This is a genomic window from Streptomyces spororaveus, from assembly GCF_016755875.1.
Taxonomy (GTDB): Bacteria; Actinomycetota; Actinomycetes; order Streptomycetales; family Streptomycetaceae; genus Streptomyces; species Streptomyces spororaveus.
Window position 1 is genome coordinate 2,387,340 of sequence record NZ_BNED01000005.1, and the last position, 115,343, is coordinate 2,502,682.

Annotated in this window: 43 protein-coding genes (2 of these 43 cut by a window edge); 15 read left to right on the forward strand and 28 right to left on the reverse strand. The window is 72.7% G+C overall.

The genetic code is table 11. From position 1 onward, the window contains the following. Positions 1-528, reverse strand: partial view of a CobW family GTP-binding protein gene (locus Sspor_RS13310; protein WP_202199329.1) — the 5' end (the start) only. 588 nt of this gene lie to the left of the window's left edge; 528 of the gene's 1,116 nt are visible here — the first part of the coding sequence; it begins with the start codon at positions 526-528; its stop codon lies beyond the left edge, outside the window. A 24-nt stretch (positions 529-552) separates the two neighbouring features. Then, a complete protein-coding gene (locus Sspor_RS13315; protein WP_202199330.1) occupies positions 553-1,719 on the reverse strand; it encodes a citrate synthase/methylcitrate synthase in 1,167 nt (388 codons plus the stop codon). Between the two features lie 65 nt (positions 1,720-1,784). Between Sspor_RS13315 and Sspor_RS13320 the strand changes: the two genes are divergently transcribed. Further along, a complete protein-coding gene (locus Sspor_RS13320) occupies positions 1,785-3,020 on the forward strand; it encodes a citrate synthase (protein WP_202199331.1) in 1,236 nt (411 codons plus the stop codon). A gap of 88 nt (positions 3,021-3,108) precedes the next feature. Here Sspor_RS13320 and Sspor_RS13325 read toward each other — a convergent pair whose 3' ends face one another. Beyond that, positions 3,109-6,498: an ATP-binding protein gene (locus Sspor_RS13325; RefSeq protein WP_202199332.1), complete on the reverse strand. Its 3,390-nt coding sequence runs from the start codon at positions 6,496-6,498 to the stop codon at positions 3,109-3,111. 204 nt (positions 6,499-6,702) lie between these two features. Between Sspor_RS13325 and Sspor_RS40570 the strand changes: the two genes are divergently transcribed. From Sspor_RS40570 to Sspor_RS13350, 6 genes are all read left to right on the forward strand, one after another. Further along, the gene (locus Sspor_RS40570) at positions 6,703-6,870 is read left to right on the forward strand and encodes a hemerythrin domain-containing protein (protein WP_237403847.1); all 168 of its coding nucleotides are present in this window, start codon (positions 6,703-6,705) and stop codon (positions 6,868-6,870) included. A 48-nt stretch (positions 6,871-6,918) separates the two neighbouring features. Beyond that, positions 6,919-7,335 (forward strand): hypothetical protein, encoded by a 417-nt coding sequence (locus tag Sspor_RS13330; RefSeq protein WP_237403848.1) that lies wholly within the window; start codon positions 6,919-6,921, stop codon positions 7,333-7,335. 46 nt (positions 7,336-7,381) lie between these two features. Further along, positions 7,382-7,804 carry a DUF4267 domain-containing protein gene (locus Sspor_RS13335; RefSeq protein WP_202199333.1) on the forward strand — a complete coding sequence of 141 codons (423 nt, stop codon included), beginning with the start codon at positions 7,382-7,384 and terminating at the stop codon, positions 7,802-7,804. A gap of 51 nt (positions 7,805-7,855) precedes the next feature. Beyond that, on the forward strand, positions 7,856-8,350 hold the full coding sequence (locus Sspor_RS13340) for a cupin domain-containing protein (RefSeq protein ID WP_202199334.1): 495 nt from the start codon (positions 7,856-7,858) through the stop codon (positions 8,348-8,350). An 87-nt stretch (positions 8,351-8,437) separates the two neighbouring features. Further along, positions 8,438-10,039, forward strand: a complete 1,602-nt coding sequence (locus tag Sspor_RS13345; protein ID WP_237403849.1) for a sensor histidine kinase — start codon at positions 8,438-8,440, stop codon at positions 10,037-10,039. Further along, entirely contained in the window at positions 10,036-10,737 is a 702-nt protein-coding gene (locus Sspor_RS13350; RefSeq protein WP_202199336.1) for a response regulator, read from the forward strand. The genes Sspor_RS13345 and Sspor_RS13350 overlap by 4 nt, the downstream gene beginning before the upstream one ends. 6 nt (positions 10,738-10,743) lie before the next feature. Here Sspor_RS13350 and Sspor_RS13355 read toward each other — a convergent pair whose 3' ends face one another. The 3 genes from Sspor_RS13355 to Sspor_RS13365 all read right to left on the reverse strand — a co-directional run bounded on the left by Sspor_RS13355 (position 10,744) and on the right by Sspor_RS13365 (position 15,117). Then, positions 10,744-12,336, reverse strand: a complete 1,593-nt coding sequence (locus Sspor_RS13355) for a monocarboxylic acid transporter (protein ID WP_202199337.1) — start codon at positions 12,334-12,336, stop codon at positions 10,744-10,746. After that, the gene (locus tag Sspor_RS13360; protein WP_202199338.1) at positions 12,333-12,821 is read right to left on the reverse strand and encodes a DUF485 domain-containing protein; all 489 of its coding nucleotides are present in this window, start codon (positions 12,819-12,821) and stop codon (positions 12,333-12,335) included. Before Sspor_RS13360 ends, Sspor_RS13355 begins: the two co-directional genes overlap by 4 nt. 175 nt (positions 12,822-12,996) lie before the next feature. Next, positions 12,997-15,117 (reverse strand): DNA gyrase/topoisomerase IV subunit B, encoded by a 2,121-nt coding sequence (locus Sspor_RS13365; protein WP_202199339.1) that lies wholly within the window; start codon positions 15,115-15,117, stop codon positions 12,997-12,999. A gap of 448 nt (positions 15,118-15,565) precedes the next feature. Here Sspor_RS13365 and Sspor_RS13370 point away from each other — a divergent pair, with 448 nt between their 5' ends. Next, entirely contained in the window at positions 15,566-15,799 is a 234-nt protein-coding gene (locus Sspor_RS13370; RefSeq protein ID WP_030016583.1) for a DUF7455 domain-containing protein, read from the forward strand. 124 nt (positions 15,800-15,923) lie between these two features. On the opposite strand, the gene Sspor_RS13375 is transcribed toward Sspor_RS13370, so the two are convergent. From Sspor_RS13375 to Sspor_RS13435, 13 genes are all read right to left on the reverse strand, one after another. Next, positions 15,924-16,850 (reverse strand): serine protease, encoded by a 927-nt coding sequence (locus Sspor_RS13375; protein ID WP_202199340.1) that lies wholly within the window; start codon positions 16,848-16,850, stop codon positions 15,924-15,926. A gap of 137 nt (positions 16,851-16,987) precedes the next feature. Then, positions 16,988-18,565 (reverse strand): RNA polymerase sigma factor, encoded by a 1,578-nt coding sequence (locus Sspor_RS13380; protein WP_202199341.1) that lies wholly within the window; start codon positions 18,563-18,565, stop codon positions 16,988-16,990. A 367-nt stretch (positions 18,566-18,932) separates the two neighbouring features. Then, positions 18,933-19,820, reverse strand: coding sequence for a FadR/GntR family transcriptional regulator (locus Sspor_RS13385; protein WP_202199342.1), 888 nt, complete (start codon positions 19,818-19,820; stop codon positions 18,933-18,935). 191 nt (positions 19,821-20,011) lie between these two features. Continuing rightward, positions 20,012-21,829, reverse strand: a complete 1,818-nt coding sequence (locus Sspor_RS13390) for an ATP-binding cassette domain-containing protein (RefSeq protein ID WP_202199343.1) — start codon at positions 21,827-21,829, stop codon at positions 20,012-20,014. 140 nt (positions 21,830-21,969) lie between these two features. After that, positions 21,970-22,716: an NUDIX hydrolase gene (locus Sspor_RS13395; protein ID WP_202199344.1), complete on the reverse strand. Its 747-nt coding sequence runs from the start codon at positions 22,714-22,716 to the stop codon at positions 21,970-21,972. A 120-nt stretch (positions 22,717-22,836) separates the two neighbouring features. Further along, positions 22,837-24,825 (reverse strand): glycogen debranching N-terminal domain-containing protein, encoded by a 1,989-nt coding sequence (locus tag Sspor_RS13400; protein WP_202199345.1) that lies wholly within the window; start codon positions 24,823-24,825, stop codon positions 22,837-22,839. A 212-nt stretch (positions 24,826-25,037) separates the two neighbouring features. Then, complete coding sequence (locus tag Sspor_RS13405) at positions 25,038-26,318, reverse strand: DUF4192 domain-containing protein (protein ID WP_202199346.1); 1,281 nt, start codon at positions 26,316-26,318, stop codon at positions 25,038-25,040. A 165-nt stretch (positions 26,319-26,483) separates the two neighbouring features. Continuing rightward, positions 26,484-27,137 carry a response regulator transcription factor gene (locus Sspor_RS13410; protein WP_237403850.1) on the reverse strand — a complete coding sequence of 218 codons (654 nt, stop codon included), beginning with the start codon at positions 27,135-27,137 and terminating at the stop codon, positions 26,484-26,486. A 322-nt stretch (positions 27,138-27,459) separates the two neighbouring features. Next, positions 27,460-28,980 carry a long-chain-fatty-acid--CoA ligase gene (locus Sspor_RS13415; protein ID WP_202199348.1) on the reverse strand — a complete coding sequence of 507 codons (1,521 nt, stop codon included), beginning with the start codon at positions 28,978-28,980 and terminating at the stop codon, positions 27,460-27,462. After that, entirely contained in the window at positions 28,977-30,209 is a 1,233-nt protein-coding gene (gene hemA / locus Sspor_RS13420) for a 5-aminolevulinate synthase (RefSeq protein ID WP_202199349.1), read from the reverse strand. Before hemA ends, Sspor_RS13415 begins: the two co-directional genes overlap by 4 nt. 116 nt (positions 30,210-30,325) lie before the next feature. After that, complete coding sequence (locus Sspor_RS13425; RefSeq protein ID WP_202199350.1) at positions 30,326-31,897, reverse strand: class I adenylate-forming enzyme family protein; 1,572 nt, start codon at positions 31,895-31,897, stop codon at positions 30,326-30,328. A 268-nt stretch (positions 31,898-32,165) separates the two neighbouring features. Next, positions 32,166-33,155, reverse strand: coding sequence for an agmatinase (gene speB, locus Sspor_RS13430; protein ID WP_237403851.1), 990 nt, complete (start codon positions 33,153-33,155; stop codon positions 32,166-32,168). 67 nt (positions 33,156-33,222) lie between these two features. Continuing rightward, positions 33,223-34,779, reverse strand: coding sequence for an acyl-CoA carboxylase subunit beta (locus Sspor_RS13435; RefSeq protein WP_202199351.1), 1,557 nt, complete (start codon positions 34,777-34,779; stop codon positions 33,223-33,225). A 452-nt stretch (positions 34,780-35,231) separates the two neighbouring features. On the opposite strand from Sspor_RS13435, the gene Sspor_RS13440 reads away from it, so the two are divergent. From Sspor_RS13440 to Sspor_RS13455, 4 genes are all read left to right on the forward strand, one after another. Further along, the gene (locus Sspor_RS13440) at positions 35,232-38,426 is read left to right on the forward strand and encodes a helix-turn-helix transcriptional regulator (RefSeq protein ID WP_237403852.1); all 3,195 of its coding nucleotides are present in this window, start codon (positions 35,232-35,234) and stop codon (positions 38,424-38,426) included. Continuing rightward, positions 38,407-39,360, forward strand: coding sequence for a metallophosphoesterase family protein (locus tag Sspor_RS13445; RefSeq protein WP_202199353.1), 954 nt, complete (start codon positions 38,407-38,409; stop codon positions 39,358-39,360). The genes Sspor_RS13440 and Sspor_RS13445 overlap by 20 nt, the downstream gene beginning before the upstream one ends. Then, entirely contained in the window at positions 39,357-40,088 is a 732-nt protein-coding gene (locus tag Sspor_RS13450) for a 4'-phosphopantetheinyl transferase family protein (protein ID WP_202199354.1), read from the forward strand. Before Sspor_RS13445 ends, Sspor_RS13450 begins: the two co-directional genes overlap by 4 nt. Positions 40,089-40,261: 173 nt before the next feature. Then, a complete protein-coding gene (locus Sspor_RS13455) occupies positions 40,262-41,923 on the forward strand; it encodes a flavin monoamine oxidase family protein (protein WP_202199355.1) in 1,662 nt (553 codons plus the stop codon). A 74-nt stretch (positions 41,924-41,997) separates the two neighbouring features. Here the strand turns inward: Sspor_RS13455 and Sspor_RS13460 are convergent, their stop codons facing one another. The 4 genes from Sspor_RS13460 to Sspor_RS13475 form a co-directional block, all read right to left on the reverse strand. After that, complete coding sequence (locus Sspor_RS13460) at positions 41,998-43,401, reverse strand: class I adenylate-forming enzyme family protein (protein ID WP_202199356.1); 1,404 nt, start codon at positions 43,399-43,401, stop codon at positions 41,998-42,000. Positions 43,402-43,660: 259 nt separating this feature from the next. Beyond that, positions 43,661-44,305 (reverse strand): thioesterase II family protein, encoded by a 645-nt coding sequence (locus tag Sspor_RS13465; RefSeq protein ID WP_202199357.1) that lies wholly within the window; start codon positions 44,303-44,305, stop codon positions 43,661-43,663. Beyond that, complete coding sequence (locus Sspor_RS13470; protein WP_202199358.1) at positions 44,302-44,448, reverse strand: hypothetical protein; 147 nt, start codon at positions 44,446-44,448, stop codon at positions 44,302-44,304. The genes Sspor_RS13465 and Sspor_RS13470 overlap by 4 nt, the downstream gene beginning before the upstream one ends. Continuing rightward, positions 44,445-45,512, reverse strand: a complete 1,068-nt coding sequence (locus Sspor_RS13475; RefSeq protein ID WP_202199359.1) for a glucose-1-phosphate thymidylyltransferase — start codon at positions 45,510-45,512, stop codon at positions 44,445-44,447. Before Sspor_RS13475 ends, Sspor_RS13470 begins: the two co-directional genes overlap by 4 nt. 428 nt (positions 45,513-45,940) lie before the next feature. On the opposite strand from Sspor_RS13475, the gene Sspor_RS13480 reads away from it, so the two are divergent. The 3 genes from Sspor_RS13480 to Sspor_RS13490 all read left to right on the forward strand — a co-directional run bounded on the left by Sspor_RS13480 (position 45,941) and on the right by Sspor_RS13490 (position 48,911). Then, on the forward strand, positions 45,941-46,930 hold the full coding sequence (locus Sspor_RS13480; RefSeq protein ID WP_237403853.1) for an ABC transporter ATP-binding protein: 990 nt from the start codon (positions 45,941-45,943) through the stop codon (positions 46,928-46,930). Next, complete coding sequence (locus Sspor_RS13485; protein ID WP_202199361.1) at positions 46,927-47,778, forward strand: ABC transporter permease; 852 nt, start codon at positions 46,927-46,929, stop codon at positions 47,776-47,778. The genes Sspor_RS13480 and Sspor_RS13485 overlap by 4 nt, the downstream gene beginning before the upstream one ends. A 143-nt stretch (positions 47,779-47,921) precedes the next feature. After that, complete coding sequence (locus Sspor_RS13490; protein ID WP_202199362.1) at positions 47,922-48,911, forward strand: ACP S-malonyltransferase; 990 nt, start codon at positions 47,922-47,924, stop codon at positions 48,909-48,911. Between the two features lie 94 nt (positions 48,912-49,005). Here the strand turns inward: Sspor_RS13490 and Sspor_RS13495 are convergent, their stop codons facing one another. The 5 genes from Sspor_RS13495 to Sspor_RS13515 all read right to left on the reverse strand — a co-directional run. Continuing rightward, a complete protein-coding gene (locus Sspor_RS13495) occupies positions 49,006-60,750 on the reverse strand; it encodes a type I polyketide synthase (RefSeq protein ID WP_202199363.1) in 11,745 nt (3,914 codons plus the stop codon). A gap of 67 nt (positions 60,751-60,817) precedes the next feature. Further along, positions 60,818-83,263 (reverse strand): type I polyketide synthase, encoded by a 22,446-nt coding sequence (locus tag Sspor_RS13500; RefSeq protein WP_202199364.1) that lies wholly within the window; start codon positions 83,261-83,263, stop codon positions 60,818-60,820. Between the two features lie 63 nt (positions 83,264-83,326). Then, complete coding sequence (locus Sspor_RS13505) at positions 83,327-92,977, reverse strand: type I polyketide synthase (RefSeq protein ID WP_444546263.1); 9,651 nt, start codon at positions 92,975-92,977, stop codon at positions 83,327-83,329. Positions 92,978-93,129: 152 nt separating this feature from the next. Beyond that, positions 93,130-109,389: a type I polyketide synthase gene (locus Sspor_RS13510; RefSeq protein WP_202199366.1), complete on the reverse strand. Its 16,260-nt coding sequence runs from the start codon at positions 109,387-109,389 to the stop codon at positions 93,130-93,132. 79 nt (positions 109,390-109,468) lie between these two features. Next, a protein-coding gene (locus Sspor_RS13515; protein ID WP_202199367.1) for a type I polyketide synthase crosses the window boundary here: on the reverse strand, positions 109,469-115,343 show its end. Its footprint extends 9,701 nt past the window's final position; the window shows 5,875 of its 15,576 coding nt (coding positions 9,702-15,576); the start codon falls outside the window, past its right edge; it ends in the stop codon at positions 109,469-109,471.

Below are 115,343 nucleotides of genomic sequence, written 5' to 3' on the forward strand. Positions count from 1 at the left end.
CACGGCGAGCTCCCGCTCGATCCGGGCCCGCTCGGCCGCGTCCACCCGGTCGGTCTTGTTGAGTACTACCAGGTCCGCGACGGCGAGGTGGCGGTCGGTCTCCGGGTGTCTGCCACGGGTGGCGTCGAACTCGGCGGCGTCCACGACCTCCACCATCCCGCCGTAGCGGATGGCGGGATTCTCGCTGGCCATGAGCATCCGGATCATCTCCTGGGGCTCGGCCAGCCCGCTCGCCTCGATGACGATCACGTCGATCCGGTGGACGGGGGCGGAGAGCTTCTCCAGGTACGCGTCGAGTTCGCTGCCGTCGACGGCGCAGCAGAGGCAGCCGCCGCCGAGGGAGACCATGGAGTCCCCGACCTGGCCGGCCACCGCCATCGCGTCGATCTCGATCGATCCGAAGTCGTTGACGACGACGCCGATGCGGGTGCCCCCGCGACTGGCGAGGAGGTGGTTCAGCACGGTGGTCTTGCCGGATCCGAGGAAACCGGCGAGGACGACGACGGGGATGGGCTGCCTGCTGTTCACCCGGTCGATCGTAGCCAGGCTCCGTCAGCCCAGTGGCGGCACCGGGTGGGGCGGGGTGGGACCGGTGTACCGGGCGGCCGGGCGGATGATCTTCGAGTCGGCGGCCTGTTCCAGGATGTTCGCGCTCCAGCCGACCACCCGGGCCGCGCAGAAGGTCGGTGTGAACATCTCTCGCGGGAGGCCGCACAGCTCCATGACCACGCCCGCGTAGAACTCCACGTTGGTGTGCAGTTCCCGGCCCGGCTTCAGTTCGGCGAGGATCTCCTCGACCTGGCGCTCGACCTCGACGGCGAAGTCCACGAGGGGGCCGCCGAACTGGAGGGCGATCTCGCGCAGCATGCGCGAACGGGGGTCCTCGGTGCGGTAGACGGGGTGCCCGAAGCCCATGATCCGGTCACCCGCCAGGACGCGCTCGCGGATCCACGGCCCGATCCGTTCCACGGTGCCGATGGCGTCGAGGGTGTCCAGGGCCCGGCTGGGGGCGCCGCCGTGCAGGGGGCCGGAGAGCGCGCCGATCGCCCCGGTCAGGCAGGCCGCGACGTCGGCTCCGGTGGAGGCGATCACCCGGGCGGTGAACGTCGAGGCGTTGAAGCCGTGGTCGACGGTGGACATCAGGTACCGCTCGACCGCTCGGGCCCCGACCGGGTCGGGTTCCCGGCCGGTCAGCATGTAGAGGTAGTTGGCCGCGTACGGGAGGTCCTCGCGCGGCTCCACCGGCTCCAGGCCCTGGCCCAGCCGGTGCAGGGCGGTCAGCAGGGTCGGTACGGCGGCGCAGGCGGCCAGCGCGTCCGCGGACCGGTGGCCGGGGTCGAGGTCGTAGACCGGGCGGAAGCCGGAGGAGGCGCCGAGCAGCGAGAGGGCGGTGCGCAGCCCGGCGAGGGGGCCGGAGAGCCGGGTGGCGCTGGCCAGGGCCGGCAGGGCGTCCCGTACCTCCTCGGGCAGTCGGCGCAGGGGGGCGATCTCGGCCTCGAAGGCGGCGCGCTCGGCCAGGTCCGCGGGGAGCGTGCCGCGGAACATCAGGTGCCACACGTCCTCGAAGCTGCGGTCGGCGGCGAGCTCGACGGCCGAGTACTGGCGGTAGTGGTAGAAGCCCTCCCCGCCCCGGACGTCGCCCAGCTCGGTTTCGGTGACCACGACTCCCGCGAGGCCGCGGGGTACTTCCACGGTGGTGTTCATGGATCGACCATCCATGATGGATTCAATCGCTGTCAATATTGATTGAATCAACATTGATGTCCATCTGTAGGGTGTTCGTCATGAGCGACCAGACGGACAACGGGCGCAGGCTCAGCACGCAGGAGGCGGCCCGCGCACTCGGGGTGAAACCGGCGACGGTGTACGCGTACGTCAGCCGGGGCCAGCTCACCAGCCGCCGCGATCCCGCCGGGCGGGGCAGCAGCTTCGACGCCGCCGAGGTGGAGGCGCTGGCCCGGCGGAGCCGGCGCGAGGCGGCGGCCCCCACCGGGGAACTCTCCGTCCGCACGGCGCTCACCCTCATCGAGCCCGACCGGTACTGGTTCCGTGGCGTGGACGCCGTGGAGCTGGCCTCCCGGTACCGCTACGAGGAGGTCGCCGAGTGGCTCTGGACGGGCACCCTCACGCCCGGGGCCCGGTTCACCGCTCCCCCGCAGGCTCTGGAGGCGGCCCGGCGGGCCGTGGCCGCACTGCCGGAACACGGCGGCCCCGTCGACCGGTTGCGGGTGGCGGTCGCCGCCGCGGCGGTGGCGGATCCGCTGCGCTTCGACCTGTCCGAGGAGGCGGTGCTCGGATCCGCGCGTGCGCTGATCCCCACGCTGGTCGGCGCACTGCCCGAGGCGTCCCCGGCCCGGTGGGCCGGGGACGGCCGCATCGCCCGGCAGCTCTGGTCGCGGCTGACGGCACGGGAGCCGGACCCGGACGCGCTGGCCGTGCTGGACCTCGCGCTGGCCCTGCTGGTCGACCACGACCTGGCCGCCTCGACCCTGGCCGTACGGGTGGCCGCCTCGGCGCGGGCCCATCCGTACGCGGCGGTGTCCGCCGGGCTCGGCGCCCTGGAGGGCCCGCTGCACGGCGCGGCCGGACGGCTCGCCCACCGGATGCTGGTGGAGGTGCTGGAACAGGGCGGGGCCGCGCCGGTGGTGGCGGAGTACCTGCGGGCGGGACGCCGGGTCCCCGGGCTCGGCCACCGGCTGTACGCGGGCGAGGACCCGCGCGCGCGGGCCCTCTTCGCCCGGCTGGAGGGGCTGGAGCAGGCCGGTCCGGCGCTGGGTGCGGCGCGCGAGGTGGCCGCGGTGATGGCCCGGCAGGGCGGGCTGCACGCCAACGTGGACCTGGCACTGGCCGTGCTGACCGTGTCGTGCGGGATGCCGGCGGAGGCCGGGGAGACGGTCTTCGCGGTGGCCCGCACCGCGGGCTGGGTGGCGCACGCCCTGGAGGAGTACCAGGAGCGGCCGCTGCGGATGCGGCCGAGCGGGCAGTACCACGGGCCCCGCCCGCCCCAGCCGATGCCGTGACGGGCCCGGCCCACCCGGCCCACCCGGGCCGCCCGGCCGCCGGCCGGCCTCGGAGGCAGGCCCGCCCGAACGCGGGTCGGCCCGGACGTCAGCCGGCGCCCCACGGGCTGTGCCACCGCTCGGCGACGGCCGCCGCGCGGGCGAAGTGGCCGGCGGCCTCGTCCGCGCGGCCCAGCAGCACGGCCAGTTCGCCCAGGGTGCGGGCAACCGGGCGGACCGCCACGGTGAACCCGGAGGAGGGCGGCGGGGCGTCGCGGTAGGGCAGCAGGGCCGCGTACAGCTCCTCGGCGCCCGTCCGCTCCCCGAGCGTGACCAGGGTCATCGCCCGGAGCGTCGCGAAGACCTTGAAGAAGTAGTCCGTCCGCAGCGGTCCCGCCCGGTCGAGGATCTCGCGGGCCTCCCGCTCCTCTCCCGCGGCGGCCAGTGCGACCGCGAGCAGGTCCCCGGCCGGCGGGCCGAAGGCCGCGTACACCTGCCGCAGCCACGGCAGCGACTCCGCGAGCCGCCCCTGGCTCACCCGCAGCGTCGCGATCGCGATCGCGAGGACCCCCTCCGCGTGAGGGGACCCCTGCCGGGCCATCCGCGCGGCCGCCTGCCGGTAGAGCCGTTCCGCCTCCTCGAACCGCCCCTCGACGTGGGCCCAGGTCGCCTCGACGGTCTCGCCGACGGCCGCCGGTCCGGGCATCCGGAAGGTCCGCGCGAACCGGGTCCACCGGCCCACGAGCCCGCGGGCACCGGCGACATCGCCCTCGGCGGCCAGCGCCGTGGAGCGGATGAACATTCCGTACCACTGGTGGCCCGGCAGGTCGTGCGCGGCGCCGATCCGTTCGAGTTCGCCTCCCAGCGCGGCGCGTTCGGGCCATTCCAGGTCGGCGTCGAGTTCCTTGACCAGCGCCGCGAGCGCCCCCGCCCGCAGCACGGGGTCCCCGGTCCCCTCCGCGAGGGCGAGCGCCTCGCGGGCCGCCGCCCGTACACCGGGGACCTTGGCGTCGGACAGCTCGGCGGCGTACGCACCCAGCAGCAGGCACCGTACGGCGGGTTCGTGACCGGGCCGGGCCAGCAGACGCTCCAGCAGCTCCAGCACCGGTCGGTCGACCATGCCGTAGGGCCGCGTCTGCCACGGGGTCGGCTCGGTCCACGCCGTGAACGCCGCGACCAGCAGGTCGTCCCGGCCGGCGCCGACCGCGCGGTCGATCGCGGTACGCCGGGTCGTGCGGGCCGCCATGACCGCCCCGGCCCGTACCTGGGCCCGTACCAGCCGTCCCAGCAGCTCGGCGCGCTCCGCGTCCCGGTCGCCGCCGGGCGCCGCGGGGACCCGCTCGAAGCACTCCACCGCCTCGGCGAGCAGCGCGGCGGCCACGTCATGGGCGAAACGGCTCTCGGCGAGCCGGGCGGCCCGCAGGCAGTACGCGACGGCCTTCGCCGCCGTCGCCGAGGAGGCCGCGCGGACGTAGTGGTGGGCCAGCGCGGAGACGTCGTCCGGGGCGAGTCGCTCCAGGCAGGCCGCGATCCGGCCGTGCATCCGCGAGGAGCGCAGCCGGCTGAGGTCCGCCAGCAGGGTGTCGCGCACCAGCGCGTGGGCGAACCGGACCCGGCCCGGCTCGGGTTCGACCAGCAGCCCGGCGAGCAGACCGGCCTCCAGCGCGCCCAGTACGCCGTCCTCGCCGATGTCGGCCGCCCCGGCCAGGACCTCGACGCCGGACTCGCGTCCGGCCACCGCGGCCAGGCGCAGTACGGCCACCGCCGCCTCGGGGAGGCGTCCGAGCCGCCGTCGCAGCACGTCCCGGACTCCCTCGGGCACCTCGGACAGCGCCACGAGCGAGCCCTCGCTGCCCAGCAGCCTGGCGCTCTCCCGGACGTAGAAGGGGTTCCCTCCCGTCCGTTCGGCCAGCGCGGCCACGACCTCCGGGTCGACCTGCGGACCGCCCACGGCACGGACCACCTCGGCCACGGCCTCCTCGGCGAGGCCGCGCAGTGCGATCCGGGCCGGTGAACGCCGCGCCAGGCCGGCCAGGGTGTCGTCGAGCCGGCCCTGCGTGTCCTCCGGCCGGTACGCGCCCACGACGAGCAGCGCCGTACCCGCGGGGAGGTCGGCCACGCCCGACAGCAGCGCCAGCGTCTCCGCGTCGGCCCAGTGCAGGTCGTCCAGGACGACGGCGACGGGGCGCCCCCGCGCGGCCTGCGCCAGCCACTGCCCGACGGCGCGGTGCAGCCGGAACCGCCCCGCGGCGGCGTCGCCGGCGCCGGCCGCCGGGCCGGTGGCGGGGGCGCCCTCGGACAGCAGGGGCGCCAGTGCGGCGGCCGCCGCGGGCTCGGGCGGCGCGGCCGCGGCGACCGCGCGCAGTGCTTCGACCCAGGCCCAGGCGGGTGGCGCGCCCTCGGCGTCGGTGGTGCGCCCGAAGGCGACGAGCCAGCCCTCGGCGCGGAGCAGGTCTCCGAGGGCGTGCAGCAGCGCCGATTTGCCCAGCCCGGCCTCGCCGGTGACCAGCGCGACCGCGGGGCCGGCCACGCGGGCCCGGTGCGCCGCCGCTGTCAGCCGCGCGAGTTCCTCCTCGCGCCCGACGAACGGCCCGGCCCCGGTGGCGGCCGGCACCGCGGGCAGCGCCGGCTGGGCCGCGGAGCCCTGCACCGGGGCCCGCTCGGGAGGCTCGGGGGGCGTGGGGGGCTCGGCGGGCGTGGCCGTCACGGGCTCCGGTGGCCGGGTGGCCTCGCGCAGCACACGGCCGTCCTGGGCGAGGACCGCCTTCTCCAGCTCGACCAGGGCGGCGCCGGGATCCAGTCCCGCCTCCTCGGCCAGTACCGTCCTGGCCCGGCGCAGCGCCGAGAGCGCGTCGGCCTGCCGGCCCGCCGCCCACAGCGCGAGGGCGTGCAGCCGCCAGGCCTCCTCCCGCAGCGGCTCCTCGCGGGTGAGCAGCGCGGCCTCGGCGACCGCCCCGGCCGTGTCGGCGCCGCCCCGCAGCCCGGCGGCGACGGCGAGTTCACGGGCGGCCGTCCGCAGTTCGCCGAGCCGCATGATCTCCGCGTGGGTCCACGGCTCGTCGGCGCAGTCCGCGTACGCCGGCCCCTGCCACAGCGCCAGCGCCTCGCGGAGCAGGGCCGCGGCGGTGTCCGGCCCGGTGGCCAGGGACTCGCGGGCCCGGCCCAGCAGCCGCTCGAAGCGCCAGGCGTCGACGGCGTCCTCGGGAAGCCGCAGCGCGTACCCGGGCGGCGCGCTCACCAGCAGCCGGGCGGGGCTGCGCGGGGCCCGGCCCGGTTCGAGGAGGCGACGCAGGTTGGAGACGTAGGCCTGGAGCGAGGCCACGGCCCGGGCGGGCGGCGCCCCCTGCCAGAGTTCCTCGATCATCCGGTCGACGGACACGACCCGGCCGCGCGCCGACACGAGCAGGGCCAGTACGGAGCGCTGGCGGTGGCCGCCGAGCGGGATCGCTTCGCCGTCCCGCTCGGCCGCGAGGGAGCCGAGTACGCGTATGTGGACCATGACTCCGCCAACGTACGCGAAATCGGTCAACTCCGGCCCGCACAAGGCCGGATGGCGTCAGAGAACTCTCCAAGTACCTTCCAAGTGCCGTCCAGGAACCCTCCATGCGCCGACGGCGAGGCTCCTTCCGTGAAGACGACACGGCCACGCACGGCACGAGCACCGCGACCGCACCCCAGTACGGGGCGGGCGAACACCCACGAGATGGTGGTGATCCACCGCGGCCTGCGCCGCGAGGCGCGCCTGCTGGTCGAGCTGATCGCCGGCGTGGCCCCCGGGGACACGGCGCGGGCTCGGGCCCTCGGGGCTCACTTCCGCGACTACCGGCTCGGTCTGACGGGTCACCACCACGGTGAGGACGCGTACCTGTGACCGCCGCTGCTGGCCCGGGTCGACCTCGAAGCGGATCTCGTCCTGCGGATGGAGGCCCAGCACGACCGGGTGGCGGCGAGCCTCGCGGCCGCCGGGGAGGCTCTGCCCGCCTGGGAGGAACGGGCGGGGGAGGCGGAACGCGACGCACTCGTCCCGGTCCTCGCCGAGCACCGGGCCGTGCTGCTGGAGCACCTGGACGACGAGGAGGAATCGCTCCTGCCGCTCGCCGCCCGCCACCTGTCCGCGCACGAGTGGAACCGGCTGGGCGAGCACTTCCTGGCGAGCACGCCCAAGCCGAAGCTGCTGTTCTTCCTCGGGATGGTGCTGGAGGAGGCCGACCGGGCCGAGCGCGCGTCGATGCTCGCCTCGCTGCCCCTCGCCGGACGCCTGCTGTGGCACACCGTGGGGCGCCCCGCCTACGTCCGCCGGGTGCGCGCCGTCCGCCGCACCGCCGCACCGCGCTGATCCCCCGCCCTGCCGCCGACCCCTCACCCCCGTCAGGAGACTTCCCGTGTCCCTCAAGCACCTCACCACCGCCCTGGCCGCCACCGGCGCCGCGTTCATCCTGTACATCGGCCTCAGCTACCTGATCGCACCGCAGGCCACCGCCGCCGACTTCGGGCTGGCGACCTGGCCGCAGCACGACGGCGCCGCCTTCCTCGCCGTCAAGGGCGTACGCGACGTCGCGACCGGCCTGGTCATCCTCGCGCTCCTCCTCACCGGACAGCGCCGGGCGCTGGGCTGGGCGATGGCGGCGATCGCCTTCGTCCCCGCCGGCGACATGGTGATCGTCCTCGCCGACGGCGGATCCGCGGGCCAGGCCTGCGGGGTGCACGGGGCCACCGCCCTCGCCGTCGTGCTGACCGCGGTCCTCCTGCTGCGCGAGCGTCCCGTCCGGGCCGTCCGCGCCGCCGCCGAGCCCGCCCAGGTCTGACCGCCCGCCCCCGGCCGCCTCCCCCGCCCCCGTCCCCCTGGAGAAGACGAGATGTCCCTGATCGTGCCTTCCTTCGACGAATCGGTGATCGTGCGCTCGGCCGAGGCCGAGACGATCGGCGCCGCCCCCACGACCGTCCGGCTCCTCGCCGACAGCGGTCCCACCGGCGGCGCCCTGTCGGCCCAGCGGGTGAGCCTGCTGGACGGCGCGAACGGGGCGGCGCCCCACCACCACTCCCGGTCCGCCGAACTGTTCTACCTGCTCGACGGCACCGCGCAGCTCCTGTCGGGCGACCAGGTGGTGACCGCGGAACGCGGCGACCTCGTCATCGTGCCGCCCGGCCTCGATCACGCGTTCGGCGCCGCTCCCGGTGAGGACGCCGACATCCTCATCGTCATCACGCCCGGCATCGAGCGGTTCGAGTACTTCCGCCACCTGGAACGCATCGCCTACGGGAAGGTGCCGCCCGAGTCGCTGCTGGACGTCCAGGAGCTCTACGACACCTACTTCACCCGCAGTGAGGCGTGGACCACGGTCCGGGCATGACGAGAGTGGGGTACCCGACAAGCCGGGCGTAAGCATTCCGCTTGTGCCGGAGCCGACCTACCGTTGCTGCCCATGCGGTTCCCCCTCATGAGCGCTCGGCGCCTCGGGCTGCCCAGAAGGGCCGTCTCCCAGATCCTGCTGACCCAGCTGGCCATCGCCGCCGGGGTCGTCGTCCTGGCGACCGGGCTGTTCCTGGCTCCGCTGAGCGCCCAGCTCGACGACCAGGCCATGCGGCGCGCCCTCGCCATCGCGCAGAGCGCCGCGGCCGACCCCGCGCTGGCCACCGGGCTCCTGAGCTCGGGAGCCTCGGCCGACAGCCCCGTACAGTCCTCGGCCGAGCGGATCCGCCGGGCCACCGGAGCCGAGTACGTGGTCGTGCTCGACCTGGACGGGATCCGCCGCTCCCACCCGAGCGCCGACCGGATCGGGCTGCCCGTCTCCACCGACCCGAGCGACGCCCTGGCGGGGCGCGAGGTCATGGAGATCGACGAGGGCACCCTGGGCCGCTCCGCCCGCGGCAAGGTCCCGCTCCTCGCGGCCGACGGCGAGATCGTCGGCGCCGTCTCGGTCGGCATCGCCTACGACAGCGTCCGCGACCGGCTGCTGGGCGCCATCCCCGGTCTGCTCGCCTACGCGGGCGGCGCCCTGGCGGCGGGTGCCCTCGCCGCCTACCTGCTCTCCCGCAGGATCCAGCGGCAGACCCGCGATCTGGCCTTCTCCGACATCGCCGGTCTGCTGGCGGAGCGCGAGGCCATGCTGCACTCCATCCGCGAGGGCGTGATCGCCCTGGCCCCCGACGGCACGGTCCGGCTGGTCAACGACGAGGCCGCCCGCCTGCTCGGCCTCACCCCGGACACCACCGGCGGCTGCGCGGGACGCCCGCTGGAGGACGTACTGGGTGCGGGCCGCACCGCGGACGTCCTGTCGGGCCGCGTCACCGGCCGGGACCTGCTCACCGTCCAGGGCCCCCGCGTGCTGGTGGCCAACCGCATGCCCACCGAGGACGGCGGTGCCGTCGCCACCCTGCGCGACCGTACCGAGCTGGAGCACCTGGGCCGTGAGCTCGACTCCACCCGGGGCCTGATCGATGCCCTGCGCGCCCAGGACCACGAGCACGCCAACCGCCTCCACACCCTCCTCGGCCTGCTGGAGCTGGGCCTGCACGAGGAGGCGATGGAGTTCGTGACCGAGGTCGCCGGCGTGCACCGCACGACGGCCGAACAGGTCACCGAGAAGGTCCACGACCCGCTGCTGGCCGCCCTTCTGGTGGGCAAGGCGACCGTCGCCGCCGAGCGGGGCGTCCCCCTGCGTCTGGCCGGTACCACCCTCCTCCCCGATCGCCTGGTGGACCCGGGCGGGCTCGTCACGATCCTCGGCAACCTCGTGGACAACGCCCTGGACGCCGCCACCGGTTCGGCGGCTCCCCTGGTCGAGGTGGAGCTGCGCGCGGAGGGCCGCACCGCCGTGCTGCGGGTGCGGGACAGCGGCCCCGGGGTGCCGGCCGCGCGCCGCGAGGAGATCTTCACCGAGGGCTGGTCGACCAAGCAGCCCCGGGCCCACCGCGAGCGCGGACTGGGTCTCGCGCTCGTACGCCGCCTCGCGGAGCGGCAGGGCGGCAGCGCCCGGGCCGGCGAAGCAGCGGACGGAGGGGCGGAATTCTCCGTCGTACTTCCGGAGGCCCTGCGGTGAACGCGACCCCGATCCACGTATTGGTCGTCGACGACGACGTGCGTGTTGCCCTGATCAACGCGGCGTACGTGGCGAAGGTTCCCGGTTTCCGGGTGATCGCGCAGGCGCATTCGGCCGCCGAGGCCCTGGAGTTCCTCACCTCGCACCCGGTGGACCTCGTCCTCCTGGACCACTACCTCCCCGACGAGAACGGCCTGGACCTGGTCCGCCGCCTGCGCCAGCTCGGCCACCGCACCGATGTGATCATGGTCACCGCCGCCCGCGACCTCGCCACCGTGCAGGCCGCCATGCGCCTCGGCGCACTGCAGTACCTGGTCAAGCCCTTCACCTTCGCCGGCCTGCGCAGCCGGCTGGAGGCGTACGGGGCCCTGCGCCGCACCCTGGACACGGGCGGTGAGGCCGAACAGGCCGAGGTGGACCGGATCTTCGGCACCCTCGCCGCCGCGGGATCCCCGAACGAGCTGCCCAAGGGCCACTCCGCCAGCACCGCGGAACTCGTCCGCCAGGTGCTGCGGTCCGCCGAAGGCCCCTTGTCCACCCAGCAGATCGCCGACCGCGCGGGCATCAGCCGCCAGACCGCCCAGCGCTACGTCAAGCTCCTCGAACGCACCGCCCGGGTCAGCCTCGCCCTGCGCTACGGCGAGACCGGCCGCCCCGAGCACCGCTACACCTGGCTGCCGTCGGAGGGGCCGGCCTGAGCCCGCTCAGACGGCTCCGGCGCCGGTCAGGGAGCGGACCTCCGTCTCCGCGTACTTCGCCTCGTCCGCCTCCTCACGCGAGGTGACCGTACCCAGCCAGCCCGCCAGGAAGCCCAGCGGGATCGAGACGATCCCCGGGTTCTGGAGCGGGAAGTACTGGAAGTCCACCCCGGGGAAGAGCGACTCCGGGCTGCCCGACACCACCGGCGAGACCAGCACCAGCAGCACGGCCGGAACCAGGCCGCCGTACACCGACCAGACGGCTCCGCGCGTGGTGAAGCCGCGCCAGAAGAGCGAGTACAGCAGCACCGGCAGATTGGCCGAGGCCGCCACCGCGAAGGCCAGACCCACCAGGAACGCCACGTTGAGGTCCTGGGCGAGCAGCCCGAGGGCGATCGCGACCGCCCCGATGCCGACGGCCGCGACGCGGGCCACAGCGACCTCGCTGCGCTGCCGGGCGTGCCGGCGCTTGAGGGAGGCGTACAGGTCGTGCGCCACGGAGGCCGACGAGGCCAGGGTGATGCCCGCCACGACGGCGAGGATGGTGGCGAAGGCGATGGCGGCGACGAAGGCGAACAGCACGGCGCCCCCGGTGGTGCCGGCTCCCCCGCCGAGGAAGGCCGCCAGCAGCGGAACGGCGGTGTTCCCGGAGGCGTTGGAGGCCCGTACCTCGTCCGGTCCCACCAGCGCGGCCGCCCCGAAGCCGAGCACGATGGTCATCAGGTAGAAGCCGCCGATCAGCGCGATCGCCCACACCACCGAGCGGCGGGCCGACCGCGCGGTGGGCACCGTGTAGAACCGCGACAGGATGTGCGGCAGCCCGGCGGTCCCGAGGACCAGCGCGAGACCGAGGCTCATGAAGTCCACGCGGGAGGTCCAGTCCCCGCCGTACTTGAGGCCGGGGCCCAGGAATGCGAGGCCGTGCCCGCTGCGGTCGGCGGCACTGATGAGCAACTGGCCGAAGTTCCCGTGGAAGCGCACCAGCACGAGCACGGTCAGCGTGATCGCGCCGCCCATCAGCAGCACGGCCTTCACGATCTGGATCCAGGTGGTGGCCCGCATGCCGCCGAAGGACACGTAGACCACCATCAGCGCGCCCACCCCCACCACGGTGAGGGTCCGGGCGACGGTGCCCGAATTCCCCAGCAGCAGGCCGACCAGGCTGCCCGCGCCGACCATCTGGGCGATGAGGTAGAGGACGGAGACGACCACCGAGGAGGTGCCCGCCGCGATCCGCACCGGACGCTCGTTCATCCGGGCGGCGACCACGTCGGCGAGGGTGAAGCGCCCGCAGTTGCGGACCAGTTCGGCGACGAGGAACAGCACGACGAGCCAGGCCACGAGGAAGCCCACCGAGTACAGCAGCCCGTCGTAGCCGAAGAGGGCGATCAGTCCGGAGATGCCGAGGAAGGAGGCGGCGGACATGTAGTCGCCCGCGATGGCGAAACCGTTCTCCATGGGGGAGAACAGCCTCCCGCCCACGTAGAACTCCTCGGCCGACCCGTGCCGGTTCCGGCTGACCCAGGTGGTGATGCCGAGGGTCACCGCGATGAAGACGCTGAACAGGATCAGTGCCAGGGTCTGGTGCTCGGTGTTCACCGCCCCGCCCCCTTCGCCCGGCTGCGCTCCTGACCGCGTTCCTGCTCGAAGACGGTCCAGCGCAGATCGAGCGCGGCCCGGTCCCGGCGCAGTCGCGCGTGCCGCGCGTACGCCCAGGTCAGCAGGAAGGTGCTGAGGAACTGGCCGAGCCCCGCCAGCAGGGCCACGTTGACCGCGCCCACCACGGGCCGGGCCATCAGGCCGGGCGCCGCGGTGGCGGCGACCACGTAGGCGACGTACCAGAGGAAGAACCCGGCGGTGGCGGGGACGACGAACCTGCGGTAGCGGGTGCGCACCTCCTGGAAGGCGGCGCTGCGCTGCACTTCGAGGTAGATGTCGGATGCGCCGGGCGCGGAGCGCCCGCCACCGGGAACCGGGGCGGGCTGGGACGTTTCCTCACCCTCGCCCCACCCGACGGCCAGCGCGTCGTACCAGGGGTCGTCCAACCGGATCGTTCCGGCATCACGACCTTCGTGCTTGTCCACCGAACACTCCTTGTCCGCCGCCGCATTGGCCGCGTGCCCACAAGGATGTGCGGAATCGGCGCTTTCCGGACTGGTGTACCGGCGCACTTCACTCCAACAGGTGATGGAGCGAAGAGCGCCGGTATGCCGGGGCGCCTTCGGTGCGAGGTGCCGCCGGGCTCCGGCGGCACCTCGGTCAGGCGTCGATGCGCGAGCGGTCCAGGGTCGCCGCGGAGCTCGTGATGAACTCCTTGCGGGGAGCCACCTCATTGCCCATGAGCAGGTCGAAGACCTGCTCGGCCGAGTCCAGGTCGCCGATGTTGATCCGGCGCAGGGTGCGGTGGCGGGGGTCCATGGTGGTCTCCGCCAGCTGGTCCGCGTCCATCTCGCCGAGGCCCTTGTAGCGCTGGATCGCGTCCTTGTACCGGATGTTCTTGCGCTGGTACTCCAGCAGGGTCTGGCGCAGTTCGTTGTCCGAGTACGTGTAGACGTACTTGTCCTGGCCCTTCTTCGGCTGGACCAGCTCGATCCGGTGCAGCGGCGGCACGGCCGCGAAGACCCGGCCGGCCTCGACCATCGGGCGCATGTACCGCTGGAAGAGCGTGAGCAGCAGGCAGCGGATGTGCGCGCCGTCGACATCGGCGTCGACGAGCAGCACGATCTTGCCGTAGCGGGCGGCGTCGATGTCGAAGGTCCGGCCCGAGCCGGCCCCTATGACCTGGATGATCGCCCCGCACTCGGCGTTCTTGAGCATGTCCGAGACGGAGGACTTCTGGACATTGAGGATCTTGCCGCGGATGGGCAGGAGCGCCTGGAATTCGGAGTTCCGGGCGAGCTTCGCGGTGCCGAGGGCGGAGTCGCCCTCGACGATGAAGAGCTCGCTGCGGTCCACGTCGTCGCTGCGGCAGTCGGCGAGCTTGGCGGGGAGCGAGGAGGTCTCCAGCGCGGTCTTGCGACGCTGCGCCTCCTTGTGCTGACGGGCCGCGATCCGGGTCCGGGCGGCCGCGACGATCTTCTCCATCACGGCGCGGGCCTGCTGCTTGTCGTCGCGCTTGGTGGAGGTCAGGAAGGCCTTGAGCTCCTTGGCGACCACGGCGGCGACGATCCGGGTGGCCGCGGAGGTGCCGAGCACCTCCTTGGTCTGGCCCTCGAACTGCGGCTCGGCCAGCCGGACGGTGACGACGGCCGTCATGCCCTCCATCGCGTCGTCCTTGACCACGTCGTCCTCGGCGACGCGCAGCAGCTTGGCCGAGCGCAGCACCTCGTTCACGGTCTTGGCGACCGAGCGCTCGAAGCCGGAGACGTGGGTGCCGCCCTTGGGGGTGGCGATGATGTTCACGAAGGACTTGACGTTGGTCTCGTACCCCGTGCCCCAGCGCAGGGCGATGTCCACGCCGAGCTCGCGGGTGACCTCGGTGGGTGTCATGTGGCCGCGGTCGTCGAGGACCGGGACGGTCTCCTTGAAGGTGCCCGAACCGGTCAGGCGCAGGACGTCGCAGGCGGCCTTGTCCTGGGCGAGGTACTCGCAGAATTCGCTGATGCCGCCGTCGAAGCGGAAGGTCTCCTCGGTCTTGCCGGCCCCGTCGATGCCGCGCTCGTCGCGGACGACCAGGGTCAGGCCGGGGACGAGGAAGGCGGTCTGGCGGGCGCGCTGGTAGAGCGTCTCCAGGTTGAGCCGGGCGTCCTTGAGGAAGATCTGGCGGTCGGCCCAGTAGCGGACCCGGGTGCCGGTCTTCCCCTTGGCGACCCGCTTGGCCTTGCGGAGGCCGTTGGCCGGGTCGAAGGGGCTGTCGGGGCCCTGCTCGGTGAACATCCCCGGGACGCCGCGGCGGAAGCTGATGGCGTGGGTCGCGCTGTTGCGGTCGACCTCGACGTCGAGGCGGGCGGAGAGGGCGTTGACCACGGAGGCGCCGACACCGTGCAGGCCACCGGAGGCCGCGTACGAGCCACCGCCGAACTTGCCGCCGGCGTGCAGCTTGGTCATGACGACCTCGACGCCGGACAGGCCGGTCTTGGGCTCGACGTCCACGGGGATGCCGCGGCCGTTGTCCCGGACCTCGACGGAGGCGTCCTCGTGGAGGATCACCTCGATGTGGTCGCAGTAGCCGCCCAGGGCCTCGTCGACGGAATTGTCGATGATCTCCCAGAGGCAGTGCATGAGGCCCCGGCTGTCGGTGGAGCCGATGTACATGCCGGGCCGCTTGCGGACGGCCTCCAGCCCTTCGAGGACGAGCAGGTGCCGCGCGGTGTAGTTGGAACCGTCCCGGTCTGCTCCGGACAGCAGCGCGCTGGAAGGCACGGACGTGTCGGCGGTCACGCAGTTCGCTCCTCGCTGAATTTCTTTTCTGGCCCGGTCGGGCGCAGGGGTGGCTCGGGTGCCGCTTCGAGGGTACCGAGGCCAGGTAGAGCCGATGCAACGCCACCCTCGCCCATTCCTCACCCTAGTCCAGATCCGCACGGATGTTCGATCCCCCGGGCGGGTGAAGGAAACATCACGTTCCCTTCCGCGCATGAACCATTTAGGGTTCGGGCACGTCCTCATGAACAACCTGGCACTCATGCCGGGGGAGGATGGAACTGCAACAAGCGCACGACTGACAACGCGAAACCGTAAAGCAACGCAATACGGCTCCTTCGCCGCCAACCGGCAGCAGCCGGCCAGCTTCGGAAGGAAGTTTCGAGGAAAAGCCGCGAGCGGGAACGTTTTCGGCCTGGTTGGATGTTGACCCTGGTACGACAGCTCGTCGAGCTAGAGAAGAGGCGACGTGACTACTGTTCTGACACCCGCGACCCCGCTGACGGCCGCTGACCGATGCGACCGTTGCGGCGCCCAGGCATATCTGCGCGTCGTCCTGCTGAGCGGCGGTGAACTGCTCTTCTGCGCCCACCACGGGCGCAAGTTCGAGCCGGAACTCAAGAAGATCGCCGCGGAAATACAGGATGAGACCGAGCGGCTGACGTCCGCTCCGGCTGCCAATGCCGAACCCGAGGACCGCTGACACAGGCCTGCACCTCGCATCCGACGAGCCAGGACCGGCCAGGCCGGTCGACGGGCGGCACCCCTGAGACCCAGGGGTGCCGCCCGTCCTCATGTCCACGCCCCTGTCGGGGGACGACCGCCCGCTAGGGCGTGCGATGCCCCTGTACGGGCCCTGCGTACGGCCCAGAGGCCCTGCCGGGGTCCCATCGGGCGTCCTGGACGTCCCCGGGCTGCGCGGCCGTCTCCGGGGCCTGCACGAAGTCGACCAACGGGGCGATGCGCGTGTAGACCCCGGGGCTGTCCGCGCGCCCGCAGCCGCGGCCCCAGGACACCAGGCCGATGAGCCGCCCCCGCGCGACCAGCGGGCCGCCGCTGTCGCCCTGGCAGGCGTCCTTCCCGCCGCCGCTGTCGCCCGCGCACACCATGGACTCCGCCCGGTACTGCCCGTCCGCGTCCCCGGGGTAGGCGCGCCCGCAGACCTCGTCCGCCAGCACCGTCACCCCCGCGGCACGGAGCCCGTACGCGTAGTCACCGAAGCCGCTCGTGTCGCCCCAGCCGTAGACGGCCGCCTCGGTCCCCGCCGCGTAGGCGGGGTGCCCCGTCTCCGCCATGGGCAGCACGTACTGGGCCGGCAGCGGCTCGGCCAGCTCCAGCACGGCGAGGTCCCCGGCATTGCTCGCCGGGTCGTAGGCCGGGTTCACCCTCGCGCCGCGCACCGCGATCTCCCGGCCGTCGGCCGCGCGGAGCTCCGTACGCCCGGCGATCACCCGGAAGTCGGCCACGGACTCGACGGGGCCGCCCAGCACCTGGCTGCCCAGGCAGTGGGCCGCCGTCAGCACCTTGGTCGGGGACACCACCACGCCTCCGCAGAACTGGCCGCCCCGCGTACCCCCGAACCGGTCACGGCTGGCGAGGGCGACGACCCAGGGACTGTCCGCCACCTTCACCGGCTTCCCGCCGATCACCACGCTGTCCGCGGCCGCCTGCGGCACCTGGGCGAACGGCGCCGCGGCCGCTCCCGCCGCCAGGGTCAGCGCTCCCGCCAGAGCACGGGCAATGGGACGACGCATGAGGCCTCCTGACTCCGAGTGTGCATTACTCCACCCAGAGTGGGTCGCCCGGTGGCCGAGCGCACCCGCGCGGCCACCGTCGGTACGTCGTCCCCCTCGGCTTCCGGCGGCGGCGGGCGCCGTCGGAAGCCGCCCGGTCAGTCCAGGTAGTCGCGCAGCACCTGCGAGCGGGACGGGTGCCGCAGCTTCGACATCGTCTTCGACTCGATCTGGCGGATCCGCTCCCGGGTGACCCCGTAGACCTTGCCGATCTCGTCGAGGGTCTTCGGCTGGCCGTCCGTGAGGCCGAAGCGCATCGAGACCACGCCCGCCTCGCGCTCGCTCAGGGTGTCCAGCACCGAGTGCAGCTGCTCCTGCAGCAGCGTGAAGCTCACGGCGTCGGCCGGGACGACCGCCTCGGAGTCCTCGATGAGGTCACCGAACTCGCTGTCGCCGTCCTCGCCGAGCGGCGTGTGCAGGGAGATCGGCTCACGGCCGTACTTCTGGACCTCGATGACCTTCTCGGGGGTCATGTCGAGTTCCTTGGCCAGCTCCTCCGGGGTGGGCTCACGGCCCAGGTCCTGGAGCATCTGGCGCTGCACGCGGGCGAGCTTGTTGATGACCTCGACCATGTGCACCGGGATGCGGATGGTGCGGGCCTGGTCGGCCATGGCGCGCGTGATCGCCTGGCGGATCCACCACGTGGCATAGGTCGAGAACTTGTAGCCCTTGGTGTAGTCGAACTTCTCGACCGCGCGGATCAGACCCAGGTTGCCTTCCTGGATCAGGTCCAGGAAGAGCATGCCGCGGCCCGTGTAGCGCTTGGCGAGGGAGACCACGAGGCGGAGGTTGGCCTCCAGCAGGTGGTTCTTCGCGCGGCGGCCGTCCTCGGCGATGATCTCCAGCTCGCGCTTGAGCTTGGGCGCCAGCTTGTCGGAGTTCGCCAGCTTGTCCTCGGCGAACAGACCCGCCTCGATGCGCTTGGCGAGCTCGACCTCCTGCTCGGCGTTGAGGAGGGGGACCTTGCCGATCTGCTTGAGGTAGTCCTTGACCGGGTCGGCGGTGGCGCCGGCGACCACGACCTGCTGGGCGGGGGCGTCGTCCTCGTCGTCGGAGATGACGAAGCCCTTGTTCTCCCCGCCCTCCTCCTCTTCCTCGGCCTCGGCCTTGGCGGCGTCGGGACCCTCGTCCGGGGTCTCGTCCTCGCCCGCCTCGTCGGCGTCCTTCTTGGAGGCGGTCTTCTTCGCCGTCGTCTTCTTGGCCGCGGTCTTCCTGGCGGGCGCGGCCTTCTTGGCAGTGGTCTTCTTCGCCGCCGTCTTCTTGGCGGCAGGCTCCGTTCCGGGCTCTCCCGCGAGAGCTTCCGCGATCTCCGCGTCCGCCGGAACGGGGGTGGCCGCGGGCTGCGCCGCCGTCGTCCTGGCCGCCGTCTTCTTGACGGGCTCGGTGGCCGTCCGCTTGGCAGGGCTCTTGGCTGCGACGCTCTTGCGGGTGGCGCGCTTGGGCGACTCCGCGGCACTGACCATCAGCGTCACACCCTCTTCCTCGAGGATCTGGTTGAGGCTGCGCAGAACATTCTTCCACTGGGTCGCAGGAATCTGGTCAGCCTCGAAGGCCCGACGCACGTCATCGCCGGCGATCTGCCCCTCGGCCTTGCCCCGCTCGATGAGCGCCATCACAGACTCGGAATCGGCGATCTCCGGCGGGAGCGTACGGGATGTGCTGGCCGACACGAACAACCTCTCGGAACGATGGGAACGGCTTCCGACCCCGGGCCTGGTGGTGCTGGACCGGAGCCGACGACCACTGACCGGGGATGGGCCGGCGGCGCGGGCAGGGGCCGGGGAGCTGCACAGCACCCCCAAGGGCTGCTGTCTTCCCTCCGTCGGCCATCACCTCTTACGTCATCGCGTGACCTCGCAGAGCGTTACGCCCAATCTTCGTGGCCCGAGTCACACCCCGTGCGCACGAGTGCCCGTCCTGTGGTCGTACCGGACCTTTCGGCGGGGCCGGAGCCACCGCGGAAGGGGCCTCACGCCGGTGTCGCCGGACCCGACCGGGCCCGGCGACATGTTCCGCACCCCCGCGCCCCCGCGCGTCCGCCCGTCAGTGCTCGCGCGGGGCGGGGACCACGCGCTCGACCTCCGGATGGACCGTCAGCAGCTGGCGCATGGCGTTCTCGGCGCCCGTGGCGTCACCCGCGGCGAGGGCCTCGACCATCCGCGCGTGGTGCGCGACGCAGGTCTCGCTCGGGCGGTCGCAGGCGGTGATCGGGCTGCCGGAGACCTGAAGGGCGGCGGAGACGATGCCGGAGAGGTGCTCCAGCATGCGGTTCCCGGCGACCTGGATCAGGAGCGCGTGGAATTCGTTGTCGGCGCGCGCGAAGGTGATCGCGTCGCCCTGGCCGAGGGCGTGGCCCATGATCTCGACCATGTCGGCGAGGCGCTGCTGGATGTCGGGCCGGCCGTGGCCGGCGGCCAGGCGGGCGGCGAGCGGTTCGATGGTCCAGCGGAGCTCACCGAGCTCGCGGCGCTGGTCGTCGCGCTGCGGGCCGAAGGCGCGCCATTCGATGATGTCGGGGTCGAGCAGGTTCCAGTCGGCGACGGGCCGGACCCGGGTGCCGACGTTGGGGCGGGCGCTGACGAGGCCCTTGGCCTCCAGGACCCGCAGCGATTCGCGGACGACCGTACGGGAGACCTCGAAGCGCTGGCCGATCTCCTCGGGAACCAGCGGGCGGTCCGCGCCGAGGTCGCCGGAAACGATCATCTGGCCGAGCTGCTGGACGAGTTGGCCGTGCAGTCCGCGTCCGCGGCTGCCTGCCGCTCGGCGGCCCACGCGGCTCAACTCGACGTCGGCACCGTCCCAGTGGGGTGCTCCGACACGGTCGGACCCGGGGGTCTCCGTGTAGGGATAGCGGTCGAGTTCGCCCGGGCCGGCGAGGCCGGAGTCGGCGTGGCGGGCGGCGGTCATCATGGTGTGCGCAAGGGTACTCACGAATCCTTTGTCGGCCGTGCCTCGACGACCCTTGAGGTCTTTGGTGAAAAGCACACGAAAGGGTGATCGGTGCCACCTACGCAATTGACGACTTATCGTAAAGAAACGGGCCTTTTGCGGGGAGTTGCGGTCCGGTTGACGTGACACGGACCGCAACGGTCCCGTCCGGAGCTTCTCCCGCACCGGAACGATCACCAACGGACCCGGCTGCGCAGTCCGGTGAACCCATAGGCGCACAACAGGACCATCAGCGACAACACCAGCGCGGTCCCGACGGGTTGGGCCATCACCCGGAGGGCGCCCGCCAGCAGGCGGTCGACCTCCGGCGGCCACTGTCCCCAGGCCAGGCCGCGCAGACGGGCCCCGAGCCCGGTCGAGGGGTACGCGGACGAGCCCTCCAGCGCCTTGCGCACCAGCGGGACCACCATCACCGGTACGGCGAGCACCGCGGCCAGTCCCGCGGTGGCGGACCGGAAGACGCCGGAGGCCAGTACGCCGGCCCAGGCGCAGCCGATCAGCAGCCCCGCCCAACTCACCGCCGGGGAGAGCCACTCCGCCGGGGTGCGCAGCGGGCCACTGTCGAAGACCAGCGCGAGGGCGGCGGCGTCGGCCGCCACCGTCAGGGCGCCCAGCAGCAGGGCGAGGGCGGCGCAGACGCCCAGCTTGGCGGTGAGCAGCCCCATCCGGCGGGGCACGGTGCCCCGGTCGGCGGCCAGCGCGGGGTAGCGGTACTCCTCGCCGAAGGCCAGGGCGCCGAGCAGCCCCGCGCCCAGGGCGGCGGGCGGCAGCGGCAGCAGTTCGGGCCAGGCGGCGAGCAGCCGGTTCTGCGGGGTCTGCCCGGCCCGGGCGAGCACCAGGGCGGTGAGGACGGAGGCGGAGACGACGAGGGCGGCGGTGAGGACGGGGGTGGCGGTCCCGAAAACCCGGAGCAATTCGTAGCGCAGGGGACGCAGCGGGCCGCCCACGCGGCGCACGGTCGAGGCCGGGCGCCCGGAGCGGATCTGCCGGGGGTGCTCACCGGGGGCCTCGGAGCCGGACCCGGCGCCGGTGTCCGTGTCGGTCGCGGTGCGGGCGGCGTCGGGCTCCGGCGGGGTTCCGGCCGCGGTGCGCGCGGCCGGGACCGGTACCGCGGGCGCGCCGGCGTCGCCCGTCTCGTCGGCGAGCTGGTGGACCAGCACGCCGTGGCGGAACGCCGCCTCGCCGACCTCGGCGCAGTTGCTGCCGTACACCGACAGGCGGCTGCCACTCTCCGCGACGATCTCCACCGAGCGCCGGGCGGCCCGGGCCTCCCGGCCCAGTACGTCGGCCAGCCGGGCCGCGTGCGGGGTGCGCACGGCGACCCGCGGCCGCAGCCGGGTCCGGGCGAAATCGGCCGCGTCCTGGTCGGCGACGAGCCGGCCCGCGTCGATGCTGACGACACGGTCGGCGCTGCGGGCGGCCTCCTTGGCGTCGTCGGTGGTGAACAGCACCGCACCGCCGAGGGAGGCGTGGCCGCGCAGCAGTCCGTGCAGCCAGCCGCGTTCGCGGGGGGAGAGTCCCGCACCGGGCTCGTCGAGCAGCAGGGTGCACGGATCGGCGAGCAGCGCCGAGGCCAGGGCGACCCGGCGCTCCATGCCCAGCGACAGCGAGCCGAGCCGCTGGTCCCGAAGGCCCGCGATGCCGACGACCTCCAGCATGGTGTCGGCCCGGGAGGCCGGCACCCCGGCGGCGGCGCAGAGCATCCGCAGCTGGTTGCGGACGGTCCGCGCGGGGTTGCCGGGAACATCGCCGAGGAGCACGCCGACCTCACGGCCGGGGTGCGGGATCCGGTGCAGCGCGCGGCCACGGAAGTAGGTGACGCCGCGGCCCGGTTCGAGTTCGAGCATGAGCCGCAGCGCGGTGGTCTTGCCCGATCCGGGCTCGCCGAGCAGGGCGGTCACGTGCCCCGGGCGGGCCTCGAAGGTGAGGTCGTCCACGAGGGGCGGGGTGTTGGGGCGGGGTTTGCTGGTGAGTCCGATGGCCTGGAGCATCGCTTCTCTCGCGGGGGGTGAGACCGCTCAGCGGCAGGGTGGGTACCGCAAGCAAGATAACGCGATATGTCCGATATTCAGCGCAACCGGTCCGATGGAATGCCGATACGGCCGCCGCCGGCACCCCGCACGCCCCGGTGTCAGACCTCCGGACGCAGCATCGGCGGGTTGAGCAGGGTGGCCCCGCCCGCCCGGAACAGCTGGGCCGGGCGTCCGCCCTGACGGGTCGTCGTACCTCCGGCCGGAACCAGGAACCCGGGGGTGCCGGTGACCTTCCGGTGGAAGTTGCGCGGGTCGAGGGACACGCCCCAGACCGCCTCGTAGACCCTGCGCAGCTCGCCGACGGTGAACTCCGGCGGGCAGAAGGCGGTGGCCAGCGAGGAGTACTCGATCTTCGAGCGGGCCCGCTCCACACCGTCGGCGAGGATCCGGTCGTGGTCGAAGGCGAGCCCCGTGGCGGCCTCGTCGGTGTCGGCCAGCACCTCGTCGACCTCGGCCCAGCGCGCGCTGTTGGCGTCTCCCCCGGCCCGGGGCGCGGGCAGGTCCGGAGCCAGTACCAGGTGCGCCACGCTGACGACACGCATGCGCGGATCGCGCTTCGGATCGCCGTAGGTGGCCAGTTGCTCCAGGTGCGCCCCGTTGCCCGCGCCGGGCAGGGCGGGGTCGTGGGCGCACAGGCCGGTCTCCTCGGAGAGCTCCCTGGCGGCGGCCCCCGCCAGGTCCTCGTCCCCGCGGACGAATCCTCCGGGCAGCGCCCAGCGCCCCTGGAACGGCTGCTCACCTCTGCGGACGACCAGCGCGCAGAGCGCGTGGCGCCGCACGGTGAGCACGACCAGGTCGACGGTGACGGCGAAGGGCGGATAGGCCGACGGGTCGTAGGGCGACATGCCGCGATCATAGTCGTCTGCCTGACGATAAACAGCGCTTTGGTGACCTTGAAGAGACCTCTGCGGAGGCTGGGGGCCTTCGGACGGCCGGACGGTCCGGCCGGAACGGGGTGCGCGGACTCAGCCACCCAACTGGAGCGCATCGGCCGCCTCCTCCACCATGCCGAGCCCGAGCCGGCTGATCCGGACGGCGAAGGGCTCCCCCGCCACCCGCAGACCGGAGAGTCTGAGTGCGCCCAGAGGGGCTCCGGGGAGGGGCACGAGGGCGACCGTGCCGGCGGGGGCGTCGGGGCGGATTCCGGCGAGGGCGGTCAGCGCGTGGATCCCGGCGGCCGCGGCCACGGCGGCCGGGCGGCATGCCGCCGGGTGGGGTACCGGGGCGCTGCCCGCGGTGCGCTGCCCTGCCGCGAACATCTCCGGCAGCCGGTATCCGAAGGCCTCGGCCGCGTCCAGCAGGCCTCCGAGGAGGCCGGCGGCCTCCTTCTGGAAGCCTGCCTGGGCCAGGCCCGCCACGGCCACCGCGCTCTCGTACGCCCGCACGGCGCCCGAGCGGTGGCCGAACGGGTTGTGCCCGGGCTCCTTGACGGCCATGCTCCGCAGCCCCCATCCGGAATCCATGGCGGGGGCTCCGAGCAGCCGGGCCAGCTGCTCGGCCCGGGGCCGGTCCAAGAGCCCCGGCGCGAGTCGGCCGCCGCCGAGCAGTCCGGTGTCGAGCAGGTGGGCGGCCGCCCCCGTCAGCCGCGGCAGCGGCCTCCCGTCGGGGTGCAGGGCCGAGGCGGGGCGGCCGCCGTCCGGGCCGACGATCCAGAACCCGGCCCGGAACCGCTCCCGCAGCCCGGCCGCCCGCTCCCGCCACTCCTCGGCTCCGGGCCGCCCGCACGCGGCGAGCAGATCGGCGCCGAGCACGGCGGCCCGATGGGCGTGGGCCTGGGTCTCGCAGCGCCGCGGGCCCGGGTCGGGATCGGCCAGGAAGCCGTCCTCCCCCAGCGCGCCGCGCAGCCAGTCCAGGCACCTCTCGGCGGCCGGGAGCAGCTGGGCCACCTCCTCTTCGGGCATGCCCCAGAGCCGGGCCTCGGCCAGCACCGCCGGGAAGGCCAGGGTCGCCTCGGTGCCGGTGCATCCCGGTGGGAGCTGCGCGCCCGCTCCGCGCAGCGGGCCCGGGATCTTCCCGAGGTCGGACCCCCGCTCCTCGGTCTGGGTCCGGGCGAGGATGCGCAGGGTGGCCGCGGCGAGCCCGGTTCCGAGCGGCAGCGCCATCCGGGCGGCCCATAGGGATTCCGCCGGGGCCAGACCCAGCCGCCAGGGCGCTCCCGCCGCCGCGAAGGCGTCGCCCGGGTGCTCGGGGTCCCGCAGGAGCAGCGCGCCCAGGTCCTGGACGCTGGTCCGCAGCCATGCCTCGGCCCTCGGATCGTCCCCTTCGGCCCGGGCGTCGGCCAGCGGGTTGGCCACCTGCCCGGCAGGGGCCCGTCCGACCCGGTGCTGCGTGGTCCGCAGCTCGATGGTCCGGGATTCGCCGGGAGCCAGTTCGAGCTGCCAGCGCAGCAGCCCCGCCGAGGCCAGCGCGTCGTCCGGCGGCGGCTCGGCGGCGGTCACGGCCTGCGCCTCGCCGGTGCTCCAGCGCAGCCCGGCGGCATGCACCCCGGCGGTCAGCTCCGGCCCCGCCTGGCCGGCGGCCACGGCGGCCAGCTCCGTCAGGTCGGTGCCGAGCAGCACCTCCACGGGCAGGCGGACCGGCCGGGCCGTGAAACTGCGCAGGGTGATCCGCTCGGTGCCGTCCGCGTGCCGGACCCGTTCCACACCGATGTCGGGGTCGGGGCCCGGCTCGGCGCCGGTGCGCACGGTCGCGGTGAAGACGGCCCGGTCCGCAGCGAGGCTGCGCCCCTGCACCGCGACCGGCTCCCGGCCGCCGACGCGCAGTACGCAGCGGGAGAGCAGGCGGCGGCCCGATCGGTAGATCCCGTCGATCCCCTGTCCCGTCAGCTGGCCGTGCTCCGGGGAGATGACCAGACAGGGGGCGGCGACGCAGATGACGGCGCCGTGCACGGGCGGCAGTTCGGACCTGCGGGCGGCGGGCACGCCGGGTAGGCGGGGAGGTGCGGCATGAGACATGTGTCGCCTTGTCTGCGCTCCGGTCGGTTCAGCGGGACGGCGGGGCGGCCGGGCCCCCACCGCCCCCCAGCTGAACGCCCCCGACCCCGCCCGGGTCACGGGCCCTGACGCCGTCCGGGCGTGCCCGGGGTGAAGCGGGCGTCGCCGGGGCGGGCCCGGGGCGCATCCGGGCGGCCGTACGGGGCCGCCGGACGACGCGGAACGCCGCGCGCTCACTGTTCGCTCCCCGCGGTGCGGCGGGACCCGCGGCGGGGAGCCGTCCGGCCCCGCCTGCCGGGCGGACGGGTACCGGCCGAGGCGCGCCCCCGGCGGGGCTCCCGGCGGCGCCGCTCCTCCCGCAGGCACTGCCGCAGCCCCTCGGGGTCGATCCCCTCGTTGCAGGCGTGGTGGAGAAGCCGGGCGAAGCGGTACTCGGCGTCCGCCCGCAGGGCCAGGCCGAAGGCGATCCGGGCGGTCGGCTCGTCCCCCGTCGACCACGACACCCAGCCGGCGAGGGTGAGCGGGGCCGCGGCGTGCTCGCCGTAGGCCCCGACACAGCGCCGGGCCAGGGCCCGCCACAGGCGCAGGGCCGGGGCCGCCTCCTCGTCCTCCATCCATTCGGCCGCGATGTCCCGGATCTCGCGGTCCTGGAGGCCGAGGATCAGCGCGGCCGCCTCGTCGTGTCCGAGCAGGGCGTCGTCCCAGTCGTCGGCGTGGGCGCCGCCGCCTTCGGCGGGCGGGGCCAGAGTCATGCGCCGCATGAGGGTCCGCGCCAGGGCGATGGTCTCGGCGCCGACCTCCTCGCGGGTGGCCCCGTCGAGGATCTTGGGCATCAGCGCGGCGGCGGCCCGGTCGAGGGCCCGTTCCGCCTGCTCGGCCACGGCCCCGCGCAGCGGTGCCAGCCTGCCCTCGATCTCCCTGAGGGATCCCCGGACCTGGAGCCCGGCGAAGGTGGCCGTCGCGGCCAGCACGGAGGTACCGACGGCGGCCAGCCGGCTGCCCTCGGCCGGGCAGCACCGCTCGTCGGGGCATACGTAGGACCAGAACCGTCCCCCGGACAGGCACAGGGCCTCCAGTACGGGCACGTCCAGGGCGCCGCAGGCCAGCCGGATCCGCTGGGCGAGCGGCCGCAGCCGGGTCATCACCGCCCGGCCGTCCTCCTCCCCGCCCGGCTCCTGGCAGAGGTAGACGACGATGCCGTCGGGCTTGCCGCCGCGCCGTTCGCTGCCCCGGATCAGGCACTCGGCGACCTGTCGGGCGGTGTCCTCCCATTCCGCGGGTGTGGCGGGGATGCCGACGCGGAGCCGCCCGCCGAAGCGTCCGCCCTCGCCGTGCACGGCGACCATGACGAGGGAGTCCGTCGGGTGGAAACCGAGCATGTAGGGCAGCGCGTCGGCCAGTTCGGCCGGGCTGCGCAGGGTGATCTGGGGTCCGGTGGCGGGTCCGGTGGCGGCTCCGTCGGGGCTGACGGAGGGCCGGTCGGACGGGGTGCGCGCTTCGTGGTTGTTCGTCATGCCACGAAGGTCCCGCGCCTGATCCGATCCCGAAAGCCCTGTGGATAACCCCCGCGGCCCCGTCCGCAGGCCCGGAGCGGCGGCGGCCGACCCGGCCGGGCACCCGGTCACCCCTCATCGGTCAGGAGAGGGCCTTCCGTCCGGTTCCCTGTCGGCGCATGCGATTCACAGGGTGAGGAGCCCCGCGTCAATGGCCCGCACCACGGCGAGCGTGCGGTTCGGGCAGTTGAGTTTGGCCAGGACGATTCCGACCAGTCGTTTGACTCCGTGCTCGGAGATGTTCAGGGAGCGCGCGATCTGTCGGTTGCTCAGACCCCCTGCGATCAGGCGCAGGACCTGGAGTTCACGTGCCGTCAGCGTGACGGGGGCCCGCGCCGGAGCCGCGGGGCCGTCCGGCTGCTCCGCCGCCGTCACGGATCGCCGCGCCAGGGTCTCCGACGCGTAGAAGCGCCCGGCCGCCACATCGGCGATCGCGTCGCGCAGGGTGTCGGGGCGCAGATCAGCCCAGTCCAGGAAGCCGCCCGCGTGATCGGCCCAGGACTGCTCAACCGGGGCGGCCGGGTCGACCAGGATCAACACCGGTATGCCCTGCGCACGGAGGTCCTCGGCGGTCCCGGCGGAGAGGGGGCCCACGGCATCCCCGGAGAGGACGACGAACTGTCCTCCGGAGAACGCGGAGAGCTCGTCGAAATGCGCGTAGGACCGCGTCTCAAGGGGGGTGTCGAGCGAACGGAACATTCCTTCGACGCCGTAGCGCCGCATGTCGTCGCCGATGATCAGGACTATCTCGGCGGTTTTCTCGAAGGTGCGGGTCGGCACGGTGCCTCGCTTCCCTGCAGCGACCGTCACACTCATGCCGATCGTCGAATTGGGTCGATCTCCCCGAAGACCGCGCCAAGGCCCCGGGTCGCGGTCGGTGCCCGTGGAGCTCCAAGTCATTCAATCGGCAGGGGAAGGGACCCGGCACCGCCGACCACCCCTAATCTCCGCACGATGCCCCCTTAACAGCAGTCCGCCATATCCAGAATTGTGGGCATAGGCGGCTTTCGCTGGACGGCGGTACCGGACGGTCCCGGCGCCCGGGGACACGTCGAAAACCGCTGCGGCGGCGGGTCCACCAGGACCCGCCACCGCAGCGGTGTCACGCGTAGCGGCGTGCCAGCTCCCGCTTGAGGACCTTGCCGCTCGATCCCAGCGGGAAGCTCTCCACGAACTCGACGCGCCGCGGGTACTTGTAGGCCGCCATGTGCGCCCTGCTCCACGCCACGACCTCGTCCGCGAGCACACCGCCCGCACGCTGCCCGGGCTTCACCACGACCACGGCGCACACCTCCTCGCCGTGCCTCTCACTCGGTACGCCGACCACGGCGGCGGCAGCCACCGCGGGGTGGCCGAGCAGTACGTCCTCCACCTCACGGGGGTAGACGTTGTAGCCACCGCGGACGATCATGTCCTTCTTCCGGTCGACGACGGTCAGATAGCCGTCCTCGTCCTGGACACCCATGTCCCCGGTCCGGAACCAGCCGTCGACCAGTACCTCCGCGGTCTCCTGCGGCCGGCCGAGATAGCCCGCCATCACGTTGTGCCCGCGCACGACGATCTCGCCGATGTCGCCCTGCTTCAGCAGTTCGATGCGCCCTTCCACCTCCGCGTCGGCGACGGCCACCTGCACGCCTTCGATGGGCAGACCCACCGTGCCCGGCTTGCAGGGGATGCCCGGCTGGTTGTACGCGACGCAGGGCGAGGTCTCGGTGAGCCCGTACCCCTCGTACACCTCACAGCCGAACTCCGCCCGCACCCGGTCGAGCACCGGCACCGGAAGAGCCGACCCGCCGCTGTACACACGGATGAGGCGCGGCGCCGGCGCCCCGTCCGCGATCGCCGCGAGCAGCGCGTGGTACATGGTGGGCACGCCCATGAAGACCGTGCAGCCGTGTTCGTGCATCAGCCGCAGGGCGTCGTGCGCCTCGAAGCGCTCCATGACCACCAGCGTCGCGCCGGCGTAGAAGGTGACGGCCATCCCGCAGATCTGGCCGAAGGTGTGCGACAGCGGCAGCGAGCCGAGCAGCACGTCGTCCTCGCCGAAGGCGAAGGGGGACACGGCGGTCACGGCGATGTTCGTCGCGACGTTGCCGTGCGTGAGCATCGCCCCCTTCGGCCTGCCCGTCGTACCGGAGGTGTAGAGGACCACCGCCAGGTCGTCCGGCCCCCGCTCGGCGTACGTGTCGATGGGCTCGGCGCGCTCGTCGAGGAGGACGGAACCGTGGGGGGCCTCCCCCACGGTCAGCAGCAGGGCCCCGGCCGCCTCGGCGTCCCGTGCCGTCTCCTCCGGGAGCGTCCCGGCCCACACGAGGGCCCGTGCTCCCGAGTCCCTCAGGAGATGGGAGACCTCCGCGGGCTTGAGCAGGGTGTGGACCGGGACGACGACGGCGCCGAGCGCGAGGACCGCGAAGTACAGCGCCGCGAACTCCGGTGTGTTCGGCAGCAGCAGGGCGACCTTGTCGTCGGGCCCGATGCCCTGGCCGCGCAGGGCGGCGGCGTACCGGCGGGCCCGGTCCCACAGGTGCGCGTACGAGATCCGCTCCGCCCCGCACACCAGGGCGGGGTGGGACGGCCGCCGCTCCGCGGAATCGGCGAGGACGGCGGCCACCGACCGGGTCACGACAGCCAGTTCCTGTCGGTGGCCGTCGCGATGTCCAGCTCCTTCCAGATCTCCCGGAGAGCCTCGGCGAAGTTCTCGACGTCCGCGCGCTCGTGCACCGCGGAGGGCGCGATCCGCAGGATCTCCTCACCGGTGCGCACGCTGGGGGCGTTGATGGACTGGACGTAGATCCCGTACCGCTCGAAGAGCAGCCGCGACGCCTGCTTGCAGGTCTCGTCGTCGCCGATGAAGGCGGAGACGATGTGCGAGTCCGACGAGATGTACGGGATGTCGGCCTCGTCGAGCAGCCGGTGCAGCAGCTGGGCGTTCTCCGCCAGGGTCTTGCGCTCGACGTCGGACGACCGGAGGTAGCGCACCGCCTCCAGCGCGCCCGCCGCGACGGCCGGCGGCAGCGAGGTGGTGAAGACGAACGGGCGCGACAGGGTGCGCACGGCGTCGACGAGGGCCGCAGGACCGGCGATGTAGCCGCCGACGGTGCCGAAGCCCTTGGCCAGGGTACCCATCACGACGGTGAACTGGTCGGCTATGCCCTCCCGGGCGGCGATGCCGGCGCCCTGCGGGCCGTACATGCCGACCGCGTGCACCTCGTCGATGAACGTGGTGGCGTCGTACCTGCGTGCGAGCTCGGCGATCTCGGCCAGCGGCGCGATGTCGCCCGACATCGAGTAGACCGATTCGAGGACGATCAGCTTCGGACGGTCGGCCGGGGCGGCCGCGAGCAGCTCTTCCAGGTGGGCGACGTCGTTGTGCCGGAAGATGTGCTTCTGCGCGCCGCTGTGCCGCAGCCCGTCGATGATCGACGCGTGGTTCTTCGCGTCGGAGAAGACGATCGTGTCCTCGGGCGTCCCGGCCAGGACGGTCAGGGCACCGTCGTTGGCCGTGTAGCCGGACGTGAAGAGGAGCGCCGCCTCCTTGCCGTGGAGGTCCGCCAGCTCCTGTTCGAGCAGCACGTGGTAGTGGTTGGTGCCACCGATGTTCCGCGAGCCGCCGGAGCCCACACCGTGGGTGTCGATGACCTTCTTCATCGCCTCGACGACATGGGGGTTCTGCCCCATTCCGAGGTAGTCGTTGCTGCACCAGACGTTGATCTGGGAGTCCACGCCGTCCTGGCGCGCGCTGGCGCTGGGGAAGCTTCCGGAACGGCGTCCGATCTCCAGGAATTCACGCCGTCGCTCGGCGAGTTCCTGGGCGGTCACGCCGGTTGAATACGATTCCAGGTGCAGGTTCATCAGGCTTACCTTCTCAATGCGGAGAATCAGAACTGACGGAATGGTCAGGAATGCATGGAGGGGAGAGGGAAAAACTCGGGGGAAGGCGGGGAAAGCGCACGGCGCGGACGCCGGGATCAGGCGTCGAGCAGCTGGAGTCGCACCTTGTCGGGCTTTCCGTTGCCGTTCAGCGGCAGGGCGTCGACGACGCTGATCCTCTCGGGCACGTGCAGCCCGGAGAGGGACTGGGCGAGGTGGGCGCGGATGGCGTCGGTCTCCAGCGGCACCGCCGGGTCGCCCACGATCGTGGCGTACAGGTGCTCCACGCCGTCCTGGTCCCGCACTCCGTACACCGCGGCGTGCCGGACGCCGGCGAGCGAGAGGATCTCCCGTTCGACGACCGTCGGGTGGACCTTGACGCCGTTGACCTTGACCACGTCGGCCACCCTGCCCAGGAGGTGCAGATAGCCGTGTTCGTCGGTGTATCCGATGTCGCCGGTGTGGTACCAGCCGTCACGCAGGACCTTCGCCGTCGCCGCCGGGTCCCCGGTGTAGCCGTCCATCATGTGCGGGGTGCGCACGCGGACTTCACCCACCTCACCGGTGCCGAGCGGCGCTCCCGTCTCCTGGTCGCCGACGACGACCTCCACGTCGGGGAAGGGCCGCCCGACCGTGGTCGAGAGCCACGGGTCCAGGTGCTCGTGGGGGAAGAGCGTGGTGAGCCGGCCGGTCTCTCCCGTGCCGTACGCCTGCACCATGATGAGGCCGAAGGCCTTCACGGCCTGGGCGATCCTGGCGGGTGCCGCGGCGCTGCCGCTGTAGATGAGCCGCTGCAGCGGGGCCAGGCGGCCCTCCTCGACATCCCGCAGTCCGCGCTCCTCCAGGTGGTCGAGCAGCTGGAACAGGTGGACCGTCGCCATGAAGGTCCACGCGATGCCCTCGTCGGCCACCGTGTTCACGAACTGCTCGGCGTCGAAGTTCTCGTGCAGGTGGACCTCGCCGCCCAGCGCCAGGGCGGTGTCCGCCATGCTGCCGACGGTGTGACTCAGCGGCGTGGTCACCAGGAGCTTGACGCCCCCGGCCTCGCCACCGGCGGCCACCTGGCCCCGGACCAGGCCGTTCCATGCCCGGCCCGCCATCCGGATGCCCTTCGGCCGTCCGGTGCTGCCGCTGGTGAACGTGATGAGGGCCAGCGCGTCCGGGTCCAGCGGCACCGCGCGCGGGGCGTCGTCCGTACGTTCCGTCTTCCCGGTGTCGGCGGCACCCGGCAGGCGCGTCACGGGCAGTCCCCCGGTGCCCGCGGCGAGTTCGGCGGCGCGCGGCGCGTTCTCGGCGTCCGTGTAGACGGTCACGGCCTGGGTGTCCCGCAGGATCTGGATCTGCTGGTCCAGCGGAAGGGCGACCTCGCTGGTTCCCGGGTTGGTCGACCGCAGGTAGCACACCGCGCCGCCGAGCAGATGCGCCGCATAGCGTGCCGTGAGCATCTCCGGGCTGTTGGGCGCCACCAGAACGGCCACGACATCGCCCGCGCGCACGCCGTTGTCGTGCAGTGCGTGGAACGCCTCGGTCACCGACCGGACCAGTTCGCCCCGGGAGAGCGTCTCGCCTCGCCAATTCACAGCGGGGCGATCCGGTGCCGCCTCAAACACCGCGAGGATGTCCGACACATAACTCTGGCTTGCGCTCCACCAATGTTCCTGCGGGGTCACAACGCTCTCCCTTTCCATTCCTGCTCCCGGACAGCGATCCACTGGTCCGGGGTCGGTTTTCATTCTGTTCGCGCGGAGCGGCGGGGTGTGAGTACGTTCGGGCCGCCGGAACGGCGCACCGGATCGGCGCCGCCGGGCGGGGTAGCCGGTCGGGGTAGCCGATCGGGTACCCCGCGCGGCGGGCGGCGGTGCGGGCCGTGGGGCGGGTACGCCGGAAGCCGGCACCGCATGGCGCGGTGCCGGCTTCCGGCTTCTGGTACGGGGGTGGTTACTGCGCGACACCCCAGCGGACCGGGGCTATCTGCTTGGACATGATGGTGATCAGCTCGTAGGCCGCGTGGGACGCGGCCACCGAGGTGATGTCGGCGTGGTCGTAGGCCGGAGCGACCTCCACGATGTCGGCGGAGACCAGGTGGCAGTCGGCGAGCCCGCGCAGGATCTCCAGCAGCTCGCGGGAGGTGAGGCCGCCCGCCTCCGGAGTGCCGGTGCCCGGGGCGTGCGCCGGGTCCAGGACGTCGATGTCGATGGAGATGTAGAGGGGACGGTCGCCGACGCGCTCGCGCAACTGCTGGGCCACCTCGTCCACACCGCGCCGCATCACGTCGGCCGAGGTGACGATGCCGAATCCCAGCTTCTCGTCCTCGTCGAGATCCTTCTTGCCGTAGATCGGACCGCGGGTTCCGACGTGGGAGAGGGCGGAGGTGTCGAGGATGCCCTCCTCCACGGCACGGCGGAAGGGCATGCCGTGGGTGTACTGCTGCCCGAAGTAGTCGTCCCAGGTGTCCAGATGGGCGTCGAAGTGCAGGACGGCGACGGGACCGTGCTTCTTCGCCACGGCACGCAGCATCGGCAGGGCGATGGTGTGGTCGCCGCCCAGGGTCATCAGCCGGGCGCCGCTGGAGAGGAGGTCGTCGGCGGCCGCCTCGATCGTTTCCACGGCGTCGTTCAGGTCGAAGGGATTGGCGCTGATGTCGCCGGCGTCCGCGACCTGGCTGTAGTGGAACGGGTAGACGTTCTGCGCTGGGTTGTAGGGGCGCAGGGTGCGGGACGCCTCCCGGATGGCGTTGCCGCCGAAGCGGGCGCCCGGACGATAGGTGACGCCGCTGTCGAAGGGCACTCCGACCACGGCGATGTCCGCCTTCTCCACCTGGTCGAGCCGCGGTACGCGGCCGAACGTCGCGGGGCCCGCGAAGTGCAGCGTCCGGTCGGTCTCCGTGGGCGGCAACGGCGGGTTCACTCCGTTGGGGTGCGCGGTCATGGTGCGATCAGTGCCTTTCCATGGGTACGGCGGGTCGGATCCGTGCGGGTGCGGGCGGACCCGACGCTCACTGAGGGGGGTTGCCGTGCTTGCGCGGCGGCAGGTCCGCGTGCTTCGTACGGAGCATGGCGAGGGATGCGATCAGCACCTGGCGGGTCTCGGCGGGGTCGATGACGTCGTCGACGAGGCCGCGCTCGGCCGCGTAGTACGGGTGCATGAGTTCGGCCTTGTACTCCTTGACCATGTGCTCACGCATGGCCTCGGGGTCCTCGGCGTCCGCGATCTGCTTGCGGAAGATGACGTTGGCCGCGCCCTCGGCGCCCATCACGGCGATCTCGTTGGTCGGCCAGGCGTAGGTGAGGTCGGCGCCGATGGACTGGGAGTCCATGACGATGTACGCGCCGCCGTAGGCCTTGCGCAGGATCAGCGAGATCCGCGGGACGGTGGCGTTGCAGTACGCGTACAGCAGCTTGGCGCCGTGGCGGATGATGCCGCCGTGCTCCTGGTCGACGCCCGGCAGGAAGCCGGGGACGTCCAGCAGCGTGATGATCGGGATGTTGAAGGCGTCGCACATCTGGACGAAGCGCGCGGCCTTCTCCGAGGCCCCGATGTCCAGCACGCCGGCCAGGTTCTGCGGCTGGTTGGCGACGATGCCGACCACCTGGCCGTCCAGGCGGGCGAGCACGCAGAGGATGTTGCGGGCCCAGTTCTCGTGGATCTCCAGGTGGTCGCCGTCGTCGACGATCTCCTCGATGACCTTGAGCATGTCGTAGGGGCGGTTCCCGTCCACCGGTACGAGGTCCAGCAGGGCGTCGGAGCGCCGGTCGGCCGGGTCCTCGGCCCGGACCGAGGGCGGGTTCTCGCGGTTGTTGGAGGGGAGCATCGCCAGCAGGTACCGGACCTCGGCGATGCAGGTCTCCTCGTCGTCGTACGCGAAGTGCGCGACGCCCGAGGTCCCGGCGTGCACGTCCGCGCCGCCGAGCCCGTTCTGCGTGATCTCCTCGCCGGTGACGGCCTTGACCACGTCCGGACCGGTGATGAACATCTGCGAGGTCTCCCGGACCATGAACACGAAGTCCGTCAGCGCCGGGGAGTAGGCCGCACCGCCCGCGCACGGACCGAGCATCACACTGATCTGCGGGATGACGCCCGAGGCCTTGGTGTTGCGCTGGAAGATGCCGCCGTAACCGGCCAGGGCGGAGACGCCCTCCTGGATACGGGCGCCGGCGCCGTCGTTCAGGGAGACCAGCGGGGCACCGGCCGCGATGGCCATGTCCATGATCTTGTGGATCTTCGTGGCGTGGGCCTCGCCCAGGGCACCGCCGAAAATCCGGAAGTCGTGCGCGTAGACGAAGACCGTACGGCCCTCGACCGTGCCCCAGCCGGTGATGACACCGTCGGTGTAGGGCTTCTTGTTCTCCAGGCCGAACCCGGTCGCCCGGTGCCGTCGCAGCTGCTCGACCTCCCGGAAGGAACCCTCGTCCAGCAGCAGCGCGATGCGCTCACGGGCGGTCAGCTTGCCCTTGGCGTGCTGCGCCTCCGTCGCCCGGTCGCTCGGCCCGCGCACCGCCTGCTCGCGAACGGCATACAGCTCGGCCACTTTCCCGATGACGGTCGTCGTCATGCGCCATCTCCACCCTGGCCCGGCGATGCGGGCGGCTCTGCGTTCCGATGGGCCTCAAAGGCTCACATCAGGCCATTCAAACGAGCGGTGCAATGACTTCTCCACCATCAGCTACCCCTACTCTTCGCGCAATCACCCCTAGAAGTCCGCCGACGATGCGGGAACTCCGCCGGGTTCCGGGCCGCCGGGAGTCCGTTCGAGCGGCTGGATTTCTTTGAGGTTTTCCTGAGGTTCTTATTCTTTCCCGGCGCCCCGGGCCCATGACCAGCCGCGATGGACGTCTTCCCGCAACCAAGCGTCCATTTGGTTGAGTTACCCGTGAAGCCGGTCGACATGATCCCGCAATGGCACGCGCTCAATCGGCCCCCGGGACATTGGTACAGTTCGAACGGACCCGCCGAACGGGAAGAACTGGGGTGTCGTCCGGCCTGTAGTGAGCGCAGTGAGCCCTCATGCGCTCCTTACGCGCCGACAACTATGCCTGTACGTGCGGGTACGGGGAGAGTGTCCACGTTGCGGAAATAGCATCCGGCGTACGCCACTTCAATCGCATCGGGAAGGCTTTTGCAGCTGTGTTGGTGGAGCGGGACGAACAGATCGAAAGACTGACCTCCTTCGTATCCGGTGTCGCATCCGGCACGGCGCCCGGAACGACGGCCGGGACCGGCCGGATCGCCGTGATCAACGGGCCTGTGGCTTCGGGGAAGACGGCGCTCCTCCATCGCGTACTGGAGCTCACGGCCGACGCGGGACCGCGTGTCCTCACCGCGGTGACCTCACCCGCGGAGCAGGCGATGCCGTTCGGCGTGGTGGAGCAGCTGCTGCGTGACGCCCAGGCCGGCCCGGACGTGGCGCTGGGATCGGATCCGCGGGCGGAGTCGGAGCCGGTCCCCGCCGAGACCCTCATGGCCTTCCAGTCCCAGCTCGCGGGAGTCTGCGCGCGGGGGCCGGTCCTGATCGCCCTCGACGACGTGCAGTACGCCGATCCGCAGTCGCTGCAGTGCCTCGCGCACGCGCTGCACCGGGCCCCCTCCTCCGGTGCCGTGATCTCGCTGATGGTGACCCGCGGCCCGGACGCGGGCGGCACACCGCCACGCGTCCTGGAGGAACTGCTGCACCGGTCGCGGGGGTTGCACATCCGGCTGAGTCCGCTCAGCGTCGACGGCGTCGGCCGGCTGCTCGCGGCCCGGGCCCCGGAGTCCGGTACGGAGCAGCCCGCGGCCCACGCGTCACGGTCCGCTCCGCCGGCCGTGTCCGTCCACGCGGCGACCGGTGGCAACCCCCTGCTCGTCCATGGGCTCATCGAGGACCGGCTCAGCCTGCAGCGGCTCTCGGCGGCCGGCCCGGACGCCGCGGACCACCCGCACCCGCAGGGCGTCATGGACGGCCAGGACCACGTGACCCCGACGGGCGCGGTGGACCCGCTCGATCCCTCGGACGGCGACGACGCCGTCTGCGCGGGCCCCGGCATCCACATCACCGAGGACATGGACCTCGGCATCGGCCGCGAGGAGCACGTACCCGGTGCGGGCACCGCGTCGGCCGGGGCCGGGGACGCCGTCGACGGCACGCCCCCCGCGGGCGAACAGTTCCTGCACAGCGCACTGATCTGTGTGCACCGCACGGGGTCCGACGGCCTGCGGGTCGCCCAGGGCATCGCCCTGCTGGGCTGCGTCGGATCGGTGGCGCTGCTCGCCCGGCTCGTGGAGGTCGAGGAGCGGACCGTGGAACAGGTGGTCACCGCCCTCGACGAGGCGGGGGTCCTGGAGAATTCCAGGTTCCGGCACGACGGCGTGCGGACCGCGGTGGTGGAGAGCCTGACCGACGACGCGGCGACGCGGCTGCGCCGGCGGGCGGCCCTGCTGCTGTACGAGGACGGGGCGGCACCGCTGACCGTCGCGGCCCAACTGCTCAGCCACGAGATGCGCGCCCCCGACGAGGAGTGGGTGTCGCGGGTGCTGAGCGAGGCCGCGCGTGCGGCGCTGGCCGTGCAGCGGGTCGGGTTCGCGGTGCGCTGTCTGCGGATGGCGGAGAGCTGCTGCCGCGACGAGACGGAGCGGATGCAGCTGCGGGCGAACCTGGCCAAGTTCATCTGGCGGGTCAAACCGTCCGCGTGGGCCCACCAGTTACGGTCACTGCTGGGGGCGGTACGGGACGGCCTGCTGCCGCCCGTCGACACCGTGCGGCTGGTCTGCGACCTGTTGTGGAACGGCTGGACGGACGACGCGGCCACCGCGATCCGCCAGGCTGTCGACGAGCTGCACCAGTCCCCGGACGCCGTCCTCGCCGCCGAGCTCAGGGCGCTGCGGCTCATCCTGGCCAGCACGTATCCGACGGCGCTCGAACACATGGGTGACGGGCCGGTCCCGGCACACGGCGGCGGCGAACGTCCGTCGGCGCCGTTGGAGAGCCGCCTGGCCGCGGCGAGGGTGCTGCACGGCGTGCTGCGCGGCAGCGGGGGAACGCGGGACGCGGCGGCGGAGGACTTCGCCGACAGCGCCGAACGGACGCTGACCAGCACGCGGCTGACGGAGGAGACACACCTCGGCATGCGCGCGTGCCTGCTGGCGCTCCTCTACGCGGACCGGCTGGGTACGGCGACCCTGTGGGCCGACCGGCTGCTGGTGGAGGCCGCGGACCTCGGGGCGCCCGGGTGGACGGCGGTGCTGCGCGCGATGCGCGCGCACATGTCGCTGCGCCGGGGCCATCTGGCGGAGAGCAGCCGGCTGGCGGAGCAGGCGCTGGAGCAGGTGCCGCCGCACAGCTGGGGCGTGGGCATCGGGATGCCGCTGTCGGCCCTCATCGAGGCGCGGACGGCGATGGGCGACCACGAGGCCGCGGCGGAGCTGGTGCACCGCCCGGTGCCCGAGGAGATGCTCATGACGCGCTACGGGCTGCACTATCTGTACGCGCGCGGCCGGCACCAGCTGGCCACAGGGCGCCATCACGCGGCGCTCAACGACTTCACGGCCTGCGGCGAGCTGATGCGGCGCTGGGACATGGACCGTTCGGCGCTGGTGCCCTGGCGGGTCGGCGTCGCCGAGGCCTGGCTGGCACTGGGCAGCCGCGACCAGGCGGAACGTTTCGCCCGCGAGCAGCTCGCCGGTGACGCCGGTCAGCGGGTGCGCGGCCACGCGCTGCGGGTGCTCGCGGGGGCCCGTCCGCTCCGCGAACGTCCGGCGCTGCTCGGCGAGGCGGTCGCGCTGCTCCAGGAGGACGGCGACTGGTACGAGCTGGCGCGGGCGCTGACCGATCTCGGGCAGGCGCACAAGCAGCTCGGCGACCCGTCCCAGGGCAAGGTGCACACCCGGAGGGCGTGGCGGATCGCCGAGGGCTGCGGCGCCCGGGAGCTGTACCGCTCCCTGCAGCCGAGCCAGCCCGCGCCGCCCGCTTCGCAGCCGCGCCCCGCCGCTCCGGCCGATGTCGTCCGCCCCCAGTCCGCGGCGGTGTCGTCGCTGACGGACGCGGAGCGCAGGGTGGCGGCGCTGGCGGCCCACGGTTACACCAATCGGGAGATCGGGGCCAAGCTCTTCATCACCGTCAGCACGGTCGAGCAGCATCTGACCCGGGTCTACCGGAAGATCAACATCACGCACCGTCAGGACCTACCGGTCAGTTTGGACATCGATGTCGCACACACCGCCTGACCCCCTCACCACGACCGCCCCCGCCCCGCAGCCCGGGCCCCGGCTGCTCGCCGTGAGCGATCTGCACATCGGAATGGCCGACAACCGGCCCATCACCGAGTCGCTGCGCCCCTCCCACCCGGACGACTGGCTGATCGTGGCCGGCGACGTCGGCGAGATGACCGAGGACATCGAGTGGGCGCTGCGCCTGCTGGCCGGGCGCTTCGCCAAGGTCGTATGGACACCGGGCAACCACGAGCTGTGGACCCCGCGCGAGGACAAGGTCCAGCTGCGCGGCGAGGAGCGCTACCGGCACCTCGTGGAGATGTGCCGGGGACTGGGCGTGGTCACTCCCGAGGACCCGTGGCCGGTGTGGGAGGGCCCCGGGGGCCCGGTCGCGGTCGCTCCGCTGTTCCTGCTGTACGACTACACCTTCCGGGTGGCGGGCACCGCCACGAAGGAGGAGTCGCTGGCCCGGGCGCACGAGGCGGGCGTGGTGTGCACGGACGAGTACCTGCTGCACCCCGACCCGTACCCCGGCCGGGACGACTGGTGCCGGGCCCGCGTCGCCGCGACCCGGCGGCGGCTGACGGCGCACGATCCGGCGGTGCCGCTCGTCCTGGTCAACCACTTCCCGCTGGTGCGCGAGCCCACGGACGTGCTGTGGCACCCGGAGTTCGCGCAGTGGTGCGGCACGGTGCTGACCGCCGACTGGCACCGCAGGTTCACCACGGCCGCCGTGGTGTACGGACATCTGCACATTCCCCGGACCACCTGGTACGACGGGGTGCGCTTCGAAGAGGTGTCGATCGGCTATCCGCGCGAGTGGCGCCGCCGCGGCCATCCCAAGGGCCTGCTGCGGCAGATCCTGCCGTACACCCCGCAGCCCGGCACCGGCACCGGCACCGGCACCGGCACCGGCACGGGGAACGCCCCGCAGGAGGCGCGGGCATGATCGAGGACCTGCTCCCCGGCGGGGCGGTCGCGAGCGACGTCTTCGGCCCGGACGGCTCGGCGACGCTCCACCCGGAGGAGGCGGCGCTCGTCGCCCGCACGACGGAGCTGCGCCGCGAGGAGTTCACCACCGTACGGGCCTGCGCCCGGCGCGCCCTCGCGGCACTGGGGCTGCCCCCGGCCCCCGTACTGCCCGGGGTGCGCAACGCGCCCCGGTGGCCCGAGGGCGTGGTCGGCAGCATGACCCACTGCGCCGGCTACCGGGCCGCCGCCCTGGCCCGGGACACCGACCTCGCGATGATCGGCATCGACGCCGAACCCGATCTGCCCCTGCCCGGCGGGGTCCTGGAGTCGATCGCGCTCCCGCGCGAGCTGGCCTGGGCCCGTTCAGGAGGCTTCGGGGCGCGCCTGTGCCGGGACCGTCTGCTCTTCAGCGCCAAGGAAGCGGTCTACAAGACCTGGTATCCGCTGCTGGGCACCGAGCTGGACTTCGACGACGCCGACATCTCCTTCCGGCACGAGGAGGGCCCGGCCGGCCGGCCGCAGGGCACGTTCACGGCCCGTATTCTGCGTCCGCGGCCCGGTCCCGACGGCCGGCCGGTGCATACGTTCACGGGCCGCTGGCTCTCGGACCGCGGCATCATCGTGACGGCCATCACCGTGCCCGCCTCTCGCGCGGCGACCACGGTGTCATGCCGTCCGGGCCCGGACCGCCACAAGGGTGGATAGGGGTTGTCGCGTCAACTGCCGGTCAATAGCGTGGGATGACCGGCACGACTGCGCACGGCCGCTTCGATGTCCCGCCTTACGGGCCCGGCTCGACGCCGCGATTTCCGGCTCAGCCCGGACATGTCTCCGGTTCCCCTGGAAGCGATGTCGAATCGGCCCGAGAGGTTTTCCAGATGACGTCAGTCAGCCCGGCTCCGACCACCATGCTGGTGCCCGACTTCCCGTTCTCCTACGACGGCTGGCTGCGCCACCCGGACGGGCTCGGCTCCCTTCCGCCCGAACGCGCCGGCACGCCGGTGGCGGTGGTCGGCGGGGGCATGGCGGGGATGACCGCCGCGTACGAACTGATGCGGCTGGGCCTGCGCCCGGTCGTGTACGAGGCAGAGCAGCTGGGTGGCCGGATGCGCTCGGTGCCCTTCCCCGGGCAGCCCGACCGCGTGGCGGAGATGGGGGCGATGCGCTTCCCGCTCTCCGCGCGCTCGCTGTTCCACTACATCGACCTGCTGGGGCTGCGGACCAGCCCCTTCCCCAACCCGCTGGCGGCGAACACCCCGAGCACTCTCATCGACCTCGGCGGCGTACGGCACACCGCGCAGGGTGTGGAGCAACTGCCCGACGTGTACCAGGAGGTGGCCGCGGCCTGGGAGAAGGCCCTGCAGGAGAGAGCCGAGCTGGCCACCATGCGGGACGCCGTCCGGCGCCGCGACGTCGAGACTCTGAAGCAGATATGGAACCGGCTGGTCAGGGAGTTCGACGACCAGTCGTTCTACGGGTTCCTCGCGACCAGTTCGGCGTTCCAGTCGTTCCGCCACCGGGAGATCTTCGGGCAGGTGGGGTTCGGCACCGGCGGCTGGGACACCGACTTCCCCAACTCGCTCCTGGAGATCCTGCGCGTCGTCTACACCGAGGCGGACGACAACCAGGTCGCCATCGACGGCGGCTCCCAGCAGGTGCCGCGCGGGCTGTGGGAGCACCGGCCGCGGGACTGCGCGCACTGGCCGGCCGGTACCTCGCTGGCCTCCCTGCACGGCGGGACGGCCCGGTCGCGGGTGCGGGCCGTCGCCAGGGACGGCGACGGCTTCCTCGTCACCGACGCCGACGGGCACCGGGAGCGGTTCGCGGCGGTGGTGTACACGCCGCACGTGTGGACTCTGCTCAACCGGGTCACGTGCGAACCGGCGCTGCTGACGGCGCCGCTGTGGACCGCTGTGGAGCGCACCCACTACATGGGTGCCTCCAAACTGTTCGTCCTGACCGACCGGCCCTTCTGGAACGACACGGACCCGCGGACCGGCCTTCCGGTCATGAGTATGACGCTCACGGACCGGATGCCGCGCGGGGTCTACCTCTTCGACGACGGGCCGGACCGCCCCGGCGTGATGTGCCTGTCGTACACCTGGAACGACGACTCGCTGAAGATGGCGACGCTGAGCGCGGCCGAGCGGCTGGACGTGCTGCTGGAGAAGCTCGGCGTGATCTATCCCGGCGTCGACATCCGCTCCCACGTCATCGGTGACCCCCTCGGCATCACATGGGAGAGCGAGCCGCACTTCATGGGCGCGTTCAAGTCCAATCTGCCGGGCCAGTACCGCTACCAGCGCAGGCTGTTCACGCAGTTCATGCAGCGGGGGCTGCCGCAAGGCCAGCGCGGCTTCTTCCTCTGCGGCGACGACGTGTCGTGGACGGCGGGCTTCGCGGAGGGCGCGGTCACCACGGCGCTGAACGCGGTGTGGGGCGTACTGGACCACCTGGGCGGGGCCACCCCTCCCGGCAACCCGGGCCCCGGCGACCTGTTCGACGCGCTGGCTCCCGTCGACCTCCCCTACGACGGCTGAGGCGCGCGACCCCCGCACGCCGATGGCGCCCCCACGCTCGGGTGGAGGCGCCATCGGCGTGTACCGGCCGGTGTCTACTCGGTGGCCATCCGCGTCAGCTGCTTCTTGTCCGGCTTGCCGTTGCGGTTGAGCGGGAACTGCTCCAGGACGACGACCTTGTTGGGCTGCTCGAAGGCGGGCAGCAGCGCACACAGCCGCTCCCGCCAGTAGGCGGCGTCCCGCTGTTCGTCGTCCTCGACGAAGAAGACCAGCTGGGAGCCGCGCAGTTCGTCCGGCAGGGGCACGATCCGGGTCGGGCAGCCCTCGGCGGCGACCTTGCGCTCGATGAGCTCGGGATAGAGGGTGTAGCCCATGCGGTGCACGGCGAACTTGCGTCCCAGGACGTAGAGGTTGCCGTCCGCGTCGAGGTGGCCGAGGTCGCCCGTTCGCTGCCAGCCAGTGGCGGCGGGCACGATCGAACCGTCGTCGGCTATCTGCCCTTCGAGTGCGTCGGGCGTGTCGACCTCGATCTCGCCCGGCTGCCCGGCCGCCAGTTCCCGGCCGTCCTCGTCGACGATCCGGAGCGCGATGCCCTCCATGGCGCGGCCGCAGGAGACCGGGTTGTCGAGGGTGGCGAAGGCGATGTTGTTCAGCTCCGTCGAGCCGTAGCTGTCGAGCAGCGGCAGCCCGAACTCCTGTACGTAGCTCTCCACCAGCGGCGCGTCGAGCGGGGCCGCGCCGACGCAGAACATCCGGGTGCCCGCCAGGTGCGCGCGCAGTGCCGGCTTCCTCGTCACCAGGCTGAGGATGCTCCGGTAGCTGGAGGGGGTCGCGTCGATGACCGTGGTGCCGGAGTCGCGGGCCATGCGCAGCGCGCGGTCCAGCCGCCGGTAGGGGGCGATCACCAGGGAGCAGCGGGTGAGCCAGGCGATGAGCACCATCGACAGGCCGTACTGGTGGGCGAACGGCAGGAGCGGCATCAGCACGTCGTCGGGCCGGTGGCCGACCTGATGGGCGTTGCGCCGCAGATTGGTCAGGAACTTCCCGCCGGACTTCACCACGCCCTTGGGCGATCCGGTGGAGCCCGAGGTCCACATGATGAGGCCGTCGGACAGCTCGCCCCAGGCGTCGAACGACAGGGCGCGGTCGACGGGCGGCCGGTTCGCGGTGGCGACCATGAGCTCGTACAGGTGGATGGGGTCGGCTTCCTGGTCGATCGGGGTCTCGTCGTCGACGAAGGTGACCTTGACGCCGGTACGCAGCGCGATACGGCGGGTCTCCTCCATGTGCTCCTGCTGGTCGACGAGGACGATCGAGGCGCCGACGTGCATCAGCGCGTACAGCACACAGACGTAGCTCGCCGAGTTGCCGGCCTTCAGCATGACCCGGTCGCCGAGGCCGACTCCGCGTTCGCGGATCACATCGGCGACGCGGAGGGCGTCCTGCTCGAACTCTTCGACGGGCCGTACCGAGTCGGCTGCAAAGATCTTCGCGGTCATCGGTCGCACACTGTCCTTCCTCTGGGCCGAACGTGACCGGAGCCGGCGTGCGGTGCGCCGTGCCGACGGCGTGACCGGGCGCGTTCAGGGGTGGGTCGCGGGATTCGCGAGCTTCACAAGAGATGGGGGAGATCGATCGGTCCCGCCCGTGGACGCGGGTCTCCACACGGCACGCTAGGCAGCGGGGGGCGGCGCGGGTACCCCTGTCCCGCCCCTACCGCCCCTGCTTCGGCGCGGCGCAGCGGAGCCCCGGCCGCGGTCAGTCGGGCTCCGGTCCGCGGAGCGAGATCAGCTGGTCGTGCACGAGGTTGACGACTTCGCGGCGGTGCGATTCGAGGTATCCGCGCGTGCGGGGAAAGACCTCCAGGTCGAACCGCCCCGCCGTGCAGCGCCGCCAGGCCCGTACCCCGGCCAGGGGCGCGCGGGGGTCGTGGTGCCCGGCCAGGGCGACGACCCGGCAGCTGAGCGCGGGCGGGCCGATGCTGCCGCCGTGGCCCGGTCCCGTACGTCCGGAGACGAACAGGGTCAGGGGGGCCGCGTCGGTCTCCCGTTCCAGCCGCTGGGCGACGGCGTAGGCGAGTTCGGCGCCGAGACGGTGCCCGAAGAGGGCGAGCGGACGGTCGGCCCAGCCCCGGACGGACTCGAAGATCTTGTCGGCGAGCGCCGCGTCCTCCTCGGCCGAGTGCTCCTCCTCGGAGGTCAGGGCCGGGTACTGGACGATGAGCAGTTCCACGGTGGGCAGCAGCAGCTCCGACATGGCCAGGTAGCAGACCGAGGAGTTCCGTGAGCTGGGGAAACAGATCATGCGGTAGCTGCTCGGGATCGCCGGCTGCCGGATCTGGATCAGGCTGACGTCGTCGGGGGTGGTCTCCCTCGTGGAGTGCTGGGTGCACTCATAAGTCATGCGCCCTGGAGCTCCGCCTCGTGCGCCGCCCGGTACGGTCGGCCGGTTCTGTACCGGACGCGGGTCAGCGCGTCCGGGCCGAGGACCGTGCGTACGAGGTGGGAACGCGTTAAGCCGACCGCTCCCGTGAGGAGGATGTTCATGAACGGATCTGTACCTTGCTGTGGTCGCCGAGGATCAGACGGTGGGCCTGGGGGGTGCGGGGCGCGGGGGTGACCTGGGCCTGACGGCCGATCATGGAGGCCTCGATGCGGCGGACGCCGTCGATGGCCGCGCCGGCCAGCACGATGGAGTACTCGATCTCGCTGTCGACGACCACGCAGTCCTCCGCGACGGAGGTGAACGGGCCGATGTAGGAGTCCTCGACGCGGGTGCTGCGGCCGATGACGGCAGGCCCCATGATCCGGGAGCGGGTGATCACCGCGCCGTCCTCGACGACGACCCGGCCGACCAGTTCGCTCTTGTCGTCGACGGAGCCCTTGCAGTACGGGGTCAGGCCGTCGAGCACCGAGCGGTTGGCCTCCAGCATGTCGGTGGCGTTGCCGGTGTCCTTCCAGTAGCCGTTGACCGTGGAGGACGCGATGCCGAGCCCCTGGTCGAGGAGCCACTGGATGGCGTCGGTGATCTCCAGCTCGCCGCGGGCGGAGGGCTTGATGGCGTCCACGGCGTCGTGCACGGCGGCGGTGAAGAAGTACACGCCGACCAGGGCCAGGTCGCTCTTGGGGAACTCCGGCTTCTCCTCAAGACCGGTGACCCGGCCCGCCTCGTCGAGGGTGACGACACCGAAGGCGGAGGGATCGGGGACCTGGGTGAGCATGATCTGCGCCGCGGGCCGCCGGGTGCGGAACTCCTCCAGCTGCTCGTTGATCCCGCCGAGCAGGAAGTTGTCGCCGAGGTACATCACGAAGTCGTCCTCGCCCAGCCAGTCCCGTGCGATGCGCACCGCGTGGGCCAGCCCGAGCGGCTGGTGCTGCGGGAGGTAGGTGACGCTGATGCCGAAGCGGGAGCCGTCGCCGACGGCTTCCCTGATCTCGTCGGCCGTCTCCCCCACGATGACGCCTACATCGGTGACGCCGGCGTCGGCGATCCCTTCGAGGACGTAGAAGAGGATGGGTTTGTTGGCCACCGGGACGAGTTGCTTGGCCGAGGTGTGGGTCAGGGGGCGCAGGCGGGTGCCTGATCCCCCCGCCAGGACGAGTGCCTTCACGGGGTCTCCTCGCTGAGTGGTGTGGCGAGCGAGGACAGCGGCCCGAAGCCCGTGGACACACGACCCGCCGACGCTTTATTTTGCGAACAACAATTCGGCGCGATCACCCGCAGATGCTATGAGCACATTCGACAGAACCGCAACACTCACCGCTCAAGAGGCTTTCAATTAGGGGTTGCCCGAATGGCTCCCCGATTCACCGCCCGCACCCCCTACTCCCCCCTAAGGTTCCCCAGTTCCCCCTAGCGGGAAGGGTAGTTGAGCCATCACGACGCCCCGCATGTTAGAAAGATTCCGCACCACTTCTCTGCCCTATTCAGTCGGCGCTCGACGCGCGGCCGGTCACGCGACTTTCCTGTGCGAATCCCCCGGACTGCCGTTGCCGCGTCCCGCTTGATTCGCAGGCGTAAATGAACTCTAAACGACCCGTGGATTCCGCCGTCGTGGTCGACGGACTAGTCAAGAAGTACCGGAGCCGCGACCGACCGGCGGTGGACGACCTGAGCTTCTCGGTCCGCAGGGGCGAGGTCTTCGGATTCCTCGGCCCGAACGGGGCGGGCAAGACGACGACCATCGGCATCCTCACCACCCGCGTGGCCCCCACGGCGGGACGCGCGTTCGTCCAGGGCGTCGACGTCGTGGCCCACCCCGCCCAGGCGCGCCGGGCCTTCGCCGTCGTACCGCAGCGCAACAACCTCGACCGGTCGCTGACCCTCCGGCAGAACCTGACCTTCCACGCCGGCTACCACGGCATGAGCCGGTCCGAACGCGGGCGGCTCGCCGACGAGTGCCTGGAGTGGGTGGGCCTCGCCGACCGGGGCAAGGCCCGCGGCGACGAGCTCTCCGGCGGCCAGGCCCAGCGCGTGATGATCGCCCGGGCCCTGATGCACCGCCCCGAGGTGCTCTTCCTCGACGAGCCCGCCACCGGACTCGACCCGCAGGCACGGCTGTTCATCCACGAGCGCGTGGCCGAGCTGAGCAAGCGCGGTGTGACCACCGTGCTGACCACGCACGACATGGACGAGGCCGCCAAGCTCTGCGACCGCGTCGGCATCGTCGACCACGGCCGGCTGCTCGCCCTCGACACCCCGCAGGCCCTGACGCGGAGCCTGAGCAGCACCACCCTCGCCTTCACCGTGCAGCCCGCGGGGCACGGGCCCGAGAGCGTCGTGGCCCTGCTGGAGAAGATCGAGACGGTCGAGCGGGTCGAGATCGTGCACCAGGAGGAGGCGAAGGAGCAGGGCGGCGCGCCCGCGCCGGTACGGCTTCGCCTCTACAGCGACGCGCCGTCCGGCGCGGTGCTGCCGACCGCCATCACGGCCCTGACGGAAGCGAGTCATGACATCAAGGACATGAGTGTCGGAACCGCGACCCTGGAGGACGTCTTCATCAAGCTCACCGGCCGGGAGCTGCGATGACGACCACCCTCGCGGCACCCGACCCGGTCGCCGACTTCCCGGCGGAGCTGCGGCCGGCGCGTACCGACGTACGCACCGCGACCCGCACGTTCTTCTTCATCCTGTGGCGGGACATCTTCGTCACCGGCCGCGAACTGGGCCCCTTCCTCGCCCAGGTGCTCGTGGAGCCGTTCTTCATCCTGTTCGTCTTCGGTAAGGTCCTCGGCGAACTCGGTTACACCAGCGGCGGGTTCCAGCAGATCCTGCTGCCGGGCGTGGTGGCGCTCAACAGTTTCCTGGTCAGCCTGCAGAACACGGCGCTGCCCCTGGTCATCGACTTCTCCTGGACCAAGGAGATCGAGGACCGCCTCCTCGCGCCGATCCCCACCAGCCTGGTGGCCGTCGAGAAGCTGGTCTTCGGGGCGCTGCGCGGGATCATCGCCTCGCTGGTGATGATCCCCGTCGGCTTCCTGATCCTCGACGACGTGTCCTGGCCGATGGACAGCTTCCTGCCCACGCTGGGCGTGCTGCTGATGGGTGCGCTGGCGGGCAGCACGGTGGGCCTCACCATCGGCACGCTGGCCCCGCCGCGGCACATCAGCGTCATCTTCGCGGTGACGCTGACTCCGCTGATGTTCACCGGCTGCACCCAGTTCCCCTGGCACAGCCTGGCGGACATCCGCTGGTTCCAGGCACTGTGCGCCATCAACCCGCTGACCTACGTCAGCGAGGGGATCCGCGCCCTGCTGCTGCCGCCCGGCGGTCCCGGCTCGATTCCGCTGTGGATCGATCTGCTCGCCCTGAGCGGCGCGATCGTGCTCTTCGGACTCATCGGCATCATGGGGTTCCACCGCAGGGCGCAGGACTGACCGCGCCCCTCCTCGTTCGTCCCTCTCCGGCCTCGTGCCCGGCCCGGCGCATTCGCGTCCGGCCGGGTGCGGGGCCGTTCCTCGTCAGTGACGCCGGCAGGTGCCTGCCGGCGCCGTCCCGGAAGCAAAGGCATTCACGGATCATGACCAATTCCGATTCCGAGCAGACTCCCCCGACCGATTCCGCCGGTCGTGCCGACCGGACCGGGACGGCCATCGTCTTTCCCGGCATGGGCCCCTCGGCATTCGCGGAGGTCGGAAAGTTCCTTCTGCTCGACCCCTACGCGCGTCAGCGCCTCGCAGAGGCCGACGAGGCGCTCGGCTATTCGGTGTTCGACCGATTCCGCACCTCCGAGGAGGACTACTCGGTCTATTCGCAGATCGCCTTCCTGGTGAACTCGATGGCGATGGCCGACCGGGCGGTGGACACGCTCGGCATCTCTCCCACCGTCTGCACCGGCCCGAGCTTCGGCCAGAAGGCCGCCGCCGCCTTCGTCGGATCGCTGCCCTTCGCGGACGTCGTCCGGCTCACCGCGGACCTGGCCCGCTGCGAGGAGGAGTACTTCACCGGCGCGTACGAGGACGTCGTCACGCACTCCTTCGTCCGCACCCCGCAGGAACGGCTGGACGAGATCCTCGCCGGCTTCGACGACCGCGGCGCCTGGTACGACATCTCGGGCCGGCTGGACGCCGGTTTCCACATGGTGTCCGTACAGGAGAAGGAGCTCGAAGGGCTGAAGGCGGGCATCAGCGCGGCAGGCGGCTACTCCATGTACTCGATGCGCCCGCCCGTGCACGCGGCGGCCTTCTCGGCGCTGCGCCGGAAGGCGGAGGAGGAGGTGTTCGCCGGGTACGAGCTGGCCGACCCCGCCCTGCCCGTGGTCGCCGACCAGGACGGCACGGTCGTCCGGGACGCCGCCGGGATGCGCACGATGATGCTGGACACCTTCGACCGGCCCATCCACTGGCCGAGTGTGGTGGCGTCGCTGAAGGGGCTCGGCGTGGGCACGGTGTGCGTGTCCGGCCCCGACAACCTCTTCCACCGCCTCGACCTCACCAAGGACAGCTTCGAGGTCGTGACGGTGGGGCTGCCGAAGAAGCGCTCCCGTGAGCGTGAGCGGCGCGTCGCCTGACGACCACGGACAAGGGCCGGGCCCCGCCTTTCGCGGTGGGGCCCGGCCCTTGTGCCTGTCCGGTGCTGCCGGCCGGCGCCGTCGGCCGGTGGTGTCAGCCGGTGGTGTCCAGCCACCCCTCGACGGCCTGCGCGGTCGTCGGAGCGTGCTCCTCCATCATGGTGAAGTGGTTGCCCGGCACGTCCACGGCGGTGTGCTCCAGGTCCCAGTACGAACGCCAGTCGCCGTCCGTGGAACGGGTCCAGTCGAAGAACCGCTCACCCGCCCGTATCAGCAGGGTCGGCGTCTTCACCGCTTCGGGCTTCCAGCCGCCGAACAACCGGAAGTACGCGCCCATCGCCAGCAGCCGGTTGTCGTCGACCGGTACGTAGGTGTCCTGCCGCTCGTCCATCCCCTCGGAGAGGCCGGGCTGGATGCCGACGATCGCGTCGTCGTCGTGCGAGTAGATGTCGATCATCACCACCGCCTGGGGGAAGACCCCCTCGCTCTCCAGTTTCCCGGCTACCGCGTGGGCGAGCATGCCGCCCGAGGAGTGGCCGAGGAGCACGAACGGCGCACCGTCCGTGTGCCGGAGCACGGCCTCCGCCTGGGCCTCGATCACCGCGTCGGTGGTCGAGGGCAGCTGCTCGCCCCGCAGGAAGCCGGGGGCACCGAGCGCGTGAACGTCCCGGCGGCCCCGGAAGGCGGAGGCGAAGCGCGCGTACTGGTGCGGGCCCGAGATCGACAGGATCGAGGAGAAGCAGACCAGCCCCGGCCGGGAATCACCGCGGGAGAGCCGCACGAGGCTCGGCGCCTTGCGCAGCTCGGCCGACGAGGCGAACGACGGCCGGAACCGCGACGCCTGCATGAGCAGTTCCATGAACTGCCCGGACGCACCTTGCGTTCCTGCCTCCTGGAGCATGGCGCCGAAGACACCGGCGGAGTCTTCCCCGCCACTGTCCGCCGCGCCGTCACGCGCCGGCGAGCCGGGAGCCTCGGCGAGTTCGGCCCGCAGCCGGCCGGCGACCAGCGCCGGTGTGGGGTGGTCGAAGAGCAGGGTGGCGGGCAGCCGCAGGCCGGTCGCCGCGTTCAGCTGGTTGCGCAGCTCGACGGCGGTCAGCGAATCCAGCCCCAGCTCCAGGAACTCCTGCGACTCCCCCACCGCGTCCGGCGACGGGTAGGCCAGTACGGCGGCCACCTGGGCCCGCACGAGGTCGAGCAGGACGCGCTCCTGCTCGTCCTGCGGCAGCCCGGACAGACCCGCGAGCCGTCGCGCGGCGGTGGATGCCGCCGAATCGGCGGCCTGATGTGCGGCGGCCCTGCGCGGACCGCCTCGCACCAGCCCGCGGAAGACGGCCGGAAGGGCTCCGGCGTCGGCCTGGGCCCGCAGGGGTGCGGTGTCCAGCCGCATGGCGACGAACGATGCTTCGCCGGTGGCGGGCTCCGGGTCGCCTGCGGACGCCAGGGCGCACGCCGTGTCGAAGAGTGCCAGGCCCTCGTCCGAGGAGAGCGGGGCCAGTCCGGCTCGCGCCATCCGCTGGACGTCGGCGTCCGACAGCTCGCCGGTCATCGCGCTGCGCTGCTCCCACAGCCCCCAGGCCAGCGACACCGCGGGCAGCCCCGCCGCGCGCCGGTGCTGTGCGAGGGCGTCCAGGAAGGCGTTGGCCGCCGCGTAGTTGGCCTGCCCGGGGTTGCCGAGGGTGCCGGCGGCCGAGGAGAACAGGATGAACGCGGCGAGGTCCAGTCCGCGGGTGAGCTCGTGCAGATGCAGCGCCGCGTCGGCCTTGGGACGCAGCACCGTGTCGATCCGCTCCGGGCTCAGCGATGCCAGGAGCCCGTCGTCGACGCGGCCCGCCGTGTGCACGACGGCCGTGAGCGGGTGCGCGGCCGGGATGCCGGCCAGCAGTGCGGCCAGCGCCTCCCGGTCGGCGGCGTCGCACGCGGCGACGGTCGCCTCGGCTCCCAGTTCGGCCAGTGCGGCGACCAGCTCCGGGGCGCCCTCGGCGGCGGCCCCGCGCCGGCTGGTCAGCAGCAGGTGCCGTACGCCGTGCTCCACGACCAGGTGGCGGGCCAGCAGGCTGCCGAGCGATCCGGTGCCGCCGGTGATGAGGACCGTGCCGTCGGGGTCGAGGGCGGGTGCACGCTCCGTGCCCGCCACCGTCTCGGCGGCGGGGACCGCGGGAACCCGTGCCAGCCGGGCGGCGCGCAGGACTCCGTCACGGACGGCGAGCTGGGGTTCCCCGCTCGCCACGGCGGCGGCCAGGGGCGCGGCGAGGAGTGTTGCCGTCCCCGCGTCGTCGCCCCCGTACTCCGCGTCGAGGTCGAGCAGGACGAACCGCCCGGGATTCTCGGACTGCGCGGACCGCAGCAGGCCCCACACCGACGCGTACGCCAGATCGGGCACGCCCTCGCCGGGGAGCGCCTCGACCGCGCCGCGCGTGACCACGACCAGCCGTGACCCGGCGAGCGAGTCCTCGGCGAGCCAGCCCTGGACGAGCTCCAGCGCGTCGTGAGCCGCCTGCCGAACGGCGTCCGCCGAGGTCGCCGGCATCGCCACGCCCGCCGTATCGGCCCCGTCGGCAGGGCCCGGAGAGGCGTACGAGACCAGCACCGTGTCCGGCAGCGGCTTGCCCGCGGCCACGACTCCGGCGAGCGCGGACAGGTCCGCGTACCCGTCGACGCCGACGCCGTCGTCCCGGAGCCCGGCCTCGAGGCCGAGCGGGTCGGCCCCGACCACGGCCCAGCGACCGCCGCCCGGAGCGTTCTTGGCGCTGTCCCCGGGTCCGTTGTACGTACGCGAAACCGTGCCCGGCGACGGCCACTCCAGCCGGAAGAGCGACTCGTGGAACACCGGCCCGTCCGCGGGCTTCAACCGTGCCGGGTCAACCGCCCGCAGCAGCAGCGATTCCACCGACACGACCGGTGCGCCCCGCTCGTCGAAGGCAGCGAGCGACACGGCACCGGACCCGGCCGGTGCGAGCCGTACGCGGAGCGCGCCCGCACCGACCGAGTGCAGGGCCACACCGCTGAACGAGAACGGGAGCCGGATCCGGGTGTCCTCGTCGCCGCCGTCGGCCCCGGCACCGGTGGAGGTGAGGAACGGGCCGAGCGCGATGCCGTGCAGACCCGCGTCCAGCAGGGCCGGGTGCACACCGAAGTGGGCGGCCTGGGCGAGCGGTCCCTCGGGCAGCAGCAGTTCGGCGAACAGCTCGTCGCCGCGCCGCCAGGCAGCGCGCAGGTTGCGGAAGGCAGGGCCGTACGCGAACCCGCCCGCGGCGAACCGGTCGTACAGGTCGTCGGCGTCGAGCGGTTCGGCGTCCGCGGGGGGCCAGACGTCCAGGCCGGACGCCTCCGGCGCGGCTTCGGCCGCCTCCGTCGCGGCGAGCACACCACCGGCGTGCCGCGTCCACGGCACCTCGTGCCCCGGACGGTCCTCGCCGCCCAGGTCCTCGGGACGCGAGTGCACGTGCACCGCGCGCCGCCCGGTCTCGTCGGGCGCGGCCACGGACACCCGCAGCTGGAGCGCCCCGCGCTCGGGAAGCACCAGCGGTGCCTCCAGGGTCAGCTCTTCGAGCAGTGCGCTGCCCACCCGCTGCCCGGCGTGGAGCGCGAGCTCCACGAAGGCGGTGCCGGGCAGCAGGACGGTGCCCGCGACGGCGTGATCGGCCAGCCAGGGGTGCGACGGGAGCGACAGCCGGCCGGTGAGCAGAAGCCCTTCGGAGTCGGGCAGTTCGACGGCCGCGCCCAGCAGCGGGTGTTCCGCCGCACCGAGTCCGGCGGAAGCCACATCGCCGACGGAGTGGACGGGCACGTCGATCCAGTAGCGCTCGTGCTGGAAGGCGTAGGTGGGCAGCTCGACGCTCTGGGCGCCGGTGCCGGAGAAATAGGTCTCCCAGTCGACGGTTGCGCCGTGGGTATGGGCGTGGGCGAGGGCCGTCGTGATCGTCTCGGGTTCGGGGCGGCCCTTGCGCAGGGCGGGCGCGAAGGTGGCGGCGCCGTCCTTGGCGAGGCAGTCCTGGGCCATGGCCGAGAGGATCCCGTCGGGGCCGAGCTCGATGTACGTGGTGACGCCCGCGGCCTCCAGGGCTCGGATCCCGTCCAGGAAACGGACGGCCTCACGGACGTGCCGCACCCAGAAATCGGCCGAGCCCATCTCGCCGGTGACGAGGTCCCCGGTGAGGTGGGAGACGACCGGGATGCGCGGCCTCGCGTAGGTCAGCCCCTCCGCCACCTTGCGGAAGTCGGCGAGCATGCCGTCCATGTGCGGCGAGTGGAACGCGTGGCTGACGGTGAGCTGCTTCGTCTTGCGGCCCTGCACGGCGAATCCGGCCGAAATCTCCATCACCGCGTGCACATCGCCGGCGACGACCACCGACTGCGGACCGTTGACGGCGGCGATGCTCACCCGGTCGGTCAGCAGCGGGAGCACTTCGTCTTCGGTGGCCTGGACCGCGACCATGGCTCCGCCGGTGGGCAGTGCCTGCATCAGACGGCCGCGGGCCTCGACCAGCGTGCACGCATCGTCCAGCGAGAGCACCCCCGCCACGTGGGCTGCGGCGATCTCACCGATCGAATGACCGGCCAGGAAGTCCGGCTTCACACCCCACGACTCGACCAGCCGGAACAACGCCACCTCGACCGCGAACAACGCCGGCTGCGTATACACGGTCCGGTTCAGCAGATCACCGTCGGCCGCGAACAGCACCGCCTTCAACGGCACTTCGAGCCGCGCATCGAGCCTGTCACAGACCGCATCCAGAGCCCGCGCGAACACCGGATACCTCGCATACAGCTCCGCACCCATACCCGGACGCTGACTCCCCTGCCCGGTGAACAGGAACGCAAGCTTTCCGGCACCCGCGGTCCCCCGCGTGAAACCGGCCGCCGTACCCTCCGACTCCAAAGCCGCCAGAGAACGCAGCAGCTCCTCACGGTCGCCCGCAACCACCACCGCACGGTGATCGAAAACCGCACGCCGCGTCGCCAGCGAGTACGCCACATCGACAACCCCGGAACGGTCCGACTCCGGCAAAGCCTCCAGATGCGCCCTCAGACGCCCGGCCTGACCACGCAACGCCTCCGCCGACTTCGCCGACACCACGAACGGCAGCACCCCCGCACCCACACCCGACTCCGGCTCCGACGCCGGCTCCGGATCGACGGCACGGACCGGCACGAGCTCGTCCGGCGCCTGCTCGATGATCGTGTGGGCATTGGTCCCACTGATACCGAAGGAGGAGATCGCCGCGCGGCGGGGACGGCCGGTCTCCGGCCAGGCCATCTCCTCGGTGAGGAGCGAGACGGCTCCCGCCGACCAGTCGACGTGCGGGGTCGGCTCGTCCACGTGCAGGGTCTTGGGGACGACCCCGTGACGCATCGCCTGAACGATCTTGATGATGCCCGCGACACCGGCAGCCGCCTGCGTATGCCCCATGTTCGACTTGATCGAACCGAGCAGCAGCGGCCGCTCCTCCGTGTGCTCCTGACCATAGGTCGCCAGAAGAGCCTGCGCCTCGATCGGGTCACCCAGCGTCGTACCAGTACCGTGCGCCTCCACCACATCGACCTCGGCCGCCGACAGACCAGCACTGGCCAAAGCCTGACGGATCACCCGCTGCTGCGAAGGCCCGTTCGGAGCCGTCAGACCGTTGCTGGCGCCGTCCTGGTTGATCGCCGAGCCCCGCACGATCGCCAGGACCGGGTGGCCCTTGGCCCGCGCGTCCGACAGCCGCTCGACGAGCAGCATACCGACGCCCTCACCCCACGCCGTACCGTCGGCGGCGGCGGCGAACGGCTTGCAGCGGCCGTCGCTCGCGAGCCCGCGCTGACGGCTGAACGCGACGAACGTGCCGGGCGTGGCCATCACCGTGACGCCGCCGGCCAGTGCGAGATCGCACTCGCCGTTGCGCAGTGCCTGCACGGCGAGGTGCAGCGTGACGAGCGAGGACGAGCAGGCCGTGTCGACGGTGACCGCCGGGCCCTCCAGGCCGAAGGTGTACGAGACCCGGCCCGAGGCGACGCTGCCCGAGCTGGAGGTACCCATATAGCCTTCGAGGCCCTCCGGGGCGCGGTGCAGGAGGGTGCCGTAGTCGTTGTACATGACCCCGGCGAAGACGCCGGTGCGGCTGCCGCGTACGGCGGCCGGGTCGATGCCCGCGCGCTCGAACGCCTCCCACGACGTTTCGAGGAGCAGCCGCTGCTGGGGATCGGTGGCGAGGGCCTCGCGCGGCGAGATCCCGAAGAACGTCGGGTCGAAGTGGTGGGCGTCGTGCAGGAACCCACCGGCCCGGCTGTAGCTGGTACCCGGTCGGTCGGGGTCGGGGTCGAAGAGTGCCTCGACGTCCCAGCCGCGGTCGTCCGGCATGTCCGAGATGGCGTCCCGGCCGTCCAGGACGAGTCCCCACAGGTCCTCGGGCGACCGTACGCCGCCGGGGAAACGGCAGGCCATCGCCACTATCGCGATCGGCTCGTCGTCCCGGGCCGTGACGGCCGCCGGGGCTGCTGTCGCTTCCTGGCCGCCGAGCAGTTCGCCGTGCAGGAAGTCAGCGAGAACGTGGGGGGTCGGGTAGTCGAAGACGAGGGTGGCGGGGAGCCGTACGTCGGTCGCGGCGCCGAGGCGGTTGCGCAGCTCGACGGCGGTCAGCGAGTCGAAGCCGACCTCGCTGAACGACCGTGCCGGGTCGACGGCGTCGGGCCCGGCGAAGCCGAGCACGGCCGCGACCTGAGCCCGCACGAGCTCCAGCACGGCTCCGGCCCGCTGGTCCGCGTCCAGGGCGGCCAGCTTCCGGGCGAAGGTGCCCCCCGCCGCGCCACCGCGGGCGGCGCGACGGGTGGGCGTCCGGACGAGACCGCTGAGCAGCGGCGGCAGCAAGCCACTGCCGGCCTGTGCGCGCAGCGCCGCCAGATCCAGCTTCACGGGAACGAACAGAGCCTGCTCGGACGCCGATGCCGCATCGAACAGAGCCACACCCTCGTCCGCGGAAAGCGCACTGACACCACCACGGCCCAGACGCTCCACATCCCCGGCACCCAGCTCACCCGCCATGCCCCCGGACTCCGCCCAAAGACCCCAGGCGAGGGAGGTCGCCGCCAGGCCCTGCGCCGTGCGGTGCTGGGCCAGGGCGTCCAGGAACACATTCGCTGCCGCGTAGTTCGCCTGACCGGCACCACCGAACACACCAGCAGCGGACGAGAACAGAACGAACATCGACAGACCGAGACCACGGGTCAGCTCATGCAGATTCCAGGCCGCATCCACCTTCGGACGCAACACCCCGGAAAGACGCTCCGGCGTCAGCGACGACACCACACCGTCGTCCAGCACACCAGCCGTATGCACCACACCCGTCAGCGGATACTCAGCCGGAATGCCGCTCAGTACCGACTCCAGCGCCGCACGGTCGGCCACATCACACGCCGCCCACCGAACCTCCGCACCCAGCGCGGTCAGCTCAGCGGTCAGTTCAGCAGCACCCTCGGCCGCCCCACCACGACGACTCACCAGCAGCAGACGCCGGACACCACGCCCGACCACCAGATGACGGGCGAACAAACCACCCAGCGTGCCACTCGCACCCGTCACCAACACCGTGCCATCAGCATCGAGATCACGGCCGGAGCCGTCGACGACAGCAGCACGGGCGAGGCGCGGCACGAGCAGGGCGTCTTCGCGGACCGCCAGCTCGGGCTCACCGGTGGCGAGCGCGGCCGACAGCACGGCCGCGTCCACTTCGCCGTCGGCGTCGACGTCGATCAGGCCGAAACGGCCCGGGTTCTCCGACTGGGCGGAACGCACCAGACCCCACACCGGGGCATGGACCAGATCGGTCACGTCCTCGCCCGGCACCGCAGCCACCGCACCACGCGTCAGGAACACCAGACGCGCATCCGCGAACCGCTCGTCCGCCAGCCACTCCTGCACCAGACCCAGCGCACGCTCGACAGCCGCATGCACCGCACCCGACTCCAGGTCCGCGTCCGGAGCCACGCACGGCACCACCAGTGCCGCCGGAAGCTCACCGCCCTCGACAGCAGCCGCACCCAGCGCAGCCAGGTCCGCGTACACCTGAGAACCGGCACCCAGCATCATCCAGTCGTCCGACGAACCGGCCGCGCCCCCGGCAGGAAGCACCGTCCAGTCGACCTGGAACAGCGCATCTCCTTGCCCGCCACCGCTCGGACCGGTCAGCTGGTCGGGTGAGAAGGCGCGCAGCGCGAGGCTGCGTACGGAGGCGACGGGCGCGCCGTCCGCGTCCGCGATCTCCAGCGCCACCGCGTCCTGGCCGGCCCGGGAGAGCCGTACGCGCAGGGTGTCCGCCCCCACGGCGTGGACCGCGACACCGCTCCATGCGAACGGCAGTCGCCCCTGCCCGGTGTCCTCGACGAGGGTGCCGAGGTTGATGGCGTGCAGGGCGGAGTCAAGCAGGGCCGGGTGCACGGTGAAATGCGCCGCTCCAGGCTCGGCTCCGTCCCCGAGGCTCACCTCGGCGTACACCTCCTCGCCCAGACGCCAGGCGGCACGCAGCCCCTGGAAGACCGGCCCGTAGCCGAAGCCGGAGTCCGCGAGCCCGTCGTACAGCCCCTCCACCGGGACGGATTCGGCCCCGGCAGGCGGCCAGACGCCGAAGTCGAACGCCGGGGTCTCCGCGCCTTCCGCCAGTACCGCGGTCGCGTGCCGGACCCACGCCTCGTCGTCCGCGGCGCTGTCCGAACGGGAGTGGAAGACCACCGAACGGCGGCCCGATGCGTCGGGCGCCGCGACGGTGATCTGGAGCTCGACTCCGCCGTGCTCGGGCAGCACCAGGGGGGCCGCGAGGGTGAGTTCGTCGATCAGGTCGCAGCCGACCTGGTCCCCGGCCCGGAGGGCGAGCTCGACGAAGGCGGTGCCGGGCAGCAGGACCGTCCCCGCCACGGCGTGGTCGGCGAGCCAGGGGTGGGTATCGAGCGAGAGCCGGCCGGTGAGGAGGAGCCCCTCCGCATCCGCCAGAGCCACGGAGGCGCCGAGCAGGGGGTGATCGGCGGATCGGAGACCCGCCGTGCTCACGTCCCCGCCGAGCGTTCCCGCGTCGAGCCAGTAGTGCTCGCGCTGGAAGGCGTAGGTGGGCAGGTCGACGCGCTGGGCGCCGGTCCCGGAGTAGTACGCCTGCCAGTCGACCGCGATCCCGCGGACGTGCGCCTGGGCGAGGGCCGTGGTGACGGTCTCGGCTTCGGGGCGGGTCGAGCGCAGGACCGGTATGAAGGCCGCGGCCTCGCCGGTGACACACTCCTGGGCCAGGGCGGAGAGGACGCCGTCGGGGCCGAGCTCGATGTACGTGGTGACACCCGCGGCCTCCAGCGTGCGGATGCCGTCCAGGAAACGGACGGCCTCACGGACGTGCCGGACCCAGAAGTCCGCCGAGCCCATCTCGTCGGAGACGAGGGCGCCGGTGAGGTTCGAGACGACCGGGATGCGCGGAGCCTCGAACGAGAGCCCCTCGGCGATCTCGCGGAAGGCGTCCAACATGCCGTCCATGTGAGGCGAGTGGAACGCGTGGCTGACCGTAAGCCGCTTGGACTTCCGGTCGGTGAAAGCGTCCACGATCGCCACCGCGGCATCTTCATCGCCCGCGATCACGACCGACCGCGGACCATTGATCGCGGCGATACTCACCCGGTCGGTGAGCAGCGGCAGGACCTCGTCCTCCGACGCCTGCAGCGCGATCATCACACCACCGGTCGGCAGCGCCTGCATCAGACGGCCACGAGCCGCAACCAGGGCGCAAGCGTCCTCCAGCGAGAACACCCCCGCCACGTGGGCTGCGGCGATCTCACCGATCGAGTGACCGGCCAGGAAGTCCGGCTTCACACCCCACGACTCGACCAGACGGAACAGCGCCACCTCAACCGCGAAGAGAGCCGGCTGCGTCAGCGCCGTCTCATCCAGCGCCGCAGCATCCGCACCGAACAGCACGTCCTTCAGCGGAAGTTCAAGACGCTCACACACCGCGTCCAGCGCCTCCGCGAACACCGGATACGCCTCGTACAGCTCACGGCCCATCCCCAGCCGCTGACTCCCCTGCCCCGTGAACAGGAACGCGACCTTGCCCCGCGCCCCCGTTTCGCCGAGCACGACGCGCGCCGAGGTCTCGCCGGACGCCAGCGCGGCGAGATCGGCGAGGGTGTGCTCCCGGTCGGTCGCGACGACGACGGCCCGGTGTTCCAGCGCCGCGCGTCCCGTGGCCAGGGAGAGCGCGATGTCCACCGGGGCCTGGTCCGGGTTGGTCCGTACGTGGGCGAGCAGGCGCTCCGCCTGGGCGTGCAGTGCCTCCTCCGTACGGGCCGAGACCGGCCACGGCAGTACGGGAGGCACGGACACGGGCCGCACCCCGGTCCCGGCCGCCTCGGCGTCCGCCCGCTCGGTGCCCTCCGTGGCCTCGGGGCCGTTCGTCGCCTCGGGGCCGTTCGCCGCGTCGTCGGCCGGCTGGGTCTCGGCCTCCGGCAGCGGAGCCTGCTCGATGATCGTGTGCGCGTTGGTGCCGCTGATACCGAAGGACGACACGGCGGCACGGCGCGGGCGGCCGGTCTCCGGCCACTCCACCGACTCCCTCAGCAGCGAGACGGCGCCCGCCGACCAGTCGACGTTGGTCGACGGCTCGTCGACGTGCAGCGTCTTCGGGATCCGGCCGTGGCGGATCGCCATGACCATCTTGATGATGCCGGCGACGCCCGCGGCCGCCTGCGTGTGCCCGAGGTTCGACTTGACCGAGCCGAGCCACAGCGGGCTGTCCTCGGTGTGCTCCCGGCCGTAGGTCGCGAGCAGCGCCTGCGCCTCGATCGGGTCACCCAGGGTGGTGCCGGTGCCGTGTGCCTCGACGACGTCGACGTCTGCCGCGGTGAGGCGGGCGTCGGCCAAGGCCTGCCGGATGACCCGCTGCTGGGAGGGGCCGTTGGGGGCGGTCAGGCCGTTGCTCGCGCCGTCCTGGTTGACGGCCGAGCCACGAACCACGGCGAGGACCGTGTGGCCGTTCTTGCGGGCGTCCGAGAGCCGCTCCACGAGGAGCATGCCCGCGCCCTCGGCCCAGCCGGTGCCGTCCGCGGAGTCCGCGAAGGACTTGCAGCGCCCGTCGAAGGACAGACCGCGCTGGCGGCTGAACTCGGTGAACGTGCCCGGTGTCGCCATCACCGTGACACCACCCGCAAGGGCGAGCGAGCACTCGCCCTTGCGGAGCGCCTGCATGGCCAGGTGCAGCGTCACGAGGGAGGACGAGCAGGCCGTGTCGACGGTGAGCGCCGGGCCCTCCAGGCCGAAGGTGTACGAGACCCGGCCGGAGGCGATGCTGCTGGAGCCGCCGGTGCCGAGGTAGCCCTCGACCTCCTCCGGTACGGCACGCAGACGTGAGGCGTAGTCGTGGTACATGACGCCCGCGAAGACGCCGGTCCGGCTGCCGCGCAGCGAGGTGGGGTCGATGCCCGCGCGCTCGAACGCCTCCCACGAGGTTTCGAGGAGGAGCCGCTGCTGCGGGTCCATCGCCATGGCCTCGCGCGGCGAGATCCCGAAGAACGCCGGATCGAACCGGTTGGCGGAGTGCAGGAAGCCGCCTTCCTGCACATAGCTCGTGCCTCGCCCGTCGGGGTCCGCGTCGAAGAGCCGCCCCATGTCCCAGCCCCGGTCGGTGGGGAAGGGAGAGATGGCGTCGGTCTCCTCGGACACCAGCCGCCACAGGTCCTCGGGCGACTCGACGTCTCCCGGGTAGCGGCAGCTCATCCCGACGATCGCGATCGGCTCCTGCTCTTCCGACTCGACTTCCTGAAGACGGCGCCGCGTCTCGTGGAGATCGGCCGTCACCCGCTTCAGGAAGTACCGGAGTTTTTCCTCATTCATGCGTGCATCCCTCGTACAGAAGCCAGAAACAAAGAGCCGTCGGAAAGGGCGGAGCCGGGCCGTCGCATCACGAGATCCCGAACTCCTTGCCGATGAAGTCGAAGAGGTCGTCGTCGGTCGCGGTTTCGAGCGTCTCGGCCACATCGGCGTCGTCGGCGCCCGTGGTGGGTTCGCCGGCCTCGCTCCAGGCAGCCAGGAGTGCCTGCAGGCGCTCGGTGATGCGGGTGCGGCCCTCGTCGTCGGGTACGGACGCGACGAGCGTCTTCTCCAGCCGGTCGAGTTCGGCGAGCAGCGGGGGAACCGCCGCGGCGCCGTCCTGCCAGAGCTCGTCCTTCAGGTACTCGACCAGTGCGTCCGGTGTCGGGTAGTCGAAGACGAGCGTGGCGGGGAGCCGTACGCCGGTGGCGGCGCCGAGGCGGTTGCGCAGCTCGACGGCGGTCAGCGAGTCGAAGCCGACCTCGCTGAACGACCGTGCCGGGTCGACGGCGTCGGGCCCGGCGAAGCCGAGCACGGCCGCGACGTACGTGCAGACCAGCTCCAGCAGCGCCTCGTCCCGCCCGGCCGGTGAGAGCCCGGCCAGGCGGTCCCGCAGTGCGGTCCCACCGTCCGTGCCGGTGTCGGCGGTGCCGGCGGCGCGGCGGGTGGGCGTCCGGACGAGACCGCTGAGCAGCGGCGGCAGCATGCCACTGCCGGCCTGTGCGCGCAGCGCCGCCAGATCCAGCTTCACGGGAACGAACAGGGCCTGCTCGGACGCCGATGCCGCATCGAACAGGGCCACACCCTCGTCCGCGGAGAGCGCACTGACACCACCACGGCCCAGACGCTCCACATCCTCAGCGCCCAGCTCACCCGCCATGCCCCCGGACTCGGCCCAAAGACCCCAGGCGAGGGAGGTCGCCGCCAGGCCCTGCGCCGTGCGGTGCTGGGCCAGAGCGTCCAGGAACACGTTCGCGGCCGCGTAGTTCGCCTGACCGGCGCCACCGAACACACCAGCAGCGGACGAGAACAGAACGAACATCGACAGACCGAGACCACGGGTCAGCTCATGCAGATTCCAGGCCGCATCCACCTTCGGACGCAACACCCCGGAAAGACGCTCCGGCGTGAGCGACGACACCACACCGTCATCCAGCACACCAGCCGTATGCACCACACCCGTCAGCGGATACTCAGCCGGGATGTCGCTCAGTACCGACTCCAGCGCCGCACGATCGGCCACATCACACGCCACCCACCGAACCTCCGCACCCAGCGCGGTCAGCTCGGCCGACAGCTCAGCAGCACCCTCCGCCGCCTCACCACGACGACTCACCAGCAACAGACGCCGGACACCACGCCCGACCACCAGATGACGGGCGAACAAACCACCCAACGTGCCACTCGCACCCGTCACCAACACCGTGCCATCAGCGTCGAGTTCGGGTGCTGCCTCGACAGCGGCACCGGAGCGCGTCAGCTTGGGTACCCGTACCGCGCCACCCCGTACGGCGACCTCCGGCTCGCCCGAGGCGAGCGCGGCCGTCAGGGCGCGGTAGGAGGCGTCGGTGCCGTCGGTGTCGGCCAGGCCGAAGCGGCCCGGGTTCTCCGACTGGGCGGAACGCACCAGACCCCACACCGGGGCATGGACCAGATCGGTCACGTCCTCGCCCGGCACCGCAGCCACCGCACCACGCGTCAGGAACACCAGACGCGCATCCGCGAACCGCTCGTCCGCCAGCCACTCCTGCACCAGACCCAGCGCACGCTCGACAGCCGCATGCACCGCACCCGCGACGTCCCGCGGGCCCGCCGCGGAGAGCGGGACGCACACGAGCTCGGGTACCGCCCGGCCGGTGCCGGCGAGCGCCGCGAGGCCGGTGTGGGCCTCGTGGCGGACGCCCACGGCTTCGAGTCCCGCGTGTGCGGACCCGTCGTCCGCCAGCAGAGCCCAGGGGCGCTGTTCAGCGGCGGAAACCGGGGCGAGCGGGAGAGCGGTCCAGTCGATCTGGAAGAGCGACTCGTTCCGGCCGCCTCGCGCCGCGCCGATCTGGTCGGGCGAGACCGCCCGCAGCACCAGGGACTCCACGGAGGCGACCGGTGCGCCCGCCGCGTCGGCGAGTTCCAGCGACACCGCGTCGCGGCCGGCCGGGGCCAGCCTGACCCGTACCGCGGACGCGCCGGTCGCGTGCAGGGACACGTTGCTCCAGGCGAACGGGAGCCGTCCACGGCCCGTGGTCTCCACGAGACCGCCGAGACCCGCCGCGTGCAGCGTCGCGTCCAGGAGGGCCGGGTGCAGCCCGTACCATTCCGCCGATTCCGCGGACTCCTCGTCCAGGCTCACTTCGGCGTACACCTCGTCGCCGCGCAGCCATGCCGAACGCAGACCCTGGAAGGCCGGACCGTAGTCGAACCCGGCGGCGGCCAGGCCCTCGTACAGGCCGTCGATGTCGACGGGTTCGGCGCCGGCCGGGGGCCAGGCGGTGAGATCGAAAGCGGGTGTCGCCGCGCCGGTGGTGAGCACGCCGCTGGCGTGCCGCGTCCACGGCTCGTCGGCGGGTGCGTCCTCGTCGCGGGAGTACAGCGACAGGCCTCGCCGTCCGGACTCGTCGGCGGCGGCAACGGTGAACCGCAGCTGTACACCGCCCCGTTCGGGCACCACGAGCGGTGCCTCCAGCGTGAGCTCCTCCAGGACGTCGCAGCCGACCTGGTCGCCCGCGCGGACGGCGAGTTCCACGAATGCCGTGCCCGGGAGCAGGATCGAGCCCAGGACGGCGTGGTCCGCGAGCCACGGCTGGGTGGCCAGGGACAGCCTGCTGGTGAACAGGAAGCCGTCCGAGTCGGGCAGTTCGACGGCCGCGCCCAGCAGGGGGTGGTCCGTGACACCGAGCCCGAACCCGGTCGCGTCGCCCGGGCCGGCCTGTACCGCGGCCGAGTTCAGCCAGTACCAGTCGCGCTGGAAGGCGTAGGTGGGCAGTTCGGCCTGTCGGGCGCCGGTGCCGGAGAAATAGGTCTCCCAGTCGACGGTTGTGCCGTGGGTGTGGGCGTGGGCGAGGGCCGTCGTGATCGTCTCGGGTTCGGGGCGGCCCTTGCGCAGGGCGGGCGCGAAGGTGGCGCCGTCCTTGGCGAGGCAGTCCTGGGCCATGGCCGAGAGGATCCCGTCGGGGCCGAGCTCGATGTACGTGGTGACGCCCGCGGCCTCCAGGGCCCGGATGCCGTCCAGGAAACGGACGGCCTCACGGACGTGCCGGACCCAGAAGTCCGCCGACTCCATCTCGTCGGACACCAGAGTGCCGGTGAGGTGGGAGACGACCGGGATGCGCGGCCTCGCGTAGGTCAGCCCCTCCGCCACCTTGCGGAAGTCGGCGAGCATGCCGTCCATGTGCGGCGAGTGGAAGGCGTGGCTGACCGTGAGCCGCTTGGACTTGCGGTCGGTGAAGGACTCGGCGATCGCCACCGCGTCGGGCTCGTCACCCGCGATCACGACCGACTGGGGGCCGTTGATCGCGGCGATGCTCACCCGGTCGGTGAGCAGCGGCAGGACCTCGTCCTCCGACGCCTGCACCGCGATCATCACACCACCGCCCGGCAGTGCCTGCATCAGACGGCCGCGGGCCTCGACCAGCGTGCACGCATCGTCCAGCGAGAGCACCCCCGCCACGTGGGCTGCGGCGATCTCACCGATCGAATGACCGGCCAGGAAGTCCGGCTTCACACCCCACGACTCGACCAGCCGGAACAACGCCACCTCGACCGCGAACAACGCCGGCTGCGTATACACGGTCCGGTTCAGCAGATCACCGTCAGCCGCGAACAGCACCGCCTTCAACGGCACTTCGAGCCGCACATCGAGCCTGTCACAGACCGCATCCAGAGCCCGCGCGAACACCGGATACCTCGCATACAGCTCCGCACCCATACCCGGACGCTGACTCCCCTGCCCGGTGAACAGGAACGCAAGCTTTCCGGCACCCGCGGTCCCCCGCGTGAAACCGGCCGCCGTACCCTCCGACTCCAAAGCCGCCAGAGAACGCAGCAGCTCCTCACGGTCACCCGCAACCACCACCGCACGGTGATCGAAAACCGCACGCCGCGTCGCCAGCGAATACGCCACATCGACAACCCCGGAACGGTCCGACTCCGGCAAAGCCTCCAGATGCGCCCTCAGACGCCCCGCCTGACCACGCAACGCCTCCGCCGACTTCGCCGACACCACGAACGGCAGCACCCCCGCACCCACACCCGACTCCGGCTCCGACGCCGGCTCCGGATCGACGGCACGGACCGGCACGAGCTCGTCCGGCGCCTGCTCGATGATCGTGTGGGCATTGGTCCCACTGATACCGAACGACGACACACCGGCGCGGCGGGGACGGCCCGTCTCCGGCCACGGAACGGACTCGGTGAGCAGCGAGACCGCGCCGTCCTCCCAGTCCACATGCGGAGTCGGTTCGTCGACGTGCAGGGTCTTCGGCAGCACACCGTGCCGGATGGCCATGATCATCTTGATGATGCCCGCGACACCGGCAGCCGCCTGCGTGTGCCCCATGTTCGACTTGATGGATCCCAGCCACAGCGGCTGGTCCGCCTCGCGCTCGCGGCCGTACGTGGCCAGGAGGGCCTGCGCCTCGATCGGGTCGCCCAGGGTGGTGCCGGTGCCGTGCGCCTCGACGACGTCGATCTGGTCACTGGTGAGCCGGGCTCCCGCGAGGGCCTGGCGGATGACCCGCTGCTGCGAGGGGCCGTTGGGCGCGGTCAGACCGTTGCTGGCGCCGTCCTGGTTGATCGCCGAGCCCCGCACGATCGCCAGGACCGGGTGACCCTTGGCCCGCGCGTCCGACAGCCGCTCGACGAGCAGCATGCCGGCGCCTTCGGCCCAGCTGGTGCCGTCGGCCGCGGCCGCGAAGGACTTGATACGGCCGTCGGCGGCCAGGCCACGCTGGCGACTGAACTCGGTGAAGGTGCCCGGCGTCGACATGACGGTGACACCTCCGGCCAGGGCCATCGTGCACTCGCCGTTGCGCAGCGCCTGGATCGCCCAGTGCAGGGCGACGAGGGAGGACGAGCAGGCCGTGTCGACGGTGACCGCCGGGCCCTCCAGGCCGAAGGCGTACGAGACGCGGCCGGAGGCGATGCTGCCGGAGTTCCCGGTGCCGAGGTAGCCCTCGACCCCGTCCGGAACGGACGTGATCCGGGTCGCGTAGTCGTGGTACATGATGCCGGCGAAGACGCCGGTCCGGCTGCCGCGCAGGGCCGCCGGGTCGATGCCCGCGCGCTCGAACGCCTCCCACGAGGTTTCGAGGAGCAGACGCTGCTGCGGGTCCATCGCCACGGCCTCGCGCGGCGAGATCCCGAAGAACGCCGGGTCGAACCGGCCCGCGTCGTGCAGGAAGCCGCCCGACCGGGTGTAGCTGGTGCCCTTGCCGTCCGGGTCCGGGTCGTACAGCGACTCCAGGTCCCAGCCGCGGCCCTGCGGGAACTCCGAGATGGCGTCGCCGCCACCCACCACCAGGCGCCAGAGGTCCTCGGGAGTCTCGACCCCGCCGGGGTAGCGGCAGCTCATGCCGACGATCGCGATCGGATCGTCGTCCACCGATGTCCCGAAGCGCTCGGGGGCGGTCGTGACCTCTTCCGTCGCCTCGTCCAGGCCCAGCACCTCGCTGCGCAGGAAGTCCGCGAGCGCGTGCGGGGTCGGGTAGTCGAAGACGAGCGTGGCGGACAGGCGTTCGCCGGTGGCGGCGCCGAGACGGTTGCGCAGCTCGACCGAGGTCAGGGAGTCGAAGCCGAGCTCCTTGAACGCCCGGTCGGCCGGTACCTCGTCGGTCGAGGCATGGCCGAGCACGGCCGCCACCTCGGTCCGGACGAGGTCCAGCAGGGCCGCGTCCCGCTCATCGGCGGGCATGCCGGCCAGTCGCGTACGGAGTGCCGACCCGCCGGCCGCGCTCCCCTGGCCCGCCGCCCGGCGTACCGGTACACGGACCAGGCCGCGCAGCAGATCCGGAAGCATTCCGCTGCGGGCCTGGGCGCGCAGGGCGGCCAGGTCGAGCGGGAGGGGGACGAGCAAGGCGTCGGTGGTGCGCCGCGCGGCGTCGAAGAGCGCGAGACCGGTCTCGGGCTCAAGAGCGGTGATGCCACCGCGGTTGATGCGCTCACGGTCGGATTCCGTCAGGTCACCGCCCATGCCGCCCACACCGGCCCAAAGACCCCAGGCGAGAGAGGTCGCCGCCAGGCCCTGCGCCTTACGGTGCTCGGCCAGGGCGTCCAGGAACACATTCGCGGCCGCGTAGTTCGCCTGACCGGCACCACCGAACACACCAGCAGCGGACGAGAACAGCACGAACATCGACAGACCGAGACCACGGGTCAGCTCATGCAGATTCCAGGCCGCATCCACCTTCGGACGCAACACCCCGGAAAGACGCTCCGGCGTGAGCGACGACACCACACCGTCGTCCAGCACACCAGCCGTATGCACCACACCCGTCAGCGGATACTCAGCCGGGATGTCGCTCAGTACCGACTCCAGCGCCGCACGGTCCGCCACATCACACGCCGCCCACCGAACCTCCGCGCCCAGCGCGGTCAGCTCAGCGGTCAGTTCAGCAGCACCCTCGGCCGCCTCACCACGACGACTCACCAGCAGCAGACGCCGGACACCACGCCCGACCACCAGATGACGGGCGAACAAACCACCCAGCGTCCCACTCGCACCCGTCACCAACACCGTGCCATCAGCATCGAGATCACGGCCAGGGCCGTCGACGACAGCAGCACGGGCGAGGCGCGGCACGAGCAGGGCGTCTTCGCGGACCGCCAGCTCGGGCTCACCGGTGGCGAGCGCGGCCGACAGCACGGCCGCGTCCACTTCGCCGTCGGCGCCGACGTCGATCAGGCCGAAACGGCCCGGGTTCTCCGACTGCGCCGAGCGCACCAGACCCCGTACAGCTGCCTGCACCAGCCCGGGGACCGTGTCCTCGGCGCCCGCGGCCACCGCGCCCCTCGTCAGGAACACCAGACGCGCATCCGCGAACCGCTCGTCCGCCAGCCACTCCTGCACCAGACCCAGCGCACGCTCGACAGCCGCATGCACCGCACCCGCCACATCATCCGCAGCCGACTCCGACTCCGGCTCCGCGTCCGCGCCCACGCACGGCACCACCAGCGCCGCCGGAAGCTCACCGCCCTCGACGACAGCCGCACCCAGCGCAGCCAGGTCCGCGTACACCTGAGAACCGGCACCCAGCATCATCCAGTCGTCCGACGAACCGGCCGCGCCGCCCGCGGGAAGCACCGTCCAGTCCACTCGGAACAGGGCGTCACGTGTGACGTCCTGCGCCGTGCTCAGCTGCTCGCGGCTCACGGCCCGCAGTGCGAGGCCGGCCACTGTCGCGACCGGCTCTCCGGCCGCGTCGGCAAGGGCCAGGGTCACCTCACCGCTTCGAGCCGTGGTGAGCCGTACGCGCAGCGCGGAGGCACCGACGGCGTGCAGGGACACACCGGACCAGGAGAACGGCAGCCGTCCTTCGCCTCCTTCGGTGTCCGTGCCTCCCAGGCCCAGCACGTGCAGGGCCGCGTCGAGCAGGGCCGGGTGGAGGCCGAAGCGCCCGGCCTCGTCCTCGGTGCCCTCCGGCAGTGCGACCTCGGCGTAGAGCTCGCCGTCGCGCCGCCAGGCAGCACGCAGTCCCTGGAAGACCGGCCCGTATCCGAAGCCGGATTCGGCCAGTCCCTCGTACAGCCCCTCCACCGGTACGGATTCAGCGCCGGCCGGCGGCCACTCGGAGAGGCTCTGCGGAGTCCGCTCGGCCCCGACCGCGAGCACACCGGCAGCGTGGCGGGTCCACGGCGTCTCGGCGTCCGCGTCCTCGGTCCGGGAGTGAAGGGCCAGGGTACGGCGACCCGTGACGTCGGCGGTTCCGACGGTGAGCCGCAGTTGTACGCCGCCGTGCTGGGGCAGCACCAGCGGTGCCTCCAGCGTGAGTTCGTCGATCAGGTCGCAGCCGACCTGCTCGCCGGCCCGCAGTGCGAGCTCGACGAACGCTGTGCCCGGAAGGAGCACGGAGCCCATGACCGCGTGGTCGGCGAGCCACGGGTGAGTGGCCGACGAGAGGCGGCCGGTGAAGAGGAAGCCGTCCGAGTCGGGCAGTTCGACCGCGGCGCCGAGCAGCGGATGGTCCGTGGCGCCGAGTCCCACCGACGCGATGTCACCCTGCGAGCGGCCTGCGTCCAGCCAGTAGACCGAGCGCTGGAAGGCGTACGTCGGCAGGGGCACGCGCTGGGCTCCGGCCGGGAGGTAGAAGGCCTGCCAGTCGACGGGCACTCCGCGGACGTGGGCCGCCGCGAGCGCCGAGAGCAGTGTCTCGGCCTCGTCGCGTCCCGCCCGCAGGACGGGGGCGAAGGTGAGGTCCTGCTCGCCGGTCAGGCACTCCTGGGCCATGGCCGAGAGGACGCCGTCGGGGCCGAGCTCGATGTACGTGGTGACGCCCGCGGCCTCCAGGGCGCGGATGCCGTCGAGGAAGCGGACGGCCTCGCGGACGTGCCGGACCCAGAAGTCCGCCGAACCCATCTCGTCCGAGACCAGCGCCCCGGTGAGGTTCGAGACCACCGGAATGCGCGGAGCCTCGTACGACAGACCCTCCGCAACGACCCGGAAGGCGTCGAGCATGCCGTCCATGTGCGGCGAATGGAACGCGTGGCTGACCGTGAGCCGCTTGGACTTCCGGTCGGTGAAGGACTCGGCGATCGCCACCGCGTCCGACTCGTCACCCGCGATCACGACCGACTGGGGGCCGTTGATCGCGGCGATACTCACCCGGTCGGTGAGCAGCGGCAGGACCTCGTCCTCCGACGCCTGCAGCGCGATCATCACACCACCGGTCGGCAGCGCCTGCATCAACCGCCCACGTGCCGCGACCAGCGTGCACGCATCGTCCAGCGAGAGCACCCCCGCCACGTGGGCTGCGGCGATCTCACCGATGGAGTGACCGGCCAGGAAGTCCGGCTTCACACCCCACGCCTCGACCAGACGGAACAACGCCACCTCAACCGCGAACAACGCCGGCTGCGTGTACGCGGTCTCGTCCAGCAGGCTCGCGTCCGTGCCGAACAGCACGTCCTTCAGCGGCAGTTCCAGACGGGCACACACCGCGTCCAGCGCATCCGCGAAGACCGGGTACGTGTCGTACAGCTCACGTCCCATCCCCAGCCGCTGGCTCCCCTGCCCGGTGAACAGGAACGCGAGCTTTCCGGCGAGCTGCGAGCCCTTGACGAGACCCGCCGCCGTCCGCCCCTCGGCGAGCGCGGCCAGCCCCACGCGGAAGCCGTCGCGGTCGCCCGCCACCAGCGTCGCGCGGTGCTCGAAGAGGGCGCGGCCGGCCGTCAGCGAGTGGCCGATGTCGGCGAGCGCCGTCTCCGGGTGGGTCTCCAGGTGGGAGAGCAGTTGCTCGCCCTGGGCGCGCAGGGCGTCCGGGGTACGGGCCGAGAGGTTCCACGGAAGGGCCGTCGGGACGGCCGGCTCCGGGCGGTCGGCGGTCGGGGTGCCGGTGTCCGGGGCGAGCTCGATGATGGCGTGGGCGTTCGTGCCGCTCATGCCGAACGACGACACGCCCGCGCGGCGCGGACGGCCGGTCTCGGGCCAGGCCATCTGCTCGGTGAGGAGCGAGACGGCGCCCGCCGACCAGTCCACGTGCGGTGACGGCTCGTCCACGTGCAGGGTCTTCGGCAGGACACCGTGGTGCATAGCCTGGACCATCTTGATGATGCCCGCGACACCGGCGGCGGCCTGCGTGTGCCCGAAGTTGGACTTGATGGAGCCCAGCCACAGGGGGCTGTCCGCGGGGCGGTCCTGACCGTAGGTGGCGAGGAGCGCCTGTGCCTCGATCGGGTCGCCGAGCCGGGTGCCGGTGCCGTGCGCCTCGACCGCGTCGACCTCTGCGGCCGACAGACCCGCGTTGGCGAGGGCCTGGCGGATGACGCGCTGCTGGGACGGGCCGTTGGGGGCGGTGAGACCGTTGCTGGCGCCGTCCTGGTTCACGGCGGTACCCCGGACGACCGCCAGGACCTGGTGGCCGTTCCTGCGGGCGTCGGAGAGGCGCTCGACGAGCAGCATGCCGACGCCCTCGCCCCACGCCGTGCCGTCGGCGGCGGCGGCGAACGGCTTGCAGCGGCCGTCGCTCGCGAGGCCGCGCTGGCGGCTGAACTCGGTGAAGACGTCGGGGGTGGTGATGATGGTGACGCCGCCCGCCAGGGCCAGCGAGCATTCGCCGTTGCGCAGGGCCTGGGCCGCGAGGTGCAGGGCCACGAGGGACGACGAGCAGGCGGTGTCGACGGTGACGGCGGGGCCTTCGAAGCCGAAGGTGTAGGAGACGCGGCCGGAGGCGATGCTGCTGGAGCCGCCGGTGCCGAGGTAGCCCTCGACGCCTTCGGGGACGGTGTTCAGCCGGGACACGTAGTCGTTGTGCATCTGGCCGACGAAGACGCCGACCTGCTCGCCGCGCAGGCCCGTCGGGTCGATCCCGGCGCGCTCGAACGCCTCCCAGGAGGTCTCCAGCAGCAGTCGCTGCTGCGGGTCCATGGCGAGGGCCTCGCGCGGGTTGATCCCGAAGAACGCCGGGTCGAAGTGGTGGGCGTCGTAGAAGAATCCGCCCTCCCTGGCGTAGGAGGTACCGGGGCTGTCGGGGTCGGGGTCGTACAGCGCCTCGGTGTCCCAGCCGCGGTCCTCCGGGAGGTGGGAGATGCCGTCGCGGCCCTCGGCGAGCAGCTCCCACAGGTCCTCGGGGGTACGGACGTCCCCGGGGAAGCGGCAGCTCATGGCGACGATGGCGATGGGGTCGTCGGCCTCGACGGCGGTGGCGGCGAGCTTCGGCAGGGCGGCCGCGGCCTCGGAGCCGAGAAGTTCGTCCTTGAGGTAGCCGGCCAGGACGGTGGGGGTGGGGTAGTCGAAGACGAGCGTGGCGGGCAGCCGGATGCCGGCGGTCGCGCCGAGCCGGTTGCGGAACTCCACGGCGGTCAGCGAGTCGAAGCCGAGGTCCTTGAACGCGCGGGTGGGTTCGACGGCGTCGGGGGTGGCGTGGCCGAGTACGGCGGCCACCTGGTTGCGTACGAGGTCGAGCAGGAGCGGGTCGCGCTCGTTCTCGGGGAGCCGTACGAGTCGCTCCACCAGCGGGGTTCCGGTGCCGGCGGCGGTGGCCTCGACGGCCCTGCGGGCGGGGGCGCGGACCAGGCCGCGCAGCAGGGCGGGGACCATGCTCGCGTCGGCCTGGCGCAGCGGCGCGAGGTCGAGCTGCATGGGGACGAGGAACGCGTCGCCGGTGAGGCGTGCGGTGTCGAGCAGCGCCACGCCCTCCTCGGAGGACAGGCCGAGGACGCCGGAGCGCGTCATGCGGTCCTTGTCGGCGGTGTCGAGTTCGCCGGTCATGCCGCTGGCCTCGGCCCACAGGCCCCAGGCCAGGGAGGTGGCGGCGAGGCCGTGGGCGTGCCGGTGGCGGGCCAGGGCGTCCAGGAAGACGTTGGCGGCCGCGTAGTTGGCCTGTCCGGCGCCGCCGAAGGTTCCGGCGGCGGAGGAGAACAGTACGAAGTCGGCCAGGTCGAGGTGGCGGGTGAGCTCGTGCAGGTTCCAGGCGGCGTCGACCTTCGGGCGCAGGACCGTCGACAGGCGCTCGGGGGTGAGCGCGTCGACGATGCCGTCGTCGAGGACACCGGCGGTGTGGACGACGGCGGTCAGCGGGTGTTCGGAGGGTATGGACGCGATGAGCGCGGCGAGCGCGTCACGGTCGGCGGCGTCGCAGGCGGCGACGGTGACGTCGGCGCCCAGTTCGCGCAGTTCGGCGGCGAGTTCGGCCGCGCCGGCGGCGGCTTCGCCGCGCCGGCTCGTGAGGAGCAGGCGGCGGGCGCCGCGGGTGGTGACGGCGTGCCGGGCGACGAGGGCGCCGAGGGTGCCGGTGCCGCCGGTGACGAGGACGGTGCCCTGGGGGTTCCACTCGGTGGGCAGGGTCAGCACGATCTTGCCGACGTGGCGTGCCTGGCTGAGGTAGCGGAAGGCCTCGGGGGCCTGCCGCAGGTCCCAGGCGGAGACCGGTACGGGCTGCAGTGCGCCGGAGCGGAAGAGGGTGAGCAGCTCGGTGAGCATCTCCTGGATGCGGTCGAGGCCGGCCTCGGTCAGGTCGAACGCCTGGTAGCTGACGCCCGGGTGGGTGTCGGCGACGTCCTGCGGGGAGCGGACGTCGGTCTTGCCCATTTCGACGAAGCGTCCGCCGCGCGGCAGCAGCCGCAGGGAGGCGTCCACGAACTCCCGTGCCAGCGAGTCGAGTACGACGTCGACGCCGCGCCCCTGCGTGGCCGTGCGGAAGGTCTCCTCGAAGTCGAGGGTGCGGGACGAGGCGATCCTGTCGTCGCCGAGGCCGAGTCCGCGCAGGGTGTCCCACTTGGCGGGGCTGGCCGTCGCGTAGACGTCGGCGCCCCAGTGGCGGGCGAGCTGGACGGCGGCCATGCCGACGCCACCGGCGGCGGCGTGCACGAGGAGGGACTCTCCGTCGCGCAGTCCGGCGAGGTCGTGGAGGGCGTAGTACGCCGTCATGAAGACGATGGGTACGGACGCGGCCTCGGCGAAGGTCCAGCCCTCGGGCATCGGGGCGATCATGCGGCGGTCGACGACCGCGAGCGGGCCGAACGCGCCGGGCAGCATGCCCATGACGCGGTCGCCGGGTGCGAGGCCGGTGACGCCGGGGCCCGTCTCCACGACGATGCCGGCGCCTTCGCTGCCCATGAGGCCCGGGTCGCCGGGGTACATGCCGAGGGCGTTGAGCACATCGCGGAAGTTGAGGCCCGCGGCGCGGACGGCGACGCGGACCTGGCCGGGCTCCAGGGGTGCTGCGGACTCCGGGCTGGGGACGAGGGTGAGGTTGTCGAGGGTTCCCTTGTCCTCGATGTCCATGCGCCAGGCGGACTCGCCCGCGGGCGGGGTCAGCGGGGTGGTGGCGGGGACGCGGGCGAGGCGGGGGGCGTGGACGGTGCCGCGGCGGATCGCGAGCTGCGGCTCGCCGGTGGCGAGGGCGGCGGCGAGGGCATCCGTCGATGCCGGGTCGGCGTCGAGGTCGGCGAGGACGAAGCGGTCGGGGTTCTCGGACTGGGCCGTGCGTACCAGTCCCCACACGGGCGCGTGGGTCAGGTCGGCGAGGTCCCAGTCGCTCTGGGTGGCGACCGCGCCGTGGGTGACGAACACCAGACGGGACGCGGCGAACCGGTCGTCGGCGAGCCATGCCCTGACGAGGCCGAGTGCCTCGTGGGTGGCCGTGTGGACGGCGTCGGCAGCCGTGGCGGCGCCGGGGGTGTGGTGCACCAGGACGTACGAGGGTGCCGGGGCGGTCCCGTCGAGGGCCGCGGCGAGGGCGTCCAGGCCGGTGTGCGCGACTCCGGGGAGGGTGGTGCGGGTGTCGCCGCCGGTGCCGATGACGGCCCACTCCTGCGGGGTGCCGGGGGCGCCGGACGGCAGCGGCACGGTGGCCCAGTCGACCCGGAACAGCGACTCGTGGTGTGCGGAGCGCGCGCTTCCGAGCTGGTCGGCGGAGACGGGCCGCAGCATCAGGTGGTCGACGGCGGCGACGGGGGCGCCGGTGGTGTCGGCGAGCTGGAGGGACAGGGTGTCCCGGCCGTCGGGGGTGAGGCGTACGCGCAGGGCGGACGCGCCGACGGCGTGCAGGGACACACCGCGCCAGGAGAACGGCAGCCGGCCCTGCTGGTCCCCTTCGGGGGACGGCTGGACGAAGGTGCCGTGCAGGGCCGCGTCGAGGAGCGCCGGGTGCAGGCCGAACCGGGCGGCCTCGGCCTGCCGGTCGTCGGGCAGGGCGACCTCGGCGTACACGTCGTCGCCGAGGATCCAGGCGGCACGCAGCCCCTGGAAGACGGGCCCGTAGGCGAATCCGCCGCGGCCGAGGTGTTCGTAGAGGCCGTCGACGCCGACGGCCTCGGCGCCGGGCGGGGGCCACGCGGTCAGGTCGAAGGCGGGTGTCCGCGCCCCGGTCGCGAGGACACCGCTGGCGTGGCGGGTCCACGGCTCGTCGGCGGGGGCGTCCGGGTCGCTGGAGTACAGGTCCAGGGTGCGCCGGCCGGACGCGTCGGGTGCTCCGACCGTGATCTGGAGCCGTGCCGCGGCCTGCGGGGCGAGGATCAGCGGTGCTTCGAGGGTGAGCTCTTCGAGGAGGTCGCAGCCTGCCTGGTCGCCCGCGCGGATGGCGAGTTCGACGAATGCCGTGCCCGGCAGCAGGACGTTGCCCATGACGGCGTGGTCGGCCAGCCAGGGGTGGGTGTCGAGCGAGAGGCGGCCGGTGAACAGGAAGCCTTCGCCGTCGGCGAGTGCGACGGCGGCGCCGAGCAGCGGGTGGTGGGCCGCGCCCAGACCCGCCGATTCGACATCGCCGACGTAGCCGGCCGGGGCTTCGAGCCAGAACCGTTCGCGCTGGAAGGCGTAGGTGGGCAGTTCGACGCGGCGGGCACCGGTGCCGGTGAAGTACGCGGACCAGTCGAGCGGCACACCGCGGGTGTGGAGCGCGGCCGTCGCGGCGGTCAGGGCTTCGGCCTCGCCGCGGTCACGGCGCAGCGCCGGTACGAAGACGGCGGGCTCGGCGGTGTCGGCGTCGGTGAGGCAGTCGCGGCCGAGGCCGGACAGCACGCCCTGCGGACCGAGTTCGAGGTAGGTGGTGACGTGCTCGGCTTCCAGGGTGCGGATGCCGTCGAGGAAGCGGACCGCCGCGCGGACGTGGGTGACCCAGTGTTCGGCGGTGCGCAGTTCGTCGCCTGCCGGCGTTCCCGTGAGGTGTGTGACGACAGGGATGGCGGGGGCGTGATAGGTGAGGGACTCGGCGACCTCGCGGAAGGCGTCGAGCATGCCGTCCATCAGCGGGGAATGGAAGGCGTGGCTGACGGTGAGCCGCTTGGTGCGGCGGCCGCGCCGCTCGAACTCAGCGGCGATCTCCAGGGCGAGGGTCTCCTCGCCGGAGATGACGACGGAGGAGGCGGAGTTGACGGCGGCGATGCCGATCCGGTCCTCGTGGCCGGCCAGCAGCGGCAAGACCTCGTCCTCGGTGGCGGTCAGCGCGATCATCGCGCCGCCCTCGGGCAGTTCCTCCATGAGGCGGCCCCGGGCGGCGACCAGGGTGGCCGCGTCGGGCAGCGAGAGGACACCCGCGACGTGCGCGGCGGTGATCTCGCCGATGGAGTGCCCGGCGACGAAGTCGGGGCGCACGCCCCACGATTCGACGAGCCGGTACAGGGCGGTCCCGAGCGCGAACAGGGCGGGCTGGGTGAAGCCGGTCCGGTGCAGCAGGTCGCCGTCGTCGGTGAACAGGACGTCCTTGAGGGGCTGGTCGAGGTGCGGGTCCAGCTCGGCGCAGACCGCGTCCAGGGCGTCGGCGAAGGCGGGGTACGTCGCGTACAGCTCGCGTCCCGTGCCGGGGCGCTGGCTGCCCTGTCCGGTGAACAGGATCGCCGTCCGGCCGTCGGCCGGGGCGTACTGGACCAGCCGGGCGCTGTCGTGGCCCTCGGCCAGGGCGGTGAGCCCGGCGAGGAGTTCCGTACGGTCGTGCGCGACGACGGCGGCCCTGCGGTCCAGGGCGGTACGGGTGGTGGCGAGGGAGAGCGCCAGATCGGCGGGGGCGGCCTCGGGGCGCAGCGCGAGGTGGTCGACGAGCCGGGCCGCCTGGGCGCGCAGCGCGGCGGGGGTCCGGCCGGAGAGGGCGAACGGCAGGGGGGTGCCGGCGGGCAGGCCGGGGTCGGCGGTGCCGGCTGCGGCGGGCTCCTCGGCGGGCGGCTGCTCGATGATGACGTGGGCGTTGGTGCCGCTGACGCCGAAGGAGGAGATGCCCGCGCGGCGGGGGCGGCCCGCGTCGGGCCACTCGGCGGCTTCGGTGAGCAGCGAGACCGCGCCCGCGCTCCAGTCGATGTGCGGGGACGGTTCGCCGATGTGCAGCGACGGCGGCAGGACGCCGTGCCGCATGGCGAGGACCATCTTGATGATGCCCGCCGCGCCCGCCGCGGCCTGGGTGTGGCCGATGTTGGACTTGATGGAGCCGAGCCGCAGCGGCCGGTCGTCGGGGCGGTCCTGGCCGTAGGTGGCGAGCAGGGCCTGCGCCTCGATGGGGTCGCCGAGGGTCGTGCCGGTGCCGTGGGCCTCGACGGCGTCGACGTCGGCGGTGGTCAGGCCCGCGTTGGCGAGGGCCTGGCGGATGACGCGCTGCTGGGAGGGGCCGTTGGGGGCGGTGAGGCCGTTGCTGGCGCCGTCCTGGTTCACGGCGGTGCCGCGGACGACGGCCAGGATCTGGTGGCCGTTGCGGCGGGCGTCGGAGAGCCGCTCGACGAGGATCATGCCCGCGCCCTCGGCCCAGCCGGTGCCGTCGGCGTCGGCGGAGAAGGACTTGCAGCGGCCGTTGGTGGCGAGGCCGCGCTGGCGGCTGAAGTCGATGAAGGTGTCCGGGGTGGACATGACGGTGACACCGCCCGCGAGGGCCATGTCGCACTCGCCGTTGCGCAGGGCCTGGGCCGCGAGGTGCAGGGCCACGAGGGACGAGGAGCAGGCCGTGTCGACGGTGACGGCAGGGCCTTCGAGGCCGAAGGTGTACGAGATGCGGCCGGAGGCGACACTGCCCGCGGTGCCGGTGCCGAGGTAGCCCTCCAGGCCCTCGGGCACGGCCGGGAGCCGGGTCAGGTAGTCGTGGTACATGACGCCGGCGAACACGCCGGTGCGGCTGCCGCGTACGGACGAGGGGTCGATGCCGGCCCGCTCGAACGCCTCCCAGGACGTCTCCAGGAGGAGCCGCTGGTGCGGGTCCATGGCGAGGGCTTCGCGCGGGTTGATGCCGAAGACGTCCGGGTCGAAGTCGGCGGCGTCGTGCAGGAAGCCGCCCTCCCGGGTGTACGAGGTCCCGGTCCGGCCGGGATCGGAGTCGTACAGCGCGTCGAGGTTCCAGCCCCGGTCCGTGGGGAAGGGCGAGATCGCGTCGACGGACCCGGCGACGAGCTGCCACAGCTCCTCGGGGGTGGTGACCCCGCCGGGGTAGCGGCAGCTCATGCCGACGATGGCGATCGGCTCGTCGTCGACGGCGGTGACGGACACGACCGGGGCCGGGTCCGCCTCGTCGCCGAGGAGTTCGGTCCGCAGGAACGCGGAGAGCGCGTTCGGGGTGGGGTAGTCGAAGACGAGGGTGGCGGGCAGCCGCACGCCGGTGGCGGAGCCGAGGCGGTTGCGCAGCTCGACGGCGGTCAGCGAGTCGAAGCCGAGCTCCTTGAAGGCGCGGCCCGGGTCGACGGCCTCGGGGCCGGGGTAGCCGAGGACGGCGGCGACCTGGACGCGGACGGTGTCGAGGAGCAGCCGGTCGCGCTCGGCGGCGGTCAGGGGCAGCAGACGTCCGGTGAGGCCGCCCGCCGGGGCGGCGTCCGGGGACTCGACGGACCTGCGGGCGGGCGCGCGGACCAGGCCGCGCAGCAGCGCGGGGACCATGCTCGCGTCGGCGTGGCGCAGGGATGCCAGGTCGAGGTGCATGGGGACGGCGGTGGGGTCTCCCACGGCCCGGGCGGTGTCCAGCAGGGCCAGGCCCTCGGCGGACGACAGGGCGGCGACTCCGGCGCGGGAGATCCGCTCCAGGTCGGCGTCGGCGAGGTCGCCGGTCATGCCACTGCGTTCGGCCCACAGGCCCCAGGCAAGGGCGGTGGCGGGCAGTCCTTCGGCGCGGCGTCGCTGGGCGAGCGCGTCGAGGAAGGTGTTGGCGGCCGCGTAGTTGGCCTGTCCGGGGCCACCGAGCGTGCCGGCGGCGGCGGAGAACAGCACGAAGGCCGCGAGGTCCAGCTCCCGGGTCAGCTCGTGCAGGTTGACGGCCGCGTCGACCTTGGCGGGCAGGACGGCGTCGATGCGCTCGGGGGTGAGCGCTTCGAGGATGCCGTCGTCGAGGACGCCCGCCGTGTGGACGACGGCGGTCAGCGGGTGCTCGGACGGTACAGAGCCGATGAGCGCGGCGAGCGCGGCGCGGTCGGCGGCGTCGCAGGCGGCCAGGGTGACGTCGGCGCCCAGCTCCCGCAGTTCGGCGAGGAGTTCGGCCGCGCCGGCGGCGGCCTCGCCGCGACGGCTGGTGAGCAGCAGGTGGCGGATGCCGTGCTCGGCGACGAGGTGCCGGGCGACGAGGCCGCCGAGGGTGCCGGTGGCGCCGGTGACCAGGGCGGTGCCGTCGGGGTCGAGCGCGGGTGCCTCCTGCCCGGGCGCGGCGGCGACGCGGGCGAGCCTGGGTACGAGGGCCTTGCCCGCGCGCAGGGCGAGCTGCGGCTCGGCCGTGGCGAGGGCGGCGGGCAGGGCACGCAGGGAGTCCTCGCGTCCGTCCAGGTCGAGCAGGACGAACCGGTCGGGGTGCTCGGACTGCGCGGAGCGCAGCAGGCCCCACAGCGGGGCGTGGGTCAGGTCGGCGACGTCGGATCCGGCGGTGGTGGCGACGGCGTCACGGGTGACGAACACGAGCCGGGAGCCGGCGAACCGGCCGTCGGCCAGCCACGCCTGGGCGAGCTCCAGGGCGCGGTGCAGGGCGTCGGCGACGGCGGTGGGCAGCGCGGTGTCTACGGGAGTCGCCGAGGGGACGCCGGAGGCGGGGAACGGGACGACGACGGCCCGCGGGACGGGCCCGCCCGCGTCCAGCGCCGCGGCGAGGGCGGCCAGGTCGGCGTGGGCGGCGGCGGTGGGCAGCGCGGTGGTGAACTCCGTACGGGAGTCACCCAGCAGGGCCCACTGGCCGGCCGCGACGGTGGTGGTGGCCGGGAGGGGCGCGGCGGTCCATTCCACGCGGAACAGCGAGTCGTGGAAGGCGGTACGGGCGGCGTGCACCTGGTCCGGGGAGACGGGCCGCAGCAGGAGCGCGTCGACGGCGGCGACGGGCGTGCCGGTCTCGTCGGCCAGCGTCACCGACACGGTGTCGTTGCCCGCGGGTGCGAGCCGTACGCGCAGGGCGCGGGCGCCGACCGCCCGGAGCGTGACACCGCTCCAGGAGAACGGCAGCCTGCCGTGTTCGGTCTCCTCCAGGAGCGTGCCGATGCCGACGGCGTGCAGGGCGGCGTCCAGCAGGGCGGGGTGCAGACCGAACAGGGCGGCCTCGGCGTGCGCCTGTTCCGGCAGGCGGACCTCGGCGAAGACCTCGGCGCCGCGCTGCCAGGCTCCGGTCAGGCCCTGGAAGACCGGGCCGTAGGCGAAGCCGGACTCGGTGAGGTAGTCGTACAGGCCCTCGACGTCGACCTCGGTGGAGTCCTTCGGCGGCCAGCTGGTGAGGTCGGCGAGGGGCTCGCGGGCGCTCTGGGCGGCGGTGGCGAGGAAGCCGGTGGCGTGCCGGGTCCAGGCGCCCTCGCCCCAGGTGTCGTCGGCGGCGTCCTCGGGCCGGGAGTGCAGGGTGAGCGAGCGGCGGCCCTCGGCGTCGGGTGCGCCGACGGCGAGCTGGATCTGCACCCCGCCGTGCGGGGGCAGCACCAGCGGCGCTTCCAGGGTGAGTTCGTCCAGCAGGTCGCAGCCGGTGTGGTCGCCGGCCTGGAGGGCGAGCTCGACGAAGGCGGTGCCGGGCAGCAGCACGGTGTCCATCACCGTGTGGTCGGCGAGCCAGGGGTGGGTGGCCAGCGAGAGCCGCCCGGTGAACAGGTGGCCGTCACCGTCGGCGAGGGCTATGGCCGCGCCCAGCAGGGGGTGGTCGGCGGAGCCGATGCCGGCGGCGGTGACGTCGCCCGCCCAGGCGGTGGCCTGCTCGGGCCAGTACAGCTCGCGCTGGAAGGCGTACGTCGGCAGGTCGACGCGGGTGGCTCCGCGCCCGGCGAAGACGGCGGACCAGTCGACGGCGACGCCGTGGACATGGGCCCGGGCGACGGCCGTCGCGAACGCGGACGCCTCGGGGCGGTCGCCGCGCAGGACGGGCACGAACACGGCGTCCTGGCCGGTGACGCACTCCTGCGCCAGAGCGGTGAGGACCCCGCCCGGGCCGACCTCGACGAACGTGGTGACGCCCTGCGCGGTGAGCCTGCGGACACCGTCCAGGAAGCGCACGGCCTCACGGACGTGGCGTACCCAGTAGTCGGCGGCGCAGATCTCCTGCGCCGTGACGGACGCGCCGGTCAGGTTGGAGACGATGGGGATGACGGGCGGCGCGTACGCGACGCTCTCGGCGACCTCACGGAACGCGTCGAGCATGCCGTCCATCAGCGGCGAGTGGAAGGCGTGGCTGACCGTGAGCCGCTTCGTCCTGCGGCCTCGCGCGCGCAGGGTCTCGGCGAGTGCCGTGGCGGCGTCCTCGTCGCCCGAGACGACCACGGAACGGGGGCCGTTGACGGCGGCGATGCTCACCCGGCCGGTGAGCAGCGGTGCGACCTCGTCCTCGGTGGCCTCGACAGCGATCATCGCGCCGCCGGCGGGCAGCGCCTGCATGAGCCGGCCGCGAGCGGCGACGAGCTTGGCCGCGTCGGCGAGGGTGAGCACGCCGGAGACGTGGGCGGCGGCGAGTTCGCCGACGGAGTGGCCGATGAGGAAGTCGGCGCCGACGCCCCACTGTTCGAGCTGCCGGAACAGGGCGACCTCGACGGCGAACAGCGCGGTCTGGGTGTAGGCGGTCTCGTCGAGCAGGTCCGCCTCGGGGGTGCCTTCGGCGGCGAACAGCACGTCGAGGAGGGGCCGTTCGAGGTACTGGTCGAGCTCGGCGCGGACCTCGTCGAGGGCCCGGGCGAAGCCGGGGTGCGTGGCGTACAGCTCACGTCCCATGCCCAGGCGCTGACTGCCCTGGCCGGTGAAGAGGAAGGCGGTCTTGCCCTCGCCCACCGCGCCCAGGACCGGGCCGGCGGGCTGCTCGCCGTCGGCGAGGGCGGTGAGGTCGGCGAGCAGGCTGTCCCGGTCGCCGAACAGGACGGCCCTGCGGTCGAGCGAGGACCGGCTGGTGGCGAGCGAGAAACCGAGGTCGGTCAGGCTCGCGGTGTCGGCCGCGAGTTCGGGACGGGCCCGCAGATGGGCGGCGAGGCGCCCGGCCTGGGCGCGCAGCGCGGCGTCGCTCTGGCCCGACACGAGCACCGGTACCGGGCCGGTGGGGCCGGCCTGCGTCCCGGTCGCGGAGACGTCCGCGGAGGCGTCCGCGCCGGAGTCGGTGTCCTGCGCGTCCTCGATGGGCGGGGCCTGCTCGATGACGGTGTGCGCGTTGGTGCCGCTGACGCCGAAGGAGGAGACACCGGCGCGGCGCGGCTGGCCGGTCCGCGGCCACGGCACGGCCTCGGTCAGCAGTTTGACGTCACCGGCGGCCCAGTCGACGTTGCCGGACGGCTGGTCGATGTGGAGCGACTCGGGCAGCACGCCGTGCTGCATGGCGAGGACCATCTTGATGATGCCCGCGACACCGGCGGCGGCCTGGGTGTGACCGATGTTCGACTTGACGGAACCCAGCCAGAGCGGGCGTCCGTCGGGGCGGTTCTGGCCGTACGTGGCGAGGATGGCCTGCGCCTCGATCGGGTCGCCGAGGGTCGTACCGGTGCCGTGCGCCTCGACGACGTCGACCTGCGCGGGGGTGAGCCCGGCGTTCGTGAGCGCCTGACGGATGACGCGCTGCTGGGACGGGCCGTTGGGTGCGGTCAGGCCGTTGCTGGCGCCGTCCTGGTTGATCGCCGAGCCGCGTACGAGGGCGAGGACGGGGTGACCGTTCCTGCGGGCGTCGGAGAGGCGCTCGACGAGCAGCATGCCGACGCCCTCGCCCCAGCCGGTGCCGTCGGCCCCGTCGGCGAACGGCTTGCAGCGCCCGTCGGGGGCGAGCCCGCGCTGGCGGCTGAACTGCACGAACGCGCGCGGGCTCGACATGACGGTGACGCCGCCGGCCAGGGCCAGCGAGCACTCGTCGTTGCGGAGCGCCTGTACCGCGAGGTGCAGGGCGACGAGCGAGGCCGAGCAGGCGGTGTCGACGGTGACGGCCGGGCCTTCGAGACCGAAGGTGTAGGAAAGCCGGCCGGACACGACACTGGCCGCGTTTCCGGTGAGGAGGTACCCCTCCACGCCCTTGGGTACTTCACGCAGCAGCTCGGGATAGTCCTGGCCGTTGGTGCCGATGAAGACACCGGCCTTGCTGCCGCGCAGGGTCGCCGGGTCGATTCCGGCTCTTTCGAAGGTTTCCCAGGACGTTTCGAGGAGCAGGCGCTGCTGCGGGTCCATGCCGAGGGTTTCACGGGGGCTGATCCCGAAGAAGGCCGCGTCGAATTCGCCGACGCCGTGGAGGAATCCGCCCTCACGGGTGTACGAGGTGCCCTGCTGGTCGGGGTCGGCGTCGTACAGCGACTCGATGTCCCAGCCGCGGTCGGTCGGGAAGTCGGTGATCGCGTCCCGCCCCCCGGCCACCAGGTCCCACAGGCCCTCCGGCGAGTCGATGCCGCCGGGGAACCTGCAGCTCATGCCGACGATCGCGATCGGCTCCGGCTCCTGGGCCTCGACCTCGCGAAGGCGCTGCCGCGTCTGATGCAGATCGGCCGTCACCCGCTTCAGGTAGCCGAGGATCTTGTCCTGATCTGCCATTGGAACCTCACCCATGCTTCTCGTCACAAACCCTTGCGCTGCTACTGCCTGCTGTCCGCTGTGCTAAATACCGAGCTCCTTCTCGATGAAGTCGAAGAGCTCGTCGGGCGTGGCCTCCTGAAGTTTCTCGGTCACGGCCTCGCCACTTGTTTCGGTGTGCGGTTCACCCCATTTCGCAAGGAGGGCCTGCAGACGCAGCGCGATGTCGGTACGCGTTTCACTGTCCGGGTCGAGAACGGACAGCGCGGATTCGAGCTTTTCGAGTTCCGCGATGCCGGGGGCGGCCCCGGCACTGCCGTCCTGGGTGATCTCGGCCCGGAGGAACTCGGCCAGGACCGCCGGGGTCGGGTGGTCGAAGACGAGCGTCGCCGGGAGCCGTAGCCCGGTGGCGGCGTTGAGGCGGTTGCGCAGCTCCAGCGCGATCAGGGAGTCGAATCCGAGCTCCTTGAACGCACGGGCCGCGCCCACCTCGTCGGTCGTGGGGTGGCCGAGCGCGGTGGCCGCGTGTGAGCGGACCAGTTCGAGGACGGCCAGGGCCTGTTCGGCCTGCGGCATGACGGCGAGCCGTCGGCGCAGCGCGTCGGCCGGGGAGTCCCCGCCCGCTTCGCCGGCTGCCGGAGCGGACGCGGCGAGCTGCCGCACCTCGGGCAGGTCTCCGAGGAACGGGCTGCGCCGTACGGCCGTGTAGCCGGGCGCGAACCGCTCCCACCGGATGTCGGCGACGGCGACGGCCGCCTCCGTGTGGTCGAGGGCCTGCTGCAGTGCGCGGATCGCCGAGCGGGGTGCCATGGCGGGGACGCCTCCGCGGTCGAGCCGCTCACCGATCGCACCGCCCGCGGCGAGCCCGCTGTCACCCCAGCGTCCCCAGGCCACGGAGGTGGCGGCCAGGCCGTCGGCGTGACGCTGCTCGGCGAGGGCGTCCAGGTAGGAGTTGGCGGCGGAGTAGTTGCCCTGTCCCGCGTCGCCGAGCGTGCCGGCGACACCGGAGAAGAGGACGAACGCCGACAGGTCCAGGTCACGGGTGAGCTCGTGAAGGGTGAGCGCCGCGTCCGCCTTGGGGGCGAGCACGGTGGCGAACCGCTCCGGGGTCAGCGCATCGATGACCCCGTCGTCGAGGACACCGGCCGTGTGCATGACGGCGGTGAGGGGCTGGTCGGTGGGGACGGAGGCGAGGAGGGCGGTGACGGCGTCCCGGTCGGCCATGTCGCAGGCCGTGATGGTGACCTGGGTGCCGAGGGCGGTGAGTTCGTCGCGGAGTTCGGCGGCGCCGGGTGCGTCGGGGCCCCGGCGGCTGGTGAGGACGAGGTGCTCGGCGCCGTTCCCGGCGAGCCAGCGGGCCACGTGCGCGCCCAGCGCGCCCGTACCGCCGGTGACGAGGGTCGTCCCCCGCGGACGCCATTCCCGTACAGGGGCGGTGTCCGCGAGGGGGGCGTGGACCAGACGCCGCCCGAAGAGCCCCGAAGCGCGCAGCGCCACCTGGTCCTCGGAGCCGTCACCGGCCAGAACACCTGCGAGCCGGTCCAGCGTCCGGCCGTCGGCCTGCGGCGGCAGGTCGACGAGACCGCCCCAGCGGTCGGGGTACTCCAGGGCGACCGTGCGGCCGAAGCCCGAGACGAGCGCCTGCGCCGGGTCCTGGAGCCGCTCCGAACGGGCCACGGAGACCGCGCCGCGCGTGACGCACCACAGGGGTGCGGCCACATCGGCGTCGCCGAGTGCCTGGACGAGCGCGGCGGTGGCGAGGAGCCCGGTGTGCGCACGGAGCGCGGCGCCTTCGGCGGCGACGTCGTCGCTGTCGGCGAGGGCGAGGAGGGACAGGACACCGGTCGGCGCGGTCTCGGCCGCGGCGGCCCCGAGCGTGGCGGCGAGCCCGTCACGGTCGGCCGCTCCGGCGGAGACGGTCACCGTACGGACGTCGGCGCCGTGCTCGGCGAGCGTACGCAGGACAGCACCCGTCCAGTCATCGGCCGCACCCCCGGAACGGGACTCGGGGACGACGGCCAGCCACGTGCCGGACAGGCGCGAGGCCGTGGCTTCGGCCAGGGGCTTCCAGGTGACGCGGTAGCGCCAGCCGTCCACCGCGGACTGTTCACGGCTCTGGCGGCGCCACGACGACAGCGCGGGCAGCAGTGCCGTCAGCGGCTGGTCGCCTTCGATGTCGAGTTCGGCGGTGAGTGCTTCGAGGTCTTCGCGTTCGACGGCCTCCCAGAACCGGGCATCGACCGCACTCTCCGCGGACACCGCCACAGCCTCGACAGGCGCCGCCTCCGGCCAGAACCGCTGCGACTGGAAGGCGTAGGTGGGCAGATCCACCCGCCGGGCACCCGTGCCCGCGAACACCGCGTCCCAGTCCACCGTCACACCACGCACATACGCCGCACCCAACGACAGCCAGAAACGCTCCAGACCACCCTCACCACGCCGCAGAGAACCCAGCACCGCAGCCTCACGGCCCGCATCCTCGACCGTCTCCTGCATACCCACCGTCAACACCGGATGCGGACTCGACTCCACGAACACCCCGAAACCCTGCTCCAGCAGCGTCCGCGTCGCCTCCTCCAACTCCACCGTCCGACGCAGATTCCGGAACCAGTAACCCGCATCCAACTCCGGACCACTGACCCACTCACCCGTCACCGTCGACAAGAACGGCACCTCAGCCGGCCGCGGAACAACCGGCCCCAGCAACTCCGCAAGCTCCTCACGAAGCAACTCCACCTGAGCCGAATGCGACGCATAGTCCACCGCGATCCGCTTCGCACGGATCCCGTCCGCCTCACACGAGGCCAGCAGCTCCTCCAGAGCCTGCACCTCGCCCGAAACCACCACCGAGGACGGCCCGTTGACGGCGGCGACGGAGATCCTCTCCTCACCCCACGGCGCGATCAGCTCCCGCACAGCCTTCGCCGGCAACGGCACCGACACCATGCCGCCCAGACCCGCCAGCACCCGCCCGATCGCCTGACTCCGCAGAGCCACCACCCGCGCCGCATCCTCCAGCGACAGAATCCCCGCCACACACGCGGCCGCGATCTCACCCTGCGAATGACCGATCACCGCACCCGGACGCACACCAGCAGCCCGCCACACCTCCGCCAACGACACCATCACCGCGAACAACGCAGGCTGCACCACATCCACACGCTCCAAAGAGGGCGCGGCTTCGGCGCCGCGCAGTACATCGCGCAGCGACCAGTCGGTGAAGGGCTCCAGCGCCTTCGCACACTCATCCACCCGGGCAGCGAACACGGGTGAAGCGTCCAACAGCGCTTCTGCCATGCCTACCCATTGCGACCCCTGTCCGGGGAACACGAACGCCGTCTTCCCCCCGACGGCCGCCCCCTGCACGAGCAGGGGTGAGGTCTCCCCCGTCGCCAGGGCGGTGAGGGCTCCGACGTAGTCCGAGCGCTCCCGTCCGATGAGGACGGCGCGCTGGTCGAGCGCGGTACGGGTCGTCGCCAAGGAGTGGCCGACATCGACAAGCCGCAGGTCAGAGTGGGTGGTGAGCTGTGACAGCAGACGTTCGGCCTGGCCGCGCAGCGCCTTGTCGCTCTTGGCGGTCAGGGTCCACGGCAGCACGGCGGGGCGGTCGGCCCCGGAGCCGTCCGGGGTGCTCACGGCCAGTAGGGGTTCGGCCGGGGGCTCAGGGGTCTCCGGGTCGCCGGACCCCGCTTCGGCCGGGGCCTGTTCGATGATGGCGTGGGCGTTGGTACCGCTGAAGCCGAACGACGAGACGCCTGCCCGCCAGGGGCGGCCGGTCTCCGGCCACCCCTGTTCCTCGGTCAGCAGGGCGACCTCGCCCGCGCTCCAGTCGACGTGGGGCGTGGGCTCGGCGATGTGCAGGCTCTTCGGCAGCACTCCGTGCTGCATGGCGAGCACCATCTTCATGACGCCCGCGACACCGGCCGCCGCCTGGGCGTGCCCGATGTTGGACTTGATGGAGCCGAGGAGCAGCGGCTGCCCGGACGGACGCTCCTGGCCGTAGGTGGCGAGCAGGGCCTGCGCCTCGATCGGGTCGCCCAGCGTCGTACCCGTACCGTGCGCCTCCACGACGTCCACGTCCGCGGCCGACAGACGGGCGTTGGCGAGGGCCTGTCGGATGACGCGCTGCTGCGACGGACCGTTCGGAGCCGTCAGACCGTTGCTCGCACCGTCCTGGTTGATCGCCGAACCACGGACCACCGCAAGCACCGGATGCCCGTTGCGCTGGGCGTCCGACAGCCGCTCGACGAGCAGCATGCCGACGCCCTCCGCGGGGCTGAATCCGTCGGCGTCCGAGGAGAACGCCTTGCAGCGTCCGTCGGTGGAGAGTCCGCGCTGGCGGCTGAATTCGATGAAGGTGCCGGGCGTCGACATCACCGTCACACCGCCGGCCAGGGCGAGCGAGCACTCGCCCGTGCGCAGGGCCTGTACCGCGAGGTGCAGGGCGACGAGCGAGGCCGAGCAGGCGGTGTCGACGGTGACGGCCGGGCCTTCGAGACCGAAGGTGTAGGAGAGCCGGCCGGACACGACGCTGCCCGCGCTGCCGGTGGCCAGGTGTCCTTCAAGGCCGTCCGTCGCGGCCCGTACGAGGTTGGAGTAGTCGGAGCCGTTGGTGCCGACGAACACACCGGACTGGCTGCCGCGCAGCGTCTGCGGGTCGATGCCGGCCCGCTCGAACGCCTCCCACGAGGTCTCCAGCAGCAGCCGCTGCTGCGGGTCCATGGCGAGGGCCTCGCGCGGCGAGATCCCGAAGAACGACGAGTCGAAGGCTGCGGCGTCGGACAGGAAGCCGCCCTCGCGGGTGTACGAGGTGCCCTGCGCGTCGGGGTCGGGGTCGTACAGCGCGTCGACGTCCCAGCCTCGGTCCAGCGGGAACTGGGAGAGCGCGTCACCGTCGGAGGTGAGCAGGTGCCACAGCTCCTCGGGGCTGCGGACCCCGCCGGGGAAACGGCAGCTCATCGCGACGATGGCGATCGGTTCGGCGTCGGTGACCGCGGCCGTCGGCACGACGGCGGCGGCCGCGGCGCCCTGCCCGAAGAACTCGGCCCGCAGGTGCCGGGCGAGAACGGTGGGCGTCGGGTAGTCGAAGACGAGGGTGGACGGCAGCTTGAGACCGCTGGCCGCGTTCAGGCGGTTGCGCAGTTCGACGGAGGTGAGGGAGTCGAAGCCCAGCTCCTTGAAGGCCCGGCCCGCCTCGACCGCGTCGGGGCCCGCGTATCCGAGGACGGCGGCGACAGCGGTGCGGACCAGTTCGAGGAGCAGTCGCTCCTGTTCGGCCTCGGGCCGGCCGGTGAGCTGCTGGGCCAGCGCGGCAGCGTCGCCGGTGTCCTCCGCGGCGTCCGTGCGCATGCTGTCCATGACCTCCCGTGCCTCGGGCAGGTCGTGCAGCAGGGGCCTGGCGCGGCCGGAGGTGAAGGCGAGGACGAAGCGCTTCCACTCCATGTCGGCGACCGTCAGGGTCGTCTCGTCGCGGTCCAGGGCGTGCTGGAGTGCGGAGACGGCACGCTCGGGCGACATCTCGATGACGCCGTGGCGGCGCATCCGGTCACCGACCGCGCCCTCGGCCATGCCGCCGTCGCCCCAGGGGCCCCAGGCGATGGAGGTGGCGGGCAGCCCGGCCGCCCGGCGGTATTCGGCGAAGGCGTCCAGGAACGCGTTGCCCGGAGCGTAGTTGCCCTGGCCCGGAGCGCCGAAGGTGGCGGCGAAGGACGAGAAGAACACGAACGCCGACAGATCGAGATCACGGGTCAGTTCGTGCAGGTGCAGCGTCGCGTCCACCTTCACCCGCAGGACGCGCTCGATCTGCTCGGGCGTGAGCGCCTCGATGACCCCGTCGTCGAGGACGGCCGCCGTGTGCACGACGGCGGTGAGGGGCTGGTCGGCGGGGACGGAGGCGAGGAGGGCGGCGACGGCGTCCCGGTCGCTCACGTCGCAGGCCGCGATGGTCACCTGCGCGCCGAGGGTGCTGAGTTCGTCGCGGAGTTCGGCGGCGCCGGGTGCGTCGGGGCCCCGGCGGCTGGTGAGGACGAGGTGCTCGGCGCCGTTCCCGGCGAGCCAGCGGGCCACGTGCGCGCCCAGCGCGCCCGTACCGCCGGTGACGAGGGTCGTCCCCCGCGGACGCCATTCCCGTACAGGGGGCGTCTCGGCGAGACGGGTGCGTACGAGCCTGCGTACGAAGAGACCGGAGGCGCGCACCGCCACCTGGTCCTCGGCGGCGTCACCGGCCAGGACACCCGCGAGCCGGGCCAGGGCCCGGTCGTCCACGGCGTCCGTGCCGGGCAGGTCGACCAGCCCTCCCCAGCGCTCGCCGTGCTCGAGCGCGGTGACCCGGCCCAGGCCCCAGACGGGCGCCTGCGCGGGGTCGACGACCTGCTCGGAGCGGCCGGTGGCGACAGCGCCGCGCGTGACACACCACAGGGGTGCGGCCACATCGGCGTCACCGAGCGCCTGGACGAGGGACAGGGTGGTGATCACACCGCCGGGGGCGGAGACGTGGAACGGCTCGCCGGCCGCCGCTGGGGTCAGCAGGGACAGGACGCCCGACACCGCGGGAGCGTCCGCGAGTACGTCGCGTATCTGCTCGGCGAGAACGGCCCGGGTGTCCTGCGTCCGGGCGACGGCGATCTGCCGTACGTCGGCGCCGTGTTCGGCGAGCGTGCGCAGGACTGCGGCCGTCCACTCGTCGGCCGGGCGATCGGGCAGGGAGTCGGCGACGGCGACCAGCCATGTGCCGGAGAGGCGGGCCGTCGTGGGCTCCGGCGCCGGCTTCCAGGTGACGCGGTAGCGCCAGCCGTCCACTGCGGACTGCTCACGGCTCTGGCGGCGCCACGACGACAGCGCGGGCAGGAGTGCGGTGAGTGTCTCGTCCTCGTCGACGTCCAACTCGGCGGTGAGAGCCGCCACGTCCTGGCGTTCGACGGCTTCCCAGAAGCGGGCTTCGACGGCGTCGACGGGGTGGGCGCCGGCGGTGATGTCCTCGGCGGTGCCGCTTTCGAGCCAGTAGTGCTCCTGCTGGAAGGCGTAGGTGGGCAGATCCACCCGCCGGGCACCCGTCCCCGCGAACACCGCGTCCCAGTCCACCGTCACACCACGCACATACGCGGCACCCAACGACAGCCAGAAACGCTCCAGACCACCCTCACCACGCCGCAGAGAACCCAGCACCGCAGCCTCACGGCCCGCATCCTCGACGGTCTCCTGCATGCCCACCGTCAACACCGGATGCGGACTCGACTCCACGAACACCCCGAAGCCCTGCTCCAGCAGCGTCCGCGTCGCCTCCTCCAACTCCACCGTCCGACGCAGATTCCGGAACCAGTAACCCGCATCCAACTCCGGACCACTGACCCACTCACCCGTCACCGTCGACAAGAACGGCACCTCAGCCGGCCGCGGAACAACCGGCGCCAGCAGCTCCGCAAGCTCGTCACGGAGAAGGTCCACCTGAGCCGAATGCGACGCATAGTCCACCGCGATCCGCTTCGCACGGATCCCGTCCGCCTCGCACGAGGCCAGCAGCTCCTCCAGAGCCTGCACCTCGCCCGAGACCACCACCGAGGACGGCCCGTTGACGGCGGCGACCGAGATCCTCTCCTCACCCCACGGCGCGATCAGCTCCCGCACAGCCTTCGCCGGCAACGGCACCGACACCATGCCGCCCAGACCCGCCAGCACCCGCCCGATCGCCTGACTCCGCAGAGCCACCACCCGCGCCGCATCCTCCAGCGACAGAATCCCCGCCACACACGCGGCCGCGATCTCACCCTGCGAATGACCGATCACCGCACCCGGACGCACACCAGCAGCCCGCCACACCTCCGCCAACGACACCATCACCGCGAACAACGCAGGCTGCACCACATCCACACGGTCAAGCGAAGGCGAACCCTCCACACCCCGCAGCACATCCACCAACGACCAGCCCGTGAACGGATCCAGCGCCCCCGCACACTCCTCCACCCGCGCAGCGAACACCGGTGAAGCGTCCAACAGCGCTTCCGCCATACCCACCCACTGCGAGCCCTGCCCCGGGAACACGAACACCGTCTTCCCACCAACAGCAGACCCGGTCACCACTCCCGCAGCCATCGCACCCGACGCCACCGCCGCCACACCAGCCGCATGATCACCCAGCACCACCGCCCGGTGATCCAACCCCGCACGCGACGACGCCAACGACCAGCCGACGTTCAACGCATCAGGAGCCGATACAGCCGGAGCACCCGCGAGCCACTCCGACAGCCGCTCCGCCTGCGCCCGCAGCGCCCCCGCGCTCTTGCCCGACAGCACCCACGGCACCACCGGAAGGCCCGGGCCCTCGGCGACGGCCGGTTCCTCCGCAGCCTCCTCGGCCTCCGGAGCCTGCTCCACGATCACGTGCGCGTTCGTCCCGCTGAACCCGAACGACGACACACCCGCACGCCGGAGTTCACCGGTCTCCGGCCAGGCGGTCTTCTCGCCGATCAGGGAGACGGCACCCGCTTCCCAGTCCACGTGCGGGGTCGGCTCGTCGAGGTGGAGGGTCTTGGGCACCACACCGTGGCGCATCGCCTCGACCATCTTGATGATGCTCGCGACACCCGCCGCGGCCTGGGTGTGCCCGATGTTGGACTTGATGGAGCCGAGCAGCAGCGGCCGGTCGGCCGGCCGGTCCTGGCCGTAGGTGGCGAGCAGGGCCTGCGCCTCGATCGGGTCGCCCAGCGTCGTACCCGTACCGTGCGCCTCCACGACGTCCACGTCCGCGGCCGACAGACGGGCGTTGGTGAGCGCCTGGTGGATGACGCGCTGCTGTGACGGACCGTTCGGAGCCGTCAGACCGTTGCTCGCACCGTCCTGGTTGATCGCCGAACCACGGACCACCGCAAGCACCGGGTGCCCGTTGCGCTGGGCGTCCGACAGCCGCTCGACGAGCAGCATGCCGACGCCCTCGCCCCAGCCCGTACCGTCCGCGGCGGCCGCGAAGGGCTTGCAGCGGCCGTCGGCCGCCAGTCCGCGCTGCCGGCTGAACTCGGTGAAGGTCGCGGGGGTGGCCATCACGGTGACACCGCCCGCGAGGGCCATGGTGCACTCCCCGGCCCGCAGCGCCTGGACGGCCAGGTGCAGGGTGACGAGCGAGGAGGAGCAGGCCGTGTCGACGGTGACCGCCGGGCCCTCCAGGCCGAACGTGTAGGCCACACGGCCCGAGGCGATGCTCCCGGAGCTGCCGGTGCCGAGGAAGCCTTCAACGCCCTCGGGCACGGAGTCGAGGCGTGCGGTGTAGTCGTGGTACATCACGCCGGCGAACACGGCGGTCCGGCTGCCGCGCACGCTCGTCGGGTCGATGCCCGCCCGCTCGAACGCCTCCCACGACGCTTCGAGGAGCAGCCGCTGCTGCGGGTCCATGGCGAGGGCCTCGCGCGGCGAGATCCCGAAGGGGGCGGGGTCGAAGCGGGCGGCGTCGTAGAGGAAGCCGCCCTCGCTGACGTAGCTGGATCCGGCGCTGTCGGGGTCGGCGTCGTAGAGCGACTCCACGTCCCAGCCGCGGTCGACGGGGAAGCCGGAGACGGCGTCGTCGCCGTTCTCCACGAGCCGCCACAGGTCCTCGGGGCTGCGGACGCCTCCGGGATAGCGGCAGCTCATCGCGACGATCGCGATGGGTTCCTGGTTCTTCTCCTCGACCTCGCGCAGCCGCCTGCGGGCCTGGCGCAGATCGGCGGTCGCCCGCTTGAGGTAGTCGCGAAGCTTGTCCTCGTTCACCATTGCGTGGGCTCCATGCCAGAGAGGCGGTTGTACGGTCGGTCGTCTGGGGGCCCGGGGTCCCGGCGGACGGGATCCCGTGGCTGTTGTCGTGGTGCCGGGCGGAGACTTCCCCGTCCGGCGGTGCCGGAGGGGGCGCTCCGCGCGGCTTCTCAGGAAGCGCCGAGCTCGTCGTCGAGCAGATCGAAGAGCTCGTCGTCGGTCGCCGATTCGAGGTCGTCGTCGGCGGCGTCCTCGTCCGTGGTGGCACCGTTCGCGTCCTGTGCGTCGTTCCACTTGGCCATGAGGGCCTGGAGGCGCATCGTGATCCGCGAGCGCGTGACGCTGTCCGCGTCGGCCGCGCCGAGGGCGGCCTCCAGCCGGTCGAGTTCGCCGAAGACGGACGGCCCGTCGTCGTCGAGGGGCAGCGCGGAGCGCAGGTGTCCGCTCAGCGCTTCGGGGGTCGGGTAGTCGAAGATGAGAGTGGCGGGCAGGCGCAGCCCCGTCACCGCTCCGAGCCGGTTGCGCAGTTCCACCGCGGTCAGCGAGTCGAAGCCGAGCTCCTTGAAGGCGCTGCCCGGTTCGATGGCGGCCGCGCCGCTGTGGCCCAGTACCTGGGCCACCTGGGTGCAGACGAGGTCGAGCAGCACCCGGTCCCGTTCGGCGGGCGGCAGTTGGGCGAGCCGCTGCGCGAGCGAATCGGGCGCGCCGGTCTCCGCCCCGCTCGTCCTGCGCCGTACCGGGGTACGGAGCAGGCCGCGCAGCAAGGGCGGTACGACGTCGCCCACCTGGGCCTGGAGTACGGCCAGGTCGAGCCGCGCGGGCACGAGTACGCTCGCGGTCCGCGCCTCCTCGGGCACCGCGCCCGAGGATGCTCCGCCCGGCAGTGCGGCGTCGAAGAGCGCAAGGCCCTCGGCCGCCGACAGCGGGGTCATGCTGCCCCGGCTCAGGCGCCGCCGGTCCTGTTCGTCGAGGGTGGCGGCCATGCCCGCCTCGTCGTCCCACAGGCCCCAGGCCAGCGACACCGCGGGCAGCCCCGCCGCGCGCCGGTGCTGGGCGAGGGCGTCCAGGAAGGTGTTGCCCGCCGCGTAGTTGGCCTGCCCGGCGTTGCCGAACACGCCGGCCGCCGAGGAGAACAGGACGAATGCGGCCAGATCGAGTCCGTGGGTCAGTTCGTGCAGGTTCCACGCGGCGTCGACCTTGGGCCGTAGCACCGTCTCCATCCGCTCGGCGGTCAGCGACTCGACCGTGCCGTCGTCCAGCACACCGGCGGTGTGCACGACGGCCGTCAGCGGATGGGCCGTGGGTACGGTCTCCAGCAGCGCGGCCAGTGCGTCCCGGTCGGCCGCGTCGCACGCCGCCCAGGTGACCTGCGCACCCGATTCCGCGAGTTCTTCGGCCAGTTGCAGTGCGCCGTCCGCGGCGGCACCCCTGCGGCTGGTGAGCAGCAGATGCCGTACGCCGTGCTCCGCGACGAGGTGCCGGGCGAGCAGTCCGCCGAGGGTGCCGCTGGCGCCCGTGACGAGGACGGTGCCCTGCGGGTCCGGGGCGCGGCCGGGGGCCGCGCCGTCGGCTGCCGGGGCGATGACCGCCCGTGCGAGGCGCGGCGCCAGGACGGTTCCGGCCCGTACGGCGAGCTGTGTCTCATCGGTGTCGAGCGCGGCGGGCAGGACCCGGTACGAGTCGTCCTCGCCGTCGAGGTCGACGAGGACCAGCCGGCCGGGGTGCTCGGCCTGCGCGGAGCGCACCAGGCCCCACACCGCCGCGTGCGCCAGGTCCTCCACGTCCTCGTCGGGGTCCGTCGCGACGGCTCCCCGCGTGACGACGGCCAGCCGTGATGCGGCGAACCGCTCGTCCGCCAGCCAGGACCGGATCAGCTCCAGCGCGTCCGCGGCAGCGGAGCGCGCGGCCGCGGCGAGGCCGCCTCCCGTGCCGAGATCGGGCGCCAGGGAGACGAGGACCGTCTCCGGCGCGGGCTCCCCGAGTGCCTCGGCCAGCTCGACCGCGGCGGCCAGGGACGGCAGGTCGGGGTGGTGCCCGCCGGTGTCCTCGGTGTCCGCGCCGAACACCGCTGCCGGCGCCAGCGCCCCGGTGCGCTCCAGCGCCGCACCCAGCTTCAGCGGGTCGCCGCCCAGCAGGGCCCAGCGGCCGTCGGCCCGTGACGGCGCCTCGGGCAGCGGCAGCGGCAGCGCGGGCCAGTCGACCTGGAACAGCGCGTCCCGCAGGGAGCCCGGTCCTCGGTCCGCGCCGCCGAGCGCGTCGACGGCCAGCGGACGCAGGACGAGCGAGTCGACGGTGAGGACCGGCTGTCCCGTCTCGTCGGAGACGGCCAGAGTGACCGCGTCCTGGCCGGCGGGGGCCATCCGTACCCGCAGCGCGGCGGCGCCCACGGCGTGCAGCCGCACACCGTCCCACGAGAACGGCAGCCGCGCGCCCTCGGGGCCGTCGGTGAAGAAGTCCCCGAGGCCGACCGCGTGCAGGGCGGCGTCGAGCAGCGCCGGGTGGAGCCCGTACAGGGCGCCTTCCGGCCGCCGCTCCTCGGCGAGGGCGACCTCGGCGAACACCTCGTCGCCGCGCCTCCAGGCGAGCAGCAGGTTGCGGAACGCGGGACCGTATCCGAGCCCGATGGCGTCGAACGACGGGTAGAGGTCCTCCACCGGGCACGGGACGGCTCCGGTCGGCGGCCACTCGGGCTGGCCCTCGGCCGGGTTTCCGGCGTCGACGGCCAGGACACCGCCCGCGTGCCGGGTCCACGACTCCTCGAAAGCCGCGTCCTCCGGGCGCGAGTAGATGTGGAACACCCGCCTCCGCGACGCGTCGGGTTCGGCCACGGAGAGCCGCAGCTGTACTCCGCCCGCTTCGGGGAGCACGAGCGGAGCCTCCAGCGTGAGGTCCTCCAGCAGGTCGCATCCGGCGTGGTCCCCGGCGCGCACGGCGAGTTCCACCAGCGCGGCGCCCGGCAGCAGGACGGTGCCCGCCACCCTGTGGTCGGCCAGCCAGGGATGCGTACGCAGGGAGAGCCGCCCGGTGAACAGGAACCCCTCCGAGTCGGGCAGCTCGACGGCCGCCCCCAGAAGCGGATGCCCGGCGGGGCCGAGCCCGGCGGAGGTCACGTCCCCGCCCTGGGCGTGGATGGGGGCCTCCAGCCAGTAGCGCTGCCGCTGGAAGGGGTACGTCGGCAGGTCGACGCGCCGGGCGCCCGTGCCGGAGTAGTACGCGTCCCAGTCGACGGTGATCCCGCGCAGGTGCGCCCGGGCGACGGCCGAGGTGACCGTCTCCTCTTCGGAGCGGTCCGCGCGCAGGGCCGGGAGGAAGGCCGCGTCGTCGCGTGTGACGCACGACTGCGCCATCGCGGAGAGGACGCCGCCGGGACCGAGCTCGATGTACGTGGTGACGCCCGCGTCCTCCAGCGTGCGGATGCCGTCGGCGAAGCGGACGGCCTCGCGGACGTGCCGGACCCAGAAGTCGGCCGAGCCCATCTCGTCGCTGACGAGGGCGCCGGTGAGGTTCGAGACGACCGGGATGCGCGGAGCCCCGTACGAAAGCCCCTCGGCGACCTTGCGGAACGCGTCGAGCATGCCGTCCATGTGCGGCGAGTGGAAGGCGTGGCTGACCGTCAGGCGCTTGGTCTTCCCGCCCTGGGCCTCGACGGCCTCGGCGATCGCGACCACGGCGCCCTCGTCACCGGCGACGACGACCGACCGGGGGCCGTTGACGGCGGCGATGCTCACCCGGTCGGTGAGCAGCGGGGTGATCTCCGCCTCGGCGGCCTCCACCGCGATCATCACGCCGCCGGTGGGCAGCGCCTGCATGAGGCGGCCGCGGGCGGCGACGAGGGTGCACGCGTCGTCGAGGGAGAGCACCCCTGCCACATGGGCGGCGGCAATCTCGCCGATGGAGTGTCCGGCGAGGAAGTCGGGCTTCAGGCCCCAGCTCTCCACCAGGCGGAACAGTGCGACTTCGACGGCGAAGAGCGCCGGCTGGGTGTACGCGGTCCGGTCGAGCAGGTCGGCGTCGGACCCGAACAGCACGTCCTTCAGGGGTACGTCCAGGTCGAGCCTGTCGCATGCGGCGTCCAGGGCCCGCGCGAACGCGGGATACGCGGAGTACAGCTCCGCGCCCATGCCCAGGCGCTGGCTGCCCTGCCCGGTGAACAGGAACGCCAGCTTGCCACCGGCCGGCGAGCCCTCCGTCAGGTGGGCCGCCGTGGCACCCTCGGCGAGCGCCGCGAGCCCCGCGAGGAACTCCTCGCGGTCCCCGGCGACCACGGCGGCCCGACGGTCGAGCGCGGTCCTGCTCGTGGCCAGGGCGTAGCCGATGTCAGCGAGGGACAGCTCGGGGTGCCCGATCGCGTGCGCCCGCAGCCGGGCGGCCTGGTCGCGCAGGGCGTCCGTGCCCTTCGCCGACAGGAGCCACGGCAGGCTGCCGGGAGTCCGAGCGGGCTGCGGTCGTCCGTCGGACGGGTCCGCGGGTGCGGGGGCCTGCTCGATGATGGCGTGCGCGTTGGTACCGCTGAAGCCGAAGGAGGAGATCGCCGCGCGGCGGGGACGGCCGGTCTCCGGCCAGGCCATCTCCTCGGTGAGGAGCGAGACGGCTCCCGCCGACCAGTCGACGTGCGGGGTCGGCTCGTCCACGTGCAGGGTCTTGGGGACGACCCCGTGACGCATCGCCTGAACGATCTTGATGATGCCCGCGACACCGGCAGCCGCCTGCGTATGCCCCATGTTCGACTTGATCGACCCGAGCAGCAGCGGCCGCTCCTCCGTGTGCTCCTGACCATAGGTCGCCAGAAGAGCCTGCGCCTCGATCGGGTCACCCAGCGTCGTACCAGTACCGTGCGCCTCCACCACATCGACCTCGGCCGCCGACAGACCAGCACTGGCCAGAGCCTGACGGATCACCCGCTGCTGCGAAGGCCCGTTCGGAGCCGTCAGACCATTACTCGCACCATCCTGGTTCACCGCCGAGCCCCGCACGACCGCCAGAACCGGGTGACCGTTGCGCTGCGCGTCCGACAGCCGCTCCACCAGCAGGACGCCCGCGCCCTCGGACCAGCCCGTGCCGTCGGCGTCGGCCGAGAACGCCTTGCAGCGGCCGTCGGCCGCGAGCCCGCGCTGGCGACTGAACTCCACGAAGGGGGCAGGGGTCGCCATGACCGTGACACCACCCGCGAGAGCGAGGGAGCACTCGCCGTTGCGGAGCGCCTGCACCGCGAGGTGGAGGGCGACCAGCGAGGACGAGCAGGCCGTGTCGACGGTGACGGCCGGGCCCTCGAGGCCGAAGGCGTACGACAGCCGTCCGGAGATGACACTCGCGGCGTTGCCCGTGCCGAGAAAGCCCTCGACGCCCTCGGGGAGAGCCGTGAGCCGGGAAGCGTAGTCGTGGTACATCACGCCGGCGAAGACGCCGGTGCGGCTGCCGCGCAGGGCCGCCGGGTCGATGCCCGCGCGCTCGAACGCCTCCCACGAGGTTTCGAGGAGCAGACGCTGCTGCGGGTCCATCGCCACGGCCTCGCGCGGCGAGATCCCGAAGAACGCCGGGTCGAAGTGGCCGGCGTCGCGGACGAAGCCGCCCTCGCGGGCGTAACTCGTGCCCTGCTGGTCGGGGTCGGCGTCGAACAGCGCGTCCACGTCCCAGCCCCGGTCGTCCGGGAACTCCGAGATGGCGTCCCGGCCTTCCATGACGAGCCGCCAGAGGTCGTCCGGGCTCTCCACACCGCCGGGGTAGCGGCAGCCGAGGCCCACGATCGCGATGGGCTCGTCGTCGTGGCGGGCCTCGAGAACGACCGGAGCCGATGTCACGGGCACGGTTCCGACGAGCTCCGCCCGCAGGTGGTCGGCCAGGACCGCCGAGGTCGGGTAGTCGAAGACGAGCGTGGCGGGCAGGCGCAGCCCCGTCGCCGCGCCGAGCAGATTGCGCAGCTCGACGGCGGTCAGCGAGTCGAAGCCCAGCTCGCGGAACGAGCGGTCCGGTTCGACCGTCTCCGGCCCGGCGTATCCCAGGACGGTGGCGACCTGTGCCCGGACCAGCTCCAGTGCGTGTTCCGCCTGTTCGGCGGCCGACAGTCCGGCGAGACGTTCCGCCGGGGCGGATACCGCGACCCTGGCCGTGCCGGCGGCGCGGCGGGTGGGCGTCCGGACGAGACCGCTCAGCAGCGGCGGCAGCAAGCCACCGCCGGCCTGTGCGCGCAGCGCCGCCAGATCCAGCTTCACGGGGACGAACAGGGCCTGCTCGGACGCCGATGCCGCATCGAACAGGGCCACACCCTCGTCCGCGGAGAGCGCACTGACACCACCACGGCCCAGACGCTCCACATCCTCAGCGCCCAGCTCACCCGCCATGCCCCCGGACTCGGCCCAAAGACCCCAGGCGAGGGAGGTGGCCGCCAGGCCCTGCGCCGTGCGGTGCTGGGCCAGAGCGTCCAGGAACACATTCGCTGCCGCGTAGTTCGCCTGACCGGCACCACCGAACACACCAGCAGCCGACGAGAACAGAACGAACATCGACAGACCGAGACCACAGGTCAGCTCATGCAGATTCCAGGCAGCATCCACCTTCGGACGCAACACCGCCGACAGGCGTTCCGCCGTGAGCGAGGACACCACACCGTCGTCCAGCACACCAGCCGTATGCACCACACCCGTCAGCGGATACTCAGCCGGAATCTCGCTCAGTACCGACTCCAGCGCCGCACGGTCGGCCACATCACACGCCGCCCACCGAACCTCCGCACCCAGCGCGGTCAGCTCCGCCGACAGCTCAGCAGCACCCTCGGCCGCCCCACCACGACGACTCACCAGCAAAAGACGCCGGACACCACGCCCCACCACCAGATGACGGGCGAACAAACCACCCAACGTCCCACTCGCACCCGTAACCAACACCGTGCCATCAGCATCGAGATCACGGCCAAAGCCGTCGACGACAGCAGCACGGGCGAGGCGCGGCACGAGAACGGATCCCGCGCGTACGAGCAGCTCCGACTCCCCTGCCGCCAAAGCCGTCGCCACGGTCTCCGTGGGCAGTGCTTCGCCGTCGAGGTCGACCAGGGCGAACCGACCGGGGTGCTCCGTCTCGGCGGAGCGGATCAGGCCCCACACCGCGGCACCGGCGAGATCGCGGACGGGTTCGTCCGGACCTGCGGTCATGGCGCCGCGCGTGACGAACACCAGCCGGGAGGAAGCGAAGTGCTCCTCGGCCAGCCAGGCCCGTACGAGCGCGAGCGCGTCGAAGGTCCGCGCATGAACCGTTCCCGGCACGGCGTCACCGTCCGCCTGAGCCGTCGGCGCTGCCTCCGAGCCCACTCCCGTGGTGACGAACACGAGCTCCGGTACGTCGGAGTCCGCGGCCGCCAGCGCGGCCAGGTCGGCGTAGGGCACGGCGTCCAGGCCCCGCACCTCCGCTCCCACCAGAGCCCGTTCGGCATCGGCCGGAACCGCCGTGCGATCAGCCGCGAGCTCCGTCCAGTCGATCCGGAACAGCGACTCCTGGCGGCCGGCACTCGCCGCGCCGAGCTGCTCGGACGACATCGCCCGCAGCGCCAGAGAATCCACCGAGGCGACCGGTGCACCCGCGGAGTCGGCCAGTTCCAGTGACACCGCGCCCTGACCGGCCTCGGCCAGCCGGACCCGTACCGCAGAGGCACCGGCCGCGTGGAGTCGTACACCGCTCCAGGCGAACGGCAGCCGGGCGGCGCCGGCCGTCCCTGCGGTGTCCGGGCCGGACAGCAGATCACCCAGCGCAAGGGTGTGCAGCGCCGAGTCGAGCAGGGCGGGGTGCAGCCCGAACGCGTCGGCGTCCGCCTGCGCCTCGGCAGGCAGGGCGAGTTCCGCGAACAGCTCCCCGGCACGCCGCCAGGCCGCCCGCAGCCCCTGGAACAGGGGGCCGTACGCGAGGCCGGAGGCGTCGAGGACCTCGTACGCGTCGTCCACCGGCACGGCGGTCGCATCGGCCGGTGGCCAGACGCCGAGATCGACGGCGGCGCCCCGGACCTCGTCCACCAGCAGTCCGTCGGCGTGCCGGACCCACGGTTCGTCGTCGGCGTCCGGGCGGGAGTACACGGCCACCGCCCGGCGGCCCGACGCGTCGGGCGCACCGACCACGACCTGCAGCTGGACCGCGCCCTCGTCGGACAGGACCAGGGGGGCCTGGAGCGTCAGCTCGTCCAGGGCACGGGCTCCGACACGCTCGCCCGCGTGCAGGGCCAGTTCCACGAACGCCGTTCCCGGAAGCAGGACGGACCCCATGACGGCGTGGTCCGCGAGCCAGGGATGCGTAGGCAGGGAAAGCCGACCGGTGAAGACGCACCCGTTGGCGTCCGCGAGCGTGACGGCCGCACCCAGCAGCGGATGGCCGGCGGCGGCGAGTCCGAGCCCGGCCGTGTCGCCGGGCAGGGGGATGCCGGTCTCGGGCCAGTAGCGCTCACGCTGGAAGGCGTAGGTGGGCAGGTCGACGCGCTGGGCGCCGGTCCCGGCGAAGAAGGCCTGCCAGTCCACCGCGATCCCGCGGACCTGTGCCTGGGCGAGGGCCGTGGTGACGGTCTCGGCCTCGCGGCGACCGGAGCGCAGGACCGGTACGAAGACGGAATCCCCGCCGCTCACGCACTCCTGGGCCAGGGCGGAGAGCACACCGCTCGGGCCGAGTTCGATGTACGTGGTGACGCCCGCGGCCTCCAGGGCCCGGATGCCGTCCAGGAAACGGACGGCCTCACGGACGTGCCGCACCCAGAAGTCCGCCGAACCCATCTCGTCCGAGACCAGCGCCCCGGTGAGGTTCGAAACCACCGGAATGCGCGGAGCCCCGTACGACAGGCCTTCCACCACCGCCCGGAAGTCGTCCAACATGCCGTCCATGTGCGGCGAATGGAACGCATGGCTGACCGTGAGCCGCTTGGACTTGCGGCCCGCGAAGGACTCGGCGATCGCCACCGCGTCCGACTCGTCACCCGCGATCACGACCGACCGCGGACCGTTGATCGCGGCGATACTCACGCGATCGGTCAGCAGCGGAAGGACCTCGTCCTCCGACGCCTGCACCGCGATCATCACACCACCGGCCGGCAGCGCCTGCATCAACCGCCCACGAGCCGCCACCAGCGTGCACGCATCATCCAGCGAGAAGACACCCGCCACATGCGCGGCCGCGATCTCACCGATCGAATGACCCGCCAGGAAGTCCGGCTTCACACCCCACGACTCGACCAGCCGGAACAGCGCCACCTCGACCGCGAACAACGCCGGCTGCGTATACGCCGTCTCGTCCAGCAGACCCGCATCCGTACCGAACAGCACATCCTTCAGCGGCAGTTCAAGCCGCTCACACACCGCGTCCAAGGCCTGAGCGAAGACCGGATAGGCGTCGTACAGCTCACGGCCCATCCCCAGCCGCTGACTCCCCTGCCCCGTGAACAGGAACGCCGTGCGGCCACCCTTGCTGACCGTGCCCCGCACCAGGCCCGGAGCGGTGCGCCCGTCGGCGAGGGCGTCGAGCGCGGTGGCGGCCGTGTCGGCCTCCGCCGCGATCACGATCGCCCGGTGGTCGAAGGTGGCACGGCTCGTGGCCAGGGAGTACGCCAGGTCCGCGAGCGGGAGGTCGGGGTGCGCTGTCAGGTGTGCGCTCAGCGCTCGGGCCTGGGCGGACAGGGCCTCGGCGCTGCGGCCCGCGAGCCGCAGGGGCAGCACGCCCGGCACGACCACCGCATCGGCCGGGGCCGGTGTGGCCTCCTCCGGTGCCTGCTCGATGATCGTGTGCGCGTTGGTTCCACTGATGCCGAACGACGACACACCCGCGCGGCGCGGACGGCCCGTCTCCGGCCACGGAACGGACTCGGTGAGCAGCGAGACCGCGCCCTCCGACCAGTCGACGTGCGGCGAGGGCTGCTCCGCGTGCAGGGTCTGCGGCAGCACGCCGTGCTGGATGGCGAGGACCATCTTGATGATGCCCGCGACACCGGCGGCCGCCTGCGTGTGACCGAGGTTCGACTTGACCGAGCCGAGCCACAGCGGGCTGTCCTCGGTGTGCTCCCGGCCGTAGGTCGCGAGCAGCGCCTGCGCCTCGATCGGGTCGCCCAGCGTCGTACCGGTGCCGTGCGCCTCGACCGCGTCCACGTCGGCGGCGGACAGGCCCGCGCTCGCCAGCGCCGCGCGGATCACGCGCTGCTGCGAAGGACCGTTCGGGGCCGTGAGGCCGTTGCTCGCACCGTCCTGGTTGATCGCCGAGCCACGGACCACGGCCAGGACCGGGTGGCCCTTGGCCCGTGCGTCCGACAGCCGCTCCACGAGCAGCATGCCGACGCCCTCGCCCCAGCCCGTACCGTCGGCGTCTGCCGAGAAGGCGCGGCAGCGGCCGTCGGTGGACAGGCCGCGCTGGCGGCTGAAGCCGACGAACGTGCCGGGGGTCGCCATGACGGTGACACCGCCGGCCAGCGCCATGTCGCACTCGCCGGTGCGCAGCGCCTGGACCGCCATGTGCAGGGCTACGAGCGACGACGAGCAGGCGGTGTCGATGGTGACGGCGGGGCCTTCGAGGCCGAAGGTGTACGAGACGCGGCCCGAGGCGATGCTGCCGGTGCTGCCCGAGCCGAGCCAGCCTTCGGCGCCGTCCTTCGAACGTTCCAGCAGAGCGGCGTAGTCGTGGTACATCACACCGGCGAACACACCGGTGCGGCTGCCACGCATGGTGGCCGGGTCGATCCCGGCCCGTTCGAACGCTTCCCAGGTGGTCTCCAGGAGGAGCCGCTGCTGCGGGTCCGTCCCGACGGCCTCGCGCGGGCTGATCCCGAAGAACGTCGGGTCGAACGCGGCGGCGTCGTGCAGGAAGCCGCCGTGTCGGGTGTACGAGGTGCCGGGGTGGTCGGGATCGGGGTCGTACAGCGATTCGACGTCCCAGCCGCGGTCGGCGGGGAAGCCGGAGATCGCGTCCCCGCCGCCCGCCAGGAGCTGCCACAGCTCCTCGGGGGTGGTCACTCCGCCGGGGTAGCGGCAGCTCATCGCCACGATGGCGATCGGGTCGTCGGAGACCGTGGTGGGCGCGGGCCCGGTGGACGCGAACGTGTGCTGGTCCGCGCCGAGTTCACCGGAGAGGTGACGGGCGAGCGTCAGCGAGGTCGGGTGGTCGAAGATCAGCGTGGCGGGCAGGCGCCGGCCGATGGCCGCGCCGAGGCGGTTGCGCAGTTCCACCGCCGTCAGGGAGTCGAAGCCCAGCTCGCTGAAGGCGTGGTCGGGGTCGATGGCGTCCGGGGAGCCGTGGCCGAGTACGTCGGCGACATGGCCGCGGACGAGGTCGAGGAGCAGCCGCTCCCGTTCCGGTGCGTCGAGGCCGAGGAGCCGCTGTTCGAGAGCGGTGAGGTCCGGCGCGGTTCCGGCGGTGGCTCCGGCCGCGACGCGCCTCGCGGGGGTGCGGACCAGTGCGCGCAGCAGCGGGGCCACTTCACCGCCGGGGGCGACGGCGGGAAGGGCCAGTCGCATCGGCACGAGCAGCGCCCGTCCGGCCGTCTCCTGGTCGTCATGGGCCGAGCCGAGGGCGTCGGCGAGGTCGAGGAGCGCGAGCCCCTCGGCGGCGGTGAGACCGTGGACACCGCCGCGCTTCATCCGGTCCAGGTCGGCGCGGTCGAGGGCGCCGGCCATGCCTTCGGCGTCCTCCCACAGCCCCCAGGCCAGCGACCGGCCGGGGAGCCCGTGGGCACGCCGGTGCTGGGCGAGGGCGTCCAGGAAGGAGTTGGCGGCCGCGTAGTTGCCCTGGCCGGGTGCGCCGAAGACCCCGGCGGCGGAGGAGAAGAGGACGAAGGCGGACAGGGGCAGGTCGCGGGTCAGCTCGTGCAGGTGGAGAGCGGCATCGGCCTTCGGACGAAGGACCGTGTCGAGGCGCTCCGGAGTGAGCGAGCCGATCACACCGTCGTCCAGGACACCGGCCGTGTGAACGACCCCGGTGAGCGGGTACGCGGCAGGAACGCCAGCCAGTACGGCCGCCAGCGCGTCCCGGTCCCCCGCGTCACACGCCGCCCACGACACCTCCGCACCCAGCCCGACAAGCTCAGCGGTGAGCTCACCGGCACCCGGCGCGTCCGCGCCCCGGCGACTCAGCAGCAGCAGACGCCGGACACCACGCTCGGTGACGAGGTGCCGGGCGACGAGCCCGCCGAGCGTGCCACTGGCCCCGGTGACGAGGACGGTGCCGTCGGGGTCGTACGACGGCGTCTCGACGGCGGCATCCGAGGGAACGGGAACCCTGGCCAGCCTGGGCGCATGAGCCACCCCGTCACGCAGGGCGACCTGCGGCTCCTCCGAGGCGAGCACAGCGCTGAGCGTCTGCCGGGACACCGCGTCGTCATCGCTGCCGCCGTCGCTGTCGCCATCGCTGTCGATGAGCAGGAACCGGCCCGGGTGCTCGGACTGTGCGGAGCGCGCCAGGCCCCAGACCACGGCGTGCACCGGGTCGGGCACCCGGTCACCGGCTCCCGCTGCGACCGCGCCGTGCGTGAGCAGGACGAGACGGCTGTCGGCGAGCCGGTCGTCGTCGAGCCAGTGCCGCAGCAGCCGGAGGGTCCGGTGCCCAGCCTCGTGGACCGCCTCGGGGGTGAGTCCGGGCGCGGCCGGGTGGCGTACGAGTACGGCGTCCGGCACGGGCGCACCCGCGTCGAGGGCGGCGCTCAGCGCCTCCACGTCCGCGTGGTGCGCGGTGCCGTCGCCCGGCTCGTCGGTGGGGGCCGGCTCTCCGAGCACGGCCCAGTGGTCGTCGACGCCGGCGGGCAGGGTCAGCGGAAGCCAGTCCACCTGGAACAGGCCGTCGTGGTATCCGCCCCGCGCGGTGTCCAGCTGGTCGGCCGAGACCGTGCGCAGCGTGAGCGAGGCGATGTCGCCCACGGGCTGTCCGGCTCCGTCGGCGAGGGCCACGGACACCGCGTCCGGTCCGGCCTTGGACAGCCGGACACGCAGCACCGAGGCGCCCACGGCGTAGAGGGACACCCCGGTCCAGGAGAACGGCAGGCGGCCGCGGCCGGTGTCCTCGACGAGCCCGGCCCGGCCGATGGCGTGCAGCGCCGAGTCGAGGAGCGCGGGATGCAGTCCGAAGAGAGATGCGTCGGCCTGCTGTCCGTCGGCGGGCGCGATCTCGACGTAGGTGGCGTCGTCGCCCGCCCAGGCCGCGCGTACGCCCTGGAAGGCGGGGCCGTATTCGAGCCCCGCCGCGGCGAGCCCCGCGTACAGCTCGTCGACGGGCAGCGGCGTGGTGCCGGCCGGCGGCCAGACCTCAGGGGCGAAGGAGGGCCGCGGGGCGCCTGTGGCGAGCACACCGTCGGCGTGCCGGGTCCACGGCTCTCCTGCCTCGGTGTCCGGGCCGGAGGCGTCCGGGGACGGCTCGGGGCGGGAGTGCACACCAAGGGTGCGGCGGCCGGTGGCGTCCGGTGCGCCGACCCACAGCTGGACCTGTACTCCGCCGCTGCGGGGCAGTACGAGCGGTGCGTGAAGAGTGAGTTCTTCGAGCAGGTCGCAGCCGACCTGGTCGCCGGCGCGGATGGCCAGTTCGACGAAGGCGCTGCCCGGCAGGACGGCCGAACCCATGACGCTGTGGTCGGCGAGCCAGGGGTGGGTGTCGAGCGAGAGACGGCCGGTGTAGAGGAAGCCGTCGAGGTCGGCGAGCGCCACGGCGGCGCCGAGCAGCGGGTGACCGGCCGCTCCGAGCCCGGCCGAGGAGACGTCCCCGAGGGGCCGGCCGGCGTCGAGCCAGTAGGACTCGCGCTGGAAGGCGTAGGTGGGCAGGTCGACGCGCCGGACGTCCGTACCGGAGTAGTACGCGTCCCAGTCGACGGCCACCCCGCGCACGTGGAGCCGCGCGAGGGCATCGGTCAGGGAGCCGGTCTCCGAACGGCCCTTGCGGAGTACGGGCACGAAGGCCGCGGTGTCGGCGACCGGGCAGTCCTGGGCCATGGCCGAGAGCACGGCGTCCGGGCCGAGTTCGAGGAAGTGCACGACGTTGCGTTCGGCGAGGGCGCGGATGCCGTCGAGGAAGCGGACGGCTTCGCGGACGTGACGGACCCAGAAGTCCGCCGAGCCCATCTCGTCGGTGACGAGGGCGCCGGTGAGGTTCGAGACGACCGGAATGCGCGGAGCCTCGTACGACAGACCCTCCGCAACGACCCGGAAGTCGGCGAGCATGCCGTCCATGTGCGGCGAATGGAAGGCGTGGCTGACCGTGAGCCGCTTGGACTTGCGGTCGGTGAAGGACTCGGCGATCACCACCGCGTCCGCCTCGTCACCCGCGATCACGACCGACTGGGGGCCGTTGATCGCGGCGATGCTCACGCGGTCGGTGAGCAGCGGCAGAACCTCGGCTTCCGACGCCTGCAGCGCGATCATCACACCACCGGTCGGCAGCGCCTGCATCAGACGGCCACGCGCCTCGACCAACGCACAGGCGTCCTCAAGAGAGAAGACACCCGCCACATGCGCGGCCGCGATCTCACCGATCGAATGACCCGCCAGGAAGTCCGGCTTCACACCCCACGACTCGACCAGCCGGAACAGCGCCACCTCGACCGCGAACAACGCCGGCTGCGTATACGCCGTCTCGTCCAGCAGACCCGCATCCGTACCGAACAGCACATCCTTCAGCGGCAGTTCAAGCCGCTCACACACCGCCTCCAAGGCCTGAGCGAAGACCGGGTACGTGTCGTACAGCTCACGGCCCATCCCCAGCCGCTGACTCCCCTGCCCCGTGAACAAGAACGCCAGCTTTCCGGCGACCGGGCGGCCCTGGGTGACCCCCGGTGCCGTGTCCTCGGGAGCCGAGTCCGCGAGGGCTGCCAGCGCGCGGGTGAGGCCGGACCCGTCGGCGGACGTGAGGACCGCGCGGTGCTCGAAGTCGGTGCGTCCGGCGGCGAGCGAGTGGGCGATGTCCCCGGGGCGCAGGCCGGGGTGTGCGGTCAGGTGGGCGTGCAGCTTCCCGGCCTGTGCGCGCAGCGCCGCCGGAGTCTTGGCGGAGAGGTTCCAGAGCGGCGGCACGGGCGGTGCGACGGCCGCGGGCGGCTCGGTCCCGGATTCGGCCTCGACGGCGTCCGGGGCCTGTTCGAGGATGGTGTGGGCGTTGGTGCCGCTGATGCCGAAGGACGAGACTCCCGCTCGGCGGGGTGCGCCGGTCTCGGGCCACGGCATGGACTCGGTGAGCAGGGAGACCGCGCCCTCGGACCAGTCGACGGTCGGGGTCGGCTCGTCCACGTGCAGGGTCCGGGGCAGCACGCCGTGGCGCATCGCCATGACCATCTTGATGATGCCCGCGACACCGGCGGCGGCCTGGGTGTGCCCCATGTTCGACTTGATGGAGCCCAGCCACAGCGGGCGGCCGTCGGGGCGGCCCTGACCGTAGGTGGCGAGCAGGGCCTGCGCCTCGATCGGGTCGCCCAGCGTGGTCCCGGTGCCGTGGGCCTCGACCGCGTCGACCTGCCCGGCCGACAGCCGCGAACCGGCGAGTGCCTGGCGGATGACGCGCTGCTGGGACGGTCCGTTGGGGGCGGTCAGTCCACTGCTGGCGCCGTCCTGGTTGACGGCGGAACCGCGGACCAGTGCCAGGACGGGGTGGCCGTTCCTACGGGCTTCGGAGAGCCGTTCCAGGACGAGCATGCCGGCGCCCTCGCCCCAGCCCGTGCCGTCCGCCGCGGCCGCGAAGGACTTGCAGCGGCCGTCGCCCGCCAGGCCGCGCTGGCGGCTGAACTCGGTGAACGTGCCGGGAGTCGACATGACGGTGACGCCACCGGCGAGGGCGAGCGTGCATTCGCCGTTGCGCAGTGCCTGGGCGGCGAGGTGCACGGCGACCAGCGAGGACGAGCAGGCCGTGTCGACGGTGACGGCGGGGCCTTCGAGTCCGAGGGTGTAGGCGATCCGGCCCGAGGCGATGCTGCCGGAGCTGCCGTTGCCGAGGAAGCCTTCGATCTCCTCGGGCACGCTGAACAGCCGGGCGGCGTAGTCGTGGTACATCAGTCCGGCGAAGACGCCGGTGCGGCTGCCGCGCAGCGACGCCGGGTCGATGCCCGCGCGCTCGAAGGCCTCCCAGGACGTCTCCAGGAGCAGGCGCTGCTGGGGGTCCATGGCGAGGGCCTCGCGCGGCGAGATCCCGAAGAACGCGGGGTCGAAGTCGGCCGCGTCGTGCAGGAAGCCGCCGACCTGTTCGTACGCCTCGATCCCGGTCTCCGGGTCGGGGTCGAAGAGGACTTCGGCGTCCCATCCGCGGTTCGTGGGGTAGGCGGAGACGGCGTCCCGGCCGTGGGCCACGAGGTCCCACAGCTTCTCGGGGGTGTCGATCCCGCCGGGGTAGCGGCAGCTCATCGCCACGACGGCGATGGGCTCCTGCTCCCGCTCCTCGACCTCGCGCAGCCGTCGTCGGGCCTCGCGGAGGTCGGTCGTCGCCCGCTTGAGGTAATCGAGGTACTTCTCCTCGTTCACCATTTACGCCATCCCCGTGGTCAGAGTCGGAAAGCTCGCGCGGAGCCGGTGGATCGGAAGGTGGGTGCCGGACGGAAGCCGGTCAGGACAGACCCAGTTCGTCGTCGAGGAGATCGAAGATCTCGTCGGCCGTCGCGGACTGGATTTCCCGCTGTTCGGCGGCGCTGTCCTGTGCACTGTGCGTTTCATTCCACTTCGCCAGAAGGTCTCGCAGCCGGGCGGTGATGCCCGCGCGTTCGACGTCGTCGGGGCCGACCGTCGAGAGGATCGATTCGAGCTTGTCGAGTTCCGCGTGGACGGGCCGACGGGACGGGTCGCCCTGGCCGAGGCGTTCGCCGAGGTACGCGGCGAGCGCGGTGGGGGACGGATAGTCGAAGATCAGCGTGACGGGCAGCCGGAGTCCGGAGCTCGCCGTGAGGCGGTTGCGCAGGTCGACGGCGGTGAGCGAGTCGAAGCCCAGGTCGAGGAAGCCCCGTCCGGCGTCGACGTCGTCGGGCCCCCCGTAGCCCAGGACCGCGGCCACCTGTGTGCGGACCAGCTCCATGAGGGCCTGGTCGCGTTCGGTGGCCGAGAGTCCGGCGAGGCGCTCTTCGAGGGAGCCCGCCGGGTCGGTGCCGTGGCGCGTTCCGGTGCGTGCTCCGGAGTCGGCGGCCCGGCGTGCGGGAGTGCGTACCAGTCCGCGCAGCAGCGGCGGCAGTGTGCCGTCGGCGGCCTGGGCGCGCAGGGCGCCCAGTTCGATCCGCATGGGTACGAGGACCGCGTCGTCCAGGGTGCGGGAGGCGTCGAAGAGGGCCAGGCCCTCGTCGGGGGCGAGCGCGGCCACGCCGGAGCGGGCCATGCGGGTCAGGTCGGCGTCGTCGAGCGCGCCGGCCATGCCGTCCGTCGCCTCCCACAGGCCCCAGGCGAGGGAACTGGCGGTGAGGCCGCGGGCCGTGCGGTGCTGGGCGAGGGCGTCCAGGAAGGAGTTCGCCGCCGCGTAGTTGCCCTGGCCCGCGGCGCCGAAGCAGCCGGCGACCGAGGAGAAGAGGACGAAGGCGGAGAGTTCTCGGCCCTCGGTCAGCTCGTGCAGGTTCCAGGCCGCGTCGACCTTGGGCCGCAGCACGGTGTCGAGGCGCTCGGGCGTGAGGGAGTCGATGATGCCGTCGTCGAGTACGCCGGCCGTGTGGACGACCGCCGTCAGCGGCCGGTCGGCCGGGATCGACGCGAGTACGGCGGCGAGCGCGTCCCGGTCGGCCGCGTCGCAGGCCGCCCAGGTCACGTCCACGCCCGACTCGGTGAGCTCGCGGGTCAGCTTCCCGGCCCCGGGGGCTTCGTCCCCGCGGCGGCTCAGCAGCAGCAGGTGCCGTGCGCCGTGTGCGGCGGCCAGGTGGCGGGCGAAGAGTCCGCCGAGGGTGCCGCTCGCGCCGGTGATCAGGACCGTGCCGTCGCTGTCGATCTTCCTGTGGTCGTCCTCGCCGGTGCCGCCGACCGCGTCGGCCGCTCCGGCCGCTCCGGCCGCGGTACGGGCGATGCGGCGCAGGCGGAAGGCGTGTGCCTCTCCGGACCGGAGGGCGAGCTGCGGCTCGTCGGTCGCCAGTGCGGCGGCCAGCGCCCCGAACGAGGCGTCGGTGCCGTCGGTGTCGGCGAGCACGAACCGGCCGGGGTTCTCCGACTGCGCGGACCGTACGAGGCCCCACACCGGGGCGTGGGTCAGATCGGTCACGTGCTCGTCGGGTACGGCGGCCACCGCGCCCCGCGTCAGCAGTACGAGCCGCGAGCCGTCGAGCCGCTCGTCGGCCAGCCACTCCTTGACCAGGGCGAGCGCGTGGTGCGCGGCGGCCCGGGCGGTCGCCGCACGTCCGCTGCCGGAGGCCGCGAAGGCCAGGGGTACGACGACGACGTCCGGCGCCGTGGCGCCCGCGGCGAGCTCCTCGCGCAGCGCCGTGAGGCCGCTGTACGTGTCGAGGCGGTCCCCGCCGACCCTGAGGTCCGGCTCGTCCTCGCCGAGTACGGCCCAGCGTTCGCCGGAGGGGATCGCACCGACGGGGACGGGCAGCCTGGCCCACTCCACGCCGAAGAGCGATTCGTGGTGCACGGCCCGGTCCGCGCCGAGCTGCTCCGCCGAGACCGGGCGCAGGATCAGGGACTCGACGGAGGCCACCGGCGCGCCGGTGGAGTCGGCCACGTCCAGGGCGATGCCACCGGAGGGGGCGGCGGTCAGCCGGACGCGGATGCCCGCGGCGCCGGCCGCGTACATGCGTACGCCGGTCCAGGCGAACGGCAGCCGGGCGCCTTCGGCCGGGGCGTCGGCGGGCGCGCCGGGTGCTCCGAGGCCGATGGCGTGCAGGGCCGCGTCGAGCAGGGCGGGGTGCACGCCGTAGGCGGCGGCGTCACCCTCGTACTCCTCGTCGAGTGCGACCTCGGCGAACAGTTCGTCGCCGCGCCGCCAGGCGGCGCGCAGACCCTGGAAGACGGGTCCGTAGCCGAGGCCGGCCGCGGCCGCGGCCGGGTAGAACGCGTCGGTGGGCACGGGCTCCGCGTCGGCCGGCGGCCATGGGGCCAGGTCGAAGGGGCGGGCGGGCCCGGCGGACGCGGCGGGTGCGAGAACGCCGGTGGCGTGCCGGGTCCACGGCTCCTCGGCCGGGGCCTCGGCGCGGCGGGAGTGCAGGGTCATGGTCCGGCGCCCGGCGTCGTCCGGCGCGTCCACGGCCAGCTGGAACTGGACGGCGCCCTGGTCGGCGAGAGTGAGCGGGGCTTCGACGGCCAGCTCCTCGACGGTGTCGCAGCCGACCTGTTCACCGGCCCGCAGGGCCAGTTCGACGAAGGCCGTGCCGGGCAGCAGGACGGTGTCCATGACGGTGTGATCGCTCAGCCAGGGGTGCGTGGACAGCGCGAGGCGTCCGGTGAGGACCAGCCCGTCGGACGCGGGCAGGGCGACAGTGGCACCCAGCAGGGGGTGGTCGGCCGAGTCGAGGCCGGCCGCCATCACGTCCTCGACGGAGACGCCGACGTCGAGCCAGTAGCGCTTGCGCTGGAAGGCGTAGGTGGGCAGGTCGACGCGCCGGGCGCCGGTACCGGAGAAGTACGCCTGCCAGTCCACGGGCACGCCCTGGACGTGGGCGCGGGCAACGGCGGCGGTGGCGGTCCCGGCCTCGGGGTGGCCGGTGCGCAGTACGGGAACGAAGACCGCGTCCTCACCGGTCACGCACTCCTGGGCCAGGGCGGAGAGGACGCCGTCGGGGCCGAGCTCGATGTACGTGGTGACGCCCGCGGCTTCCAGTGTGCGGATGCCGTCGAGGAAGCGGACGGCTTCGCGGACGTGCCGGACCCAGAAGTCGGCCGAGCCCATCTCGTCCGAGACCAGCGCCCCGGTGAGGTTCGAGACGACCGGAATGCGCGGGCTGCCGTAGACGAGACCCTCGGCGACCTTGCGGAAGTCGGCGAGCATGCCGTCCATGTGCGGCGAGTGGAACGCGTGGCTGACGGTGAGCCGCTTCGTCTTGCGCCCGGTGAAGGACCCGGCGATCGCGACCGCGTCGGCCTCGTCGCCCGCGATCACGACCGACTTGGGCCCGTTGATCGCGGCGATGCTCACGCGCTCGGTCAGCAGCGGCAGGACCTCGTCCTCCGACGCCTGCACGGCGATCATCACACCACCGGCCGGCAGTGCCTGCATCAACCGCCCACGCGCCGCGACCAGTTCACTGGCGTCCTGGAGCGAGAGGACACCCGCCACATGTGCGGCGGTGATCTCGCCGATCGAATGACCGGCCAGGAAGTCGGGCTGTACGCCCCAGCTCTCCACGAGCCGGAACAGGGCCACCTCGACGGCGAACAGTGCGGGCTGCGTGTAGGCGGTCTGGTTCACGAGGTCGCCCTCGGCCGCGAACAGCACGTCCTTGAGCGGTACTTCGAGGTGCCGGTCCAGTTCGCCGCACACTGCGTCGAGCGCGTCCGCGAAGACGGGATACGTGCGGTACAGCTCGTATCCCATGCCCGGCCGCTGGCTGCCCTGACCGGTGAACAGGAACGCCACCTGCCCTTCGCGGGCGGTGCCGCGCACCAGTCCCGCGGCGTCCTCGCCACGGGCCAGGGCGTCCAGGCAGCGCAGCAGTTCCGTGCGGTCGCCGGCCACCAGCGTCGCGCGCTGTTCCAGGGCGGAGCGGGTGGTCGCGAGGGACAGTCCGAGGTCGACGGCGCGCAGGCCGGGGTCGGCGTGGACGTGGGCGTGGAGCCGGCGGGCCTGGGCGCGGAGCGCGTCCTCGCCTCGGGCGGACACGATCAGCGGCACGGGTGACGGCTCCCCGCCGTCCGCCGCGGGCCGTGCCTTCGCCTGGGCCTGGTCCGGCTCCGGGGCCTGCTCGATGATGGCGTGCGCGTTGGTACCGCTGATACCGAAGGACGAGACGCCCGCGCGGCGCGGACGGCCGGTCTCGGGCCAGGCCGTCTCCTCGGTGAGGAGCGAGACCGCGCCCGCCGACCAGTCCACGTGCGGGGTCGGCTCGTCCACGTGCAGGGTCTTCGGCAGCACACCGTGCCGCATCGCCATGACCATCTTGATGACGCCGGCGACGCCCGAGGCGGCCTGCGTGTGACCGAGGTTGGACTTCACCGAGCCGAGGAGCAGCGGCCGGTCGTCGGTGTGCTCCTGGCCGTAGGTCGCGAGCAGAGCCTGCGCCTCGATGGGGTCGCCGAGGGTGGTACCGGTGCCGTGGGCCTCGACGGCGTCGACGTGTCCTGCGGCGACACCGGCGTTGGCGAGGGCCTGCCGGATGACGCGCTGCTGCGAGGGGCCGTTCGGCGCGGTGAGACCGTTGCTGGCGCCGTCCTGGTTGACGGCCGAGCCGCGGACGACCGCGAGGACCTGGTGGCCGTTGCGGCGGGCGTCGGAGAGCCGCTCCAGCAGGAGCATGCCCGCGCCCTCGCCCCAGCCCGTGCCGTCGGCCGCGGCCGCGAAGGACTTGCAGCGGCCGTCGGCGGCCAGGCCGCGCTGACGGCTGAACTCGATGAACGTGCCGGGCGTGAACATCACGGTGACGCCGCCCGCGAGGGCGAGCGAGCACTCGCCGTTGCGCAGCGCCTGGGCCGCGAGGTGCAGGGCGACCAGTGACGACGAGCAGGCCGTGTCGACGGTGACCGCCGGGCCTTCGAGGCCGAAGGTGTAGGCGACACGGCCCGACACGATGCTGCTGGAGCTGCCGGTGCCGAGGTAGCCCTCGACGCCGTCGGGCACGGCGTGCAGGCGTGCGCCGTAGTCGTGGTACATGACACCCGCGAAGACGCCCGTCCGGCTGCCTCGTACCGAGGACGGCGCGATGCCGGCCCGTTCGAAGACCTCCCACGTCGTCTCCAGGAGGAGCCGCTGCTGCGGGTCCATGGCGAGGGCCTCACGCGGCGAGATCCCGAAGAAGGAGGCGTCGAACTCGGCCGCGTCGTGCAGGAATCCGCCGTCGCGGGCGTACGAGGTGCCCTGGCTCTCCGGGTCCGGGTCGTACAGCCCCTCGGTGTCCCAGCCCCGGTTCTCGGGGAGCCGGGTGATGCCGTCGGCGCCCGCCGTCAGGAGCTGCCACAGGTCCTCGGGGGTGCGTACGTCACCGGGGTAGCGGCAGCTCATGGCGACGATGGCGATGGGCTCGTCGTCGGCGACGGCCGGGAGCGGCTCGGCCACGGCGGCCGTCGTGTCGTCGCCGATCAGCTCGGCACGCAGGTGCCGGGCGAGAACGGTCGGGTCCGGGTAGTCGAAGATCAGGGTCGCGGGCAGGCGCAGAGCGGTGGCGGCGTTCAGCCGGTTGCGCAGCTCCACCGCGGTGAGCGAGTCGAAACCGAGCTCCTTGAAGGCCCGTCCCGACTCGACGGCCGCGGGTCCTGCGTGTCCGAGGACCGCCGCGACCTGCGTACGTACCAGGTCCAGCAGCGCCCGGTCCTGCTCGGCCGCGGAGAGCCCCGCCAGCCTGCCGCGCAGCTCCGAGTCGGCGGCA

What these genes read in the sequence shown, in the direction of transcription:
- Sspor_RS13315 (WP_202199330.1), bottom strand. Translation starts at nt 1,719, where the DNA reads ATGGATGGTCGATCCATGAACACCACCGTGGAAGTACCCCGCGGCCTC.
- Sspor_RS13320 (WP_202199331.1), top strand. Translation starts at nt 1,785, where the DNA reads ATGAGCGACCAGACGGACAACGGGCGCAGGCTCAGCACGCAGGAGGCG.
- Sspor_RS13325 (WP_202199332.1), bottom strand. Translation starts at nt 6,498, where the DNA reads ATGGTCCACATACGCGTACTCGGCTCCCTCGCGGCCGAGCGGGACGGC.
- Sspor_RS40570 (WP_237403847.1), top strand. Translation starts at nt 6,703, where the DNA reads ATGGTGGTGATCCACCGCGGCCTGCGCCGCGAGGCGCGCCTGCTGGTC.
- Sspor_RS13330 (WP_237403848.1), top strand. Translation starts at nt 6,919, where the DNA reads ATGGAGGCCCAGCACGACCGGGTGGCGGCGAGCCTCGCGGCCGCCGGG.
- Sspor_RS13340 (WP_202199334.1), top strand. Translation starts at nt 7,856, where the DNA reads ATGTCCCTGATCGTGCCTTCCTTCGACGAATCGGTGATCGTGCGCTCG.
- Sspor_RS13345 (WP_237403849.1), top strand. Translation starts at nt 8,438, where the DNA reads ATGAGCGCTCGGCGCCTCGGGCTGCCCAGAAGGGCCGTCTCCCAGATC.
- Sspor_RS13375 (WP_202199340.1), bottom strand. Translation starts at nt 16,850, where the DNA reads ATGCGTCGTCCCATTGCCCGTGCTCTGGCGGGAGCGCTGACCCTGGCG.
- Sspor_RS13390 (WP_202199343.1), bottom strand. Translation starts at nt 21,829, where the DNA reads ATGCTCCAGGCCATCGGACTCACCAGCAAACCCCGCCCCAACACCCCG.
- Sspor_RS13395 (WP_202199344.1), bottom strand. Translation starts at nt 22,716, where the DNA reads ATGTCGCCCTACGACCCGTCGGCCTATCCGCCCTTCGCCGTCACCGTC.
- Sspor_RS13400 (WP_202199345.1), bottom strand. Translation starts at nt 24,825, where the DNA reads ATGTCTCATGCCGCACCTCCCCGCCTACCCGGCGTGCCCGCCGCCCGC.
- Sspor_RS13405 (WP_202199346.1), bottom strand. Translation starts at nt 26,318, where the DNA reads ATGACGAACAACCACGAAGCGCGCACCCCGTCCGACCGGCCCTCCGTC.
- hemA (WP_202199349.1), bottom strand. Translation starts at nt 30,209, where the DNA reads ATGAACCTGCACCTGGAATCGTATTCAACCGGCGTGACCGCCCAGGAA.
- speB (WP_237403851.1), bottom strand. Translation starts at nt 33,155, where the DNA reads ATGACCGCGCACCCCAACGGAGTGAACCCGCCGTTGCCGCCCACGGAG.
- Sspor_RS13435 (WP_202199351.1), bottom strand. Translation starts at nt 34,779, where the DNA reads ATGACGACGACCGTCATCGGGAAAGTGGCCGAGCTGTATGCCGTTCGC.
- Sspor_RS13440 (WP_237403852.1), top strand. Translation starts at nt 35,232, where the DNA reads ATGCGCTCCTTACGCGCCGACAACTATGCCTGTACGTGCGGGTACGGG.
- Sspor_RS13445 (WP_202199353.1), top strand. Translation starts at nt 38,407, where the DNA reads ATGTCGCACACACCGCCTGACCCCCTCACCACGACCGCCCCCGCCCCG.
- Sspor_RS13450 (WP_202199354.1), top strand. Translation starts at nt 39,357, where the DNA reads ATGATCGAGGACCTGCTCCCCGGCGGGGCGGTCGCGAGCGACGTCTTC.
- Sspor_RS13455 (WP_202199355.1), top strand. Translation starts at nt 40,262, where the DNA reads ATGACGTCAGTCAGCCCGGCTCCGACCACCATGCTGGTGCCCGACTTC.
- Sspor_RS13460 (WP_202199356.1), bottom strand. Translation starts at nt 43,401, where the DNA reads ATGACCGCGAAGATCTTTGCAGCCGACTCGGTACGGCCCGTCGAAGAG.
- Sspor_RS13465 (WP_202199357.1), bottom strand. Translation starts at nt 44,305, where the DNA reads ATGACTTATGAGTGCACCCAGCACTCCACGAGGGAGACCACCCCCGAC.
- Sspor_RS13470 (WP_202199358.1), bottom strand. Translation starts at nt 44,448, where the DNA reads ATGAACATCCTCCTCACGGGAGCGGTCGGCTTAACGCGTTCCCACCTC.
- Sspor_RS13485 (WP_202199361.1), top strand. Translation starts at nt 46,927, where the DNA reads ATGACGACCACCCTCGCGGCACCCGACCCGGTCGCCGACTTCCCGGCG.
- Sspor_RS13490 (WP_202199362.1), top strand. Translation starts at nt 47,922, where the DNA reads ATGACCAATTCCGATTCCGAGCAGACTCCCCCGACCGATTCCGCCGGT.
- Sspor_RS13495 (WP_202199363.1), bottom strand. Translation starts at nt 60,750, where the DNA reads ATGAATGAGGAAAAACTCCGGTACTTCCTGAAGCGGGTGACGGCCGAT.
- Sspor_RS13500 (WP_202199364.1), bottom strand. Translation starts at nt 83,263, where the DNA reads ATGGCAGATCAGGACAAGATCCTCGGCTACCTGAAGCGGGTGACGGCC.
- Sspor_RS13510 (WP_202199366.1), bottom strand. Translation starts at nt 109,389, where the DNA reads ATGGTGAACGAGGAGAAGTACCTCGATTACCTCAAGCGGGCGACGACC.